The 111,932-nt window shown below is 27.9% G+C and carries 105 protein-coding genes, 2 tRNA genes, 1 other RNA gene and 4 pseudogenes; 45 read left to right on the plus strand and 67 right to left on the minus strand.

From position 1 onward, the window contains the following. From AVBRAN9334_RS03310 to AVBRAN9334_RS03345, 8 genes are all read right to left on the minus strand, one after another. Positions 1-1,001 (minus strand): cache domain-containing protein (locus tag AVBRAN9334_RS03310; protein ID WP_336607021.1); only part of this gene is annotated, 1,001 nt, incomplete at its 3' end. A 154-nt stretch (positions 1,002-1,155) separates the two neighbouring features. Next, entirely contained in the window at positions 1,156-1,743 is a 588-nt protein-coding gene (locus AVBRAN9334_RS03315; protein WP_336607022.1) for a response regulator transcription factor, read from the minus strand. After that, the gene (locus tag AVBRAN9334_RS03320; protein WP_214118428.1) at positions 1,743-3,035 is read right to left on the minus strand and encodes an HlyD family type I secretion periplasmic adaptor subunit; all 1,293 of its coding nucleotides are present in this window, start codon (positions 3,033-3,035) and stop codon (positions 1,743-1,745) included. The genes AVBRAN9334_RS03315 and AVBRAN9334_RS03320 overlap by 1 nt, the downstream gene beginning before the upstream one ends. Further along, the gene (locus tag AVBRAN9334_RS03325; RefSeq protein WP_336607023.1) at positions 3,032-5,167 is read right to left on the minus strand and encodes a type I secretion system permease/ATPase; all 2,136 of its coding nucleotides are present in this window, start codon (positions 5,165-5,167) and stop codon (positions 3,032-3,034) included. Before AVBRAN9334_RS03325 ends, AVBRAN9334_RS03320 begins: the two co-directional genes overlap by 4 nt. Then, positions 5,164-7,056: a bifunctional diguanylate cyclase/phosphodiesterase gene (locus AVBRAN9334_RS03330; protein ID WP_336607024.1), complete on the minus strand. Its 1,893-nt coding sequence runs from the start codon at positions 7,054-7,056 to the stop codon at positions 5,164-5,166. The genes AVBRAN9334_RS03325 and AVBRAN9334_RS03330 overlap by 4 nt, the downstream gene beginning before the upstream one ends. Then, positions 7,053-7,718 carry a transglutaminase-like cysteine peptidase gene (locus tag AVBRAN9334_RS03335; protein ID WP_214120625.1) on the minus strand — a complete coding sequence of 222 codons (666 nt, stop codon included), beginning with the start codon at positions 7,716-7,718 and terminating at the stop codon, positions 7,053-7,055. The genes AVBRAN9334_RS03330 and AVBRAN9334_RS03335 overlap by 4 nt, the downstream gene beginning before the upstream one ends. Positions 7,719-7,721: 3 nt before the next feature. After that, positions 7,722-9,521, minus strand: a complete 1,800-nt coding sequence (locus AVBRAN9334_RS03340; protein ID WP_336607025.1) for a TolC family protein — start codon at positions 9,519-9,521, stop codon at positions 7,722-7,724. A 131-nt stretch (positions 9,522-9,652) separates the two neighbouring features. Further along, positions 9,653-10,954, minus strand: a complete 1,302-nt coding sequence (locus AVBRAN9334_RS03345) for a triphosphoribosyl-dephospho-CoA synthase (RefSeq protein ID WP_336607026.1) — start codon at positions 10,952-10,954, stop codon at positions 9,653-9,655. Positions 10,955-11,015: 61 nt separating this feature from the next. Between AVBRAN9334_RS03345 and AVBRAN9334_RS03350 the strand changes: the two genes are divergently transcribed. The 6 genes from AVBRAN9334_RS03350 (at position 11,016) to citF (ending at position 17,136) form a co-directional block, all read left to right on the plus strand. Continuing rightward, positions 11,016-12,554 carry a sensor histidine kinase gene (locus tag AVBRAN9334_RS03350; RefSeq protein WP_336607027.1) on the plus strand — a complete coding sequence of 513 codons (1,539 nt, stop codon included), beginning with the start codon at positions 11,016-11,018 and terminating at the stop codon, positions 12,552-12,554. Continuing rightward, entirely contained in the window at positions 12,547-13,197 is a 651-nt protein-coding gene (locus tag AVBRAN9334_RS03355; protein ID WP_214118448.1) for a response regulator, read from the plus strand. The genes AVBRAN9334_RS03350 and AVBRAN9334_RS03355 overlap by 8 nt, the downstream gene beginning before the upstream one ends. Before the next feature lie 103 nt (positions 13,198-13,300). Beyond that, on the plus strand, positions 13,301-14,572 hold the full coding sequence (locus AVBRAN9334_RS03360) for a 2-hydroxycarboxylate transporter family protein (protein ID WP_336607028.1): 1,272 nt from the start codon (positions 13,301-13,303) through the stop codon (positions 14,570-14,572). Between the two features lies 1 nt (position 14,573). Further along, the gene (locus tag AVBRAN9334_RS03365; protein WP_214118452.1) at positions 14,574-14,819 is read left to right on the plus strand and encodes a hypothetical protein; all 246 of its coding nucleotides are present in this window, start codon (positions 14,574-14,576) and stop codon (positions 14,817-14,819) included. Continuing rightward, positions 14,816-15,631: an HpcH/HpaI aldolase/citrate lyase family protein gene (locus tag AVBRAN9334_RS03370; protein WP_336607029.1), complete on the plus strand. Its 816-nt coding sequence runs from the start codon at positions 14,816-14,818 to the stop codon at positions 15,629-15,631. Before AVBRAN9334_RS03365 ends, AVBRAN9334_RS03370 begins: the two co-directional genes overlap by 4 nt. Continuing rightward, the gene (citF, locus tag AVBRAN9334_RS03375; protein ID WP_336607030.1) at positions 15,628-17,136 is read left to right on the plus strand and encodes a citrate lyase subunit alpha; all 1,509 of its coding nucleotides are present in this window, start codon (positions 15,628-15,630) and stop codon (positions 17,134-17,136) included. The genes AVBRAN9334_RS03370 and citF overlap by 4 nt, the downstream gene beginning before the upstream one ends. A 43-nt stretch (positions 17,137-17,179) precedes the next feature. On the opposite strand, the gene AVBRAN9334_RS03380 is transcribed toward citF, so the two are convergent. The 4 genes from AVBRAN9334_RS03380 to AVBRAN9334_RS03395 form a co-directional block, all read right to left on the minus strand. Next, positions 17,180-18,445: an MFS transporter gene (locus AVBRAN9334_RS03380; protein ID WP_214120169.1), complete on the minus strand. Its 1,266-nt coding sequence runs from the start codon at positions 18,443-18,445 to the stop codon at positions 17,180-17,182. Then, positions 18,435-19,640, minus strand: coding sequence for a hydantoinase/carbamoylase family amidase (locus AVBRAN9334_RS03385; RefSeq protein WP_336607031.1), 1,206 nt, complete (start codon positions 19,638-19,640; stop codon positions 18,435-18,437). Before AVBRAN9334_RS03385 ends, AVBRAN9334_RS03380 begins: the two co-directional genes overlap by 11 nt. A 1-nt stretch (position 19,641) precedes the next feature. Continuing rightward, positions 19,642-21,012: a dihydroorotase gene (locus AVBRAN9334_RS03390; RefSeq protein ID WP_214120167.1), complete on the minus strand. Its 1,371-nt coding sequence runs from the start codon at positions 21,010-21,012 to the stop codon at positions 19,642-19,644. A 144-nt stretch (positions 21,013-21,156) separates the two neighbouring features. Further along, positions 21,157-23,895: an FAD-binding and (Fe-S)-binding domain-containing protein gene (locus AVBRAN9334_RS03395; RefSeq protein ID WP_239803600.1), complete on the minus strand. Its 2,739-nt coding sequence runs from the start codon at positions 23,893-23,895 to the stop codon at positions 21,157-21,159. Positions 23,896-23,998: 103 nt separating this feature from the next. On the opposite strand from AVBRAN9334_RS03395, the gene AVBRAN9334_RS03400 reads away from it, so the two are divergent. Beyond that, positions 23,999-25,288: an SLC13 family permease gene (locus tag AVBRAN9334_RS03400; RefSeq protein WP_267523824.1), complete on the plus strand. Its 1,290-nt coding sequence runs from the start codon at positions 23,999-24,001 to the stop codon at positions 25,286-25,288. A gap of 9 nt (positions 25,289-25,297) precedes the next feature. Next, the gene (locus AVBRAN9334_RS03405; protein WP_336607032.1) at positions 25,298-26,050 is read left to right on the plus strand and encodes an amidohydrolase family protein; all 753 of its coding nucleotides are present in this window, start codon (positions 25,298-25,300) and stop codon (positions 26,048-26,050) included. Between the two features lie 62 nt (positions 26,051-26,112). Here the strand turns inward: AVBRAN9334_RS03405 and AVBRAN9334_RS03410 are convergent, their stop codons facing one another. The 8 genes and pseudogenes from AVBRAN9334_RS03410 to AVBRAN9334_RS03445 all read right to left on the minus strand — a co-directional run bounded on the left by AVBRAN9334_RS03410 (position 26,113) and on the right by AVBRAN9334_RS03445 (position 32,908). Further along, positions 26,113-26,430 carry an L-rhamnose mutarotase gene (locus tag AVBRAN9334_RS03410; RefSeq protein WP_336607033.1) on the minus strand — a complete coding sequence of 106 codons (318 nt, stop codon included), beginning with the start codon at positions 26,428-26,430 and terminating at the stop codon, positions 26,113-26,115. Position 26,431: 1 nt separating this feature from the next. Next, a complete protein-coding gene (locus AVBRAN9334_RS03415) occupies positions 26,432-27,166 on the minus strand; it encodes an amidohydrolase family protein (protein WP_336607034.1) in 735 nt (244 codons plus the stop codon). Beyond that, complete coding sequence (gene fucP, locus AVBRAN9334_RS03420; RefSeq protein ID WP_214149984.1) at positions 27,163-28,410, minus strand: L-fucose:H+ symporter permease; 1,248 nt, start codon at positions 28,408-28,410, stop codon at positions 27,163-27,165. Before fucP ends, AVBRAN9334_RS03415 begins: the two co-directional genes overlap by 4 nt. Positions 28,411-28,419: 9 nt before the next feature. Then, entirely contained in the window at positions 28,420-29,208 is a 789-nt protein-coding gene (locus tag AVBRAN9334_RS03425; protein ID WP_336607035.1) for an SDR family oxidoreductase, read from the minus strand. A gap of 9 nt (positions 29,209-29,217) precedes the next feature. Then, a complete protein-coding gene (locus AVBRAN9334_RS03430) occupies positions 29,218-30,477 on the minus strand; it encodes an MFS transporter (RefSeq protein WP_336607036.1) in 1,260 nt (419 codons plus the stop codon). Between the two features lie 20 nt (positions 30,478-30,497). Then, positions 30,498-31,658: a UxaA family hydrolase gene (locus tag AVBRAN9334_RS03435; protein WP_336607079.1), complete on the minus strand. Its 1,161-nt coding sequence runs from the start codon at positions 31,656-31,658 to the stop codon at positions 30,498-30,500. A 99-nt stretch (positions 31,659-31,757) separates the two neighbouring features. After that, a pseudogene (locus AVBRAN9334_RS03440) lies at positions 31,758-32,015 on the minus strand (UxaA family hydrolase); the annotation flags it as partial. Next, on the minus strand, positions 32,012-32,908 hold the full coding sequence (locus AVBRAN9334_RS03445; RefSeq protein ID WP_336607037.1) for a dihydrodipicolinate synthase family protein: 897 nt from the start codon (positions 32,906-32,908) through the stop codon (positions 32,012-32,014). The pseudogene AVBRAN9334_RS03440 and the gene AVBRAN9334_RS03445, both read right to left, overlap by 4 nt. 228 nt (positions 32,909-33,136) lie before the next feature. On the opposite strand from AVBRAN9334_RS03445, the gene AVBRAN9334_RS03450 reads away from it, so the two are divergent. Together AVBRAN9334_RS03450 and AVBRAN9334_RS03455 are read left to right on the plus strand one after the other, a co-directional pair. Continuing rightward, positions 33,137-34,000, plus strand: a complete 864-nt coding sequence (locus AVBRAN9334_RS03450) for a helix-turn-helix domain-containing protein (RefSeq protein WP_336607038.1) — start codon at positions 33,137-33,139, stop codon at positions 33,998-34,000. 62 nt (positions 34,001-34,062) lie between these two features. Next, on the plus strand, positions 34,063-34,893 hold the full coding sequence (locus AVBRAN9334_RS03455; protein ID WP_214120273.1) for an ATP-binding protein: 831 nt from the start codon (positions 34,063-34,065) through the stop codon (positions 34,891-34,893). A 35-nt stretch (positions 34,894-34,928) separates the two neighbouring features. Here the strand turns inward: AVBRAN9334_RS03455 and AVBRAN9334_RS03460 are convergent, their stop codons facing one another. From AVBRAN9334_RS03460 to AVBRAN9334_RS03470, 3 genes are read right to left on the minus strand one after another with little or no spacing between them, the layout of a single operon-like run. Beyond that, on the minus strand, positions 34,929-35,219 hold the full coding sequence (locus AVBRAN9334_RS03460) for a metal-sulfur cluster assembly factor (protein ID WP_336607039.1): 291 nt from the start codon (positions 35,217-35,219) through the stop codon (positions 34,929-34,931). Then, entirely contained in the window at positions 35,200-36,348 is a 1,149-nt protein-coding gene (locus AVBRAN9334_RS03465; protein WP_336607040.1) for a hypothetical protein, read from the minus strand. Before AVBRAN9334_RS03465 ends, AVBRAN9334_RS03460 begins: the two co-directional genes overlap by 20 nt. A 10-nt stretch (positions 36,349-36,358) precedes the next feature. Beyond that, complete coding sequence (locus AVBRAN9334_RS03470; protein ID WP_214118493.1) at positions 36,359-36,679, minus strand: hypothetical protein; 321 nt, start codon at positions 36,677-36,679, stop codon at positions 36,359-36,361. Between the two features lie 166 nt (positions 36,680-36,845). Here AVBRAN9334_RS03470 and AVBRAN9334_RS03475 point away from each other — a divergent pair, with 166 nt between their 5' ends. Continuing rightward, on the plus strand, positions 36,846-37,859 hold the full coding sequence (locus tag AVBRAN9334_RS03475; protein WP_336607041.1) for a hypothetical protein: 1,014 nt from the start codon (positions 36,846-36,848) through the stop codon (positions 37,857-37,859). Here the strand turns inward: AVBRAN9334_RS03475 and AVBRAN9334_RS03480 are convergent. Genes AVBRAN9334_RS03480 through AVBRAN9334_RS03495 form a run of 4 tightly spaced genes read right to left on the minus strand, consistent with a single transcriptional unit; the run spans position 37,845 to position 40,825 of the window. Next, positions 37,845-38,318: a YbaK/EbsC family protein gene (locus AVBRAN9334_RS03480; protein ID WP_214150280.1), complete on the minus strand. Its 474-nt coding sequence runs from the start codon at positions 38,316-38,318 to the stop codon at positions 37,845-37,847. The two genes, AVBRAN9334_RS03475 and AVBRAN9334_RS03480, sit on opposite strands and share 15 nt — an antisense overlap. Beyond that, positions 38,311-39,075: a phosphatidylserine decarboxylase gene (locus AVBRAN9334_RS03485; protein WP_336607042.1), complete on the minus strand. Its 765-nt coding sequence runs from the start codon at positions 39,073-39,075 to the stop codon at positions 38,311-38,313. The genes AVBRAN9334_RS03480 and AVBRAN9334_RS03485 overlap by 8 nt, the downstream gene beginning before the upstream one ends. Positions 39,076-39,083: 8 nt before the next feature. Continuing rightward, positions 39,084-40,175 (minus strand): metallophosphoesterase, encoded by a 1,092-nt coding sequence (locus tag AVBRAN9334_RS03490; RefSeq protein WP_250325182.1) that lies wholly within the window; start codon positions 40,173-40,175, stop codon positions 39,084-39,086. A 2-nt stretch (positions 40,176-40,177) separates the two neighbouring features. Then, the gene (locus AVBRAN9334_RS03495) at positions 40,178-40,825 is read right to left on the minus strand and encodes a Crp/Fnr family transcriptional regulator (RefSeq protein ID WP_214118979.1); all 648 of its coding nucleotides are present in this window, start codon (positions 40,823-40,825) and stop codon (positions 40,178-40,180) included. Between the two features lie 59 nt (positions 40,826-40,884). Between AVBRAN9334_RS03495 and gltX the strand changes: the two genes are divergently transcribed. From gltX to AVBRAN9334_RS03510, 3 genes are read left to right on the plus strand one after another with little or no spacing between them, the layout of a single operon-like run. After that, complete coding sequence (gene gltX / locus AVBRAN9334_RS03500) at positions 40,885-42,222, plus strand: glutamate--tRNA ligase (protein ID WP_336607043.1); 1,338 nt, start codon at positions 40,885-40,887, stop codon at positions 42,220-42,222. Further along, entirely contained in the window at positions 42,209-42,523 is a 315-nt protein-coding gene (locus AVBRAN9334_RS03505; RefSeq protein WP_336607044.1) for a YggT family protein, read from the plus strand. Before gltX ends, AVBRAN9334_RS03505 begins: the two co-directional genes overlap by 14 nt. Next, complete coding sequence (locus tag AVBRAN9334_RS03510; protein WP_336607045.1) at positions 42,520-44,133, plus strand: lytic transglycosylase domain-containing protein; 1,614 nt, start codon at positions 42,520-42,522, stop codon at positions 44,131-44,133. The genes AVBRAN9334_RS03505 and AVBRAN9334_RS03510 overlap by 4 nt, the downstream gene beginning before the upstream one ends. Before the next feature lie 505 nt (positions 44,134-44,638). On the opposite strand, the gene dnaK is transcribed toward AVBRAN9334_RS03510, so the two are convergent. The 3 genes from dnaK to AVBRAN9334_RS03525 are packed head-to-tail and all read right to left on the minus strand — an operon-like array spanning position 44,639 to position 47,862. After that, entirely contained in the window at positions 44,639-46,504 is a 1,866-nt protein-coding gene (dnaK, locus tag AVBRAN9334_RS03515) for a molecular chaperone DnaK (RefSeq protein WP_214118833.1), read from the minus strand. Positions 46,505-46,516: 12 nt separating this feature from the next. Next, entirely contained in the window at positions 46,517-47,080 is a 564-nt protein-coding gene (locus AVBRAN9334_RS03520; protein ID WP_336607046.1) for a nucleotide exchange factor GrpE, read from the minus strand. Continuing rightward, positions 47,077-47,862, minus strand: coding sequence for a hypothetical protein (locus tag AVBRAN9334_RS03525; RefSeq protein ID WP_214120281.1), 786 nt, complete (start codon positions 47,860-47,862; stop codon positions 47,077-47,079). The genes AVBRAN9334_RS03520 and AVBRAN9334_RS03525 overlap by 4 nt, the downstream gene beginning before the upstream one ends. 247 nt (positions 47,863-48,109) lie before the next feature. On the opposite strand from AVBRAN9334_RS03525, the gene AVBRAN9334_RS03530 reads away from it, so the two are divergent. Both AVBRAN9334_RS03530 and AVBRAN9334_RS03535 read left to right on the plus strand, forming a co-directional pair. Then, a complete protein-coding gene (locus tag AVBRAN9334_RS03530) occupies positions 48,110-48,355 on the plus strand; it encodes an XRE family transcriptional regulator (RefSeq protein ID WP_336607047.1) in 246 nt (81 codons plus the stop codon). 2 nt (positions 48,356-48,357) lie between these two features. After that, positions 48,358-48,507 carry a hypothetical protein gene (locus AVBRAN9334_RS03535; RefSeq protein WP_214118826.1) on the plus strand — a complete coding sequence of 50 codons (150 nt, stop codon included), beginning with the start codon at positions 48,358-48,360 and terminating at the stop codon, positions 48,505-48,507. Between the two features lie 57 nt (positions 48,508-48,564). On the opposite strand, the gene AVBRAN9334_RS03540 is transcribed toward AVBRAN9334_RS03535, so the two are convergent. Next, the gene (locus AVBRAN9334_RS03540; protein WP_214118824.1) at positions 48,565-49,032 is read right to left on the minus strand and encodes a peptidylprolyl isomerase; all 468 of its coding nucleotides are present in this window, start codon (positions 49,030-49,032) and stop codon (positions 48,565-48,567) included. Between the two features lie 9 nt (positions 49,033-49,041). After that, complete coding sequence (locus AVBRAN9334_RS03545; RefSeq protein WP_214118822.1) at positions 49,042-49,749, minus strand: YebC/PmpR family DNA-binding transcriptional regulator; 708 nt, start codon at positions 49,747-49,749, stop codon at positions 49,042-49,044. A 55-nt stretch (positions 49,750-49,804) separates the two neighbouring features. Here AVBRAN9334_RS03545 and AVBRAN9334_RS03550 point away from each other — a divergent pair, with 55 nt between their 5' ends. After that, the gene (locus AVBRAN9334_RS03550) at positions 49,805-50,329 is read left to right on the plus strand and encodes a GNAT family N-acetyltransferase (RefSeq protein WP_336607048.1); all 525 of its coding nucleotides are present in this window, start codon (positions 49,805-49,807) and stop codon (positions 50,327-50,329) included. Here the strand turns inward: AVBRAN9334_RS03550 and AVBRAN9334_RS03555 are convergent. From AVBRAN9334_RS03555 to AVBRAN9334_RS03585, 7 genes are all read right to left on the minus strand, one after another. Further along, the gene (locus AVBRAN9334_RS03555; RefSeq protein ID WP_214118818.1) at positions 50,315-51,067 is read right to left on the minus strand and encodes a TSUP family transporter; all 753 of its coding nucleotides are present in this window, start codon (positions 51,065-51,067) and stop codon (positions 50,315-50,317) included. The genes AVBRAN9334_RS03550 and AVBRAN9334_RS03555 overlap by 15 nt on opposite strands. A gap of 98 nt (positions 51,068-51,165) precedes the next feature. Further along, positions 51,166-51,924, minus strand: coding sequence for a sulfite exporter TauE/SafE family protein (locus AVBRAN9334_RS03560; protein ID WP_336607049.1), 759 nt, complete (start codon positions 51,922-51,924; stop codon positions 51,166-51,168). Further along, complete coding sequence (locus tag AVBRAN9334_RS03565; protein WP_336607050.1) at positions 51,911-52,684, minus strand: TIGR02757 family protein; 774 nt, start codon at positions 52,682-52,684, stop codon at positions 51,911-51,913. The genes AVBRAN9334_RS03560 and AVBRAN9334_RS03565 overlap by 14 nt, the downstream gene beginning before the upstream one ends. Next, on the minus strand, positions 52,681-53,670 hold the full coding sequence (locus tag AVBRAN9334_RS03570) for a glycoside hydrolase family 3 N-terminal domain-containing protein (RefSeq protein ID WP_336607051.1): 990 nt from the start codon (positions 53,668-53,670) through the stop codon (positions 52,681-52,683). Before AVBRAN9334_RS03570 ends, AVBRAN9334_RS03565 begins: the two co-directional genes overlap by 4 nt. Then, positions 53,667-54,545: an NAD(P)H-dependent glycerol-3-phosphate dehydrogenase gene (locus AVBRAN9334_RS03575; protein WP_336607052.1), complete on the minus strand. Its 879-nt coding sequence runs from the start codon at positions 54,543-54,545 to the stop codon at positions 53,667-53,669. The genes AVBRAN9334_RS03570 and AVBRAN9334_RS03575 overlap by 4 nt, the downstream gene beginning before the upstream one ends. Then, on the minus strand, positions 54,542-55,960 hold the full coding sequence (gatB, locus tag AVBRAN9334_RS03580) for an Asp-tRNA(Asn)/Glu-tRNA(Gln) amidotransferase subunit GatB (RefSeq protein ID WP_267525128.1): 1,419 nt from the start codon (positions 55,958-55,960) through the stop codon (positions 54,542-54,544). Before gatB ends, AVBRAN9334_RS03575 begins: the two co-directional genes overlap by 4 nt. Then, a complete protein-coding gene (locus tag AVBRAN9334_RS03585; protein WP_214118807.1) occupies positions 55,960-56,643 on the minus strand; it encodes a F0F1 ATP synthase subunit A in 684 nt (227 codons plus the stop codon). Before AVBRAN9334_RS03585 ends, gatB begins: the two co-directional genes overlap by 1 nt. Positions 56,644-56,773: 130 nt before the next feature. Here AVBRAN9334_RS03585 and AVBRAN9334_RS03590 point away from each other — a divergent pair, with 130 nt between their 5' ends. The 4 genes from AVBRAN9334_RS03590 (at position 56,774) to AVBRAN9334_RS03605 (ending at position 58,916) form a co-directional block, all read left to right on the plus strand. Beyond that, positions 56,774-57,808, plus strand: a complete 1,035-nt coding sequence (locus tag AVBRAN9334_RS03590; RefSeq protein ID WP_214118805.1) for a flagellar basal body P-ring protein FlgI — start codon at positions 56,774-56,776, stop codon at positions 57,806-57,808. Between the two features lie 149 nt (positions 57,809-57,957). Continuing rightward, positions 57,958-58,218, plus strand: a complete 261-nt coding sequence (locus tag AVBRAN9334_RS03595; RefSeq protein ID WP_239803721.1) for a rod-binding protein — start codon at positions 57,958-57,960, stop codon at positions 58,216-58,218. A gap of 54 nt (positions 58,219-58,272) precedes the next feature. Then, entirely contained in the window at positions 58,273-58,488 is a 216-nt protein-coding gene (locus AVBRAN9334_RS03600; protein WP_336607053.1) for a flagellar biosynthesis anti-sigma factor FlgM, read from the plus strand. Next, on the plus strand, positions 58,488-58,916 hold the full coding sequence (locus AVBRAN9334_RS03605) for a hypothetical protein (RefSeq protein ID WP_214118799.1): 429 nt from the start codon (positions 58,488-58,490) through the stop codon (positions 58,914-58,916). Before AVBRAN9334_RS03600 ends, AVBRAN9334_RS03605 begins: the two co-directional genes overlap by 1 nt. An 18-nt stretch (positions 58,917-58,934) precedes the next feature. On the opposite strand, the gene AVBRAN9334_RS03610 is transcribed toward AVBRAN9334_RS03605, so the two are convergent. From AVBRAN9334_RS03610 to bioD, 7 genes are all read right to left on the minus strand, one after another. Continuing rightward, positions 58,935-60,245, minus strand: a complete 1,311-nt coding sequence (locus tag AVBRAN9334_RS03610) for an MATE family efflux transporter (RefSeq protein WP_214118797.1) — start codon at positions 60,243-60,245, stop codon at positions 58,935-58,937. A gap of 48 nt (positions 60,246-60,293) precedes the next feature. After that, positions 60,294-61,628 carry an acetyl-CoA carboxylase biotin carboxylase subunit gene (locus AVBRAN9334_RS03615; RefSeq protein WP_214118795.1) on the minus strand — a complete coding sequence of 445 codons (1,335 nt, stop codon included), beginning with the start codon at positions 61,626-61,628 and terminating at the stop codon, positions 60,294-60,296. A 10-nt stretch (positions 61,629-61,638) separates the two neighbouring features. Beyond that, positions 61,639-62,088 carry an acetyl-CoA carboxylase biotin carboxyl carrier protein gene (accB, locus tag AVBRAN9334_RS03620; protein WP_214118793.1) on the minus strand — a complete coding sequence of 150 codons (450 nt, stop codon included), beginning with the start codon at positions 62,086-62,088 and terminating at the stop codon, positions 61,639-61,641. A gap of 114 nt (positions 62,089-62,202) precedes the next feature. Further along, positions 62,203-62,907 carry a DUF3137 domain-containing protein gene (locus AVBRAN9334_RS03625; protein ID WP_336607054.1) on the minus strand — a complete coding sequence of 235 codons (705 nt, stop codon included), beginning with the start codon at positions 62,905-62,907 and terminating at the stop codon, positions 62,203-62,205. After that, on the minus strand, positions 62,904-63,668 hold the full coding sequence (locus tag AVBRAN9334_RS03630) for a DUF3137 domain-containing protein (RefSeq protein WP_336607055.1): 765 nt from the start codon (positions 63,666-63,668) through the stop codon (positions 62,904-62,906). The genes AVBRAN9334_RS03625 and AVBRAN9334_RS03630 overlap by 4 nt, the downstream gene beginning before the upstream one ends. After that, complete coding sequence (locus AVBRAN9334_RS03635) at positions 63,665-64,225, minus strand: LemA family protein (RefSeq protein ID WP_239803579.1); 561 nt, start codon at positions 64,223-64,225, stop codon at positions 63,665-63,667. The genes AVBRAN9334_RS03630 and AVBRAN9334_RS03635 overlap by 4 nt, the downstream gene beginning before the upstream one ends. A gap of 2 nt (positions 64,226-64,227) precedes the next feature. Then, positions 64,228-64,824 (minus strand): dethiobiotin synthase, encoded by a 597-nt coding sequence (gene bioD / locus AVBRAN9334_RS03640; protein ID WP_336607056.1) that lies wholly within the window; start codon positions 64,822-64,824, stop codon positions 64,228-64,230. A gap of 53 nt (positions 64,825-64,877) precedes the next feature. On the opposite strand from bioD, the gene AVBRAN9334_RS03645 reads away from it, so the two are divergent. The 5 genes and pseudogenes from AVBRAN9334_RS03645 to AVBRAN9334_RS10200 all read left to right on the plus strand — a co-directional run. After that, entirely contained in the window at positions 64,878-65,714 is an 837-nt protein-coding gene (locus AVBRAN9334_RS03645; RefSeq protein ID WP_214117065.1) for a biotin synthase, read from the plus strand. A 344-nt stretch (positions 65,715-66,058) separates the two neighbouring features. Next, positions 66,059-66,802: pseudogene (locus AVBRAN9334_RS10185) on the plus strand (HAMP domain-containing protein); the annotation flags it as partial. 117 nt (positions 66,803-66,919) lie between these two features. Beyond that, positions 66,920-67,660, plus strand: a complete 741-nt coding sequence (locus AVBRAN9334_RS10190) for a methyl-accepting chemotaxis protein (RefSeq protein ID WP_442862223.1) — start codon at positions 66,920-66,922, stop codon at positions 67,658-67,660. A 309-nt stretch (positions 67,661-67,969) separates the two neighbouring features. Next, positions 67,970-68,713, plus strand: a pseudogene (locus tag AVBRAN9334_RS10195) (cache domain-containing protein); the annotation flags it as partial. A 354-nt stretch (positions 68,714-69,067) separates the two neighbouring features. After that, a pseudogene (locus AVBRAN9334_RS10200) lies at positions 69,068-69,571 on the plus strand (methyl-accepting chemotaxis protein); the annotation flags it as partial. Between the two features lie 5 nt (positions 69,572-69,576). Here AVBRAN9334_RS10200 and AVBRAN9334_RS03660 read toward each other — a convergent pair. From AVBRAN9334_RS03660 to AVBRAN9334_RS03670, 3 genes are read right to left on the minus strand one after another with little or no spacing between them, the layout of a single operon-like run. Then, positions 69,577-70,251, minus strand: coding sequence for a methyltransferase domain-containing protein (locus AVBRAN9334_RS03660; RefSeq protein WP_336607059.1), 675 nt, complete (start codon positions 70,249-70,251; stop codon positions 69,577-69,579). After that, entirely contained in the window at positions 70,248-70,835 is a 588-nt protein-coding gene (locus AVBRAN9334_RS03665) for a pimeloyl-ACP methyl esterase BioG family protein (protein WP_336607060.1), read from the minus strand. Before AVBRAN9334_RS03665 ends, AVBRAN9334_RS03660 begins: the two co-directional genes overlap by 4 nt. Continuing rightward, complete coding sequence (locus AVBRAN9334_RS03670; protein ID WP_336607061.1) at positions 70,825-71,925, minus strand: aminotransferase class I/II-fold pyridoxal phosphate-dependent enzyme; 1,101 nt, start codon at positions 71,923-71,925, stop codon at positions 70,825-70,827. The genes AVBRAN9334_RS03665 and AVBRAN9334_RS03670 overlap by 11 nt, the downstream gene beginning before the upstream one ends. A gap of 48 nt (positions 71,926-71,973) precedes the next feature. Between AVBRAN9334_RS03670 and AVBRAN9334_RS03675 the strand changes: the two genes are divergently transcribed. Next, the gene (locus AVBRAN9334_RS03675) at positions 71,974-73,260 is read left to right on the plus strand and encodes an adenosylmethionine--8-amino-7-oxononanoate transaminase (protein WP_336607062.1); all 1,287 of its coding nucleotides are present in this window, start codon (positions 71,974-71,976) and stop codon (positions 73,258-73,260) included. A gap of 32 nt (positions 73,261-73,292) precedes the next feature. Here AVBRAN9334_RS03675 and AVBRAN9334_RS03680 read toward each other — a convergent pair whose 3' ends face one another. The 3 genes from AVBRAN9334_RS03680 to AVBRAN9334_RS03690 all read right to left on the minus strand — a co-directional run bounded on the left by AVBRAN9334_RS03680 (position 73,293) and on the right by AVBRAN9334_RS03690 (position 76,710). Further along, positions 73,293-74,372, minus strand: coding sequence for an NAD(P)/FAD-dependent oxidoreductase (locus tag AVBRAN9334_RS03680; RefSeq protein ID WP_336607063.1), 1,080 nt, complete (start codon positions 74,370-74,372; stop codon positions 73,293-73,295). 94 nt (positions 74,373-74,466) lie between these two features. Beyond that, complete coding sequence (locus tag AVBRAN9334_RS03685) at positions 74,467-75,405, minus strand: glycosyl transferase family 90 (protein WP_336607064.1); 939 nt, start codon at positions 75,403-75,405, stop codon at positions 74,467-74,469. Positions 75,406-75,429: 24 nt separating this feature from the next. Then, on the minus strand, positions 75,430-76,710 hold the full coding sequence (locus AVBRAN9334_RS03690; RefSeq protein WP_336607065.1) for an aminotransferase class V-fold PLP-dependent enzyme: 1,281 nt from the start codon (positions 76,708-76,710) through the stop codon (positions 75,430-75,432). Positions 76,711-76,838: 128 nt separating this feature from the next. On the opposite strand from AVBRAN9334_RS03690, the gene AVBRAN9334_RS03695 reads away from it, so the two are divergent. Then, complete coding sequence (locus tag AVBRAN9334_RS03695) at positions 76,839-77,567, plus strand: ATP-binding protein (protein WP_336607066.1); 729 nt, start codon at positions 76,839-76,841, stop codon at positions 77,565-77,567. A 1-nt stretch (position 77,568) separates the two neighbouring features. Here AVBRAN9334_RS03695 and AVBRAN9334_RS03700 read toward each other — a convergent pair whose 3' ends face one another. Next, positions 77,569-77,934 (minus strand): YbgC/FadM family acyl-CoA thioesterase, encoded by a 366-nt coding sequence (locus AVBRAN9334_RS03700; protein ID WP_214117099.1) that lies wholly within the window; start codon positions 77,932-77,934, stop codon positions 77,569-77,571. A gap of 9 nt (positions 77,935-77,943) precedes the next feature. Next, positions 77,944-78,268: RNase P RNA component class A (rnpB, locus tag AVBRAN9334_RS03705), an RNA gene on the minus strand. Between the two features lie 53 nt (positions 78,269-78,321). Between rnpB and AVBRAN9334_RS03710 the strand changes: the two genes are divergently transcribed. Then, positions 78,322-79,071, plus strand: coding sequence for a hypothetical protein (locus AVBRAN9334_RS03710; RefSeq protein WP_336607067.1), 750 nt, complete (start codon positions 78,322-78,324; stop codon positions 79,069-79,071). Between the two features lie 68 nt (positions 79,072-79,139). Further along, a complete protein-coding gene (locus tag AVBRAN9334_RS03715) occupies positions 79,140-79,757 on the plus strand; it encodes a hypothetical protein (protein WP_336607068.1) in 618 nt (205 codons plus the stop codon). A gap of 100 nt (positions 79,758-79,857) precedes the next feature. Here the strand turns inward: AVBRAN9334_RS03715 and AVBRAN9334_RS03720 are convergent, their stop codons facing one another. From AVBRAN9334_RS03720 to putP, 5 genes are all read right to left on the minus strand, one after another. Then, complete coding sequence (locus tag AVBRAN9334_RS03720; protein WP_336607069.1) at positions 79,858-80,688, minus strand: hypothetical protein; 831 nt, start codon at positions 80,686-80,688, stop codon at positions 79,858-79,860. Positions 80,689-80,698: 10 nt separating this feature from the next. Continuing rightward, entirely contained in the window at positions 80,699-82,642 is a 1,944-nt protein-coding gene (locus tag AVBRAN9334_RS03725; protein WP_214150496.1) for a transglycosylase domain-containing protein, read from the minus strand. 9 nt (positions 82,643-82,651) lie between these two features. Next, a complete protein-coding gene (locus AVBRAN9334_RS03730; RefSeq protein WP_214117112.1) occupies positions 82,652-83,110 on the minus strand; it encodes a hypothetical protein in 459 nt (152 codons plus the stop codon). Next, the gene (gene alaS, locus AVBRAN9334_RS03735) at positions 83,104-85,644 is read right to left on the minus strand and encodes an alanine--tRNA ligase (RefSeq protein ID WP_336607070.1); all 2,541 of its coding nucleotides are present in this window, start codon (positions 85,642-85,644) and stop codon (positions 83,104-83,106) included. The genes AVBRAN9334_RS03730 and alaS overlap by 7 nt, the downstream gene beginning before the upstream one ends. Positions 85,645-85,715: 71 nt before the next feature. Then, positions 85,716-87,236 carry a sodium/proline symporter PutP gene (gene putP / locus AVBRAN9334_RS03740; RefSeq protein ID WP_214119815.1) on the minus strand — a complete coding sequence of 507 codons (1,521 nt, stop codon included), beginning with the start codon at positions 87,234-87,236 and terminating at the stop codon, positions 85,716-85,718. Between the two features lie 326 nt (positions 87,237-87,562). Here putP and AVBRAN9334_RS03745 point away from each other — a divergent pair, with 326 nt between their 5' ends. The 6 genes from AVBRAN9334_RS03745 (at position 87,563) to AVBRAN9334_RS03770 (ending at position 94,185) form a co-directional block, all read left to right on the plus strand. Further along, a complete protein-coding gene (locus tag AVBRAN9334_RS03745) occupies positions 87,563-88,654 on the plus strand; it encodes a DegT/DnrJ/EryC1/StrS family aminotransferase (RefSeq protein WP_336607071.1) in 1,092 nt (363 codons plus the stop codon). After that, positions 88,655-89,773, plus strand: coding sequence for a 5-methyltetrahydropteroyltriglutamate--homocysteine S-methyltransferase (locus tag AVBRAN9334_RS03750; protein ID WP_336607072.1), 1,119 nt, complete (start codon positions 88,655-88,657; stop codon positions 89,771-89,773). Then, positions 89,773-90,588: a Gfo/Idh/MocA family protein gene (locus AVBRAN9334_RS03755; protein ID WP_336607073.1), complete on the plus strand. Its 816-nt coding sequence runs from the start codon at positions 89,773-89,775 to the stop codon at positions 90,586-90,588. The genes AVBRAN9334_RS03750 and AVBRAN9334_RS03755 overlap by 1 nt, the downstream gene beginning before the upstream one ends. Before the next feature lie 88 nt (positions 90,589-90,676). Beyond that, positions 90,677-92,263, plus strand: a complete 1,587-nt coding sequence (gene serA / locus AVBRAN9334_RS03760) for a phosphoglycerate dehydrogenase (protein WP_214150537.1) — start codon at positions 90,677-90,679, stop codon at positions 92,261-92,263. Continuing rightward, complete coding sequence (locus tag AVBRAN9334_RS03765; RefSeq protein WP_214142703.1) at positions 92,244-92,885, plus strand: histidine phosphatase family protein; 642 nt, start codon at positions 92,244-92,246, stop codon at positions 92,883-92,885. The genes serA and AVBRAN9334_RS03765 overlap by 20 nt, the downstream gene beginning before the upstream one ends. 400 nt (positions 92,886-93,285) lie before the next feature. Next, positions 93,286-94,185 (plus strand): LysR family transcriptional regulator, encoded by a 900-nt coding sequence (locus AVBRAN9334_RS03770; RefSeq protein WP_214142702.1) that lies wholly within the window; start codon positions 93,286-93,288, stop codon positions 94,183-94,185. Positions 94,186-94,194: 9 nt separating this feature from the next. Here AVBRAN9334_RS03770 and sdhE read toward each other — a convergent pair whose 3' ends face one another. From sdhE to rpsT, 7 genes are all read right to left on the minus strand, one after another. Next, on the minus strand, positions 94,195-95,055 hold the full coding sequence (gene sdhE, locus AVBRAN9334_RS03775) for an 8-methylmenaquinol:fumarate reductase membrane anchor subunit (protein ID WP_214142701.1): 861 nt from the start codon (positions 95,053-95,055) through the stop codon (positions 94,195-94,197). A gap of 3 nt (positions 95,056-95,058) precedes the next feature. Continuing rightward, a complete protein-coding gene (gene sdhB, locus AVBRAN9334_RS03780; RefSeq protein WP_214117140.1) occupies positions 95,059-96,018 on the minus strand; it encodes an 8-methylmenaquinol:fumarate reductase iron-sulfur subunit in 960 nt (319 codons plus the stop codon). Then, on the minus strand, positions 96,018-97,862 hold the full coding sequence (gene sdhA / locus AVBRAN9334_RS03785) for an 8-methylmenaquinol:fumarate reductase flavoprotein subunit (protein ID WP_336607074.1): 1,845 nt from the start codon (positions 97,860-97,862) through the stop codon (positions 96,018-96,020). Before sdhA ends, sdhB begins: the two co-directional genes overlap by 1 nt. Positions 97,863-98,509: 647 nt before the next feature. Further along, complete coding sequence (nifJ, locus tag AVBRAN9334_RS03790) at positions 98,510-102,061, minus strand: pyruvate:ferredoxin (flavodoxin) oxidoreductase (protein ID WP_214119808.1); 3,552 nt, start codon at positions 102,059-102,061, stop codon at positions 98,510-98,512. A 60-nt stretch (positions 102,062-102,121) separates the two neighbouring features. Beyond that, on the minus strand, positions 102,122-102,991 hold the full coding sequence (locus AVBRAN9334_RS03795; RefSeq protein ID WP_336607075.1) for a hypothetical protein: 870 nt from the start codon (positions 102,989-102,991) through the stop codon (positions 102,122-102,124). Next, positions 102,988-104,055 carry a peptide chain release factor 1 gene (gene prfA, locus AVBRAN9334_RS03800; protein WP_214117152.1) on the minus strand — a complete coding sequence of 356 codons (1,068 nt, stop codon included), beginning with the start codon at positions 104,053-104,055 and terminating at the stop codon, positions 102,988-102,990. The genes AVBRAN9334_RS03795 and prfA overlap by 4 nt, the downstream gene beginning before the upstream one ends. Before the next feature lie 6 nt (positions 104,056-104,061). Continuing rightward, positions 104,062-104,328: a 30S ribosomal protein S20 gene (gene rpsT, locus AVBRAN9334_RS03805; protein WP_214117154.1), complete on the minus strand. Its 267-nt coding sequence runs from the start codon at positions 104,326-104,328 to the stop codon at positions 104,062-104,064. A 99-nt stretch (positions 104,329-104,427) separates the two neighbouring features. Here rpsT and glmM point away from each other — a divergent pair, with 99 nt between their 5' ends. The 7 genes from glmM (at position 104,428) to AVBRAN9334_RS03840 (ending at position 110,285) form a co-directional block, all read left to right on the plus strand. Next, the gene (gene glmM, locus AVBRAN9334_RS03810) at positions 104,428-105,750 is read left to right on the plus strand and encodes a phosphoglucosamine mutase (RefSeq protein WP_336607076.1); all 1,323 of its coding nucleotides are present in this window, start codon (positions 104,428-104,430) and stop codon (positions 105,748-105,750) included. Then, positions 105,717-106,208 carry a signal peptidase II gene (gene lspA / locus AVBRAN9334_RS03815; RefSeq protein ID WP_336607077.1) on the plus strand — a complete coding sequence of 164 codons (492 nt, stop codon included), beginning with the start codon at positions 105,717-105,719 and terminating at the stop codon, positions 106,206-106,208. The genes glmM and lspA overlap by 34 nt, the downstream gene beginning before the upstream one ends. Beyond that, positions 106,192-106,635 carry a protoporphyrinogen oxidase HemJ gene (hemJ, locus tag AVBRAN9334_RS03820; protein WP_214117160.1) on the plus strand — a complete coding sequence of 148 codons (444 nt, stop codon included), beginning with the start codon at positions 106,192-106,194 and terminating at the stop codon, positions 106,633-106,635. The genes lspA and hemJ overlap by 17 nt, the downstream gene beginning before the upstream one ends. 160 nt (positions 106,636-106,795) lie before the next feature. Continuing rightward, entirely contained in the window at positions 106,796-107,527 is a 732-nt protein-coding gene (locus AVBRAN9334_RS03825; RefSeq protein WP_336607078.1) for an IclR family transcriptional regulator, read from the plus strand. A gap of 144 nt (positions 107,528-107,671) precedes the next feature. Next, positions 107,672-108,982 (plus strand): C4-dicarboxylate transporter DcuC, encoded by a 1,311-nt coding sequence (gene dcuC, locus AVBRAN9334_RS03830; RefSeq protein WP_214117164.1) that lies wholly within the window; start codon positions 107,672-107,674, stop codon positions 108,980-108,982. A gap of 121 nt (positions 108,983-109,103) precedes the next feature. After that, positions 109,104-109,904, plus strand: coding sequence for an adenylosuccinate lyase (locus AVBRAN9334_RS03835; protein WP_214117176.1), 801 nt, complete (start codon positions 109,104-109,106; stop codon positions 109,902-109,904). An 87-nt stretch (positions 109,905-109,991) separates the two neighbouring features. Then, positions 109,992-110,285 (plus strand): DUF2325 domain-containing protein, encoded by a 294-nt coding sequence (locus AVBRAN9334_RS03840; protein ID WP_214117178.1) that lies wholly within the window; start codon positions 109,992-109,994, stop codon positions 110,283-110,285. A gap of 55 nt (positions 110,286-110,340) precedes the next feature. On the opposite strand, the gene AVBRAN9334_RS03845 is transcribed toward AVBRAN9334_RS03840, so the two are convergent. Continuing rightward, a complete protein-coding gene (locus tag AVBRAN9334_RS03845) occupies positions 110,341-111,330 on the minus strand; it encodes a bifunctional 3,4-dihydroxy-2-butanone 4-phosphate synthase/GTP cyclohydrolase II (RefSeq protein WP_214117180.1) in 990 nt (329 codons plus the stop codon). A gap of 153 nt (positions 111,331-111,483) precedes the next feature. Between AVBRAN9334_RS03845 and AVBRAN9334_RS03850 the strand changes: the two genes are divergently transcribed. Together AVBRAN9334_RS03850 and AVBRAN9334_RS03855 are read left to right on the plus strand one after the other, a co-directional pair. After that, a tRNA-Gln gene (locus tag AVBRAN9334_RS03850) sits at positions 111,484-111,558 on the plus strand. Positions 111,559-111,568: 10 nt separating this feature from the next. Beyond that, positions 111,569-111,644 (plus strand) — tRNA-Met (locus AVBRAN9334_RS03855). The last annotated feature ends 288 nt before the right edge of the window (positions 111,645-111,932 follow it).

Consider the following 111,932-nt stretch of genomic DNA (forward strand, 5'->3'; position numbering starts at 1 on the left):
GTGATTGCGATTTTGTTAGCATCATTTTTTTCATAATTTAAAAATTCAAAAAATTCAGTTAAACCATTTTGCATAGCAATCATAGGATTTAAAGATTTTTTGATTAAATAGTATAAAATTCCTATAACTACAATAATAAATATTATAAACTCATAAATCGAATTCATCATACTATTGTGAATAGTATCATCAATATTTGCCTTTGGCATAATTGAGCAAACATCATATCCTGTTAATTTATCTTCTAAACAATAAGCTATATATTCTTTATCATTTTTATTAAATATAAAATTACCACTATTATCATTTTTATAATAATTTTGTAATTTACTTACAAATTCTTTTTTCCATTCAGGATTACCTAAGTCATCTTTATTAGAACTTGAAATAATCTCATCATTTTTATCTAAAATTATAGTGCTAGAATTTTTTAAAGAATTTGCTCTAGTAATCTCATCGCTAAAATCATCAATTAAAATATTACCACCAACAACAGCTACTATTTTATTATCAATTACTACAGGTGCAAAAATAGTTGTAGCTGATTTTTTACTTGAAACATCTTGATATACTGAAGATAAATTTGCTTGTTTTAATTCTAAAGCTTCTTTATACCAAGCTCTAGTTCTACCATCAAAATTAGGGATTAATCTAAAAGTTAAATCAGATTCAGCCTTATAAACATCGCCATTTGTTAAACCTACAAATAAACCTTTAAAATCTAAAATCTTATTATCATCTTCTATTATTTGCTTAATAAAATTTGGGCTTACATCTTTTGCTTCTTCAAATTTTTTAGCAATTTTTTTAATATTATTTAATTTTACATCTATATAAGAATTTATATACAAATTCTTTAAAGTTATATCATTTCTATTTAATTCATTGTAATTTGAATTAATAATAGTTTTAACTCTATTTAATTCGTATGAAGTTAAAATTACTGATGCAATTATTAAAACTGCGGTAAGATATATGGAAATTTTTTGTGATAGTTTCATTTAAATCCTTTTTTGTAATAATTTAAAAAGGCGTAGTATAAATAAACAAAGTTAAATAAAACTTAAGTAATAATAATTATTAATTAAAAATATTAACTAAAAGAATACAATTTTAATCCTATTTTAAACAAGAATTTAAAATAGGACTTTATATTTATTTATCAATATTTTTTAAAGCCATTACGAATTGAATTCTATTCTTAACCCCTACTTTTTGATAAATAGTTGAAGTTATAGCCTTTATAGTTCTTTCACTAAGCTGCAAAATATTAGCAATTTGTGCGTTGTTTAATCCATCTTTTATATAATTTGCAACTACTTTTTCTCTATCAGTTAATAATTCATATAAATCATTATTATCTTGTTTATAGCTTTGATTAATAAGGCTTATCATATTATTAATAATATCAGGCAATAACCATATACCACCATTACTAATACAATTAATTGCATCTATAAAGTGAATTTTTTGCATTCTTGCGTTTGCATACCCTTTAGCATTGCCATTTAAAAACGCTTGAGATTCTATAAAATTTGGATTTTTTGATATAGCTAGGCATTTAAAATTATATTTTGATAATTCTTTTATACTATCAATATTATCGCAAATTATAACATTAGCATCTTTGTATTTAGCTATTATTACATCTAAATAATTTGTTGAATATACATTAAAATCATTCAATATTTCTTCTAAATAAGTTCTTAGCTCTTTATCTTCTACATTTATAATTATTTGCATTATCTTTCCCTTAAAGCATTTTGTTTGGTTTTAAATATTGGTTTTAATAAATAATCTAATATAGTCTTTTTACCAGTAACAATATCAGCATTTACTATCATACCCACCTTAATATTTAGTGGGTGCTCATCTGTTCCTAGATGATTTTTTTCTGTTACGATTTTTACTAAATAAAAACTCTCTCCTTTATCATTGGTTTCTGTATCGGCACTAATTTGCATAACTTGTCCTTCAAGTCCGCCATAAATACTAAAATCATAAGCACTTACCTTAATAATAGCTCTTAAACCTTCTCTTAAAAATGCCACATCAGCAGGTTTAACCTTAACTTCAGCAATCAATCTATCATCAAGTGGAACTATTTCAGCTATATTTTCACCTGGCTTGATTACTCCTGAAACCGTATGAACATTAAGCTTTGAAACTATACCATTTACAGGGCTTTTTACTAAGGTTCTATCAACCCTATCATCAAGACCTATTTGGCTTTTATTAATTCTAGCAATTTCAGCATTTGTTTCGTTTAGTTCTTTTTTAGAATCATTAATAAAACCTAATCTTATTTCATTTAATGTAGCTTCTAATTTAGGCAGCGATAATCTTGCTTGAGATAATTCTCCCCTAATATCATTTAATTGTCTGCTAATTTGTAAATATTCAACTTCACTTACACTACCTTTTTTATAAAGACTATAAGTCAAATCATTTTGTTTAGATACTAAATTATAACTCGTGCTTAGATGGTTGATTTTTGATTTTAGTTCCTTTATTTCGCTTTCTTTTTGAGAAATTTTTTCTTTTAATTGCTCTATATTACTCTCATATAAACTTTGTTCGTTTTTTAAAGTCTGTGGGAAAATTTTATTTACTTCATCTTCGCTTAAAATACTAATATCAAATTCTTTACTATTTGCTTGAGCAAAAAGTCTAATTTTTTTAGCCAAAAGCTCACTAATTTTTACTTCACTCTCGCCTAAAGAACTCTCAAAACTTTTATTATCAATCTTAAGTAATACTTGACCTTTTTTTACAACATCGCCTTCTCTTACTAATAATTCTTGAACTATACCACCTTCTAGGTTTTGAACTACTTGATTTTGACCACTAGGCACTACCTTGCCCTGCCCCCTTGTAATCTCATCAATCTCTGCTACACTCATCCAAGCAATCAAACCAATTACACAAGTAATAATTATATAAAGCATAGTTTTTGTTTTTTGAGAGCTTTTTGATAATACAGCTTGTGATAAGCTATTCATAAAATCTAAATCATCTTTTGTATAGTTTTTCATTTACTAGCTCCTAACTTTGCTAAAACTTCTTCTTTACTTCCATCTAAAACTACCTTAGCATTATCAATTACAATTATTCTATCAACTAGACTAAGAAGTGATTGTTTATGAGTAATTACTATTAATGTTTTATCTTTGCAAGCTTCTTTTAAATTATTTATAACTTTTGCTTCTGTTTGAGTATCTATTTGATTTGTTGGCTCATCTAATAGCATAATAGGTGTATTTGTTATAAACGCTCTTGATATTGCAATAGCTTGTCTTTGACCCCCACTTATACCTTCTCCACGCTCATAAACAGGCATATCAAATCCAAGTGGGTGAGAATTTACAAATTCACTAACGCAAGAAATATTTGCAGCTTTTATAATTTCTTCATCACTTGCATAAGGTGCTTTATAAACTATATTTTCTCTTAAAGTGCCTTTAAATAGCATAATATCTTGAGAAACATAGCCAATATGCTCTCTTAAATCCACGGGGTCAATTTGCTCAATATCAATACCATCTACATGAATACTGCCTTTACTTGGCTCATAAAGTCCCATAATTAATTTTTCTATAGTTGTTTTTCCACTACCATTTTTACCAATAATTGCAACTTTTTCTCCAGCATTAATCTTAAAGCTAACATCACTTAAAGATTCTTTTTTCGCTTCTGGATAAGCAAATGAAACATTTTTAAACTCAATACCACCTAAGAAACTATTTCTTCTTACGAATTTTTTGCCATTTTCACGCTCTACTGGCATATTCATAATATCATTAAGGCTCTTATAAGCTGTTTTAGTCTGCTCGTAATTTGATATAAGAGAAGCTACCTGACCCATAGGAGATATTGCACGAGAACTTAAAATCACACTAGCAACAAGACCACCCATACTAAGCTCCATATCCTTAATCATATAAACACCTAATACAACAATAGCAATAGTGTTAAATTGAACTAAAAACCCTGTAACCATAGGAATAGAACTAGATAATAATTTATTTTTTATACTTTTATTAGCAATTTCTCCTGTTGCTTCTTCGTATATCCATTGAGAAGAAGATGCTGCACCTAAAGTCTTAATTGTCTCAAGTGTATTTAAACTCTCAATTAAAACACCATTTTTAAATGCACTTGCTTGATATGTGCTTTCTATTGAAGTTTGTAAAGGTTTTCTAATACTAAATGTATAAATTAAAATAAGTATCATAACAACAACAGGAACTACTACTAAATGCCCTGCTAGAAAATAAATTGTTGCTAAAAATATTATACAAAATGGCAAATCCACAATAGCAGCAATACTAGCATTTGCAAAAAAACTTTTAAGCGTATCAAATTCTTTTAGATTTTGCGCAAAAGAACCAACACTAGCAGGTCTAGAACTTAATTTAATATCCAACACTCTTTCATAAATTAATGAGCTCATAATAATATCGCTCTTTTTTGAAGCTGTTTCTAAAAAATAAGCTCTAACTAATTTAATAATCATATCAATTGTATAAACAACAAATACTCCTAAAGCTAAAACCCATAAAGTCTCAATTGCATTATTAGGCACAACCCTATCATAAACATTCATTGTAAAAAGCGGACCTGCTAAAACAAATAAGTTTATAATAAATGAAGCTAGTAAAACATCTACATAAATTGATTTTGATTTTTTAAGCGTATCCCAAAACCAATGCTCATTAGGGTTATTTTTAAGATTATTTATTTCATTTTTAATAACAAATTCTCTTTTTAAATAAAAAGCATAGCCTAAATATTCTTCTTCAATTTCTGCTTTGCTAACCAATGTAGCTGCACCATCAAATCCTGGAAAAATAATACTTAATTTATCATTATCTTGAAAACTTTGTAAAATACATGCTTTTTGGTCTTTTAGCATTAAAATACAAGGCAATACTAAATTAGGAATATCTTTTAAATCTTTTTTCACTAATGTGCTAGCAAAACCAGCTCTTTTTGCAGCTCTACTAAAAAGAGATTTTTTATTATTTTTTGAAAATAGCTCTATACCGCCTAAATTTTTATCATAAGGCAACCCAGCCGTAAGTGCTTCGGCACTATAAGGATTGTTATAAAGCTTAGTAAGAATAACTAGACAATCTAGCAATTCATCTGTTTTTGTATTTATCATATTTCTTCCTTAACTTTACTTGTGTAATTTCCTTGAACTAAATTAATATTTAATTCTTTTATTTTGTTGTAAGTTTCTTCATCTTCTATACCTATTGCAATTATTTTTATTCCTTTTGAATTTAAGATAATTTCTAAAGCATTTTTAGCCCCGCTAGCATTAACATCTTCTAATAAATCAAGCAATGTTCTTGCCTGAACTTTAATATAAGAAATATTCAATTCATTTAAAATACTTAAGTTTTCTTTGTTTAAAGTAAAATGATCAAGCCCTAAAGCTATATCATAAGTCTTAGCAAATCTTGAAAACTCAATAAGATTTCTAATATTTAATTCCTTACTCATAGCAAGTTCTAAATAAACTTTTTCATTTTTTCTAGTTTTGAATATTTTTTCTAATTTTTGATAATTTTCTGCTTTTATTAAATCATTTGAAATATTTACAGAAATTCCTGATTTAAATTCTTCACTTAAAGCTTTGCTTAATACATAAATATCTAATTCTTTTGATAAATTAAGCTCATTTACAATAGGCATAAAATAAGAAGCATTTTTTAATTCATTTTTATATTTTAATCTCAAATACAATTCTTTATGATATACATTATTATCAGTACCTAAAACTTCTTGGCTAGCAAAACAAAAATCATTATTATTCATAGCGTTATAAATAAATGTTCTAAATTGCTCTTTACCTAAGATAATATTATCAGAATTATTTGATTTGTTTAAAGAATAATTAGTCTTATTTTTAATTAACAATAAGTCTAATTCAGCAAGAATTTCATTTAGCTTTTTTCCTTCATAAGAACTTAAAGAACTGCTTATTAAAAACTCACTATCATCAAGTCCAAATTCTTTAAATAAATCTTTTATTTTATTTAGATAATTTACGCAGTTTTCTTCAAAACCTAAAGAATTCTCACCTAAAACAGCAAAATCATTTTCATTAATTGAAAACACACATTCGCTATCAAAAACCTTATCATTATCTCTTAAAATATCTGATAATCTTCCTAAAAATTCCATAGATTTATTAAAACCTAAAATCTTTTTTAGATTATAAGTTTCTTTAATGCTTAATAAAAAGCAATATCCATTTGAATATTCTTCCCTACTTTTAATTGATTCAAATTTATTTATAAAATATCTTCTATTAAATAGCTTAGTTCTTTCATCTTTATAAAGCAAATCATTATATTTATCTAGCGTTTCACTCTCTTTATCAAATATATCTTTAACCTTACCTACCATTGAGTTCATTGCCATTACCATTTTTCTAACTTCTTGGGTAAATGGTAGTTTATTTTGTATTATAAACTCGTGTTCAAGTATAGCTTCTGCTTGTTTTCTAACCTTATTTAGTGGTGCTAAAATCGCTTTTAGTGAAAAATAAATTAAAATCATAGAAACTATAAAAATAATCACTAAATTAATAAACAATTCTTTAAGGGTTGTATAAAGTTGCTCGTAAGCAAATGCAGGGCTAATTTGCACATAAATAGTGCCTATTTTATTCCATTGTCTAATCTCAAAACTCTCAACAGGAGTGCTAATATTTACAAGTTTTACAAATAAATCACTAACTCCATAAAATACTTTTTCTTTACTTTTATCATAAACTATCTCATCATTTGCGTCAGTGAATTTAATTTCTTGATAATATCCACTATCAAAAATAGCATTAATCATAAGCTCAACACTATCTTTATCAACATTATCTAAAGTAGCAATTGATAATCCTAGCGAAGTTGCTGTATGCTTTGCATTTGCACTTAATTGCTCGTTTATAAAATCATTTGTAGTTTGATAGTTTTTAACACCAACAATAGCTATTATAATTAATATAAAAACTATAGCACCTAATAAAATTTGCTTAAATAAAGTCATAAATCACCCTTTTTTAAATTCTCTAAATAACTAGACCAATCTTTTGTATATTTTGAAGATTTTGCCGATAATTTACCGCTTGATGCTTGTTGTGCTAAAAATAAGTCTTTAGCATTAAACGATAACACAGGCTTTAAATCAACTCTTTTATTTGCTCTTTTAATTGAATTTGTATTACTATCTAAAATAAAAGGAATATCGTTAGGTTTTTCATAATATGCTAAAACCATATGAGAAATCCATTTGCCATTTAAATTAGCATATACGTATGTAAAAAATAATTTTTCTTCACTAACTCCTAAATCAAGTAAAGTAAGATATTTTGCGATTACGAAATCTTCGCAATCTCCAAAACCCTTTCCAAGCGATTCAAATCTATTAGCCCAATAATCAGTCTTACCCCAAGTTATCATATCATCTTGCCATTTTATAATACTTGGGTCATTAAAAAATTCATTAACTTTTACTAATTTATTTGCATCATTTGTATTTTGTATATCTTGCATTAACTTATCTAGTTTTTCAAGTCTTTTAACACTAACTTGTCCGTAAGTCTTCTCCATTCTAACATAAGTTTGTGGTTTAATGAATGAAGAACTAGATAAACTAATACCGATAAAAAGAGTGAATAAAATCACTCTTTTAAAAATTCTACTATACATCAATTACTTAATATCAGAGATTGAGCAAGCTTTATTAATGTATTGTTTTGCATAACCATTAACAAAACCTTCAGAAATTACACCCATATTATCAAGCATTTTGTATTGGGTTAATAAAATATTGCTCTTTGTATTAATTAATTCTTTAGCAGCTGAAAAATATTCGCTTTGAGCATCTAATACATTGATTAAATCTCTTTTACCAATTTTAAATTCATCTTCATAAGTTAAAAGTGTAGATTTAGCATATTCAACATAATCATTTAAATAATTTAATTTATCATTACTAATTTTATATGAATTAAATGCGTATGAATTGCTTTCTTCTAATTCTCTTAAAGTAGCATTATAATCCATTTGACTTGCTAATGCTCCGATTTTACTTTTTTCAACATTTAGCTTATCTTGACCTTTATTAAATAGGTTGTATGAAAATCTTAAATAAGCACCTGCTGAAGTATCTTTAGTATCTGCTTGTAAATCTCTAAAGATTTTATCTTTTGCATAGTTTGCACTTAATTCTAAGTCTAATTTAGGTAAATAATTTCCTTTTTTAACCTTTGTTTCATATTCAAGCACATTGATATTTTCAGCTTGAATTCTCACACTTGGATTACATTTTTTACTAATTTCATTTAAGCCTTCAACTGAACTAGGAATTGCATAAGTAAATTCTGGCATTACAAGAGAATTAATATCTACATTTTTACCAAATAATCTTGTAAATCTTGATTCAGCATCTTTAAAATCGTTTTCTGCTGATAATAAGTTATTTTTAGCAAGTGCTAAACGGCTTCCTGCTTGTCTTTCTTCACTAGCTCTTGCAAAACCTGAACTTGTTCTATCTTTGATTAGAGCATAAATATCTTCGTGAGCTTTTACATTTTTTTGTGCTATTTCAAGTAATAGTTTAGTTTTTATCATATCTAAATATGCTTTAGTGCTATCATATACGATTTCATTTGAATTTTGAATTACTTTATAAGCTGTAGAATTTGTAATGTGGCTTTGTTGAGCCTTGCCATTCATATCTTTTCCACCATTAAATAAGTTTTCTGTTAAAACTATTGAAGCATCGTGAGTTGTGCCTGTTCCTTTTTGTTCAGGATTTACATTAACTTTATGCTTTTTATTAACATATCCACCATTTGCATATACATTTAACATTGGATAATATTCAGCACTTGCTATATCTAAGTCTTTTAAAGATTTTAAATATTCTTGTTTATAAGTATTTACACTTGGGTTTGTATCAAGAACACTAGCAATCATTTTATTTAAAGTAATTGAATTAGCGTCTTCAACATTGTTAAATGCAGGAATATTTAAACCATTATCATTTTTTTCATCTAAACTATCTAACATACTTGAAACAGATGAATTATTATCTACAACAGCTGGTTCGCTAGTTAATTCGTCATTGTTTAAATTAGTATCTACTTCGCTATCAACCTTAGCAAATTTAGGTTCATTTGGTTTTCTAGTCGTAAAATAAGCGTCTTTATAGATAGAATTTGAGCGAAGATAGTTTCTAATCTCTGTTACTTTTGATTTAGACATATCAGCAGTTTCAACAACTACGGTGTGATATGTGCTATTATTTGCACTTTGTGGGTCACTAGCTCTTGCTTTTACCACCAATTCATTAGCGTATTTGCTACTATTAACAACTTTTTCAATATTTGATTTTATTTTGTTTAATGTAGCATAATCGTCTTTTTTAAAGCTGGCTATGAATATATTATATTCAGCTGCGTGCAAGCAACTAGCCGCAATAATAGATGTGATTAATGTTTTTTTCATCATTGTTCCTTAAGTTTAAAAATAAATTAAAGGTATTACTTTAATTAATTAAACTTAATATTTCCATAGATTTTTTACTTTTTTTATAAAAAATTTTAATCTTATATAATTTTTAAGTAATTATTAAAAAATTATTTTATTTTTATAAAATTTAAAAATATTATTAATGATAAAACATCAGCACTTCCACCAAAACTAATGTTTTTACTTGAGTATAAATTGTTTAATTTATTAATAATTTTTATTATTTTACTATCATCATATTTACTAAGTTTTAAGCAAGTATTTTTTACTTGTAAATAATTATCATAATTATAATTTAATCTTTTTATTAAACTCGTATCATCTATTAAATATACGATATAAAATAAAGTCTTTAACAAACTTATATCATTTTTAATCTCAAAAGCTTGATAGAATTTAAAAGCCTTAAAAGTATTTATAAATCCTTTCTCAACCTCATCTCTTATCCCCTTAATCCCAAATCTTTGAAAGCAAATCCCACCGATTGAATTAAGATTGTTGTTTAACTCATTTTGACATAGATTTACGCATAGATCTTTTGTAATTTTTGAGATATTTTCAAGCGATAATTCATCTTCACTTTTGCTACAAGCAAAAATCATAATCGCAAACAAAAATAAAGCACCTTTATGAGTATTTATATTATTTGTGGCATTAAACATAGATTTTTCTGCTATTTGACCTATTTTTTTAAGCCTAATAAAATCATTTCTTTTTGATAATTTTGCTAAAGTATAAAAGCTATCAAAATATTCTCTTAATTCACTTACGCTATCTAAAAAAGTATAAAAGTTCATATCATTATGAGAATTTGAACTAAATCTATCAACCAAGCCGATTTTAGGAGATAAGCTAACTTCATACAATAATGCCTTTAAAGCAGCTTTGCTAAAATTATTTTTAATACTTTTATTTATGCAAATATGCACATAAAAATCATCAAATAATTCATCAAGTTTTTTATATATGCTAGATTTTGTATGAGTGTTATTTCTTTGACAAACTATGGCTAATTCATCACATAAAAAGCACTTCCTACCTGCATTTCTTAACTTAATTGTCTCGTTATTAAAATACACATCAAAATCAAATAATCTTGAAAAATTATATTTATTTTCTAAAGATATAGTAAGTTTTTTTATATTTAAAGCTTCATCATCAATCGCAAATAAGCAAAATAATTCATCTAAATTAACACTATAATTTATGATATTTCCTAAACTAAGCGCTTCGTTAATTCCGAATAAAAACAATTCTTTAACTTCACTAATATTAGCTATTTTATACATATAAGGAAGATTTAGACTAAAGCAAATTACAGGAGTTTTATAAATATTTTCGTATTCAAGTCTTGCATTAAATCTCTTTTCTTTTTGTTCTAAAACTAGCTGAAGCAAATCTTTTTGCATAATTTCAAATTCCTTAAATGATTTTAATATAATGTATCCAAAAAACTATTAGGAATTTTAAATGAGATTATTTACAAAAATTACTTTAACATTTTTTTTAATTTCTTTTATAGTTTTAAGCATTACTTCTGTTTTTATTTTTATACAAAGCAAAAAATTAATTGAAAACGAAATTACTCATAAAATAGAAGCAATATCAAAAACTCTAGCAAAAAATATTGATATAAATAATCCTAATTTAAATGAAGATATAAACAAATTAAGTAAAGAATTAAATCTTGATTTCATAGTAATAATAGATAAAAACCAAAAGCGACTAACCCACCCTAATAAAGATTTAATAGGCACTTTAGTAGAAGGTGGGGACGCTAAACAAGTTTTAAACGGACAAGGACATTATATCTCAATAGCAAAAGGTTCTTTAAAACGCTCAATTAGAAGCTTTAGCCCAATTTATAAAGATAATCAAATTATAGGTGCTGTAATAGTTGGAGTATTCGTAGATTATCTAAATCAAATAATTTTAGAAGAAAATAAATATAATTTTGTTTTGATAATTATTTTTATAATAATCATTTTAATACTAGCAAAAATACTAAATAAAAATATAAAAAACATATTATTAGGTTATGAACCAAAACAAATAGCTAGTTTAGTTGCAAGACAAAACGCTATCTTGCAATCTTTAAATGATGGGATAATTGCAGTAGATGATAAAAACACCATTACTTTAATAAATGATAAAGCTAAAGATATTTTTAAACTAGCCTTAGTAGATAATGATTTAATAGGAAAAAATGCCAATATTATCCCACATTCAAATATGCAAAAAGTATTAAATACAAAAATAGCTGAATTAAATCAAGAGCAAATATTAAACGAAATCACAATTTTAACAAATAGAATTCCATACTTTATAGATAATAATATAGCAGGAGTTGTAGCGTCTTTTAAAGATATAAAAGAAGTTAAAAAATTAGCAAATGAGCTAATAGATGTCAAAAAATACGCCGAAGCCCTAAGAGCAAATCATCACGAATTCTCAAACAAACTTCACATAATAAATGCCTTATTAGAAAATAATAATATAAATGAAGCAAAAAATTATTGTGATGAATTGATTTTAAAAAATAAAGAGAATTTAAATAAATTATTATGCAATATCAATGATAAAGTAATCCTAGCTTTTTGCGAAAGCAAATTCGCCTTTGCAAAAGAATTGAAAATCAATATAAATCTTAATAAAAAATCATTTTTAGATAATTTAAATGATAGTAATTTACAAAATGATATTATTAGCATTCTTTCAAATTTAATAAATAATTCAATAGACGCATTAAGCAATACAGAAAATAAAAATATAGAAATATTTATAAAAAATAATAAAAACTACCTAAAAATTCAATGCAAAGACAATGGCTGCGGCATTCAAAATAAAGAAAACTTATTTACTAAAGGCTATTCTACTAAGGGTGAATTTAGAGGATATGGACTTTATTTATGTGCTAAAATTGTTGCTAATTATGATGGAACAATAAGTGTTAGTAAATTAAAAAATGGAAGCTCTTTTAGTGTAATTTTAAGGATTAATAATGATTAAGACAATAATAGTTGAAGATGATTTGATGGTGCAAGATATTAATAAAAACATTCTTTTATCAGTAAGTGAGTTTAAATTACTAGCTTGTTTTACTAAAGTAGATGATGCTATAAATTATTTGCTAAGTAATGAAATAGATTTAATATTGCTTGATTTAACCTTGCCAAATACTGATGGAATTGAGCTTATTAGAAGAATTAAAAGTGAGTTTAGTAAGATTGATATTATTGTAATTTCTGCTAGAAATGATAGCTTAAGCTTACAAAAAAGCTTAAATCTAGGAGTAATTGATTATATTCTAAAACCATTTAAACAAAATAGGCTTGAAAGCTCACTAAATCAATATAAGTTAAGAAGAAATCTATTAAATAGCAAAATCAATCAAGAAAATATTGATAAAGCTCTTTATAAACAAATTGATGAATTACCAAAAGGAATTGATAAAAATTCTTTAGCTCTTATAAAAGATAAAATAAAAGAATTTAATACTTGGTTTAATGTCAATGAATTAGAAAAACTAACAAATATTTCTAAAATATCTCTTAGAAAATATCTAACTTATTTAGAACAAATTAATTACATTACTTCAAAACTAGAATATAAAGCCAAAGGAAGACCACAAATATATTATAAATTAAACTAATTTACTTATTTTAATTATTTAAAAGCTTTTTTAAATTACTTAAATTTACAAAATCTTAATTCTTCTTAAAATGAAAACTCAAATTATTTTTAAAGGAGTTTTTATGAAAGAAAGACAAATAGGTGGTGTAAATTTATACGCATTTTGTGTATTTGCACTTATTGTATTTTTCACTTGCTATTTTGGAAAACTTCCTAAAGATATGGTAGGCGGACTTGCTATTACTATGATTTTAGGAATACTGCTTGGCGAAATTGGTATGAAAGTGCCTATTTTAAAAGATATTGGCGGACCAGCTATATTAAGCATTTTTGTTCCATCTTGTATGGTTTATTATGGTTTATTAAATCAAAACTCAATAGATGCTATAACATTTTTCATTAAGCAATCTAATTTCTTATATCTTTATATAAGCGTTTTAGTAGTTGGAAGTATATTAAGTATGAAACGAGCAATTTTAATTGCAGGGTTTTTAAAAATGTTTATACCTTTATTTATAGGAACTTTTTTAGCTATTATAGTGGCATATTTAATAGGTTCAATTACTAGTATTGGCGGAGCTCACGCTGTATTTTATATAGCAATTCCTATCTTAAGTGGCGGAGTTGGAGAGGGAATTATCCCACTAAGTGTTGCTTATTCAGAAATTTTAGGCAATGCCAATTCATCAAATATAATAGCACTTCTAGCACCTGCTGCAATGCTTGGAAACTTATTTGCAATTGCTTATGCAGGATATTTAAAAAATCTAGCTCTAAAAAAGCCACATTTAAGTGGAAACGGGCTTTTAGTAAAAACTAAAGAAGAAAATATCAATTCTTTAAATAACGATACCTTGCCTTTTGATATTAAATTAATGGGTGCTGGTTTGCTCGTTGCGGTATGCTATTTTTTAATAGGAAAATTATTAAATATGATAATTTCAATTCCTGCTCCAATTATTATGATTATTATGGCTGCTATTACAAAAGTTTTAAACATAATGCCAAAAAGCCTAGAATACGGAGCTAATTTCATATATCAATTTGTAAGCAAAAACCTAACTTGGGCTCTTTTAGTAGGTGTTGGAGTTATTTGGACACCTTGGAAAGATGTAATTGCTGCAATTAATATTGCTTTTATAATAATTTGCTTTAGCGTAGTTACTACTATGGCACTTACTGGGTATTTTTGTGCAAAGTTTTTAAATATGTTTGAGATTGAATGCTCTTGCGTTATGGTTTGTCATTCAGGACTTGGTGGCACAGGAGATGTTGCAATTCTAGGCTCTTGTAATAGAATGGAGCTTATGCCATTTGCACAGATTTCAACTAGAATTGGCGGAGCTTGCACGGTTATAGCTGCTACATTTTTATTTGCACAATTTGGAGTTTAAGATGATTAGCGTTGGAACTATTGAATCAAATGATTGTTTAATTAATATTCAAAAACATAAGGAATTTCAAATCGTATTTATAAACGAAGAAGAAAATCCTTATGCAAAACATATTAAGAACTTAATTCAAAATTATTGTAAAGAACACAAAAATACAAATGTCTTAATAGAGATAAATGATAAAGGTGCTTTAGATTTTTGTATCTTAGCAAGGCTAAAAACAGCATTAGAAAGGTTAGAAAAATGAGAAGAACATTGCTATTTATACCAGGAAATAATGCAGGAAATATTCAAAACGCAGGATTATTTGGAGCTGATGCTATTATATTTGACTTAGAAGATGCAGTAAGTCCTATGCAAAAAGATAGTGCCTTAAATCTAGTTTGCAATGCCTTAACTAGGCTAAATTATGAATGTGAAAAAATAGTTAGAATTAATTTAGAGAATGCAAAAAACGATATTTTAGCACTATCAAAAACTAAAATTAATAGCATATTAATCCCAAAAGCTGAAAATGTAGAAGAGATTAAAGAACTTATCAAATACACTAAGAATTTAAATCCAAAAATTGAAATTTTACTTTTAATAGAAACTCCACTTGGCTTATTGAATGCTAAAGAATTAGCATTTTTAAATGGCGTTAGTGCTATTTGCTTTGGTGCAGAAGATTATACGAGCGAAATTAATGCAAGAAGAAGCGAGAGTGGAGTTGAGATTGATTTTGCTAGAAATTATTTATTAAATGTATGTAAGGCTGCAAAAATAGATGCAATAGATACTCCATATACAAATATAAATGATGAAAATGGATTAATAGCCGATACAACTTATATTAAAAATCTAGGATTTGATGGCAAATTAGTAATTAGCCCAAGGCATATTGATATTATTCATAATTGCTTTAAACCTAGCGAAAAAGAAATAATCTGGGCTAATCAAGTCCTAAACGCTATAAAAGAAGCCGAACTTAAAAAAAGTGGAGTAATTTCACTAAATGGCAAAATGATTGATGCACCTATTGTTAGTCGTGCTAAAAAGATTTTAAAGGAAATTCTATGAATATTGATTATATTAAAGATTATGGAGAAGTAATTGCTTTTAACGGAGCATTTAGCTTAAAACCTAAAGAAAAATCACTTAAAAAGCATATAAAACTATCAAACCCAACTGATAATAAAGTCTATACAAATGTAAAAGAATTAATCAAAAAAACAGGCTTAAAAAGTGGAGATACAATATCATTTCATCATCATCTAAGAAATGGGGATAAAGTAGTAGGAATTATCTTACAAGCTTGTGAAGAGCTAGGCATAAATGATTTAAAACTAGCAATTAGTGCAATTTTTCCAACTCATGATTTTTTAGTAGAATATGCAAAAAAAGGAATAATAACTCAAATAGATACAAACTATTGCACAGGAAAAGTCGCAAATGCTATTTCTCGTGGAGAATTTAAAAAAGTAGCTATTTTTAGAACCCACGGCGGTCGTGCTAGAGCAATTTATGCAGGGGATTTAGAAATTGATGTAGCATTTATTGCAGCAAGTGCAACTGATAACGCAGGGAATATAAACGGCACTATGGGTAAAAATGCCTTTGGCTCAATCGGTTATGCTATGCCTGATGCAGACTTTGCTAAAGTTAGCGTTGCAGTAAGCGATACTATCTATCCTTATCCATTAAGCAATCCTAGTATTACTCAAGATAAGATTGATTATGTTTTAATGGTTGATGAGATAGGTGATCCAAATGGTATTAAATCAGGCACAACTGATATTACAAAAGACCCAATTCAGCTAAAAATTGCTAAAACAACAGCTAATTTAATAGATGAAAGTGGGCTTTTAAAAGATGGTTTTTCATTTCAAACAGGAGCTGGTGGGATAAGCCTTGCAAGTGCTCATTATGTAAAAGAAATTATGAAAGAAAAAAATATCAAAGGCTCATTTATTATGGGCGGAATAACTGCATATTTAGTTAGTTTATATAATGAAGGGTATTTTAATAATATTTTTGATGTTCAAGGTTTTGATTTAGAAGCTTTAAAATCATTGCAAACTAATCCTAATCATTACGAAGTTAGCTCAAGTTTGTATGCAAACATTCACACAAGCTCTCCTATAGTAAATAGACTTGATTGCGTTGTTTTAGGAGCAACTGAAGTTGATACTAATTTTAATACCAATGTAATGACTAGTTCAAATGGATATATTATGGGCGGAAGTGGTGGGCATAGCGACGCTGCTGCAGGAGCAAAACTAGCAATAATTACTACTAATTTAATTAGGACTAGAAAAGCTATCGTTAAAGAAAAAATAAACTCAATTACAACTCCAGGAGAAAGCATTAATGCACTTGTTTGCGAATACGGAATTGCACTAAATGATAAAACTTTGGCAAAAACCTTAAAAAACTCAAGGCTAAAAATACTTGATATAAAAGACTTAGCTAGTATTGCAAATGATATTTGCGGAGTTTGTGAATATGAAAAATCAAATAAAAGAATAGTAGCCGTCGTTGAATATCGTGATGGCAGTGTAATTGATGTAATAAGACAAGTCTAAAACAATTAAAGAATTTGAAAATTAATTTTCAAATTCTTTTTAATTAAAACTCTTGCCAATTATCAAGACCTAATTTTTTCATTCTTACAACTCCCCAAAAAGCTAAAATACAAGACAATAAAGTCCAAGCAGCAGGAGCAAATAAGCTAAATTTTGCTAAATATGTAATAATTGCCGGAGTAAATCCTGCAAAAAATATTGCAACTAAATTATAAGAAATACTCAAACCACTACTTCTTACATGAGCAGGAAATAATAAACTCATAATAGCAGGTGCTAATCCAACAAAAAAGCTAATTAATAAACATAAAATTATATGAATAGCAAATAATAAAAAAGCATTGCTACTACCTAATAAAACATATAAAGCCAAAAATGGAATAAAAGATAAAAGTCCAATAGAAATCATAAGAGATTTTATAAGACCAATTTTATGTGCTATAAACACTGCAAAAAAACACCCTAATGTCAAAAATATATTTCCTAAAAAACTAGCAGTATAGCCTAATTGCATATCATAGCCTAAGAATTTATGATAAAAAGTAGGCATAAAAATAATTAAACTATAAACTCCAGCAGTCCATAATGTGCTAAAGAGCATACCTGTAAAAATTCTACCTTTATAATCTTTTAATAAATCTTTTAAAGGTGCTTTGTTTTTGTTCTCTTTTTGTTGCTCAATAAAAACTGCACTTTCATTAGATTTATTACGAATATATACGCCAATAGGAATAATCAAAAGCCCGAAAGCAAAAGCATATTTCCAAGCACCATCATAAATATCTTGAGTAGTAAATATAGTAGTAATAATAACTCCAGCTAATGCAGATAATATATTAGCAATTCCAATGGTTGATTGCAAAAATGAAGCATATAATAATCTTTGCTTTTTATCAGCATTTTCTAATAAATAACTAGTTGCCCCACCGATTTCTCCACCTGCACTAAATCCTTGAAATAATCTTGCTACTAAAAGCATAATAGGAGCTAAATATCCTATATCTTGAAATTTTGGAGTTAATACTATAATAATTATTCCTATAGCCATTGTTGAAATAGTTAGCAATAAAGACTTTTTCCTACCATATTTATCACCTATATAGCCACATAGTATAGCACCAATAGGTCTTGCTATAAAACCAACCCCAAATAATAAAAAAGTATTAATCATATTAGTAATTGGGTCTGCTTCTTTTGGAAAAAAATTAGCACTAATATATACTGCAAAAAATGCGAATAAAGAAAAATCATACCATTCTAAAGCATTACCCATAGAAGCTGCTATAACGGTTCTTGTTCTATTTTTCATAACCACTCCTTAATATGTTATTTAAAATAATTTGAGTGCCAATAGCTGCATCTTCAAATGAGCTTTCTTCATCAGGATGATGAGATAAACCATTTTTGCTAGGTATAAAAATCATACCCATAGAAGCTATCTTAGCTATAAAAGCACTATCATGCCCTGCCCCACTTGGCATAATAATATTACTTACTTGTAGCTCATCTGCTGTTTGTTTTAAATTCTTAATAATTAAATCATCAGCAGGAGTAGCATTAGAATCTGATACTAATTTATAATTAGCGTCTAAATCTTTTAGCTTTTCTTCAATCTCTTTAATAAAATTTATTCTTATTAAATCATCTTCACTTCTTAAATCTATACTTATTTTTACACTATTAGAAATAACATTAGCAGCATTAGGCATTACACTACACGCCCCAACGGTTGCCACCGTATAAGCTTGTTTAGAATACTCAATAGCTTTATCATTTAACCATACGATAAATTTTGAAGAATTTAATAAAGCATCTTTTCTTAAATGCATAGCTGTTGTTCCTGCATGATTGCTTAAACCTTTAAATTCCACATTAAATCTTGAAATACCTACAATTTTATTTACAATACCAATCTTAGTATTTAAACTCTCTAACATATTTCCTTGTTCAATATGCAATTCATAACTTTCAATAAGCTTACCTATTCCTAATTCATTAAAAGTTCTAAATGATTTATTACCACCTGATTTGATTATCATATCTGATAATTTAGTATCATTAACTTTAATATCAAGTTGTTCTTTACTCAAATTACCAGACATTCCCCTAGAACCTACGCAAGATAAACCAAAATAATTAGGCTCTTCTCCTAAATAATCACAAAAAATTAAAGTTTTATCTAATTGTATATCTTTTAAAGCTGTAGCAATTACCATAGCAGATACAACACCTAAAACTCCATCAAATCTACCACCACTAGCAACGGTATCGCTATGAGAACCTACTATAATACATTCATTACTTTTGCCTTTTTTAATAGCTAACATATTGGCAAAATCATCATATATAACATTAAGTCCTAAATTTAAAAAATGATTTTTAATATATTTTCTACCTTCTTCATAAGTATTAGTAAATACCAATCTAGTAAAAGGACGATTTGTTTCTGTAATTTTTGCTAAATTATTTATATGAAATTTAATATCATCTGCAAGTATTTTCATATCAATTCTCGTTAGGATTTATAAATTTTGCATTAAATTTATATACATTTTTACCATCAAATACTTTATTACCCCTAACATAGTGTTCATTTATTTTATAAAGCATTTCATAGCCTTCATACAAACTATAATCAAGATTACTAAAACCATCTTTTGCATAATACTTATAAGTATCTTCGCTTAAAATAACAAAATCAGCATCATTTCCAGCTTTTAATTCTCCTTTATTTGGCAATTTAAACAATTTCGCTGGATTAGTTGATAGTAATTTAGAAGCTAAACTTAAATCTACATTTCTTTTTTTACATTCACTTAAAAATAAAGGTAATAACACTTCAAGACCTGCAGCTCCACTAGAATTTAAAAATATATTCTCATTACTTTTTCTATCTTTACTCCATCTTACATGGTCTGTTGAAACTACATCAACTAAGCCATTTTTTAAACATTCCCATATAGCTTCTTTGTTGGCTAAATCTCTTATTGGTGGATTGATTTTAGCAATACCATTTAATCTTCTAACCTCATCTTCTTCAGAGCAAATTAAATAATGCAAACAGCATTCAACACTAGCTTTGTAGCCATCTTTTTTATAATTATTAGCAATTTCTAAAGCTCTTTTATTAGAAGCATGAACAACATGAGCTTTTGCTCTTGCACTAGCTCCTAATTCATATATAGTATTTACAGCTATATTTTCAACCCACTCAGGGCGAGATAAATTATGTGCTTTATAGTCTGTTCTTTCTTGTTTTATTTTTTCAGTTAGATAAATAACACTTTCATGGTCTTCATTATGCACTCCTACCATTACATCATATTTTGCACATTCAAGCATAACTTCATACATTAAATATGGTGGTATTCTAGGAAATCTAACAGGGTCTGTTCCGAATAAAGATAATTTAAAGCCACAAGCACCTAATTTTATTAATTCTTCAATATTTTTTATACCATCTTCTGGATTTATGGTCGCATAAAGAGCAAAATCAACATAAGAATTTTCTAAGCCATCTTTTAATTTTTTATTAAAATTATTTGCGTTTGATATAAGTAATCCTGCATCATAAGGCATTTCTACCATTACACTAACACCACCTGCACTTGCTTGTTTGCTTGCTAGTTCAAAATCTTCATTATTTGCTTGAGAACGAGAATGCACTTGAGAATCAATAGCCGATGGAAAAATAATCTTATCTCTTAAATCAATTGCGTCTTCACTAAAACCATAAATATTTGCTAATTCTTTTATGCTCTTTTGATAATCTTTTTCTAAAAATAATTCTACTCTACTAAAGAGCTCTTCTTTAACAACTAAAACACCAATACCTATAGTATCTTTTAATACTAATTTAGAAACATAAGTTTTCATTTTACTCCTTTATTAACTTATGTTTTTAGGATACTAGATATATTGATAAAAAGATAGAAAAAAATAAAAATATTAAAGCTTGTATTACTTTTAGTAACACAAGCTTAAAGAATTTGAAAATTAATTTTCAAATTCTTTCAATGATTAATTACTGCATTCGTCTAATAAATAAGCAATATGTTGCCAAGACATATTAGTAGCATCACTAAGTCCTACTTCGCAAGTGCTAGATGAACTAAAACCTCTTTTAACATTAGTGCTTGAGTAAAATTTCTTAAAATTATTTGTAGCACTTATATTTAGCTTAGGAGTTAAAAAGCCTTTATATCCAGCAAATCCACAGCAGTATGTATCATTATCAATTACTATTTCATCAGCACATAATTTAGCTAAACTCATTATGCTATCTTCTATATGCATTTTTCTAGCAGCACACATAATATATAAGCCTATTGGCTCATTTACTTTTGTGATTTTTAATCTTGGAGCAATTACTTTGTATAAATATTCACTCAAATCATAAACTTTACCTTTATGATTTTTAACTACCTTAGCCGAACAGGCAGAATGATCAATCACAACGCTGCAATTTTGATTAGATAAATACTCATTTAATTTTGCTTCATTAGCAATTTGAATATTTTCATAATTCTCATAAGCCTTTCCACAGCATAAATCATTTGGAGCGTAGATTATTCCAATTCCTGCCTTTTTACATAGACTTTCAAATACTTCTTGAATGCTTCTTTTATCACTCATTTTTGCATTAGGCTTAAATGCTTTATTTAAACAACTTGTAAAATATATAACATTTTCTTCTTGAGTATTTGTTGAATACTTATAATCATTTGCTCTAGGCAAGTAATTTCTACTTTGTGGTAAATTAAATGTAGCTAGTAAATTATTTAATTTGTAATTATCAAATTTATTAGCAATTTTTAAAGAAGTTTTTGCTAGAGCTAAAGTAGTTTCGTGGTGATTATAAGCAAAATTACCGATAATTCTTGAAATAGCTCCTTGATTTGCTTTTCTATATTTTAAGCTAAAATCAGCAAAATTAATACCTAAAGGACATACCATAGAACAAACCCCACAAGCAGCACAGGTAGTATCTACATAAAAATTATAAAGCTTTTTCATATCTTTTAATTTTTTCTTGCTATCTTCGTCGTTTAATTCTTCTAAACTCTTCATCTCTTTAAGCACTGCAATTCTTTGTCTAGGGCTTAGGCTGATTTCATTTGATGGACAAAATCTCTCACAAAATCCACATTCCATACATAAATTTAAAGCTTCATCAACAGGGCTTTGGTTTTTGATATTTTTCTTATAAATATCTTTATCTTTTGTAATAATTACATCAGGATTAAATATATTATCTTTATCAAGAATATCTTTTATCTTGCAGTTTATAGCATAAGCTTTTTTACCCCACTCAATCTCAACAAAAGGTGCAACCATTCTTCCTGTGCCATGCTCTGCTTTGATACTTCCACCAAAACTAGCTACTACACTTGACATTTTTTCTACTAATTTTGCAAAATTTTCAAATTCGGTTTTATCATTTAAATTAGGAGTGATGATAAAGTGAATATTTCCAGCTAATGCGTGACCAAAAATAATACCTTCAAAATTAAATTCTTTAAATAAATCTTGAATAGCACTAATACCATTTGCTAAATCTTTTATCTCAAAGCACACATCTTCAGTAATAACAGTAGCTCCAACAGGTCTTTTACTAGCTGCTATTGGTAAAAGCGCTTTTCTAATCTTCCACCATAAATCATATTCGCTTTTTTCTTTAGAATAATATGATTTAAAAGTTTTGCTTGAAAGCTCTTTAATTTTAACTATATTTGCATTTAAAACTTCTTCATTATCGCTTTCAGTTTGAATTAATACACAGGTATTATTGTCTTTTATATCACTTAATAAATCTTTTAATTCATCATAACTACTAGCAGCTTTTAAACTAGCATAATCCATAATTTCAGCTGAATTTATAAAATCATATTTTGCAAATTCACTAATAGTATTTGCAGCGTCGCTAATATCATTAAAAAACAATAAAGCACAGGCTTTATAAGGTAAATCATCAATAGTTTTAAGTCTTGCTTCACTAACAAAACCTAAAGTCCCTTCGCTACCTACAAATAAATGAGCTAAAATATCTATTTCATCATCATAATCAATGAAAGAATTTATAGCATAGCCTGTTGTGTTTTTGATTTTAAATTTGCGTTTAATTAATTCATATAATTCGCTATCATTTTTAATCTCTTCTTTAATAGCTCTAATTTCATTAATTAAATTAGCGTGAGTTCTTTTAAATTCTTCCACATTTGCTTTATCTTTAGTATCTAGGATAGTTCCATCATTTAATATCACTCTAATACTATTTAAAGTTTTATAAGAATTATCCTTAGTTCCACAGCACATACCACTTGAGTTGTTAGCAACAATACCACCAATTAAAGCTGAATTAATCGTAGCAGGGTCTGGGCCAATTTTTTTACTTAATTTAGCTAATGATAAATTAGCATTAATTCCAACAACACCACAACCTAAACTAATCTCGCTAGCATCATCATTTATAGCGATTTTTTTGAATGCAAACTTAATTACTACTAAAACACTATCCGTTGAGCTTTGACCGCTTAAGCTAGTTCCTGCTGCTCTAAAGTTTAATGGAGTTTTATATTTATTTGCTAGTCTAATTATTTCTTGTATTTCGCTCTCATTTCTTGCTATTACTACTATCTTAGGGACATATTTATAACAAGACGCATCAATTCCATAAGCAAAACATCTAAGATAGTCATTAAATATCCTATCTTTAAACATATTCTTAGCTTCATTGTAAAATAATTCATAATTATTCATACTATTTCTCCTTTTCTTTGTTAATCAAATTAATGTTATTTTACATAAATTATTTAGAATTTAAAAAAGAATTTAAAAAAATATTTTTAATTAAAGGATTAATATGCTTACAAGTTTTATTATCTTAGCCATTATTTTATCAATTCTAATTGGCTATAAAACTCGCTTAAATATAGGATTTTTTGCAATTATATTTGCCTATATTATTGGTGCGTTTTTTATGGATTTAAAGCCTAAAGAAATTATTTCTTATTGGCCTGTTTCTATATTTTTTGTTATTTTTGCAGTTTCGTTATTTTATAATTTCGCAAGTGTTAATGGGACATTAGAAAAACTAGCTGCGTTTTTGATTAAAAAATTTGAAAATTATCCATATTTTTTACCTTATGCGATATTTTTAGTATCGGCTTTAATTGCTGCAATGGGTGCTGGATTTTATAGTGTTTTAGCCTTTATGGCTCCAATTACTTTTTTACTCTGCGAAAAAACAGGTCTTGATAGGGTTGGTGGAGCTATGGCTATTAATTATGGTGCTTTAGGCGGGGCAAATTTTCCAACTTCTCAAAGTGGAATAATATTTCGCTCTCTTATGGAAAAATCAAGTATAAATCCTGATATTGCATTTTCTAATGCTTTTGTGATATTTTTATTTACTTTTATTTTGCCTATTTTTGTAATCAGTCTTTTTGTATTTAAAGCAAAAAAATCTAATATAAAAATAGAATTATTAAGCGAAAAAATTACTTTTAATGATAAACAAAAAACCACACTAATTTTAATGGCACTTATGATGGTTTTTGTATTAGCATTTCCTTTATTACACATAGCATTTCCCAATGAAAAAACTATAACTTTTATAAATTCTAAAATAGATATAGGATTAATAGCTATTGTTTTTGTAGCTATATCATTGCTTTTAAAATTAGGAGATGAAAAGCAAGTTATAGCACTTATTCCTTGGGGGACTTTGATTATGATTTGCGGAGTTGGGATACTTGTTAGTATTGCTACTAAAGCAGGTGTGATTAATCAATTATCAGGCTTTGTAGAAAGCAATGTGCCAAAAATAATTGTCCCTATTATGATGATGATAATTGCAGCTATTATGTCGCTATTTTCTAGCACTTTAGGAGTGGTTACTCCTGCACTTTTCCCACTTGTGCCTACATTAAGCAATGCAAGTGGTTTTAGTGAAGTTGTGCTATTTACTTGCATAGTAATTGGAGCACAAGCTAGTGCTATTTCACCATTTAGCTCTGGGGGTTCATTGGTTTTAGGAGCGATTGCAAACGAGCATAAGGATAGTTTATTTAAAGGCTTACTTGTAAGAGCAATTCCCATAGGTTTTATAGCAGCATTAATTGCTGGAATTATTGTTATGAATATTTTTTAAGGAAGAATTATGTATATAGATACTCACGCTCACATTTTTAGAGCAAATATAAGTTCGGCTAATGTAGTTAGATATGTGCCAAATTATGATGCAAGTTGCGAACAATATTTGGCTAATTTAAAGGAATTTAATTTTTCTTATGGTGTTTTAGTTCAGCCTAGTTTTTTAGGTTTTAATAATTCATATTTATTACAAGCTTTAAAAGAGCATTCTAATTTAAGGGGAATTGTGGTAATTGACCCTAATAATATTAGTGATTTAAAAGAAAAAAATGTCTGTGGATTAAGGCTTAATCTAATAGGAAAAGATAAGCCTAATTTTGATGATTATAAAGAAGCTTTAGAGTATATTAAAGAATTTAATCTTCACATAGAATTACATAAAGAATTAGATAAATTATTATTTATCATTGATGATTTAGCCAAATATAATGTAAAAATTATGATTGATCATCTTGCAAGACCTAATAAAGATACTTTTAAATTATTAGATGAGTTTAATAATTATAAAAATTTAGATATTAACTTTAAAGTAAGTGGTTTTTATAGATTAGATGAAGATTTAGCGTTTAGTAAAGATGTATTTGATAAATTAAGCGATATTTTTGATATAAAACACTTTGTTTATGGAAGTGATTGGCCACATACAAATTACGAAAGCAAAATAAATTATCAAAAAGCTTTAGATGATTTTTTAAAAGTTACTAATGATAAAGCTAAAATTATATTACAAGATAATGCTAAAGAGCTTTTCTTTATATAAATATTTTTAATTCTTATTTAATTTAGTTAAATAAGAATTATTTTAAACTTAATATGAAAAGTCTAATCTAAATGATAAACTTCTTTCATATTAAGCCATTTTTGACCTGCATAGCCAAGCGATATTTGGCAAGGGTCTGTGCAAGCCCACCACTTACGAGTATTCTCATCGGCTGCCATTTTTGCCATATCAGCTTCGTAATCACTCCCTACATACTCAAAATAAGCGAATAGATATTCGCCAAAATTATAAATTGAATAATTACGAATATTACAAGCCTTTATCATCTCATTTACACCTTCCATAGGTTTTGCGTGAAGCCTTTCGTATTCAGCTAATTTTTCCGGAATAACTTTTATAATTTGCCCAAATCTTTGCATTTTAAATCTCCTTTATTTTATAAATTTCTTTTGCGTTTAAATAAAAAATCTTTTCTTTTAAATCATCACTTTTAAAATGATTTTCAATTATTCTAATCCATTCATTTGGTTTTAACTCACTTACAGGATAGTTTGAGCCAAAACAAATTCTACTTTCTCCAAAAATATTAAATGCCATATCAAGTAATTTTGAATAATCCTTGCCTAAAATAAAATCATCTTGACAAGATAATTTCATATAAATATTTTCTTTTTTAGCAATTTGCCTTAAACTATCTTCGCCACTAAAATCCTTAATATTTGCAAAATGATTAAAGATAATTCCTGATTTAAATTCCTTTGCAATTTTGCTAAAATTACTTAGCTCATCTTCGTTTATACAAACTTCAAACATTAAATCATTTGCATTTACTAAATTAATAGTCTTTTTAAACTCACTGCCTAAGCAATATCCACTTGGCTTTGTATGTAAAACTTCTCTAAAACTAGCACCACCTATTGTAGCAAGGCATAAAGCAAGTAATTTTTTATGTTGAAAGCTAAGCATTTTTGCACTCTCTTGGCTAGGATTATTTGCATTTATTTCTACATAAACCCCACCTAAAAAATCACTTTTGCTAAACTCATCTAAATATTCATCAAAAGAAAAATCTCTTTGCAATCTAGTTGGGGCGTTTTGCACCCAACTAATATCATTTTTATCCCATATATGAAAATGTGTATCAATTATTTTCATGACTTTTTAGTCCATAAAAAGCTATATAATGCTACATATAAAAAGCAAGGAGCTAAAGCTAAAAATCCCGCACCTGTGCCATAACTATCATTTATTGAACCCATAATTGTAGGCATTATTGCACCACCACAAATACTCATTACTAAGATTGAGCCACCAAGTTTTACTTGATTTAATGGCAAATCCTTTGTAGCAACGGCAAAAATAGTAGGAAAACTAATGCTCATAAAGAAAAATACCAAAATTAAAGCATAAACACTAATCATTCCATCAGCAATATATAAATAAAAGCACAATGCAACATTTATTAATGAATAAAGCCCCAAAATACTCTCGCCTTTAAATTTTTTCATAAGTGGAGTTGTAACAATTCTTCCTATCATAAACGCAACAAGTGCAGCTGAGAAAAAATATGCTGATTTTTCATCGCTTAAAGCTTTTTCTCCTAAACTTGCTGTATGTTCTACTGCGTAATTTATAAAAAACGCTCCTGCTCCAACTTGAGCTGCAACATATAAAAATTGAGCTAATACACCTAAGTTAAAATGCCTATGTTTAAATACATCAATTGATTTTGAGTTGTCTTTATACTCTACTTCTTCACTTACTTCGCTACCTTCTGGAATTTTATTAAACACAAATGCAAGTAAGATTAAAAACACTACTAAAGCAATTCCTACATAAACCATTTGCACATTAAACATATTTTCAAGTAATGCTTGTTCTTTTTCTGTATCAGTTGCATTTTCGCCACTATGAGTGATTGATAAAAACAAACTTCCGCCAATAATAGGTCCAACAAATTGCCCAAAACCATTAAAGCTTTGAGCTGCATTAATTCTAAATGAAGCGTTTTTCTCATCTCCTAGCTTTGTCATATAAGGATTTGCATTAGTCTCAAGTGCTCCAAGCCCGCACGCAAGAATGAAAAATGCAAATAAAAACATAGAAAAACTAGCCATATTAGTTGCAGGAATTATTAGCAAACAACCAATCGCATAAAGTGCTAATCCTGTAATAATCCCAACCTTATAAGAAAATCTTGAAGCAATCCAGCCAGCAGGTAGTGCCATCACAAAATACGCCCCAAAATAAGCCATTTGCAAGTAGCCACTATTTTGTTGAGTAATGCCTAGATGATTTTGAAAGTTTTTATTCATAACATCAACAAGTCCATAGCTAACACCCCATAAGAAAAATAATGAAGTTACTAAAATAATTGCAATTTTTACATTTTTATTCATTTTTTCTCCTTAATTTTCCCAGTTTAATGCACGATCAAGATGCATATAACCACCATCTGGAGTTAAAATCTGCCCTGTTGTGTGAGATGCTCTTGGGCTTATTGTAAATACTGCAGTATCAGCTATCTCTTCGCAAGTTGTAAAGCGATGACCTAGTGGAATAAATTTTGCAATTTCTTGATATTGCTTTTCAGGGTCAGAGAAATTTTTAATCCATTTTTCATAAAGTGGAGTCCAAACTTCAGCAGGGCAAATACAATTTACTCTAACATTATCAGGTGCAAAAGCGCAAGCCCACTCTCTTGTCATAGCTATTTGAGCGCCCTTTGCACTTGCGTATGCTGTTGTTCTTCCTTGACCTGTGATACCTGTTTTACTTGAGATATTTAAGATACTTCCTTGCTCTTTTTTAATATGTGGAAGGCAGCATTTTGTCATTTCATAATAATGAAATAAATTGCTCTCATAACTTTTAATAAGCTCCTCTGTCGTAGCACTTTCAATATGAAGATTATCATTCATACCTGCATTATTAACAAGTGCATAAATTGAGCCATATTTAGCCACAATTTGCTCTACAACTACACTAATATCTTGCCATTTTGATAAATCTAATTGATAAAAGCCGTAATTTGGGCAAAGTGCTTTAATTTTGCTTTCAAAATCACTATCAAGCTTAGAGCGAGATATGATAACAGGAATTGCACCTTCATTAGCTAAACACATACTAATGCCACCACCAATACCTTTTCCACCACCTGTAACAACTACAACTTTTCCTTTTAATCCTAAATCCATAATTTCTCCTTATTTAATATTTTTGTAAGATTTTTTTAAATGTATTAACATAAGCACTCCTAAGAATGCGACCAAACATAAAGCAATTAAACCTGCATAAGAACTATTAAATTGACTTTCGGCATAATTTTTTAAATTAGGTGCTACAAAACCACCAAGATTGCCTAAAGCCCCAATCAATGCTATTCCTGCTGCTGCTCCTGTGCCTTTTAAGATTTGAGTTGGTAAATTCCAAAAAATAGGCTGAATCGCTATAAAACCAACAGCTGCTAAAGATATGAATAAAATAAATAAAGCTAAAGAATTTATAAATACAGATAAAAACATACTAACAACAGCTAATAACAATAATGCAATACTAAAAGAACTCCAAGCTCTTAATTTATCAGCATAACTTGTAACAATAGGTAGAGCAATTAATACAACAGCCCAAGGAATTGCACTAATAATTCCAACCTTTAATCCAACATTTGTCCCTAAAAAATGTGAAACTTGAGTAGGTAAATAAAATAAAACCCCATAAACACTAAGCTGAATTGCAAAATAAACTAAAACGAATTTCCATACAATAATTGATGATAAAGCTTTGCTAGAATTTAATTCTTCTTTATTATTTTGTTCTTTTTCAAGTTCAGCAATTAAAATTGCTTTTTCTTCTTCGCTTAACCATTTAGCATCTTCAGGTTTACTTGCAAGTTTAAAATAAGCATAAAAACCAACTAAAATAGTAATAGCACCTTGGATAATAAACATCCATTGCCAATTTTTAAACCAAATGCTAGGTGCATAATCTAATATAGCCCCTGTAATTACGCCACCAAGCATTAGTGCAAGCGGTGCTCCTAATTGATAAAACCCATAAGCTTTTGACCTATAAATAGTAGGGAAAAAATAACTAAGATATAAAATAACCCCTGGGCTAAATCCTGCTTCGCTAAGCCCTAATAAAAATCTTAGAATATAAAAACTTGTTTCATCTTTTATGTAAATCATAGCCATACATACAAGTCCCCAAGTTATCATAATTCTACTTAGCCAAATTTTTGCCCCTAATTTATGCAATAATAAATTTGATGGAATTTCAAATATCGCATAGCCTATAAAAAATATCCCTGCACCTAAAGCATATGCAGCCTTGCTAATACCAGCGTCTATTTCTATATAATCTTTTACATAAGCAATGTTTGATCTATCTAGCATTGCTAAACAAAACATTAAAAGTATTAAAGGCATTATCTTTAAATACATTTTATTAACTATTTTTTCCATAAATCCCCCTTGTTTAAGACTTAGCAAGTTGTTGCTAGTCTCCAAACGCTAAAATCATTTTGTTTATTGATTTCTGCTTTTGTTAATTTGCCTTCACTAATTTTTACGATTAGCTCTATTAATTCATCTCTAATATCTTCTTTACTCTTATTGCCATCTACGATTTCGCCTGCGTTTAAATCAATCACATCAGCCATATTTTTCGCACAAAAATTATTTGTGCTTAGCTTAATCGTTGGAGTTACAGGGCTTCCTGTTGGAGTTCCACGACCTGTAGTAAATACAACTAAATTAGCCCCACCTGCAACCATAGCACTAAGCTGCTCTATATCATTTCCTGGAGTATCCATAAATGTAAGACCTTTTTTAGTAACTGGCATTGCATAATCAATCACATCTACAACTTTGCTTGTCCCTGCTTTATAAACACAACCAAGGCTTTTTTCTTCAATAGTAGTTAGCCCACCTGCTATATTTCCTGGACTTGGATTTGCACCACGAATGTCTGAGCCACTATTTTTTACATTTTCTTCAAAGCCATAGATTTTTTCATATATCTTTTTCTCAACTTCAGCATTAATTGCACGCCTTGCTAAGATATTTTCAGCTCCTATTAGCTCGGTTGTTTCAGCTAAAATTACAGCTCCGCCATTCTCTACTACATAATCACTTAAACTTCCTAGCGATGGATTTGCACTAAGCCCACTATAAGCATCACTTCCACCGCATTCAGTACCTAGGATAATATCGCTAAAATCACCTTCACTTAATTCACATTTACTAGCATTTTCAAGCATATCTTTAACTATTTTTATGCCTTCATTTGTTGTATTTGTAATGCCGCCTAGCTCTTGAATACTAATTGCTCTTATATCTTTATAAGGAGCTAAACTTTTTGCTAATTCTTTAACAGAATTTGAACTAATAGTCTCACAACCAAGCCCAACTACAAGTGCTGCATATACATTAGGATTTGCACAATTTCCAGCCATTAGCATTCTTGTTTGCTCTGCATCAAAATCAAGCTGACTACATCCGTGCTGATGAGTTACATATACAGCTTCAGGACACGCTTTAGCAATGTTTTCTACGACCTTATTAGCACATACAACGCTAGGAATTATTAAGACCTTATTTCTTAAGCCAAACTTGCCATCTTCTCTTCTATAGCCTTTCAAAATTACTTTTTCGTGTTTTGAATCTTGTGCGTTTAGGTTTTTCTTACTTGCACTTTCTTGACTTAATCTTAAAGCATTTTCTAATTTTGAACTATCACAGCTATCTCCCCTACCACGAACGCCTTCGGTGTTGGTTGTATGAACCCACTCGCCTTTTTTTATATCAATACTAGCTGCTCCTATTACTTCGCCGTATTTAATAATAAAATCACCTTTTTTAATATCAGTTAAAGCGAATTTATGTCCGCTTTTAATATCATTTAATAAGGTAACTTCATTAAAAACTTCGCCTTTGTTTAAATCACTTATTGCAGTTGCAACATTGTCAATTTCACTAACTTTTAAAAATCTATTTTTCATAACACACTTTCTATATTTTTAACTAATTCTTTTGCATATTCGAATTTTTCATCAAGTGCTTTTAAGGTCTCTTCGCTTAGTGGGTGAATGCTTTTGTTTGCAAAAGCAAAACCACGAGCTTTCAGTAAAAGCGCAAAGCCCATAGGAAATGATAAGCTCATTCCAAATCTAATAGCAGGTAGCAAGGCTTTTTGAAGTTTGATTGCTCTTTCATAATTTTTCTCATTATATGCTTTATAAATCGCACTCATAGCGTCAGGGAAAACACATCCTGCACTTGTCATTGAACCTTTTGCACCCATCATTAAAGCTCCAAAATAATGCTCTTCACGACCCACAAATACATCAAAATCACTTGGCACAACATCTAAAATATGATTTAGCAACAAAGCATCTCCACTACTATCTTTAATACCTACAATATTTGGCAATTTGCTTAATTTTTCAATTAGATTTAAGCTCATTGCAGGTGCAAAAAGTGGAATATTGTAAATATAAAGTGGGAGTTTTACTTTTGCTTGTAAGTCTTTTACATAAGTATAAAGCGTATCATCATTAAACTTATAATAATATGGCATCATAAGTAAAAGCGCATTAGCTCCTTTTATATAAGCTTCGTTTGCAAGGTCTAAACTCTCTTTATAAATACAACTTCCTATCCCACAAATAACAGGCACTTTTTTATTTGCAGCTTTAATTGAAAGCTCTAGCATTTTTACTTTCATTTCGTATGGCATTGCTTGTGAATCTCCCGCACTACCATTACAAAATAAACCATCAAGTCCTTTTTCAATGCCCCATTCGCACATCTTTAAAAACTCAACTTCGTTAATACTTCCATCATCTTTATATGGTGTATATAAAGCTGGTAAAGTTCCTTTTAAAATTCCCATAATTTCTCCTTAATTTTGTATATACAAAAAAATTAAATTTTATTTTTTGTATTTAAGAAAGAATATGCAAAAAATGATAAAAATTATGAAAAATAAATTAAATAAAATTAATTTTTTTGAAAAAGTGTTACTTTTTGTAAATTAAAATTTATATTTTGTATATACGAAAGAATTTTTATTAAATTTTTCTTTTGTAAAATATATAAATTTTAAAACTAAAGGCGAAAAATGATATATTTACCTAATGAATTAAGTAAAATCAGCAAAAATGTTATAAGTTCTAACTATCTTAATCTTTGTTTATATGAAACTAGAAAAAATGATGATTATTATGAAGTATTATTTGATGATTATGCTCTTGTTTTTATAAACGATGGATACAAAATGATACATACTAAAAAGCAAGATTTTACAATTAATAAAAACGAGATTTTGTTTTTTACAAAAGGCTCATATTTGATAAAAGACTGCGTAGAAAATAACTATTATAATTCAATTATAATTTGTTTTAAAGAAAGTATTTTAATAGAGCTAATTTATAAATATAAAGCCCTTTTAAATAGCAATTTTACAACCGATGAGCATATTTTTAAGCTAAATTCTAATGAATTATTAAGCTCAATTTTTACATCATTTTTGCCTTGTTTTAGCTATAAAACCAATGAAGATATTTTAAAATTAAAATTTGAAGAATTATTTTTAGCCCTACTTTATAGTAAGAATAATCACAGTTTTTTATCATTTTTAAAAACCATAATTACCAATTTTAAACTATCTTTATATCAGATATTTTCGTATTGCGAACAAGATTTTCAAAGCGTAAATGATATGGCAAAAATATCTAATATGTCCTTAACTACTTTTAGCAAAAACTTCAAACAAAGTTTTGGAATTAGCCCTAAAGAATGGCTTGATAATAAAAAATTTGAAAAGGCAAAATTCTTATTAGAATTTTCAAACAAAAACATTACAGAAATATGTTTAGAAGTAGGATTTAACTCACCTGCTTGGTTTATTTCACGCTATAAAAAAAGATATAATAAAACCCCAAAACAATTTCAAAAATCAAAAAACTTATATTTTTTACATTAAAACTATTAGAAATAAAATTCTTTTTTCCTTATAATTTTTCAAAAATTATTTAAGGAGAAAAGATGAAAAAATATATTTTAAGTTTAGCATTACTTGCTAGTATGAATGCAATGGAAGTTAAAGAAATCAATGCTTTTGCTTCGCCTGAGAGTGTTGTGGCAAATAAAGATTATGTATTTGTCTCAAATGTAGGTCAAAAAATTGAGCCTTTAAACAAGGATTTAGATGGTTATATAAATATAATCTCAAAAGCTGATGATAAAATCAATGTATTTGTAAAGAATTTAAATGCTCCAAAAGGTATGAAGATTATTAACAATACACTTTATGTTGTAGATATTGATACTTTATACGGCTTTGATATAACAAGCAAAAAAGAAGTATTTAAGCTAGAAATTAAAGGCTCGGTATTTTTAAATGCAATTGAGAGCTTAGACAATGATACTCTTTTAGTAAGTGATACTGGCACTTATACGATTTTTGAAATCAATTTAAAAGATAAAAATTATAAAACTTTTATGAATATTGACAAAAGTTATGGTGGTCCTAATGGCTTATTGATTGATAAAAATTCTTTATATGTTGTAGGATATGATCCTAGTGAAAAAGATGGCGGAGCTATTTTAAAAATTGATTTAGCTAGTAAAAATGTAGAAAAACTAAGTGATAATTTAGAGCAATTTGATGGAATTGTTAAAATTAATGATGATATTTTAGTATCTAGCTGGGGTAAAGAGCTAAATGGTTATATTTATAAACTTAATCAAAATAAATTAGAAAAGCTAGATTTAAAAGCACTTAAAGGACCTGCTGATATGTTTTATGATAACTCTACAAACACACTTTTAGTGCCTGAAATGGCTAATAATTCTTTATTAAAAATCAAACTATAATTAGAATTTACTATGAGAAAATCTCTCATAGTAAATTAAAAACTTAAAGCACTTTTAACCTCATCGCTAGCCATTTCTATACTCCAAGCAGGCTCAAATACTAAATTAATATCAACACTATCTATTCCATCTACACTTAAAACAGAGTCTTTTACCCAAGTTATCAGTAAATCATGCATAGGACAAGACTTAGTAGATAAGGTCATAGTAATTTTACAATATGAATTATCAATTTGTATATCATAAATAAGCCCTAAAGCTAAAATATCAAAACCCACTTCAGGGTCAATTACATTTGAAATTGCATTAATTACTTGCTTTTTCATTCTTTGCTCCTTTGTAATTTATATAAGTAAAAAAATTGATTACATTAATTAAAAGACCTATATTTAACGCTATATATAAATAAATTGATGAACTAAAATAAAGAGAAATTACTAAGCATATATTAATTAGCATAGTAAAAAAAGCTGCTTTTTTAATCACCATATCATCTAATAAAGGGACTTTTATTTTTCCGATTAATTTTGAAATAAAATGAAACCATATTAAAAATGGCAAAATCTTATAAATATGTGCGATTATAAAAGGTAAAATCGTTGCAAAAATTAATAATTTAATAGCTAAAGCATAGTCTAAAACATAAAATTCTCTCATCGCTAAAAACGAGCCAATACAAGCAAAAACAATATTTAAATTCCAATAATCTTTAGCCTTTCTTGTTCGTATTTTAAGTATATATAAACACCAAAATACAAAACAAGCTAGAGAAAAAATCGCTATACTTTTATGAAAAAATGCTAAAAAATATGCCACTAAACTAAGCCATAATAAATAATTTTTATGCTTATGAGTTAGTGCAAACATTGGCAATAACACACTAGCAGCACCTATACAAATAAACAAAATAAAACCTAGCATAAAATATATATGAAGATGAAGAATTAGTTCATAATCTAAATATATAAGCCCGTTTAAAATAAGCACAATTAAACCAGCACAAACTAAACCTAATGCTAAAAAAACAACCCCACAAAATAAAGCACTTTTAGCAATATTATTAAAATCAAAAAATGATATTAAAAACAGCACAATAAAATAAAAAACACTTAAAATCATAGCAAATACGCTATATTTTAGTAATTCCAAATCATAATTTAAAAACGAATACATAATAAAGGCTAAAGAGATATTACAAATAAAACTCACAAAAAATACACCTTTTATACTAAAGAATGCTTTTTCATAAATTACCGAGCTTAATTGATAAAGGCTACCTATTATTATATTTAAAGCAAATCCAGCAAAAAAACAATGTAAAAACGCTTTAAATTGATAACTCTCAAAATCATAATTTGAATAAGAAAATAAAAACATAAAAGCTAATAAATAGCAAAATGCAAATATAAAATAAATAGCCACCACTTTAAATGGTGGTGCGAATGCGTTTAACATAATTTAACCCTTATGGATGGTCTTTACAAGCTTCATCAAAATTGCTATGCTCTTTAATTTTAGTAAATACTAGCCAAAAAAGTCCATCTTTTTGTGTAGTTTGAATATCATAATATGGCTTCACGCTAGGAAGTAAGCCTAAAGGATTTTTATGATTTAGCATAATTAATTTTTGATTAGGCTTTAAATTATTTAAGCCAACTCTAGCATTTATCATAGGTTCAGGTGGCATACACTGACTACTATCAAACGCTAAATATTCATCATTCTCATAAAATTCAACCGTAGCATTTGCTAAACTAACTTTTTTCCAAGATTTAAAATCAAACATTTTTTCTCCTTTTTTCTCACTATTCTAAAAAAGTTTAAAAATTTTGACTTTGACTTAAGTCAATTTGAAGTTCAAAAAAAGAAAAATTAAATACTTAAATAAATTTTTAAATCAAATTCCTAAATATATATTTGCTATAATAAACCTTATTTTTACAAGGTTAAATATGAATATAAATCAAATAATTAATTTTAAATTTAATTTTAAAAAGATTTTATACAAAGCTTTATTTATTGTTTTTATAATAATTCCACTTTTATATATTTTAATTATGAGTTTATATTTATTAGAATTTAATCCACAAAAATATAGTAAAAACCCAGAAGCAAGTGAGAAGTTTTTAACCGGATATTTATTTATTGATATTGCAAATACATTAAATATATTTTTTAAATATGATAGCTTTATTGTAAGACCTTTTTTAAATATAGCTAAAAATTATTATGATGAAGGTAAAAAGCTCTTGCCAGATGATAGTATTGAAGATATTATGTGGTGGGTTTTGTATTATAAACGCATGTATGGTTTAACTAAAAAAACACAAGATTATAGTATGTTAGACAAGCTAAGCTACGATGATTATCAAGAAATCTATGAAATGATAAAAAGAGTGCCTTATGGCAATATTTATTATGATGTGGATATTATGACAGAATATAGACTATCTAATATGCTTGGTTTGGTTGTGATATATATTTCTAATACACCAAGTAGAATTTATGAATATCATTCAAAAGATTATGATAAAGCAAGTGAAATTTATGAGCTTTTAAATATAGCTTTTAATAAATACTATTCATATCAAGCAGAGAAAAAATTTAATTACGCACTATACCTAGAAGTAGTCATAGATATCTTAAGAACTTCAGCATTTAAATATTATAGTGAAAACAATTACTACGATGGAACTTCAACAATAGATGTTACTAATATACCTTTACCTGATTATATTTGTAATGCTACAGACACAATAAAAATTAATGAATACTTTAAAAAAGCTATTTTATTTACAGATAAAAGTAAACTATATGTAAGACATATTTATGAAGATTCTATTTACTATTTATATGCTTTACATAAATATTGCCCAGAAGATAAGGAAATAAGATATAGAATGCTTAATGTTATTGTTAATAAATTTCAACCAATGTATAAAAAAGGAGAATTAAATGATAGATGAAGTGCTTATACTAGCAATATTAAAAAGCTTTTGAATATATTTTGCATTTATTTTTAGCTGAAGACCACGAAGTCCAGCACTAAGCACAAAATACTCAAGCTCTAAAGCTCTTTCGTCAATAAATCTAACATAATCTTTTTTCATACCAAAAGGCGAACAACCGCCCCTAATATATCCTGTTTTATCCTTTAATTTATCAAGTTTTAAAAGGCTTAAGGATTTTTCTCCTACCGCCTTTGCAAAAGATTTTAAATCTATTTCTAAATCCCCTTGAATACAAGCAACATACAAGGCATTTTTACCCTCGCAAACTATGGTTTTATAAATATATTTAATATCAATTCCTGTCTTTTTTGCTACGCTAATTGCTGATAAATCATCATCTACTTCGTAGCTTAATAATTCATAATCTATTTTTAAAGTATCTAAAAACCTTGCTGCATTAGTCTTTTTAATCATTTGCTATTCTTTGTCCGAATTTAATCGCACCAACTTGGCATTCAAGTTTTAAATCATCGCCTAAGATTAAAATAGTAGAACCCATCAAAAATCTTCCTAGCATTTCGCCTTTTTTTAAGCTTACATTATCATAGTTTTTCTCATAATCACTTGCATTTTTCATATTAGTTTGCACGCTTGTATCAAAATCAAATTCCATCTTGCCAACATTTACAGCCCCTACAAAAACCATATAAAAAATATCTCCACTATCTTTTTTGCAAGTTAAAACTACACGCTCATTTCTTGAATACAAATTATCATGCTTACTAAGTGCTTTTAAATTAACGCTAAAAAGCTCCGCACAAAAATATTTTAGATTTAAAACCTGCATATTACAAGGACTATGATAATTGTGATAATCCCTTGGGCTAAGATAAATATTTAAAAAATCAAGCTCATTTTTAGGAGTAAAACCTAAAAGCTCTTTAATATCATAATCTTTACCTTTTATACTAAACGCCTTTAAATTTGAGCTTTTTGCATAACTTAAAATAGTGCCATCACAAGGACTTATAAAGCCGCTTTCAAATTCTCTTGGCTTTATTAATCTTCTAGTAAAAAGAGCTAATAAACTATCGTATTCTTTATAATCTTTAAACTCATCTAAAGGTATATTAAAATGCTTTACATAAGTTTTGTTTATATAATTTTGCATAAATTTTGGATATTTTATGCTTACTAATTTACCAAAAATTCTTGAAATTGTTTTTCTCATTATATTCCTTAAAGTCTAATTATTACTATTTCACTAGGTGCTAAAAAGCGTATAGATGGACCCCAAAAACCAGCACCACTACTAACATATAATTTAGTTTTTTTACCGATTTCATAAAGTCCGTGCAAAAATCCTTGCTGCATTAAAACAAAAATACTAAATGGGAAAATCTGCCCTGCGTGAGTATGCCCTGATAAAACTAAATCAAATCTACTCAAATCAAATTCCTTAGCTACAACAGGTTGATGAGCTAATAAAATATTGTATTTAGTATCATTAAAATTTTTATAAATTGGGGCTAAATCCATTGGCATTCCATATTTTGCACCCTTTAAATCATTTATGCCACTAAGCACTATTTTGCCTAAATCTATGCTTTCATTTTCTAATACTTTTATATTAGTTTGCTTTAATTTTGCTAGGATTTTTGTAGCGTCGTGGTAGTATTCGTGATTGCCAGTTACATAAAAGCAAGGCTTATTAAAGGTATTTAATAAATCCAAATAATCAATATCATCTATATTAGTATCTATTAAATCCCCAACAATTACTACATAATCAACTTCTTGTTCGTTGATTTTTGCGATTAATTTTTCTAAAAAATCTTTATGCAAATTCTTGCCTAAATGCACATCACTTATCATTGCGATTTTTATTCCTAAATTAGCATTTAAATCTACATATTTAATAGGTGGAATTTTAATTGCCTTAAATATACCTTGTAAAAAACACCCAAATGCAACAAATAAAACACCTAAATCACAAATTAATTTTAAAGTTTTTCTTCTATTTGTGTCTATATTTTTTACGCTTTTAAAGGCTATAAATTTAACAATATCATAAATTAAAGCGATTAAAAAGAAGAAGAAAGAAAAACCCAAAAGAATTGATAAAGTAGTATAAAGAAAATCAGGCAAAAAATTAGCTCTCATAGAGAACAAAAATACAACATTAGATATAAATAAAACTATGCAAACTAATAAAAAAAATCCTTTAAATCTAGGGAAAATTACTCTAAATAATTGTCTATAAATATAAGCATTTGCAATAAAAACAGCAACGCAAAATGCAATAGCAAATAATAAATGGTGTAAGCTCATAATTAATTCTCGTAAAGTGATTTTAAATATTTTTCATCGTGAATTATTAAGTTTTTATCATCATCAAAACTAATAATTCCATCATTTTTAAACTTAGCTAAAATTCTAGAAAAAGTCTCAGGAGCAAGATTTATAAATGAAGCTAATTGGATATGTTTTATGCTCTTAAATACTTCGCTTTGCTCGCAAACTAATTTAGCTAGCTTTGCTTCAGCACTTAAAATCATTTCATTATGAACGAATTCTGATAAATAAATTAACTTTTTTGAAATTCCACTTAATAAGGCTAGAACAAAATCAACCTTAGTTAAAAACTTATTTTTAAGCTCTTCAAAATCAATCTTAATCACTTCCCCACTATTTAAAAAACTAGCACTCGCAGGAAAAGGGATATTTTCAAAATTAGCTAATTCGGCTACAAAAGAAATCGGAGTTAATTTATGCATAAAAATTTCAGCTCCTTTTTGGTTGGTTTTATAAACCTTAATATTTCCTTTAATTAATAAGTGCAAATACTTACTACTTTCACCTTCCATAAATAGCATTTCGCCTTTTTCGTAGCTTTTAAGAATACAAATTTTTGCTAATTCTTCAAGCTCATTTTCGCTAAAATCTTTAAAAAAAGAAATTTTTTTTAATACTTCTTTCATTGGCACTCTTTTTACTTTCTTAAAATAGAATTATGAAAAATCATATCAAGGAATTACAAATGTTTAGATTTGCCCCATCACCTACAGGCGATATGCATATAGGGAATTTAAGGACTGCCGTTATTAATTATGTATGTGCGAAAAAATATAATAAAAAGTTTATTTTAAGGATAGAAGACACAGATACTGCTAGAAATATTCAAGGCAAAGAAGAAGAGATTAAGAGTATTTTAAATTTATTTGGGATTAATTGGGACGAATACTATGTGCAAAGCACTCATCTAGCAACTCATCAAAAATTAGCAGCAAAATTATTAGAAAATGGTTCTGCTTTTAAATGCTATTGCACCGAAGCTGAATTAGACGAAAAAAAAGAATTAGCAAAAAACGAAAAAAGAGCTTATAGATACGATGGAACTTGCGAGAATTTAAAACAAGATTTAACTAAACCATTCGTAATAAGACTTAAAAAACCTAAAAACACAATCACTTTTAAAGATGAAATAAAAGGCGTTTTATCATTTGAGCCAAATGATGTTGATAGTTTTGTGATTTTAAGAGCTGATGGGACACCTACATATAATTTTGCATGTTCTATGGATGATATGTGCGAAGGAGTTAGCTTTATTATCCGTGGAGAAGACCATGTAAGCAATACTCCAAAACAAGAACATATAAAGGCGTCTTTAGGCTTTAATGAGAGTATGCAATATGCACATTTACCTATCATTTTAGACGAAGAAAGCGGTCAAAAAATGAGTAAAAGACAAGAGCATTCAAGCGTAAAATGGCTTTTAAATGAAGGCTTTTTGCCTGATGCGATAGCTAATTATTTACTAGCTTTAGGCAATAAAACCCCTAATGAAATTTTTACTATGAATGATGCAATTTCTTGGTTTGAAATAAGCAATATTTCTAAATCTCCGGCTAGATTTAGTATGGCAAAATTAAGATTTATAAATAGAGAGCATATTAAGATTTTAGATGATGAAATTCTAGCTAGATTATTGTTTAAAGATGAGTTTTTAGCTAAGTTTAGCAATGTAAAAGTATTAGCAAAATTAGCAAAACTTCACTTAGAAGAAGCAAGCACTTTAAATGAAATTAGAGCTAAACTTAGTGGATATTTTCTACCATTTAATATAGTTTTTGCTAACAATTTAGATTTTAGTGAGAGTGCGAAATTATTAAAAGCTGAATTAGAAAAATCAAACATACCTAGCAAATACGAAGAATTTAAACTAAATCACAACGCTAATTTAAAAGGCAAACAATTATTTATGAGCTTAAGATTATTGCTTAGTGGTTCAGCTCACGGCCCTGAATTAGCACAAATTTATGAGATTATGCAACCTTGTATGAGTGAGTTTTTAAAGGTAAAAGATGAGCTTTGCTGATATTGTAGTTTTACTATTTGTATTGATAATAAGAGGACTAAATATTTATTCATATTTAGTTATTGCCTATTGTTTGTTTTCGTTTTTTCCACAGGCTTTTACAAGCCCTATCGGATATAAAATATACAATATTGTATATAAATTAGTAAGACCTGCCTTTGATTTAGTATATATGATAATACCGCCTAGATTTTTAAATATAGGTATGGTAAGTCTTGCCCCTATTGCTGTTTTCGTAGGAATACATTTATTACAAATCGGATTATTTGAATTAGTAAAAATCGTAAAAGGATTATTATGAAAAAATTAATTAGTATATTATTAATTGCTCAAGCTTTATTTTCATATACTTATGAAGAATTAAAAAATGAGCCAAACTCACTTGCTAAGGACTTTTTTTTATATAATTTATTAAAAAATAATGAGATAAAAAAAGAAGATTTAAAAGAATTTAAAACACATATTTTCCGTTTTGCTGGAGTTATGAAAAAAGAATATGAAAAACTAAGCAAAGACATTAAAGAAGAGCCAAAGACATTACCTGCTGATTCTTGCTATAATTATTCAATCAATTCTATAATGAACGCAGATGAAAAATGTCAGGTATTTAGACTAAAAGAAATAAATTTTGCAAAAAAGTTAAGCAAAGAAAACCTAATAAAACTAGCAAATATTTATAAACAAAAAGATAAAAATCTAAGCTCACAATTAAGCATATTAGCTAACAAAAACCCTGTGGCAGAAAGCATTAAAAAAGGTGATGGAAAAACCTTAATGAAGCTTTATTATGATGGATATAAGCTAGATGATTTTTCTCCAGGGCCACTTACTCGTGCTAGTATGATGGAACACCCTAATGCTTATAAATTTTTAAACTCAGCTATAGTAGATGATAAATATCCAAAAATAAAAGAAAAATTAGCAAGTCTTGATAAAGAAGACGCTAAAGAAGATTTAGCATTTGTATTAGGTTTAAATGCACTTATGTTTAATAAAAATGCCTTAGCAGAAAAATACTTTTTAAGAGCTAATAAAACTTATAAATATAAAAGACCAAAGGATAATGCTTTATTTTTTGCTTATTTAGCTAGTAATAAAACTAGGCATTTAGATACTTTAGCAAATAGTGATGATTTAAATATTTATAGTATTTTAGCAAAAGAGCTAACAAACACACCATTACCGACCATCATCACACCAAATCCTACAAAAAGCATAGATTATCCTATAAATAATGCTTTAGTTCAAGCTAGATTTATGAATGACATTAAAAACGCTGATACTCAAAAGCTTAGCGAAATGCAAGAATATTTTAATACCAAAAATACTCAAGGACAATATCTAGTAATTAGCGATAAATTAAGTAATTTTAAAGATAATATTTATCCAATACCATTTCCTGAAGAATTAGCCAATTATAGCGTAGAGCAAAAAGCACTAATTTTAGCTATTGCTAAACAAGAAAGCAGATTTTTACCAGCTTCTGTAAGCACTTCTTATGCTTTAGGTATGATGCAATTTATGCCTTTTGTAGCAAGACATACTGCTAAAGTTGATTTTAATGATAATGATTTTGATGTTACTCAAATGTTTGACCCAAAAATAGCTTATAAATTCGCAAACGCTCATATAAATACGCTTAAAAAAGGAGTTAAGCATCCTATATTTATAGCTTATGCTTATAACGGGGGCTTAGGATTTACTCAAAGAATGCTAAAAAAAGATTATATGTTTAATCCAAATTCTAAACTAAAATCATACGAACCATTCTTATCAATGGAGCTTGTGCCTTATTTAGAAAGTAGATTGTATGGTAAAAAAGTTTTAGCAAACTATTATATCTACCTAAAAATATTAGGTCAAAATGTAAAAATGAGTGATTTAATAAAACAAATAGATAAAAATCAATAATATAGGTATTTTTACCTATATTATCCTTAGCTTTTGCACTAAATTATAAGAGCTAAAAACCATTTAAAGCTTAAATACTAGTATAAAAAAACAATTCAAATGATTTTAATAACTTACTTTATAATAATTGATATATGCTTTGAATATTGCAGTAATAAAAAATAAATTATATTTTGGGTTTAAAATTGCTATCAAATGTTTTTAAAAATACTTAATTTTTATATATGCTTATTTAAAAACTATATGACTTATTTAAATTCTTAAAAATTATTTTATAAAATATAAGAACTCTTATTTTATATACTTTTCATACTTAATTGTAATTTACAAAATTAATTCAGAGCTTGCAATCTATTTTTGTGTAAAAATATAATATTTACTAAATTTTACCATCAATAAAAATAAACATTAAAAGATATTTTAAATTAAGATAAATTAGGAATTTCAAATTGAAATTCCTAAAATTAAGGATAAATCCTTGTAAGACTAGTTTTTTAATAAATTATTATTCTACTTCTGCATCTACTGCATCATCTTTTTCGCTTTTTTTAGCGTCTTTGCTATCATCTTTTTTGTAAAGATTTTCAGCTAATTTATGACTTGCGTCGCTTAGTTTTTTCATTTTCTCATCTATTTGAGCTTTTGTTGCGTTTTCATTATTTACTACATCATTTAGCTCATTTATTGCACCTTCAATCTCTTGTTTAATTGCAGGTTCTACTTTATCTCCTAAATCATTTAGACTTTTTTGAACTTGATGAACTAGGCTTTGAGCTTGATTTTTCGCATCTACTACTTCTCTTCTTAATTTATCAGCTTCTTTGTTTTTCTCAGCTTCGTTTATCATATTTTTAATCTCTTCATCACTTAATCCGCTTGAACCTGTGATTGTGATATTTTGAGCTTTACCACTTGCTTTATCTAATGCACTTACCGTTAAAATACCATTTGCGTCAATATCAAATGTAACTTCAATTTGCGGCACACCTCTTGGAGCTGCTGGGATACCTTCAAGATTAAAATTACCAAGAGATTTATTATCACGGCTAAACTCACGCTCACCTTGTAAAACATTAATAGTAACTGCACTTTGATTATCTTCTGCAGTTGAGAATGTTTGGCTTTTTTTAGTAGGAATTGTTGCACCTTTTTCTATGATTTTACTCATAACTCCGCCTAAAGTTTCAATTCCAAGACTAAGTGGAGTAACATCAAGTAAAAGCACATCTTTTACATCACCTTGAATAATTCCTGCTTGAGTAGCAGCACCCATTGCAACAACTTCATCAGGATTTACGCTTTTATTTAGTTCTTTTCCAAATACTTTTTTAACTTCTTCTTGAACTAAAGGCACACGAGTTGAACCTCCAACCATTACTACTTCTTTAATCTCGTTTTTGCTAATTCCTGCTTCACTTATAACTTCATTGATTTTTGTGATAGTTTCAGCCACAAGTGAGTCAATCATTCCTTCAAATTGAGCTTTTGTAATTGTTTTTACAAGGTGTTTTGGACCTGTTGCATCAGCTGTAATGAATGGTAAATTCACTTCAGTTTGATTTGTGCTTGAAAGCTCTTTTTTAGCGTTTTCTGCTGCTTCTTTTAATCTTTGTAAAGCCATTTTGTCATTTCTTAAATCAATTCCTTGCTCATTTTTAAACTCAGTTGCTAAGAAATCAATTAATTTATTATCAAAATCATCTCCACCTAAAAACGCATTACCACCAGTTGCTAAAACTTCTACAACACCATCACCAGTTTCTAAGATTGTAACGTCAAATGTCCCACCACCTAGGTCATATACTGCAATTTTTTCAGCACTTACTTTATCAAGACCATAAGCTAGAGCTGCTGCAGTTGGTTCGTTTATAATTCTTAATACATTTAATCCTGCGATTTGACCTGCTTCTTTAGTAGCTTTTCTTTGTGCATCGTTAAAGTATGCTGGAACGGTAATTACTGCATCAGTTACAGATGTTCCTAAATAGCTTTCAGCATCCTCTTTAAGTTTCATTAAAACTTTTGAAGAAATTTCTTGTGGAGTGTAAGTTTTACCTGCAATTTCTATCGCACAAGCACCATTTCTATCTACTATTTTATAAGGTAAATGTTTTGCCGCTTCTTTAGCATTGTCTTCATTCATCATAAGACCCATAATTCTTTTAATTGAATAAATTGTTTTTTCTGGGTTTGCTACTGCTTGGCGTTTTGCACTATCACCTACTAAAACTTCGCCTTTATCTGTAAATGCTACTATTGAAGGAGTTGTGTTTTTTCCTTCTTTATTTGGAATTACTTTTTTTTCTCCACGCTCATAAATTGCTACACATGAATTTGTTGTTCCTAAATCTATACCTATTGCTTTTCCCATAATTTTCTCCTTTTATTTTGATACGCTTACTTTACAAGCTCTAATTATTCTGTCATTTATCATATAACCCTTTTGAAACATAACTGCAACACAATTTGGTTCAAGCTCTGCTTCAACATGCATCATAGCTTCGTGATAACTAGGGTCAAATTCATCACCTTCATTAGCTACGATTTCTTTGATTCCGTGTTTTGCTAGGATATTTTTAAATAAACTTAAAGTATTATCAATACCTTGTTTAAGTTGTTTTGAAAACTCATCATCTGCTTCAAAATTACTAGCATTTTCTAATGCGTCTAAAACAGGTATTAAATCCTTAAGTAATCCTTCTTGTGCATATAAAACAGCACTTTGCTTATCTTTTTCTAAGCGTTTTTTATAATTTTCAAAATCTGCATTAGCTCTAAGATAAGCGTCTTTTAATTTTGCAAATTCTTCATTTGCCTTATCAAGCTCTGCTCTTAAAGCAATTTCTTCATTACTTAACTCATTTTGTTCGCATTCACAATTTTCATTGCATTCGCAAACTTCTTCGTTATTTACTACATTTTCTTCTTGCGTGGCTTTTTCGCTCATATCGCCTCCCTTAATTGATTTAAAACATTTTCATAGTCTGTAAAAATACTACCTGCAATTATTAAAGAGCTTTTATTTTGCATATAATTACAATCTAATTTAACTCCCATAAAATCAGGTAAAAATAGCTCATCATAAATCAAGTTATTAGTAAAATAATCAAGTAACTTTAAATTCATAATAGAACTAAATGAAGAAAGTTTTACAATATTTGCAAAAATTTTTTCTCCACATATAAATTTAATTTTATTTTTAAAAGAATTTTCAATATCACTTAAAGTATTTATTAAATTTAATCTATATAAAATCGTCTTAATATCATTTATTTCATATCCTTTTAACTGATTAAAAAGTATATTTAATTCATCGTTAAAATCAATCAAAACCCTATTTTCTATAAAATCTAAAATAATAAATCTATTTTCAATGTTTAAAATATCATTTAAAAATATTTTTTTGTTATCAACAATAAGGAAAAACAAATCATTCTCGTTAGCAACTCTTAATAAATTTAAAGTTGAGTTTAATTCTAATTTAGAATTTAATTCATAATTAAAAAATTGCTTCCAATAATATTTCATAGCTTTTTGAGTAGGAATTCTTCCACCGCTTGCGTGAAGTTTTGAAATATAACCATCACTATCAAGTTGTTTAAAATAAACTCTTATAGTGCTTGCAGGAACATTCAAACTATCTTGCAATAACATAGAGCCAATTGGATTTTGCTCGCTTAAATAAGCTTTAATCATTTGCTCTAGTATAAAATCAGTTTTTTTACTCATTATCACTCATACCTTAAAATTGATAAACGAATTATATCACTTGAGTTGTTAACTATCAAGTGACTATTTAGTCTAATACACTCAATTTAATTTAGTAAAATTATTTAACCATATTTTTATACATTATTTCGTATATATTTTATTTTTTAATGTATTAATTTAAGGATATTTTGTATTTTTTATATTTTTTTACAAATATAAACTCCGTTTTAGCGAAGTTTAATTTTTAAAATCGTATAATTTAAAAATGATTGAGACGAACGATATATTTAATTTATTACATAATGCGATAGAAAGTAAAGAAAATGGTAAGAAAATTTCTTTGCAAGCAATGTCGCAGCGTTTAGGATTACCTATGCGAACTTATCAAGACTGGCGTTTAGGTAATTCTAAACCACAAGCAGTAAAAGCTGTATTTACAATGCTTAGTGAATTAGATGATGATGAGTTATTATTTTTAATGTCTCGTATAAGAAAACAATTAAAGGATTAAAAGTGATTACCGAAAAGGAAAGAATAGAACTTGATATGATATTTAATAGTATTAGAACAAGTAAAAAAAATATAATAAAAAGATATTTAAAAAATATCTGCAAAAAACTTTTATATCCTCGTAAAAAGCAATATAATCATCAATTTAATTAATTTTCAAATTCTTTAACCTAAATTAAAGAATTTGAATCATATCTTATATATTTTAAATTATTTTATTTCAATACTTTCAATAATATCGCCTTGGCGGATACTATCAAGAACCTTTAAGCCATCTTCGTTATTAACTTGACCAAAAATCGTATGAACTCCATCTAAGTGTGGTTGTGCTGAATGACAAACAAAAAATTGAGAGCCACCAGTATCACGACCAGCGTGAGCCATAGATAAAGTCCCTCTTAAATGCTTATGCTCTTGATTTTTGCATTCACATTTAATATTCCAACCAGGACCACCTGTGCCTGTGCCTAAAGGACAACCACCTTGAATAACGAAATTAGGAATTACTCTATGAAATTTTAGACCATTATAAAATCCATTTTTTGCTAAATGAACGAAATTTAAAGTAGCTTGCGGGCTATCTTTAAATAAAGTTAATTTCATATCACCTTTATTTGTCTTAATAATAGCTTCATTAATATTTTCTAAATCTGCAAAATTGTCATATACCTTTAACATAATTTTTCCTTATTCTATATTTGTATAAACTGCTTGAACATCATCATCTTCTTCAAGCTTATCTAATAATTTTTCAAGTTCAGTGATTTGCTCTTCACTAAGACTTATTGGATTGTTTGGGACATATTCAAGTCTTCCACTAACAAGCTCTAATTTAAGTTCATCAATTCCTGTGCTAAGCTCTTTAAAGCTATCATAAGCTCCGATAATTCTTACATTTTCTTCTTCATCTTCTAATTCTTCTAAACCAAAATCAATTAGGCTTAATTCTAATTCTTCTAAATCCATATTAGGTTTTTTACATACAAAAACACTTTTTCTTGAAAATAAAAATTCTAAACTACCATTTACAAGTGGAGTAGCTCCGTTTTTATTAAAAATAGCTTTTATATTAGCTGCGGTTCTATTGGTATTATCAGTAGCAACTTCAACTATAATTTGCACTCCGTAATTAGCTTTAGCTTCATAATGAAGGCTTTTAATATCGTTTCCATCTTTACCTGCTGCTCTTTTTAATGCCGCGTCAATATTATCTTTTGGCATATTTTGAGCTTTTGCTGTTGCTATTGCTGAACGAAGTTTTGCGTTCATTTCAGGGTCAATTCCACCTTCTTTTGCTGCAACTTCAATAGCTTTTGCTAATTTTGGAAATATCTTACTCATCTTATCCCAACGAGCTTCTTTTGCTGCACGTCTGTATTCAAACGCTCTTCCCATATTCACCTCTTATAATTAAAATTTGGTTAAGATTTTACAAAAACAAGGATAACTAATGATTAGACCTGCTAGAATGAGTGATTATAAGGCTTGCGAGATTTTAGACTTAGCAATGGCTGAGTTTAGTGAAAACTTTTTTAACGAGAAAGACTATCATAAAAAAATAGAAAAATTTTATGAATTTTTTGGCAAGGAAAAAACTAGATTTTGTCTTGATAATTTATTTGTATATGAAAAAGACAATCAAATTATTTCAATTTGTTGTGCTTATGGCGATAGAGAATATAATGATGACGCTTTAAAGCAATATTTAAAAAATATAAACTCAAATTATGAGATTATAAAAGAATGCGATAAAGATGAATTTTATATAGATAGTGTAGCGATAATTCCTAGCTATAGAAAAATGGGGATATTAAAAGAAATGCTTGAATATGCAATTAATATAGCAAAAAATAAAGGTTATAAAAAAATTACACTAATAACCAAATCTTCACAAATATACGAAAGATATGGTTTTAAAGTAATAAATGAGTGTAAAGAATTTGAAAACTATTTTAAAATGCTAAAAGAAATTTGAATATATTAATTTACAAATAGTGCAAAAAACAATAATTATAAAAACCCATCTAATTATATTTATATTAATTTTTAGAAGGCATTTACCACCTAAATAAGCACCTATTATCCCACCTATTCCCATAATAAGACCAAGTTTAATTAAAACATCATAAAAGCACAAAAAGAAACATAAAGAACAAACATTGCTTGTAGTGTTTAATAATTTAGTATTTATTGACGCTTGCTTTAGATTAAATCCTAATAAAGAAGTAAATGCTAATATCCAAAACGAGCCAGTTCCTGGTCCTATAAAACCATCATAAAATCCCAAAATAACACCAAAAATTATTAAAAATAAAGTAGTGCTTAAAATAGCTTTTTTGTTTATATTCCCTAGATTTGGCTTAAAAATAGTATAAATAAATACTAATATTAAAATAACTAAAATAAGTGGCATAATAGCTTCATTAGATATTAAAAGCAAAACATAACTTCCAAGAATTGAAAAAATTGCTGTTATTAAAATTCCAAGTCTTAATTCTTTAAATTTTATTTCTTTTCTTAAACTAAATACAGCAGAAACTGCAGCCATACTAGCTTGTAACTTACTAGTTGCAATAGCTAAAGATGGTGGCACTCCAAGTCCTAAAATCACAGGCAATGTAACAAGTCCGCCACCACCCACAATAGCATCAATAAAACCACCAATAAAAGAAGCTAAAAAGCCTATAAAATATTCTAATAAACTAAATTCCATAAAGAAATTATATAATAATTTTAGTTAAATTATACAAGACTAAATAAGTTTATAAAAAGTCTTTTATATAAATAAATTTTATAATTTGTAATAAAAAATTATTTTAAATAATATTCATAAGTTAGTTTAAGTAAAGTTATAAAAACAATAACTAAAAATATTTTTTTGATAGAATCACTTTTGTATTTTAAAACAAATTTAGCACCTAAAAATGCTCCAAATATACCACATACTGCCATTTTTAAACCAAGTGAATAATAAATCTTAAAATCTATCATAAATATTATAAGAGAAATCATACCGCTTGCCATACACAAAGCCTTAGCATTAATACTTGCTTGTTTAATATCTTGACCTATTAAACTAATGCTAGCAAATATCCAAAATGAACCTGTAGCAGGCCCTAAAAATCCATCATAAAATCCTATCAATAAGCCAAAAAACGGATAGAATAATTTTTCACTCATTATTTGCTTAGCTTTAATACTACCTAGTTTTGAATTGAAAATAGAATATATAAAAATCAATAAAAGAGTAAATAATATAATGGGTTTTAATGGTTCAGGATTAATTATTAAAAGAACCCTAGCACCTAAAATACCACCTATTATGCTAAAAATCATTCCTATAAATACTTTTTTAAATTCTATATATTTAAATAGAGTTGAAAACGAACAACACATCGCAAACATTGCTTGAAATTTGTGAGTGCTAATGGCTAATTGTTCTCCTAAACCAAAAGCAATTAGCATAGGTATTATAATAAGCCCTCCACCGCCGCAAATTGCATCAATAAAGCCAGCAAATAATGCCGATATTAAAACTATAATTTCTTGGATAATACTAATTTCTGGCATTTTTAATTAATTCTTGTAAAGAATTTTCATCATTAGTCTGAGATATTCTATATAAAGCAAAATCATATTTTAAAGGGTCTTCATTGCAAAAATTTTTTAAAGCCTTACTAAGCTCTAGCATACATTTTTGATCGGCTTGTTTTCTTTTAATAAGCCCTAACATAAGCCCCATTTTATGCGTATGTGTATCAAGTGGCATTAATAAATCAGCAGGACTAATTTCATTAAACAAACCCAAATCTAAATTATCATTTCTTACCATCCAGCGATAATACATACAATATCTTTTATACGCACTTGTATTATTAACTTTACTAAAAAAGAATTCATACCCATCACTTCTATAATCATTCAATGAATAAATCTCAGTAATTAAAGCTTGAATAACTTCTAATATTTTATTATTTTTGCTTGTTTTATAAATTTTATGACTAAAATCTTTTATACTTGATTTTTCTTTAAATCTTTTTAAACTAATAAAAATTTCTGCTACATCTCTTTCGTTTTGAAATCTATATTTGTGATTTATTTGCCTTATTTCTTCATCACTTTTATTAAGTAAAGTAAAATCAAGTTTTTTTAAAAATTTTACTATAGCACCAGCATTTCCATACGCAAATAAAGCGCATATTAAAGCAATAAATTCTATATCTTTGCTATTAATATTATCATATACTACTTGCAATGGGTCAGGGTGTGAATATAAATTATCAATTGTATTTTTAATACCACTTTGTTCATCTAATAATTTTTTTATCATATTCTCTCTTTTAAAGAAGTAATTTTTATATAAGATTCTTCTAATCTACTTCTACTTATTTTGCCATCATCTACTGCTTGACTTATAATATCAACAACATAACTTGCTGTATCTCCATACTTTATCCTAGATAATCCAAAATATAATATATCAACTCCAGCATTTATACTATCAATTATCCTATCTTTAAAATCTATGCCATCTAAATCACCACCTAAGATATCATCACTTACTATTACCCCATTAAATGATAAATCATTTTTTAATATATTAATGATTTTCTTAGACATATTTGCTGGTTTTTTATCTAGTATAGGATAAATTTTATTTGAAACCATTATCATATCAACTTTATTAGTTTGTGTAAAATCATAAAATGGCTTTAAAAAACTTAATCTATAATCTTTAACAAAACTTGAAGAATTATTCATATCTCCAGGAAAAGTTTTAGCTGCTATTAAAATATTACTTTGCCTAAAAGCATCAGAGTATTCTCTAGCATAGATACTAAGTTTATCTAATAAATCATTAGTTATATTAGTATTTACCCCTAATGTTAAATTTAAATTAAGTCCTAATTCTTTTAAATTTAAAGCTGATTTTAGATAATTTAATCTAGCATCATTAATATTTAAATTCTGATTAATAAAATCAGGTTCTTTACAATATAAAAAATCATAATTTTTATCTAAATCTTTATAATCAATACCTAAAAATAATGGATTTACAATTGCTATATTTTTAAATCTACTTACTAATTTTTTTGCCTGCTCAATATCTGTGAAATTATTAGCCCTAAAAACTATACCACCAACTTTTCCAAGACTAGCTTCTTGACCTAATTTTCTTATATTGTATTCTTTAATATCTTTTCCATTAAAACCTATCATAATCATCTGACCAGCTAGTCTTTGGGTGCTTATATTTGATAAATTTTGAGAATACAATACAATATTTATAAATAATATAATTAAAAATTTTTTCATTTTTTTAATAAATCTTGTAAGCTAGTTTTTACATTCTTGCCATTTAAAATTAATAAAATTTCATTAGCAATAGGGCAATATATATTATGTGTTTTTGCAATTTTACAAACTGATTTAGTAGTATCAATTCCTTCAGCAACTTCATTTAATTCTTGCTTAATTTCATCTTGATTATAGCCCTTTGCAAGCATTAATCCCACTCTGTAATTTCTTGATAATGTTGAACTAGCAGTTAAAAATAAATCACCTGCCCCACTTAAACCTAGAAAAGTATTATCTTTAGCACCAAAAAACTTACCAAATCTAGTAATTTCTATAAGACCACGAGAAATAAGAGCAGCTCTTGCATTATTACCTAATTCTAATCCATCACAAATTCCACTAGCAATAGCAATAATATTTTTATATGCGCCACAAATCTCAGCACCAACGACATCATTATCAGTGTATGTCTTTATAAAACTAGGAAAAAAATTAGCAAATTCTTGATTTAACTTATCATTAACACCACTAATTACAAGTGCTGTTGGTAAATTTTTACTAACTTCTGTTGCAAAAGATGGGCCAGTTAAAACACTAATATTTTCTATTGGAAAAAACTTAGAAAATATATCGTGTAAAAATAAGTCTTGATAAATACCTTTTGAAGCGATTAATACATAATTATAATTTAAATTACTAAAGTTAGCTCTAAGATAATCATAGGTTCCTTGAGCACTTAATGCAAATATTAAATATTTACTTTTTTTAGCTTCGTTTATATCAATATATTCACCTGATTTTTTACTAAAAGAACAAATATTTACTTTGTTATTAAGTGAGATAGCATGAGCTATTGCACTACCCCACTTACCAGAACCAATTACGCTAATCATCCAAGCTTAGCCTTTAAAAGCTCATTTACTTTATTTGGATTAAAAGCTCCTTTGCCTTCTTTCATAGTCTGTCCTACAAAAAATCCAAACAACTTATCTTTACCTGACTTATATTCAGCTACCTTATCTGCATTTTTAGATAATATTTCATCTATTATTGCATTAATAGCACCATCATCACTAACTTGTTTTAATCCTAGTTTATCAATAGCATCACTTACACTTATATCGTTTTCAAACAAATAAGCTAAAACATCTTTGCCTGCTTTATTTGATATTTCACTATTTTCAATAGCTTTTATCAAATCTGCTAATTTTTCTTTTCCCACAGGAGAATTTGTTATATTTAATTCACCTTTTAATAAACCCATTAATTCTACACTTAACCAAGTTGTACTAAGTTTTGGAGAACAACCTGATTTTATTAAATATTCAAAAAACATAGCCATTTCTAGTGAGCTTACTAAAACCTTAGCATCATCTTCTTTTAGCCCATACTCGCTAACATAACGAGATATTTTCTCATCTGCAAGTTCAGGAATTGCAACATTAATCATATCAGCACTAGCAAATACAGGTAATAAATCAGGGTCTGCAAAATATCTATATTCAGCAGCTTCTTCTTTGCTTCTCATAGGTTTTGTAACAAGTCTTGTAGTATCAAATAATCTTGTTTCTTGAACTACTTCACTATCATACTTACCATCCATCCAAGCAGCTATTTGGCGTTCTTTCTCATACTCTATTGCTTTTTGAATAAATTTAAAACTATTTAAATTCTTAATTTCTACTCTTGTATAAAATTTATTATCGCCTTTAGGTCTGATAGATATATTAACATCACATCTAAAAGAGCCTTCTTGCATATTAGCATCACTAATATCTAAAAATCTTATAATAGAATGAAGTTTTTTAAGATAAGCTACAGCTTCATCAGCGCTTCTAATATCTGGCTCACTTACAATCTCAAGTAGTGGAGTTCCTGCACGATTTAAATCCACTAAAGAATTATCGTTTTCGTGAATATTTTTACCTGCATCTTCTTCAAGGTGAGCTCTAGTAATTCCTACTATTTTTTTACCAAAATCACCTTCAATTTCTAATTTTCCACCTTCAACTATTGCCACATCAAATTGTGATATTTGATAAGCTTTAGGTAAATCAGGATAAAAATAGTTTTTTCTATTAAAAATACTTACTTCATTAATTTTTGCATTAATTGCTTTACCAAAATATATAGCCTTTTGTAAAGCTTCTTTATTTAATACAGGTAAAGCTCCAGGCAATGCCAAACACACAGGGCAAACATTAGTATTAGCAACTTCACCAAAACTTGTCGCACAAGAACAAAAAATCTTAGTTTTTGTATTAAGCTGAGTATGAACTTCTAAACCAATAACTACTTCAAATTCCATTAATGCTCCTCATCAATTGCAATAGCACTAGCTATATATACATAAGTTAAAATCATAAATACAAACGATTGTAAAAATGCCATAAATGTTAAAAGAAAATATGGTGGAAGCGGAGCTACGATTGGAACTAAAGCCAAAATAACACCTAAAAATAAATCATCTCCTTTAATATTTCCAAAAAGACGGAAAGATAAAGAAACTATACGAGAAAAATGTGATATCACTTCAACAACAAACATAAGTGGAGCAATCACTTTAACAGGACCAAAAAAATGCTTGAAATACTTAAAAAATCCTTGAGTTTTTATGCCTTCGTAATGATAGTATATAAAAACAATTATTGCTAAAGGAAGTGTTAAATTTAAACTAGCACTAGGAGCTTCAAATCCAGGAATTATACCTATTATATTGCTTACAAAAACAACTAATCCAAGAGTAGCGATTAAAGGAACATATTTTAAAGCTGCTTCCTTTGAGCCTAAAGTATCTTTACCCATAGATAAAACACCATCTAAAAACATTTCCATAATATTTTGAATACCTTTTGGAACTAATTGCATTTTAGAAGTTGCTAATTTTGCTAAAACCAAAATAATTGCAATAACTAAAACGAAATGAATTAAATAAGTAATCGCTTTATTGTCATCAGCTATAAAATCACTAAATAAAAATAAATTGTGCATTTATTATCCTTAAAATTTGAAAGTAATCTGCTGATTTTACAAAAGCTAATTTAGTATTTGGTTAATGTTTTTGTAAAAAATATGGAATATGATTTGCTTAATTTAAACATATTTAAAATAAGGAAAAATAATGAGATTTATGATATTTTTGATATTTATATTAAATTCCTTAATGGCTTCACAAATAAAAGATATTGCAAATATTGTTGGAGTTAGGGATAATGAATTAATCGGATATGGTTTGGTTGTTGGTCTAAATGGTAGTGGAGATGGTTCTAGTAGCGAATTTACTATTCAATCAATTGCAAATATGCTAGGCTCTATGAATATCAAAATAAGCCCTGATGATATTAAAAGTAAAAATACCGCAGCAGTTATGATTAGTGCAAAATTACCTGCCTTTGCAAAAAGTGGGGATAAAATTGATGTAAATGTAGCTTCATTAGGTGATGCTAAAAGTTTAAAAGGTGGAACACTTTTATTAAGTGCTTTAAAAGGTGTTGATGGGAATATTTACGCATTAGCTCAAGGAGCGCTTAGTATAGATAGTAGTGGCAAAGGTGCTAGTATGACAAATGCAAAAATAACAAATGGAGCTAGTATAGAAAGAGAAGTTAATTTTGATTTTAACAATCAAGAAAGAATTACTCTAAGTCTAAAGCAAAATGATTTTGCACTAGCTAGTAAAATAAAAAATGCAATAAATAAAGCTTATGATTTAGATATAGCAAAAGCTACAGATGGTAAAACAATAATAATAGAAAGACCAGAAGAAGAAAGTGCAGTTGATTTTATAGCAAAAGTATTATCGCTAGATGCTGGAGAAATAAACGCAAATAGTAAAATCATAATAAATGAAAAAACAGGAACGATAATAAGTGGAATTGATGTAGAAGTTAGTCCTGTTTTAATATCTCATGGAAATATAACAATTAAAATTGAACCTAAAAGACCTTATGAACTAAAAGACAATGAAGTTGATTTAAAAGATGGTAGTGTAATTGATACTAGCTCAAATATTTTAAGAATTACTAACGATAAAATAACTTTAGCAAATATCACTAGAGCCTTAAATAAACTAGGTGCAAGCCCTGCTGATGTAATAACGATTATTAAAAATTTAAAACAAGCTGGGGCAATTAATGCTGAATTGGAGATTTTATAATGGATATATCAAAAATTTATGAAAATACATATAAAAATACTCTACCAAATACAAATACCTTAATAAAATTAAGCGAAGATAGTAAAAATAATTTTTCTAATTTATTAGAAAAAGAAATTAATAAAATAGAAAATAAAAAATCTCATGAAATTTTAAATTCTAATTTAATAAACCAGCCAAATACTGCAAAAGTAGATGAAAAATTGTTAAAAGAACAAACAGATGCTTTTGAAGCATTTATGATAAAAAGTGTCCTTGATATTAGTCTTAAATTAGAAAATCCACTATTTGGAAAAGACGCTGGAGATGATATTTATGGCTCAATGTATAATGATGCTATGAGTAAGGCTTTAAGTGGTGGGCTTGGATTTTCTGAAATGCTATTTAATTTTTTAAAAGAAAGGCTATAAAGTTTTTTAAACTGATTCCGATATAGTATGCAAATATTATAAAAAGGTTGAAAAATGTTAAACTCACTTAGTTCATCTATGGTATATTCAAGCCAAGATATTATGAAGCCAAAAGCTACAAAAAGTGAAAATGTTGATAAAACTGAAGTTAAAGAAACCAAAAGTTCTTTGAGCCCAAAAGCAGCTGCTATAGCTGAGCAAATTGCAAATGGAACTTATAAAATTGATTTAAAATCTACCGCAAATGCAATTGCAAATGAGTTATACTAATGATAGAAAAAAGACTAGCTACTGCTAATAATCTTTTATTAAAAATTATTAGCATAACAGAACAAGGAATAAGTGATATTAAAGAAGCTAGAAAAGATAGGCTTGATACTCAAAATAAGGAAAAAGTAGAAGCACTTAATGCTTTTTTAAAAGAAAAACAAGCTTTAGATAATGCCTTACTTGAATTAGCTACTAAAAATAATGGTAATTTATCAGATTTATTAAGTGAAAAATCAAGCGATTTATTACAACAATTAAAATTTAATTTAAATTACTTATTAGCAAAAAACAAAGAATATGCAAAATATGTGCTAAGTGTTAAAGAATTTTATGATTCTTTACTTGAAGAAATGTTAAAAGATAGCATAGAAACTAACGGATACAAACAAGAATTTAAAAGCACAACAACACTAAATCATAAAATATAAATATCTTTTAAAAGATATTTATACAGCTGATTTGCTTTGCCATTTTTTACTTTTCCAACGATATGTATTAGCAAGTCCTCTTAAAAGTTCATCAACTACAAAAGCACTCCATATTCCAACCATAGCAAAATGTAAATGTATCCCTAAAATATAAGCTAAAGGAACGCTAACTCCCCACATAAAAACAATTCCAGCATAAAAAGGAAAAGCAGCATCCCCACTAGCCCTTAAAGAATTAACCATTACTATATTTAAAGCTCTTGAACTTTCTAAGAAAAAACTTATTATAAAAAGCGGTTTTATAATATTTATTAATTCATTGCTTAAACTAAGTGCTTGAAATATATAATCTTGAATTAAAAAAACAAAACTAGCATATACTAAACTACAAATTATTGCAATTTTTAATACTTTAAAACTTTGTTTATACGCTTTTTCAAATTCTTTTGCACCAACTAGCCTACCGATGATTATCTCATTAGCCACACTTAATGCAGAGCTAGTAGTAAATATAAACATTGAAATTTGAAAAAATATACTTTGAATACTTAAAGCATCTTTTCCTAATAATCCAACAAAAGCAAAAATAACCATATATTGTGCTGACCATAGTAGATTTTCTCCTGCACTAAAGCCACCTATTGTCAAAATATTTTTTAATATTTTTTTATTAATTTTAAAAAATAGCTCAAAATAAATCTTAAGTTTTGCAATCTTAAAATATATATAAATTAGCATTGCAAGGCTTACTATCCTAGAAATTACACTTGAAATTCCCACTCCAAATAAGCCTAAATCATATTTATATAAAAATATAGCATTAAAAACAATATTAACTGCATTCATAATAAGCGATACAATCATTAATTCCTTAGCCTTAGCATAAGTTCTAATGACAGATGATAAAGCTATATTTAAGCAATCTAACAATATTACATAAGCTATAGTTTGTAAATATATTAATGAATAATCAAATATATCATTAGGAACATTTAACAACCTAAGCATATTGCCATCAAAAAAATTAATTATAAAAAATATCAAAATACCTAAAACCATATTAAAAGATATACTAATATGAGCTGACCTTATTGCTAAGTTTTTGTTATTAGCGCCTAAAGCTTGAGATATTAATACACTTGAACCAATTGAAAGGAATGAAAATATAGTTGTAGCTATTATAAAAATCTGATTTGCACTACTCATAGCTCCTATTAAAAACACATTGTATCTACTAATCATAATAGTATTTATGACAATAGAGCTAAAACGAAGTAGCATTTCTAAATAAATATTTAAAGATAATTTATAAAAATTAATTTCTTTCATAGCATTACTTAGGACTAAATGAAATTCTTAAAGAATTTCATTTAGAAATTATCTTCTTGATAAATAGTTTGTATCAAATTTATTGTTTATAAAATCAGGATTTTCCATCATAGAAATATGAAAATCTTTTGTAGTTTTAATACCACTTACTATTAATTCTTGTAAAGCACATTTCATCTTATGAATTGCCATCTCTCTTGTAGGAGCCCACACAACAAGCTTACCTATCATACTATCATAAAACGGAGGAACGCTGTATCCTTGATAAACATGGCTTTCCATTCTCACATTTGCACCTGCAGGAGCTGTATATCTACTAATTGTCCCAGGACAAGGTGTAAATGTTTTAGGGTCTTCTGCAGTAATTCTGCACTCAATTGAATGACCTTTAAAATTTATCTCTTCTTGTTTAGGTAGAGCTTTTCCTTCAGCTACATTTATCATATGACGAATAATGTCTTCTCCACTACACATTTCACTTACGCAATGCTCAACCTGTAATCTTGTATTCATTTCAATAAAATAAAAGTTTTGATAATCATCTAATAAAAACTCAAATGTCCCTGCACCTTCATATCCAATAGCTTTAGCTGCTCTTATAGCAGTTTCTAATAATTTTTCTCTAGTAGCTGGCTCTAAAATTCTAGCTGGACTTTCTTCTATTAGCTTTTGATGTCTTCTTTGCATAGAGCAATCACGCTCACCTATATGAATAACATTTCCAAAACTATCTCCTATGATTTGCACTTCAATATGGCGTGGATTTTTAATGTATTTTTCAATATACATTCTACCATCACCAAATGCACTTGTAGCTTCGCTTTCAGCAGACCAATATGCTTTTTCTAAATCAGCAGCCTTTTCAACCACACGCATACCACGGCCACCACCACCTGCAGCAGCTTTTAAAATAACAGGATAGCCCATTTCTTCAGCTAATTCTTTTGCAACTTCTACTCCACTAATAGCCCCATCACTACCTGGGATTACTGGAACACCTGCTCTTTTCATAACTTGTTTAGCTTTACTTTTATCACTCATAGTATTCATAGCTTCTACGCTAGGACCTATGAATTTAATATTATGACGCTCACAAATTTCTACGAAATTTTGATTTTCACTCAAAAACCCATATCCAGGAAAAATCGCATCAGCACCACATAATTCAGCAGCACTAATAATTGATGGGATATTTAAATAACTCTCGCTTGATTTTGGACCACCAACGCAAATACTAGCATCACAATATTTTAAATATAAAGCGTCTTTATCAGCACTAGAATATATACAAATAGCTTCTTTACCCATTTCTTTAATCGTTCTAATAGCTCTTAGAGCTATTTCTCCACGATTAGCAATTAAAATCTTTTTAATCTCTCTCATTGCAACCTACTTATAGTTTTTCAACTGCAAATAATTCTGTTCCATACTCCACAGGTTGTCCATCTTCTACTAAAGCGCTTACGATTTTGCAATCAAATTCAGCTTCAATTTCATTCATAATTTTCATAGCTTCAATAATGCAAATTGTATCGCCTTTTCTCACTGTTTGACCAACTTTTACGAAACTAGCTGCCCCTGGACTTGGTGCTTGATAAAATGTTCCTACCATTGGGCTTGTAATTGCTGGATGAGTGTTTTTAGCAGGTTGTGCTTCATTTACTACATTTACATTAATTGGTGCTGGGGCACTTTGTGGCATTACTGCAGGAATTGGTGCGCATTCAACAACCGTTCCTTGCTTTTCTAAGCTAATTTCAAAATCGCCTTCTTTGATTTTGATTTTGCCTATATTTGCTTGAGCAAACATATCTATTAATTCTTTTATTTCTTCTCTTTTCATTTTCTCTCCTGATATAAAATTCTGACAATTTTAATGTTATAAATATAACAAAAATAAAATTATAACTTATAATAGCATATACTTTTAATTTCGTGTTTCAAATTCTCACATTTTTTAAAACTCGTTAACAATATTTATTATGCTTTTAAATTCTTTTGCAATATTTTCACTAAAAGAAAAATTATGAATATAAATATGCAAATAATTATCTTTATAAAAAAGACTTATTTTGTGATTAATAAGTTTTGCATTATTACTAATAATATCTAATTTCTTAGGATTTAAGAATTTAAAAACTTCTAAATTATTATTAGAATACAATTTAAAATATTTATTAAAATCTACATTATCAAGTAAAATTAAAGGCTCTTTAACTCCTAAAATATCCTTAATATCGCTATTACTAACTATTATAAAATCTTTCATTTTTATATTTTTTTTACGAATATAAATTCCTTTAAAAATATCTTTTTCTCTTTTTTTATCTTTTTGTGTGTAATAAGTATTTTTAATATTAACCTTTAAAATATCTAAATCATCTTTATTATAAGCAAATTCTATATTTAAACTTTCACTATTAATTATGCCTTTTTTAATATCGCTTATATTTGATATTTCATTAAAACTATTGCTAATGAAAAATGGTTTGATTATATTTTTATACTGAATATAGCTAATAAAAAATGATGAAATTATAATAAATACTATCAAAATAAACATTATATAAATATTTTGAAATTGCCTAGCAATACCCCAAATTAAATATATTGCCAAACACACAATACAAATTATTCTAAAAACTTTTAACAACTCTATCATTTTGCCTCATTAAATTCTTTTATAATTCTTAAAACACTTTTAAATTCATTCTCAATATTAGAAGAAAATAAAAAATTATGAATATAAATTTCTAAATATTCATCACCATAAATCACACTAAATCTATGATTTATATATTTTGCAGCTGTTACGATATTTCTTAATTTTTTAGGATTTAAAAATTTAAAATCCTTAACCATATCACTAGGATATAAAATAAATTTTTTATTAAATTCTACATTATCACTCAAATAACTAATCTTTTGATTAAATAAAATTCCATTATTAAAATATAAAAATAGCAATCTCCTATTAGCAAAAATACCAAAATTATTATGAATTTTCTTCTTAACCCTTATATAAGTTCCAAAAAAATCAATGCTTAAATACTTAATCTTAACATCAAACATACCTATACTATCAACTTTTAAAAAAGAACAAAACAAAATATCTAAACCATTTTTTCTATAAGCATTAAAAATATATGCCCTATCAGAAGCTATTAATGTATCTTTATATTTTTTCTTATCTTCAATCAAAACGAAATTATGTTTATAAAAAAACGGCAATACATATAAAAAAAGATTAAGAGTATAAATTAATAAAGCAAGTAATATTAAAGATACCGCTAAATATAAAAAATGACTAAAATGAATTAAATTCATATCCTTACTAATATAATAATCATCTATTGCTAAACATAATTTATAAAATGCAAAAACAACTAAAACTATAAAAATAAGTTTTAATGTTTTAATCATTTAAATAAATCTTTTACATTAGGATTGCTTTTAATTTCATCTTTTACTTCATAAAAATCAGCTTTTATAAAATTAAAAGCATTAGCTATTAAATTATTTGGAAAACTCTCGCAATAATTGTTATAACTTGTAACTGCTGAATTATAAGCTCTTCTAGCAGCACTAATTTGCTCTTCACAATCTTTTAAAGCATTTAAAAGATTATTAACACTTGAGTTTGCCTTTAAATCAGGGTAATTTTCAAGTTTGATATTTAAATTCCCTAAAGCTTTACTTAGTTCGTTATTTAAAGCAAATTTTTCTTTAGTATTATTTGAATACATAGCATTTTCTCTAAGTTTTACAATATTTTCTAAAGTATCTTTTTCGTATTCAAAATAAGCTTTTATAGAAGCTATTAAATTAGGTATTAAATCATATCTTTGCTGAAGCTCAACATCAATACTTGAATAAGTATTTTTTACATCATTTCTTCTTGCTATTAAAGAATTATAAGTAAAAATAACCATAATAATTACTAAAAACAAAATAGCCAAAATCACATAAATTATTTCCAAAACTAACTCCTTAAATATTTTTCAATTTCATTTTTAAATTCTTGTATCTTTTCATCTATGTTAAACTCATCAAAATACTCTAAATGAGCTATATTTACGCCCGTATAATTATAAATAAACTCATCAAGTCTAGTATCAATCTCGCCAATCATCACGACACAAACAATATCAAAACCATTATCTTGCAATGCTTTTATGCTTAAAATTGTATGATTTATCATACCCAAATAATTCCTAGCAGCTAAAATTACTTTGCGCTTATGTTTTTTCATAAAATCAATCATAGTTAAATTATCATCAATAGGACAAAAAAGACCCCCAGCTAATTCAATAATCATTTTATCATCATTAGGCAAGATTAAATCATTTATAGAATATTCAATATTATCAAGCTTTTTTGCTATGTGTGGTGATGCAGGAGTATTTAAAAATATCCCTTCTTTATGAACTTTTACATTCTTTACAAAACGCCTTAAAATATCGCTGTCTTTATTACAACCTGCTTGAACTATTTTAAAATAAGAATAATTAAAAGCTTTACACAAAGCAACACATAAATGAGTTTTACCAGCGTCAGTATGAATGCCACATATATACATTTTTATCCTTTTTAGTTAGAATAAATTGTATTTTAACAAGTAAAGGATATAAAATGAAAGAAATATTTTTATGTTCAATTTGCAATGTAAAAAGTGGAAATTGTAGCGAAGATTGTGCGTATTGCACCCAAAGTAAGCATTATAATACAAATATTAATGTATATGATTATAAGGATATTAATACTATTTTAAACGAAGCAAAAATAGCTAGTGAAGCTGGTGCTTTAGGATTTTGCCTTGTTACTTCTGGTCGTGGAATTGACAGTAAAAAGCTAGATTTTATTGCAAGAGCAGCAAGTGCTATTAAAGAAAGTGGCTTACATTTACACCTAATTGGCTGCAATGGAAGAGCTAGTTATAAGGATTTAGTATTTTTAAAAGAGCATGGAATAGATAGTTATAATCACAACCTAGAAACCGCCAAAAGCAATTTTAAAAATATCTGCACAACTCATACTTATGAAGAAAGATATGAAACTAATCAAAACGCTATAAATGCTGGACTTGGCATTTGCTGTGGTGGGATTTTTGGCTTAGGCGAAAGCGATGAACAAAGAGCTGAATTACTTGACGCTCTTGCGACTTTAAAGCCGCACACAAGTCCAATTAATTTTTATATAAAAAATGAAGCTTTAAAAATAAAAGCTAAAGAAATCACCAAAGAAGAAGCTATTAATATAATAAAACTTGCAAAAGAAAAACTACCAAATACAAGACTAATGGCTGCAGGTGGTAGAGAATTTGCATTTAAAGATGATTTTAAAGCTATGTTTGAAGCAGGGATAAACGCTATCGTGCTAGGAGATTATCTGACTACAAAAGGCGAAGAAAAACATAAAGATGTAGAACTCATCTTAAAAAGTGGCTATGAAGTAGCTAAGAGTTGCTAAAAAAATTTTATGGAATTTGAATTTTAAATCCAAATTCCATAAATAATTTATATAAAAATTTTTATATTTTTTTAAAAAAATTCAAAATACTATTAAATTAATATTTATTTTATTTGTTACAACTTAAGATACCCCCCCCCCATTGACACATATTAAAGCATTGCTATATAGATATTTAAAGGCTTAAGAATAAAAAGTAAATTTTATGCTAATATACGGAGCTTAATTTAGAAATTATTATCAATAGGAGAATGAGAATGAAAATATCTCAAAAATTAGCAATTATAATTGCTGTGTCTTTAGTGATTTTATGCTCTAGTATGATTTATTTATCAAATAGTGCGATGAAATCAATTAGCGATGATACTGATGTATCTATTGAAAAATTAGTCTTAGACGATGCTTTAAAAACTGCTCAAAGCGTTGTATATAGTGTAAATCATATGACAGACCAGTTATATTTAGATTTAAAAAGTAAAGGCATTAGTAAAGAAGTATCATACAATAACACCATAAAATACTTAAGCAATATGGATTTACATAATAAATTAGTGAATTTTTTCGCAATGGATGAAGATGGAACCTACCTAGTTCATTATGTTCAAGCAAGAGTTGGTAAAAATCATATAAATGACAAAGATATTTATGGAAAATACTTTATTCAAGATTTAATCAAATCATCAGCAAACCCAGATGGTGGATATGTTAAAACTAAGTTTTTTGATTCTATGATTAACAAAGAAAGAAATGTATTAATATACGCTCAAAAAGATATAGGTATGGGAATTATCTATGCTTGCACCGTGGATTTAGATGAAGGAATGAAAGAAATACAAAAAATCAACGACGATATGAACTCTCACATAAATGAATTTGGAATCAAATTCATAACATACGCAGTGATTATTGGGATAATAATACTTGCGATATTGATATTTTTTGTATTATTTCAAATCTCTAAACCACTTAATTATCTTACAAGTAGAGCTACTGAATTAAGTAGTGGAGATGGAGATTTAACTCAAAAATTACCTGTAAATGGTAAAGATGAAATAGCAGCAACAAGTAAAGCCATTAATGATTTTATAGAAAAAGTTAGATTATTAATCGTAGATGCTAAAAATATAAGTAGTGAAAATGCTAGTGTGGCAAATGAACTTTCTCAAAGTTCTTTAAATACAGGTCAAAGTGTTGAGCAAAGCTCAGTGATAGTAAGAGATGTAGCTAATAAAGGAGATAGTGCAAACTCTACTCTAGCAATCGGAGTTAAAGCTGCAGAAGATGGTAAAAATCAATTAGTAAATGCTCTAAAATATATAAATGATGTAAATAAATCTATTTCAGAATTAAATACAAAAATTATGCAAAGTGCGAATTTAGAAGCTGAAGTATCAGATAAGATAGTAAGACTTAGTCAAGATGCTGATAATGTTAAATCTATTTTAGAAATGATAAATGATGTAGCAGACCAGACTAATCTACTTGCACTAAATGCTGCAATTGAAGCTGCAAGAGCAGGAGAGCATGGGCGTGGGTTTGCCGTAGTAGCTGATGAAGTAAGAAAATTAGCAGAAAGAACCCAGCATTCATTAGTAGAAATAAACGCAACAATAAGTGTTATAACACAAGGTATAGAAGATGCAAGTGGTCAAATGAGCCTAAATGCAAAAAGCATTGGGGAACTAACAAAATTAGCTGATAATACTCAAAAAACTATGAACGATATGAATGAAGCTATGAATAATGTAATAGGAATTTCAAATCAAACCGTAGATGATTATATAATCACTAGCAAGGTTATGGATGATATATTATCAGGAGTTAATAATATCAATAAAATAACTCACGAAAACGCAAGAAGCGTAGAAGAAATAGCAGGAGCAGCAAATCATCTTAGCAACATTACAGAAAAATTAAACTCAAAACTAAATGAATTTAGAACTTGAGTAAATAAAGTAAGCATTTTTTGCTTACTTTTTAATATTAAAAATTTATTTATTTATTAAAATTTTAATAAATGACATTATTCATACATATTACAAATTAAGAACCCCCCCCCCATTAACACATATTTAACTACTATCATATAGATATTTAAAGGGCTAAGAATAAAAAATTAATTTTTTGATAATATTTTCATTGTAATAAAAATTATTAGGAGAGTAAAAATGAAAATATCTCAAAAATTAGCAATTATAATTGCTGTGTCTTTAGTGATTTTATGCTCTAGTATGATTTATTTATCAAATAGTGCGATGAAATCAATTAGCAATGATACTGATGTATCTATTGAAAAATTAGTCTTAGATGATGCACAAAACACTGCTAAAAGTATTATTTATGCTATAAATGATATAACTGATAATATTTATACAGAAGCGATTTCAAAAGGTTTAGGTAAAAACGAAGCTTACCAAAATACGCTGATTTATTTAAAAGATATGGATTTGCATAATAAATTAGTGAATTTTTTTGCTATGGATGAAAAGGGAAATTATCTAGTTCATTATATCCAAGATAGAATAGGCAAAAACAACTATGATGCTCAAGGAAAAAACGGAGATTATTACATAAGAGATATTATTAAAGCTGCTCAAGATAAAGATGGTGGTTTTGTTAGGACAACTTTTTTTGATAAAGCTTTAGATAAAGAAAAAGAAGTTTTAATATACGCTCAAAAAGATACAGGTATGGGAATTATCTATGCTTGTAGCATAAGCTTAAGTGAAAGTATGCAAAAAATCAATACAATCAATAAAGGTATGAATGATAAAATCAGTAGTTTTGGAATTAAATTCATAACATACGCAGTGATTATTGGGATAATAATACTTGCGATATTGATATTTTTTGTATTATTTCAAATCTCTAAACCACTTAATTATCTTACAAGTAGAGCTACTGAATTAAGTAGTGGAGATGGAGATTTAACTCAAAAACTTCCTATAAATGGTAAAGATGAAATAGCAGCAACAAGTAAAGCTATTAATGATTTTATAGAAAAAGTTAGATTATTAATCGTAGATGCTAAAAATATAAGTAGCGAAAATGCTAGTGTAGCAAATGAGCTTTCTCAAAGTTCTTTAAATACAGGTCAAAGTGTTGAGCAAAGTGCTAATATTGTTGAAAATATAGCAAATAAAGGCGACACTACAAAACAAGCATTAGATAGTGGTGTAAATGCTGCTAGTAATGGTAAAGAAAAATTAGTTGATGCAATTACATATATTAATAATGTAAATAAATCTATTTCAGAATTAAATACAAAAATTATTCAAAGTGCAAATTTAGAATCAGAAGTATCAGATAAAATTATCAAACTTAGCCACGATGCTGATAATGTTAAATCTATTTTAGAAATAATTAACGATGTAGCAGACCAAACTAACTTACTTGCATTAAATGCTGCAATTGAAGCAGCAAGAGCAGGAGAGCATGGTAGAGGATTTGCTGTAGTAGCTGATGAAGTAAGAAGTTTAGCAGAGAGAACTCAAAAAAGCCTTAGTGAAATAAATGCAACAATAAGTGTTATAGTTCAAGGTATTAAAGATGCAAGCGAACAAATGAGTATAAACGCTAAACAAATTAGCGATTTAACCCATCTTTCTGAAGATACGCAAAAAATTATGAAAGATATGAATAATGCTATGAATATGGTTATTGAAATATCTAATAACACGGTAAATGATTACATAAATACTAGCAAAGCAATGGATGATATATTGCTAGGTATGGATAATATAAATCAAATAACTCACGAAAACGCAAGAAGCGTAGAAGAAATAGCAGGAGCAGCAAATCATCTTAGCAACATTACAGAAAAATTAAACTCAAAACTAAATGAATTTAGAACTTGATTAAATCATTTACTAGCACTAACAAAAATGGCGTGGTAGTTTAAGGTATTGTGATATTTATCATTAAAGATTTTTAAATCATTTTTACCTAAAAATACCCCGCTAAAGGCATTTACTCCACTAAGTTTTAAATGCCTAAAAAGCTCAATACTTGAGCTAAAATTTAGCTCATAATCTTTCTCAAAAATCTTTATATTTTTATAATACGGCTTTAAAATCCGCTCTATTTCATCAATATTTAAATACTCAAGCCCTATGCCAAAATGCTCTTTAATTTGCCAAAGATTATTCACTCCAAAAGTGCTAAAAATTAGCTTAGAATTTGATTTAGAAATTTCATTTATTAATTTTGCTAAATCAAGCCACTGAAAACACGCATTTGAAATAACTAAATCAAAATCCATTTTAGCTAAAAATGAGTTTTCAAAATCTCTTAAATCGTGCTTTACGAAAATAAATTCCTTACCATAATCACAGCTAAAATCATTAATATCTACGCAATAAAACTCACTAAATTCTATCTTTTTAGCTACCATTTTGCTAAACTCGCCCCTATTTGAGCCAAGCTCAAGCACCCTATCAAAACGCCCATTTATTTCGCTAAGTAAAACTTCTCTCATATCATTTTGCACGATAGCATTTTTAAAATAAGTATCTTTTGCTCTTAAAAAACTTTTCATATTTCATCCCAGCTTAAAAACTCATCAAAGCAAAAATGAGAAGCATTAATTTTATTAATATTTTTAAAGCTTTTTAAAAGTGCATTTTGTGGGAAAATTTTATCATCATTTGATGAGTATGCCAAATCATAATCTTGCCAAATACAAGGCTTTTTAGAAATTTCTATAATACTTAAAAGCTCATCTTTAGGATTTTGATTAAATGCCTTATTTATCCCGCCACAATTATTTAAAAAGCTTTCTTTATCAAATCTTTTAGCCGTAATTTTAAAAAGCTTTTCGCTAATTCCAAACTCATCATCAATACCTTTTATAGTGCCATTTATCGCTATTTTTTGCACGATATTAAGCGAACTTAAATCGCACTTGCAAGACACCATAACACCCATTGAAAAAGCGATTAGTTTAATGCTTTTATAAGTTTTACAAATCTCTAAAAATCCTAAATCAAATTCCAAATAATCATAAACCATTAAAACATCATTTCTAGAAGCTAAATTATAAGCACTCGGTAAAAAGCCAAAACCACCGAAAAATAACACCAAATCACTAGAATTATTTTTATGTAAAAACTCAAATTTCATAAAAAGCCTTAGCAAAATTATCTAAATCGCTAAAATCCATACTAGCATTTATTGATAGTCTTATTCCTGTATCTTTAATAGCCACGGTTGGAGTTTTTATACTTGGAGCATAAAAGCCTTTTTGCATAAGTTTTGCCGAGTAAAAATTAGCTTTTTCATTATCTCCTAAAACTATCATTTTTATATAACTAACGCCCTTTATTTTATCTTTTAGCAATTCATTTAAATATGAGCTAAGATTTTGTAAATGCTCTCTTAATTTATCAAAATTAGCCAATTTTGAAAACACAAAATGCGAATAAGCTACATTAATAGGTGGTAAAGCGGTTGAATAAATTAACCCCCTAGCCTTGTTTATAAAAAAATCTTTTGCTTCTTTTGAGCAAATCATCGCAGCACCCATACTAGCAATGCTTTTACCAAATGTAAGAACTAAAAAATCAATGTCTTTTAAGTATCCAAGTCCTAGCCCATTAATGCCGAGTGAACCAACACTATGTGCTTCATCAACATAAAGCATAATATTTTTATATTTTTTCTTAAGTTCTAAAAGCTTATCAAGTGGTGCAAAATCTGCATCCATACTATATAAACTCTCGCAAATTATTATGATTTTTTCATAATTTAAATTCGTTTGCAATAATTTTTCTAAATCATTTATATCATTGTGTTTAAAGCGTTTAAAATTAGAATGCTTTATGCCATCAATAATACTTGCATGAACTTTTTTATCAGCTAAAAAAAGCGTATTTTTTAAAGTAGCTAAAGCACTTAAACAACTATAATTTAGCAAAAACCCGCTACTAAATAAAAGCGCTTCATTTTTATATAAAGACGATAAGTATTCTTCAAACAAAAAGTATTCATCTCCACCGCCACCAAGACTTCTACTAGCACTTGAGCTAAGTGCAAAATGATTTTTTAAAAACTCCCGTTCAAGCTCACCGCTACTTGCAATTCCTAAATAATCATTACTAGCAAAATTAAGCAGTCTTTTATCATTAAAAATCACAAATTTACCATCATTTTTAAATCTTTTTAGTTCTCTAAAATTATTTTCTTTTTTTAATTCATTTAATAAGTTTTGCATTTTTATCCTTTATAATAATTTTAATTAAAATTTATAAAGGAGTTATAAATGCAAGAAGAATTAGTAAAACTTGATTTAGCACATATTTGGCACCCTTGCACACAAATGAAAGAGCACGAATTTGTGCCATTAATCCCTATAAAAAGGGCAAAAGGTGTGTATTTATATGATTTTAATGATAAATCATATATTGATTGCGTTAGCTCTTGGTGGGTAAATCTTTTCGGACATAGCAATGATTATATAAATAGCAAAATTTACGAGCAATTAAACACCTTAGAGCATATCATAATGGCTGGATTTTCTCACGAAAGCATTATAAGATTATCAAAAAGACTTACTGATTTACTACCAACTAAGCTTAATAAATGCTTTTATGCTGATAATGGCTCAAGTGCTGTTGAAGTAGCACTTAAGATGAGTTTTCATAAAAATCTTTTGCAAGGAAAATTAAAAAACAAATTTTTATCACTTAATAATTCTTACCACGGAGAAACGATAGCTGCACTAAGCGTAAGCGATGTTGAACTTTATAAAAAGACTTATAAACCACTTTTGCTTGAATGCTTAAACACCCCTGCACCAAGTGGACTAGATTATGAAAATGAATTAAAAGAGCTTGAAAAATTACTTGAAAAAGAGCATAAAAACATAAATGCCTTTATCCTTGAGCCTTTAATTCAGTGTGCAGGTTCAATGAATATGTATTCAGCTAAGTTTATCAAAAAGGCTTGTTGGTTAGCAAAATCTTATGATATTGATATAATTTTTGATGAAATTGCCGTTGGATTTGGAAGAAGCGGGACTATGTTTGCTTTAGAGCAGTGTGAAATTGTGCCTGATTTTTTATGCCTTAGCAAAGGGCTTAGCGGTGGGTATTTACCAATTAGTGTAGTAATTACAAATGATGAAATTTATAATGAATTTTATGCTCCATATAGCGAATACAAGGCATTTTTGCATTCACATAGCTATACAGGAAATGCACTTGCTTGTGCTGCTGCGAATGCAACTTTGGATATATTTAATAAAAATAATGTTATAAATCAAAATAAAATTAAAAGCGAGTATATAAACTCACTTTGGCAAGGATTTGCTGAATTTAAAAGTGTGCGAAATGTTAGGCATCAAGGAATGGTATTTGCATTTGATATAGAGCATTTTAATCCTAGATTTGGGCTTGAAGTGTATCTAAAAGCACTTGAATATGGGTTGCTTTTAAGACCACTTGGCAATACGATTTATTTTATGCCACCTTATGTAATCAATAACGATGAGATAAATTATGTAATAAATAGTATAAAAGAGATTTTGAGATTTAAGAATTTGAAATGAGAATTTCAAATTCTTAAAATTGTTTTAATATTTTACTTTAGAGTTTCACTCCATTCTATTTCGGTTAATTTTTTAAGACTTTTTGCCATAAAACCACTATAAGTTTTACCTAAAATAACGCCTATTGCATAGTCTTTTCCAACCGAACAAATGCTACCTTTATCATTGTATTTAAAAGGTTCGTTAAACTCAATTCCTTCAAGTCTTGCATTTAGTCTTTTTGCTAGGTATTTTCCTTGCTTACAAGCAATTTGTGCAGTAGGTGCGAAATTTGAAACAATCGCTAAATCTCCTAAAACATAACAATTATCAAAATTAGGTGCCATTAAATATTCATTTACTAAAACTCTATTATTTTTGTGATTAAAGCCACTATTTGCAATCACTTCGCTACCCTTAACTCCAGCTGTAAAAATTATAGTTTTTGCTTTTATATAATTATTTTCATCGTTTAAGAATAATTTATCATCAACTTTTTTGATTATTTTATGAGAGCTTAGAACTTTTACGCCTAGATTTTCTAAATAATTTCTAGCTTTTTTAGCTAAATCTTTAGTATAAACAGGCAAAATCTCATCCATTGCTTCAACCAAATATAAATTAATACTAATTCCTAGATTTTTGCAAGTTGTAGCAATTGAGCCACAAAGCTCTACTCCGCTAAGCCCCGCACCACAAATAATTACATTTTTATTCTCATAAAGCTCAAGATTTTTATAAAGTGTTTCAGCAGTTTTTAAAGCGTTTTTATAATTTATAATATTTAAGCATTCATCAAGTCCAGCAATGCCAAAAGTATTTACACTCGCACCAAGTCCAACATAAAGCTCATCATAATCATAATTTGCATTCTCACAAATAACCTTGCCATTTTCAATACTTTTTACATTATCACAAATTAAGGTTATATCTTTAGGCAGTATGCTTTTTAGATTTATCACTATGTCTTTTTCGCTTTCTCTTGCTGCTATTTTGTGTAGTTCTGTCGTTTTATAATGATAAGAATTATTGTTTATTAGTATAAATTCTGCTTTTCTTAGATTTTTCTTTTTAATCTTTTTAATTAGGCTTAAATTTGCATACCCAGCACCTAAAAATACAATCTTTCTCATAAACTCTCCTTTAAAAATATTTAATAAATATTAAATTATTTTTACTTTAATTCATATTAAATATTAATAAAGTTTAAAATAAAATTTATATATTTTAAATTCCATCAAATAATTCAATTACAAAATTATCTAATTTAATTTGATTTGAATAATAAAAATACTTCGCTAAAACCAAAATACCAAGCAACTCTTCTATATTAGGATTTAAAAATTGTTGTATATATTCATTTTGATTTTTAATAATTTTTTTTACTAATTTATCATTAGTTAAAGCATTATCCATTACATCTAAAATGTCACTAAAATCATCTTTAATTAATAAAAAATGCTCGTTAGGAATTAATTTTCCTTCCATAAACCAAGTTTCATATTTTAATCTTGGAGTAATTGCGATAGAATTTGAACTCATTATCCATTTAAGATTTGTAGCAACATCCCAACCTTCAAGAGAGATTATAAATTTATATTTAAGCTGCTCTTCCTTGCTTAAATAACCTGACCTATTTTTCTTATTTACATTACCTAGATTTAGTCTTTTACAATCTTTAAATTTATTAATAAAATCTATTCTATTTTGTTGAACACAAGCACCCATAAAAACAGCCAAATCCACTTTATCTTTAAAATCATTTTTATCATTTAAAAAACAAAAATGCCTTCTGATATCAAGCTTTAAAATCACATTTTTACTATAAATTGGTCTTGATTTTGTTATAGTATTTAAAAACTCGCTAGAACAATCATAAAAGAATTTATTTATCTTTAAATCTTTATGAAAATATTTGCTAACCTTGTAAAAATCAAAAGAATATGAAGTGTTTTTTAATAAGTTTTCGCCTAATTTAGAATGCTCTACATTTTCTATCTTTTTTAGCTCAAAAAAATCATTAATTTTATTGTAATAATTCAATCTATTTTTTATATGTAAAATCTCATCATTTTTTAACTTTTTTAAAGCATTTAATTTTGAAATTAATTGCATATTAAAAAACACTCTTGGAATACTTAAAGCACCAAGTCCTTTTAAATTCATAATTACTTTGCTAATAAATATTCCTTATTTTAAATTCTTATTTAGCTTTTCTATGCTTTTGCAAAGTGAGTTAATCAAATAATCAATATCGCTTAATTCGTGAGTATAATGCAAACTTATTCTTAAAAATCCAGGCTTAGCATTGAAATTTTGATTATCCACATAATTTAATAAATCATGTGCATAAGGACCAGCACAAGCACACCCAGCACGAGTTTCTATCCCATAATCATCGCTTAAAACCCTAGCTAAATCATAAGGGCTAACGCCTGTAGAATTTAGTGAAAATATAGGCAATCTATCCTTAATATTTGCAGCGTATAGTGTGATTTTGTATTTAAATTGCACTTTTTTAATAGCGTTTAAAAAATATTCTTTTAAGATATTTTCCTTTTCTTTAATCACCCCAAGCCCTATTTCATCTCTAATCCTAAAAGCTAATTCACTTTTAATAACTTGTAAAATCGCAGGAGTTCCACCCTCTTCAAGGCTTTCAGCATCGTCTAAAAACTCATAATTACTCCTACTAACATAGCCAACCGTCCCACCAGCTGCAAATGTAGGAATTTTGCCAATAAGCTCATTTTTAATAGCTAAAAATCCACTCGTGCCAACTCCGCCTAACATTTTATGTCCTGAAAAAAATAAAGCATCAAACGGAATTTCAATATTTTCATAAGGTATAGCCGAACTTGCATCAATTGCTAAAATCGCTTTATATTTTTTCGCAATTTCGCTGATTTTTGCAAGGTTTGCTCTAACTCCTGTGATATTGCTAACGGCATTAAAACTCATTATTATTTTTCTATTAGCGTTCTTTTTGCAAATTCTTTCAAGCTCGTATAAATCACTATTAAAATCCCTATGATTTAGTCTAATGCACTCGCATAAACCTTCTTTAAAACTAAGCTCATTTGAATGGTGTTCAATCGCACTAACAATTACTAAAGGCAAAGTATTTTTAGCAATATCATTAAAATAACGCTGTTTAATAAGCGGTGGAACATATATTCCTAATAATTCTTGAAATTTTTTAATAGCCGCAGTTGAGCCACTCCCACAAGCAATCAAGCTATAATTAGAATTTAATCCTAAGCTTTTTTTGATATAGCTTTTTGCGTCTTTATAGTATTTACTTGTTATTTTTGAATTTTTTGCACTATCTGAATGAGTGTTGGCATATGTTTTTAAAATATTTTGCATTTTTAATTCAATTGATTTTAGTGCCAAAGCACTTGCTGTGTAATCAAAATATTTTGTATTTTCATCTAAAATTATGTCGCTTTTTAGCTCACTAATTTGCATTTTTGCCCTTTGTAAAAATAATTAAAGTAAAATTAGCACAAAAAAATTAAGGGGTAGTTATAGAATTTTTAGACTTTATTAAAAGATATCCGCATTTTTATTTAGACGAAGCGTTAGACTTTTATTCTGTGTTTGGAGATAAGAGTTTTAAACCTAGTTTAAATGATATTAATTATTATATAAACGAGCTAGTAAATACATATAATCCTTACGAATTTGAAATAAATGAAAGCGAATGCAAGGCACTAATTCACTACGCTAGAAAATCTCGCTTGGAGTTTTCTATCAACAAATACGGCTCAAGATTTAAAGCTAGAAAAAGCTTTCATTCCTTGATTAATCGTGGTTTTTTAAGACTTGAATTAAATAATGATTTATTGAGTTTTAAGAGATTTTATCCACAAAATAAAGTTATTTTTAATTCTAATTACACTAGATTTTATTTTTATTTTTTAAAAGCAATGGAGAAAATAATTTTAAAAGATAAAGAATTAGCCTTAAAATTAATTAATGAAAAATTTTATGAATATCAGTCGTTTATTTACGAGCAAATCGCTTGTGAGTGGTGCGAGAAGAGATTTAATATAAAAGGCATTAAGAGTATTTGGGGCAAAGATTATGAATGTGATATTTTTTATGACAATTACGAAATATCTTTATTAGGCGAAGTGAAATTTAATGGCAAAAAAATGTGTATTAGCTCGTATTCAAAACTCATTCAAAAAGCTAGATATTTGGATTTTGAACCTGATTATTTTATACTTTTTAGCAAAAACGGCTTTAGCAAAAAACTTCTAGCTTTAAATGATAAAAGACTAATACTAGCTAATCACGAAAATTTTAAAGAATTTATATAAATTATTTACTCAAATATTCTTTTAATTCTTCGCTAATTGGGGATAGTTTGCCATCTTTTATATGAACTAATTTTATAAAAGCTTCAAAAATAGCTTTATCATCTTTATAAATTATTTGCTTTAATTCTAAACAATATTTATCAAATCCTACAAGAATATTTTTAACTTCTAAAATATCTCCTAATTTAGCAGGTGCTTTATAAATAGCCTTAATTTCTCTTAATGCAAAAGGATTTTCTTTTAATAAATCTTTTCCTTCATTAGCAAAAAACCATTCGCTCCTAGCTCTTTCACAATATTTTAAATAATTTGTATGATAGACAATCCCCATACAATCAGTATCTTCATAATAAACTCTAATTTGCATCCTAATCCTTAAAAGAGTATGGCTATAAGCCGGGTTTTGTCTTGGATAATCATTTATCTACTTACTATTTCACAATAGCACTCTAGCGAAGGGTTTAAAATATAAGATAAAAACCACCCCTTCTTGCTGCAGGTTGGGTTTATAAGCTGAATTGCTTTTACTCGCATAATCACTGGTGGGCTCTTACCCCGCCGTTTCACCTTTACCTAAAATTAGGAAGTTTATTTTCTGTTACACTTTCCCTTAGATTGCTCTAGCCATCTGTTAGATGGAACCTCATCTTATTGCAGCCCGGACTTTCCTCTTAATTAAAAGCGATTATCCACCATACTCTTACGCCATTTTAACTAAGCTTGTTTAAGATAAAGAAAATTAAAGGAGTAAAAAATGTATAAATATAATTTATATTATCCAGCGGGAAATACTACGGCTTTGGTTGTTGGAATTAATAATTTAGATTTTAAAAGTATAAATAATGAGATTTTAGCTAAGCATAAAGATGTTGAACAAGTTGGCTTTATACAAGATTATGAATTAAAAATGGCAGGTGGAGAGATTTGTTTTAATGCTTTAAGATGTGCTGGAAAGTATTTTTTAGATACTAATAATTTAAAAACTACAAAAATTAAACTAAATGATAAAGATTATTTATGCGGTATTAGTAGCAGTGATTTTATAAAAGATAATAATATTAAAAAACTATATAAAGATGATAATTTTTATTATTTAAGATTTAAAAATGAATATAAATTAAATAAGCTTGATGATGATATATATTATGTAGATTTAGGAGATATTTTTCATATTATTTATACGAAAAAATTAGATTTATCTAAAATTAATTTAAAAGAATTTGCATATTCATATTTAAAAGATAATGATTTTTTAGACAAAAAAGCAAGTGGTTTTATGTATTTACAAGGTGATTGTCTTGAGCCTATTGTCTGGGTAAGAGATATTAAGACTTTATTTTATGAGAGTGCTTGTGGGAGTGGGAGTTTTGCTAGTTATTTATATTGTAATGAAATTTTAGGTAAAAATTATTTAGCACTAAAACAACCTTCAAATGAATATTTGTTTTTAAGAGAAGTTGATGGCTTTATAGAAATTAGCTCAATTATTAAAGATATTTTGTAAATTAATATCATATTAACATATATTTTATATATCAATTTAATAACAAATATCAAATCTAAAGGATAAAAATGTTTAAAAATATATTTTTAAAAACTCTTTTAAATATATTTTTATTAAATTATAAAGCAAGTTTAAGCACAGCAGATTTTTTTAAATTTTGGGGCATTTTACTTTTAATTTTAAGCTCTTATATGTTTTTTGGTTTTTTAATGTTTAAAATGGGAGTAATTAAAAGTATTTTTACTTTTCAAGCATATTTTATAGATATATTGATACTACCATTTTTTAGCATATTATTTTTAAGTCTTATTTATAAGGCAAATTCTTATAAATCTTGGTTATTTTGTGCTGATTTATTTTTGATACCTTTATTTGTTTTACTTGTATTTTTTGGGGTATTTTATATAATATTAATATTTATTTTATATGTTATTATTATGATTTTTAATACAAATTCTACAAATCTTAATATAAAATTAAATAAAAAATCTTTAATTTTTAGGCTTATAACTATTTGTTTTTTAATTTTTATAGCATTTATATTCCCGCCTGATATAAAATTTATAAAATATGGATACGGAATTGATTATATTAGTTTTTTAACTTTTTTAAATTTTGCATTTTTAATCCCTAGTTTTGCTACTATTTTGATATATTTTCTTAAAAATTATAAAAGTTTAAAATAAGTGAATAATTTAATATTTCAACTTTATAAAATATAGCTATATATTTGATAGTAATATATAATTAATACTAGATTTTAAATTGAATTAGAATTTAAAATACTTAGGAATTAAAATAACTTAAAATTTTTTCTTTGTTTAAAATAAATTCTTTATCAATCTCTGTCATTTTTAATTGTGAAAAATCAAATTCATCATAAGGAATTAAATTATCTTTAGTAGCTAAATGAATACGAGATTTTTTCATTAACGGAAAATGAAGACTTATTATATTTTCTGCTTTAATAAAATTAAAAAAGTTATAATTTAAAAATTCACAACCCATATCTTTATCAATGCAAAAATTAGTATCTTTATTTCTTAACAATAACCAATGGTCATCTCCTATTTTATAAAAATTCTTTAAAAAATATAATTTACCATCACTATAATGCATATTAAGAGCAGGCAAATAAATACTATCAATAATGCTTTTTGGTTGCATTAATACCTTTTTTAATGCAATTTCATTATAAATATGGTCACAATCAATTTTAATTAACCAATTATTAAGTGGAATTTTATCAAGAACAAAATTATAATAAGTATCCAATCTATACTCTTCTTTAATATCATTTAAATACATTGTCTTACTTGGAGGTATAACCTTATATGGATATTCAAATGCTATAAAATTTGGATTATTTTTACAAAATTGTTTAATTACTTCACTAGTTCCATCATCTTTACCAAATTCATCTAAGTGATAGCCTAGAACTCCTCTTGTAATACCCCCCCCCACTATTGTTTTTAGTGTTGCCTCTATTGTTTCTATTTCATTATAAACCCTTATAAAAGCATAAGGATTTATAGTTTTAATATCATTATTAAATAAAGATAAAATCTCATACTTTCTTTTAATACAACTTCTTAAAATTTTATTATATATTTTCATAATAACTTACCTAAAACATTAATCCATCTTCTTCTTGTTGTTTTAATATATCATTTCTACTTGCTTTTGGTAAAGGTGATTTGTCTGTATAAAACCAAGTTTTACCATCAATTACTCTTTTTTCAACGCCTTTTGGTATATCAAAAGTTCTTTTAATATTTGGATTTTCTGCTAAATATTTTTGCATAAAATATCTAAATACAGGAGCAGCCGTTCTAGCACCACCTTCATAATATTTCATAGGCTTATTATTATCATTACCATACCAAGTTATTACTTGAATACTAGGCGTAAAACCTACAAACCAAGCATCTATACTTTTATTTGATGTCCCTGTTTTTCCAGCTACTTCAAGTCCTGCAATTCTTGCTGCACCACCAGTTCCGGCTGCGACAACATTTTTCATCATATCAATCATTAAATAAGCTTGTTCAGGTTTTACAAATTCTTCTGCTTCTTTGGTTTTTAACTCAATTTCATTACCAAATTTATCAGTAACTTTTGTAATCAATCTAATAGGTTGTTTTGTTCCATAATTTGAAATAATGCTATAAAGTTCAGCGTAATTATAAGGACTAACCCCAAAAGAACCTAATCCTATTGATAAATCTTGTGGAACATTTGTAAAACCAAATTTAGTAATTGTTTGATGAACAAAACTAAGGCTAGTATCAAGTAATAAGTTAATTGTAGCTAGGTTTCTACTTTTTGTAAGTGCTTCTTTAAGAGTGATTAAACCATTAAAATCTTTTCCATAATTTTTAGGCTTCCAAATCATTTTCTTACCCTGTGCATCACGAGTTTCAAATACTCTTGCAATATCAGCAATCTCGCTAGCAGGTGAATAGCCAAGATTTAAAGCTGTAAGATATACAAATGGCTTAAAGCTTGAACCCACTTGGCGATTACTCATAGTAGCACGATTAAAATTACTTTTATAATAATCAACCCCACCAACTAAAGCTAAAATATCCCCGCTACTAGGCTCTGTAACTATCATAGCTCCATTGATTTGATTTAAATCTATATCTTTATCTCTTTTGATAAGTTCATCATATCCAAACTTAATAGCTTCTTCAGCTATTTTTTGAGTATTCAAATCAACACTAAGTTCAACTCTATAACCACCTGTTTTAATGTCTTCAATTCCCATAGCTTGTAATTGTCTAATAGCTTCATCTATTACATAAGGAGCTTTATTTTGGGTTAAACTCTCATCATAAACAATCGGTTTTAAAGCTACATTTTGTTTATATTCAGCTTCACTAATCCAGCCTAAATCATACATTCTTTTTAAAACCGCATTAGCTCTTGAAAGCGATAAATCAATTCTTTTTGTAGGATCATATGTGCTAGGAGCTTTTGGTAAGCCAACTAGCATAGCCATTTCTTTAAGGCTAAGTTCGTTTAATTCCTTATGAAAATACCCAGCAGCAGCTGTTTTAATCCCATAATATCCATGCCCTAAAAATATAAAGTTTAAATATCTTTCTAATATTTGTTCTTTTGTTAGATTTTTTTCAATTTCATAACTAATTATTGCTTCATTTATTTTTCTTTTAATACTTTTTTCACTTGTTAAATAATGATTTTTCACAAGTTGTTGAGTAAGAGTTGAAGCACCTTCTGCTAAGCGACCTTTTTGAATATCTTTAATAATTGCTCTAAAAATAGCATCAATATTAATTCCTTCGTGTTCAAAAAAACTCGTATCTTCAATGGCAATTAATGCTTCAATTAGTCTTGGTGGAATTTCTTCAAATCTAGCATAAGCTCTATTTTCGTTAAAAACATTTGCAAGTAAAGTGCCATTTCTATCATAAAATTGAGTTGTAAGGTCTAAATCAAATTCCTTATAATCAATATCTTTATTTTCAACAACATTTAAAAAATATCCTAAAACAACACAGCCTAAAATTCCACAAACAGCTATAAAATAAATAATGTATTTCAAAAAATCTCCTTAAATCATAGTGCTAATGAGTAAAGCAAATAGCACACCAATACAAGAAATCAAAATATTTAATGGGATAAAATAATAAACAATTAAAGCTATTTTTTCATTACAAACCAATAATTTATTTTCTTTTTCTTTCTCACATAAAATAAATTGATAATAAATATATAATAAATTTAAAGTAGCAAAAGCATAAAGCGACCATTGTGTAGATGCTAAAGTATTAAACAATGGGTCAGAACTATTATTAATCATTACATATATAGCACTAAAAGCCATAACAGCCATTAAAACAAAAAACGCATAAAGCTGCTTTTTTAATATCCTTAGTGCTTTTTGTAAATTCTCTTCATCTTCACATAAATAAAAACCAGCATTTGCTCTAATGCCTAAATGAAGACCAATAAAGCAAATACCGGCTAATAAATGTATATAAGGTAAAACTAAGCTATCAAGCCCTAGCATATTACCTTCTTGATTTCATCTTTTGCTAAAGCTAAAGCTTCGTTAATTTTGCTAATATCTTTTGCACCTGCAGTAGCAAAATCATCTCTACCACCGCCATTTCCGCCTAAAAATTGAGCTACAATCTTAGCTAAATTTCCTGCTTTAACGCTAGTATTTTTTGAGCCAACCGCAATGTTTACTTTATCATCTTTGCAAGCGATTAAAACAATAACAGCTTTATCAAATTTATTTTTAAACTCATCTATACCAGCTTTAATATCAAGCCCGTTATATTCACTAACGCAAACATTAATGCCGTTAATAATCTCACTATTTAAATTATTAGTACCATTTTTTAAAGCGTCTTTTAGTTCTTTTATTTCATTTTTTAAATTCTCAAAACTCTTTAAAATATCATTTGTTTTTAGACTTTTTTTGATATTTTCAAATTCCGCAATCAAATTCCTTGAGTATTCTTTAGCAGCCTTACTTGCTATTGCTTCAATTCTTCTAACACCAGCACTTACTCCGCTTTCTTTTAATATTATAAAATCGCCAATTACTGAAGTATTGCTAACATGAGTTCCACCACAAAGCTCAATACTATCTCCTAAAGTCAATACCCTTACTTTATCGCCATATTTTGTATCAAAAAGCGCCATTGCACCGCATTTTTTTGCACTTTCAATATCAGTTATTTGAATAATTGAATTTGTAGCTTTATAAATCATATCATTTACAATATCACTAATTTGCTTTAGCTCATCTTCGTTTAATGCACGGGTAAAATTAAAATCAAATCTAATTCTATTAAAATCTACAAATGAACCTGCTTGAGTTGCATTTTCTCCTAAAACCTTTCTTAGTGCATAATGAAGCAAGTGAGTAGCACTATGATGTCTTGCGATTTCTGCTCTTCTTTCGGTATCAATTTTGATTAATAATTCATCATTTACATTAAAATCACCTACAATTTCAACTAAAGCTAAATTAATATCAAAAAATTTCTCAACTTCAAGCACATTTGCAACTAATTTATCATTTTTATAAATACTACCTAAATCGTAATTTTGCCCACCACTTGTTGCATAAAGTGGAGTTTTATCAAACATTAGCCAAGCTTTTTTGTTTTTAATTCCAATTTTAAATTCTTCATCTAAAACAGCTAATAATTTTGCTTTAATTTCAGTATTTTCATATCCAACGAACTCATTTACACCAAATTTATCTAATAATTCTTTAAAATCTCCGTGAGTTGCTTTATCCCCACTACCTTTCCAATTTGCTTTAGCTAATTCTCTTTGCTTAGCCATTAGTTCATTGAATTTGTCTTCATCAATTTTAAGATTTTTTTCTCTTAACATATCAAGAGTTAAATCAAGTGGAAAGCCATAAGTATCATATAATTTAAACGCAACTTCTCCACTAAAAACATTTTTAGTATTTTTAAGCTCTTCATTAAAAATACTCATTCCATTTTCAATAGTATTTAAAAATCTCTCTTCTTCGCTTAATAATTGCTCTTTTACAAAAGATTTTTTCTCATTTAAATATGTATAATGCTCTCCCATTAATTCACAAACAATATCTACTAATTTATACATAAATGCACTTTTAAATCCTAGTAAATATCCGTGTCTTAAAGCTCTTCTTACGATACGGCGTAAGACATATCCCCTACCTTCTTTATCAAATGTTACGCCTTGAGCTAGTAAAAATGTAGCTGAACGAATATGATCAGCAATTACTCTAAAACTAGCTCCACTTTTATATTCATATTTTAGGTTTGCTAAACTTGCGATTTTTTCAATTATTGGCATAAATAATGAGCTATCAAAATTGCTAAATTTTCCTTCTTTAATAGCACTTACACGCTCAAGTCCCATACCTGTATCAATGCTAGGTTTTGGTAGTTTTGTCATAGTTCCATCAGGGTGTTTTTCAAACTGCATAAAAACTAAATTCCAAATCTCAAGGAATCTATCTCCATCTCCACCCATATAATCTTCATCGCTTTTAAAATTTTCTTCACCTTGGTCGTAAAAAATCTCACTACAAGGACCACATGGACCAGTATCACCCATTTGCCAGAAATTATCTTTATCTCCAAATTTATAAATGCGTTCTTTTGCAATGTGTTTTTGCCACATATTATAAGCTTCATCATCGTTTTCATGAACGGTTACATAAAGCCTATCTTTAGGTAATTTTATAACCTCAGTTACAAATTCCCAAGCATACGCTATAGCTTGTTCTTTAAAATAATCACCAAAAGAGAAATTTCCTAACATTTCAAAAAATGTATGATGTCTTGCAGTATAACCAACATTATCTAAGTCATTGTGCTTTCCACCTGCACGAATACAAGTTTGACAGCTTGTTTTTCTAGGTGGATTTGGGCTTGGCACTTCACCTGTAAAAATACTCTTAAAAGGAACCATTCCTGCATTTGCAAAAAGCAAAGTTGCATCATCAGGCACAAGTGGGCTTGATGGGGTAATTTCATGACCTTTACTAGCAAAAAACTCTAAAAATTCTTTTCTTATATCCATTTTTATATCCTTGAAAATTTTTTAAATCATATCAAAAAGGTTTTAAACTAAAGATAATAAAGCTCTAATTTTTAGAGCTTTAATTTAGTTAGCATATCATCATAAGCTTTTTTTGTTCCTTGTCTTACTGGCTGTATTATTGAGCCTATTATTATAAATACTGAAGCTAGTAAAAATCCTGGTATTATTGAATAAAGTTCAAATATACCTTCTTTTGCAATATTAAAATAATCAATATGCTCCCACAAAATCACTCCTAAAGCACCAAAACTCATACCTAAAATCGCACCTAATCTACTCATATTTTTCCAAAATAAAGAAAAAATTATCACACTACCAAAAGAAGCACCGAAACCAGCCCAAGCATATCCAACAATATCAATAATGCTAGTATTTTTATCAGCAGAAATTATAAAAGCAACAATAGCAACAACCAAAACACTAAGTCTTGAAACTCTCATTACTATCTTAGCAGGAGCACCTTTATTAAAAATTTTTCTATAAAAATCTTCTGCTAAAGTTGAGCTAGATACTAATAATTGCGAACTTGCCGTACTCATAATCGCTGCTAAAATCGCACTTAATAAAATTCCAGAAATCCAAGGATTAAATAATAATTGGCTAGTTACTATAAAAATTCTATCCTTATCTAATAAGTCTATATTAAACTTATATAAATAAGCTATACCAATAAATCCTATTAAAATAGCTCCAATTAAACTAATTACCATCCAAGAAATACCTACAAAAGTAGCAATTGGAATGTCTTTTGTGCTTTTTATAGATATAAACCTTACTATTATGTGTGGCTGACCAAAATACCCAAGTCCCCAAGCTAAAGAACTAATTATCCCTACTAAAGTTAGATTTTTACTCATAGAAATATAATCTTTTTGACTTTCTTCTCCAAGCTTAATTATTATATTAATAGCTTCGCTAAATCCGCCTATTTCATTAATCATAACCAATGGAACAATAATTAAAGCTCCCATCATCAATAAGCCTTGTATCAAATCAGTCCAACAAACTGCCTTATATCCACCAACGAAAGTATAAACAACTATTAATATAGTTCCTGTAATTACTGCTTGTTCGTATTTAACTGAAAATAATTCTTCAAAAAGCTTTCCACCAGCTACTAAACCACTAGATATATAAATAGTAAAAAATATTAAAATCACAATAGCACAAATTATTCTTAAGGTGTGACTATCATCGCTAAATCTAGTCTCAAAATAATCAGGAATCGTTATACAATCTTTTCTAACGTCAGTATAAATTCTAAGCCTTTTAGCAACAAACATCCAATTAATTAAAGCACCAATACTAAGCCCTATTGCTATATAAGTTTTACCTAAGCCATATAATAAAACAGCCCCTGGTAATCCCATAAGAAGCCAACCACTCATATCAGACGCTCCAGCACTAAGTGCTGATACTATAGGACCCATACCTTTATCGCCTATAAAATAATCTTCTGAAGTTTTATTTTTCTTCCAAAAATAAAACCCAATTCCTAGCATTAATACGCTATAGAATACAAAATCTAAAATTATTGGCAAACTAATTTGCACCTTTTCTAATTCATTCATTTTTATCCTTTTATATAGACTAACTTTTAAAACTCTAGCACCTAAATTCCAATAATAATAAAATACTATAAAATAAGATTATTTAATAATTCAAATATTTTATTAATAAATAGATTTATTACTAGCTATAGTTTTTGAGTATTTGCTACTTGTTTATAAATAAAAGCTTTTAAATATCCTATTTTATCACATTCAATATCATTTTAAATAATTTTTATAAATTTATATTTTAAAAAGCTTATTATAAAGATTACAATAAAGCCTTAAATAATTATGTATTAAATGAAAGCAAATACAATTAGCCTTTTATTTTTTAAGGATAATCAATGTTAGCATTCTGTGATTTAAAATCTCAATATTTAAAATACAAAAACGAAATAGATGAAAGAATTCAAAATATATTAAATAATACAAGTTTTATCGGTGGTAATGAAGTTGCTTTGCTTGAAAGTAATCTGGCAAATTATACAAAAGCAAAATACGCATATTCTTGCTCAAACGGAACTACGGCTTTATATGTAGCATTAAAAGCTTTAGGGATTAAAGAAGGTGATGAGATAATTACAACTCCTTTTACTTTCATTGCAAGTTCTGAAATGATAGCTTTAATTAAAGCTAAACCTGTTTTTGTTGATATAAGCGAAGTAGATTATAACCTTGATATAAGCAAAATTGAAAGCCTAATTACACCTAAGACTAAGGCTATTTTGGCAGTTTCAATTTTTGGTCAAATGCCTGATTTAAATTCCATAAAAAATATATGTAAAAAACATAATTTATACTTGATTGAAGATGCGGCTCAAAGCTTTGGTGCAAAAGATGATTTAGGCAATATCTCTTGTAATATTGCCGATATTAGCACGACAAGTTTTTTCCCTTCAAAACCACTTGGATGTTATGGAGATGGTGGGGCTATCTTTACAAATAACGATGAATTAGCAAAAAAAGTAAAATTACTTATAAATCACGGAAGCGAAATGAGATATAAACACGAAATAATAGGCTTAAATGCAAGACTTGATAGCATACAAGCTGCAGTTTTAAATGTAAAATTAAAATATTTTGATGAAGAAATTGCTAAAAGAAACGAAATTGCTAACATTTATACAAAAAACCTTAAAAACTGCATTACACCTAAGGTAAAATCAGGATATAAGAGTGTTTGGGCTCAATATAGCGTAAGGGTTAAAAATAGAGATTTAGTAGTAAAAAAACTAAGTGAAAACAATATCCCAACCGCAATTCATTATCCAATAGCACTATATTCGCAACCTTGCTTTAAATATTTAGATTATAAAGCAAGTGATTTTAAAGTATGCGAAAATGTAACAAACGAGATTTTATCTTTGCCATTTTCTGCATTTTTAGATACACTAGACCAAGAAAAAATCATTGAAATTTTTAATAAAGGAGAATAAATGAGAAGATTAGATCAAGTAGGTTCATTCTTAAGACCAGCTAAATTAAAAGCTGCAAGAAGTGATTATGCAAACGCAAAAATCAGTAAAGACGAATTAAGAGCTATTGAAGATGAGTGCATAAAAGAATTACTAATTGAGTGTGATAAAAACAATGTTTATTATCTAAGTGATGGAGAATTTAGACGCTCTTGGTGGCATTTAGATTTTTATTGGGGATTTAGTGGAATTAGCAAAATTATTAAAGAAAAAGGCTATGTTTTTAAAGGTATAGAAACAAGAGCTGAAGGTATTAAAATAACTAATAAAATAGAATGTAAAGACCATCCTTTCTTAAAAGATTTTGCAAGTTTAGTAAAAATTGCAAAAGAATTAGGCATTGATACAAATCGCTTAAAATTAACAATTCCTAGTCCATCAATGCTTTTATATATGTTATTTATCCGTGGTGGATTTAATGTAGAATTTGAATACTACGGAAAAGATTATGCAAAATTAAAAGAAGATATTTTAAAAGCCTATGCTGATTTTTATTTAGAATTTGAAAAATTAGGCGGAGTTTATTTACAACTTGATGATGTTAGCTTTGGCTCGTTTTGTGATGAAGATTTTAGAGCAAATCTAATCAAAAATAACTATAACGCCGATGATTGCACTAAAGAATATGTAGAGTATTTAAACAAAAGCCTAGCAACTATGCCAAAAACAATCACAAGTGCAATACATATATGCAGGGGTAATTATAGAAGCCATTTTAGTGCTAGTGGTGGATATAGCAAGGTTGCTAGCGAATTATTTGCAAATCTTAATATAAATAAATTCTTTTTAGAATTTGATGATGATAGGTCAGGAGATTTTGAACCATTAAAATATATTAAAAATCAAATAGTAGTAATTGGGCTTTTGACTACTAAAACTAAGGAAAATCCAAGTATTCAAACTCTAATTAAAAGAGCAAAAGAAGCAGCTAATTTCTTAGATATAAAACAAATTGAGTTTAGCACTCAATGTGGTTTTAGCTCTACAGAAGAAGGCAATGAAATTGATATGAATACTCAGTGGGAAAAAATCGCACTTTTAAATGAATTAAATAATACTTTAGATAAAGAAGGCTTTTAATGAATATAGCATTAATAGGTCTTGGTGTAATGGGTAAAAACCACTACACCGAACTTTGTAAAAAGGATATAAATTTATATTGCTTTGATTTAATTAAGCCTGATTGGATTGATGATAATAAGTATTTTTCTAATTTAGATGAATTATTAAAAAATGATATTGATGGAGCGATAATAGTTGTTCCGACTAAATATCATTATGAAGTATTTTCTAAGATTAAAGATAAAATCAATTTTATTCTAATAGAAAAACCATTATCATTTAGCCTTGATGAAGCTTTAGCTATTAAAAATAGCGGAGTAAATGTAGCAGTTGGCTTTTGCGAGAGATTTAACCCTGTAAGTCTTGAGTTTTTAAAACATATCAAAAACGAAGAAATAAAGTATGCAAGTTTTATAAGAGCGTCTAAAAAACCAGCTAGAATTAGTGATGTTGGGGTTGATTTAGACCTTTGTGTGCATGATTTGGATTTAGCAAATTTCTTTGGGATAAAGGCTAGTTTTAAAATAAATCGCACAAATAATCCTTGCACGCAAATTAAACTAAATTCTAATAATCTTGATATTTTAGCTTCTTGGGAATTTAATAGCAAGATTAGAAAAGCCTTTATAAATACAAATGTATCAAGCTATGAATTAGACTTTTTAAACTCAAAATTAATTAAAGATGAAACTACAATAACACTTCAAGCTCGTTCAAGCTTAGCAAAAGAGCAAGATGAGTTTATTAATTATATCAAGACAAATGATTTAGGGCTTTTAGCAAGTGTTGATGATGCTATTTATACTCAAGAAATTCTAAAGAATTTGAATTAAGATATTAAAAATACCGACTTAAAACAAATTAATTAATCAATCCTTTAAAATAATTGCTAGAATAAAGCTTTTATTTAAAGGAGAGTAGATGAACAAGATTTTGGTTTTAGATGGAGTTAGCGATTTAGCTACTAAAATTTTAGAAAAAGATTGTAAAGTAAGTGAATATCCTAAAATTAGCGAAGAAGAATTGCTAAAAATAATTGGTGATTATGATGCAGTTATTTTAAGAAGCGCTACAAAAATTACAGAAAAAGTATTAGAACACGCTCATAGATTAAAAGTAATTGGTAGAGCTGGAGTTGGTGTAGATAATATAGATATAAAAGCAGCTACAAAAAAAGGAATAATAGTAGTAAATGCACCAAATGGTAATACAAACGCAGCTACAGAACATACTTTTGCACTAATGTTAAGCCTTGCTAGAATGATACCTAACGCACATGCTAGCGTTGTAAATGGTATATGGGATAGAAAAAGCTTTTTAGGACTTGAATTAAAAGATAAAACTTTAGGGGTTTTAGGTTTAGGCAGAATTGGTGCTGGTGTTGCTAGTAGAGCACAAGCATTTGGTATGAAAGTAATTGCATATGATCCATATCTTAGCAACGAAAGAGCTATTCATTTACAAGTTAAAAAATGTGAATTAGATGAAGTTTATGCTGAAGCTGATTTTATTACACTACACCTTCCATTAACAGATGAAACAAAAGAAATGATAAATAAAAATAGCATAGCTAAAATGAAAAAAGGTGTAAGAATTATAAATGCAGCAAGGGGTGAATGTATTAATCTTGATGATTTAACAAATGCTTTAAAAAATGGAGATATTGCAGGAGCTGCTCTTGATGTTTTTGCTAATGAGCCATTAGGAAACCACGAGATTACAACTTTAAAAAATGTGGTTTTAACACCGCATTTAGGTGCATCTACAATAGAAGCTCAAGAAGGAGTTGCAGTTGATGTGGCAATTGCTATTAAAGAAGCGTTAAATGGTCAAATGGTTGCTAGTGCTTTAAATGCTGTGCCAGTTAGCCCTGAAATGCTAAATAAAATTAAGCCTTATTTTAATCTAGTAAAAGCATTAGGATTTATTGCATGTGAAGTTAGCAATTCAGCAATTAAACAAGTTTTCATTGAATATTCAAATGCCTTTAAAGAGCTTGATACTAGAGCTTTAAGCCAAGTAATGTTATGTGGATTATTAAATTCTATATTGCAAGAAAAAGTAAATATGGTTAATGCACCAATTCTAGCTCAAAATAGAGGAATAAGCTTAATTGAGCAAAAAAGTGATGAAGTAAATAATCAAATAAAAGTAAAAATAGTAAGCGAATTAGGTGAGCACGAAATAAGAGGAGCTTTAATGAGCGATAAGAGTGCTTATGTTAGTGGTATTGATGAATATGATATTAAATTTGAACCAAGTGGAGTATTATTATTAGTGCCACACGATAATGTGCCTGGTATGATAGGACAAATTGGAACTATTTTAGGCGAAGCAGGAATAAATATTTTAAGTATGCAAGTTAGCAAAACAAATACAAGTGGTGAAAACATAATGGCAATTAGCATTAATAAAAAACCATTAAAAACAGATTATAAAAAACTTTGTGAATTAGCTGGAGTTCATGGAGTTAAGATAATTGATTGCAGTGAGATTTGCGATGATTAATCTAATATTACTTAGACACGGGCAAACTAATTGGAATAAAGAAGGTAGATATCAAGGTCAAATTGATACTGATTTAAGTGATTTAGGCAAGGAACAAGCTAAGAAATTAGCCCTTGCTTTAAAAAATATACAAATTGATTTTTTTATAGCAAGTCCTTTAAAAAGAGCTTATGAAACAGCTTGTGAAAGTGCTAAATTTCACAATAAAGAAGTTTTAAAAGATGAAAGATTATTAGAGATAAATCACGGAACTTGGGAAGGTAGATTATCAAGTGAAATAGAACAAGATTTATTAAAAAAATGGAAGCAAACCCCACATTTAGTAAAAATGCCTAATGGAGAAAGCTTAGAAGATATTTTAAATAGAGTAAAACTTGCAATAAACGATTATATTACAAAATACGATGGAAAAACAATTGCAGTTTTCGCTCACGATGCAGTAAATAAGGTAATCATTTCTCATTTATTAAATGCACCACTTAGCTCATTTTGGAACATTACTCAAGATAATACCTGTATTAATGTCCTTGAAATATCTAATGATTTAGCAAAAATAATAACCTTAAATAACACCAATCATTTAGGATATTTATATTCTAAAGAAATTCAATTAGGTTTATAATGCTTGTTTAAATTCTTATTTTGATTTTTACAAAATAAGAATTTAAAATCATTGCTTTACTAAATAATTCATCTTTAAAAATTATATAAATTTGTATAATATGAAAACCATAAAATACAGCTTCAATTTGCTTTACAATATTCTTACAAGATATATTAATCTAAAGCAGAATTTGTTGTAATGTCAATATTATTTAGCATATTATTTTTGCTATTTTACTTATATTCAGGTATTACCCACGCTAGAATAATCATTTTTACCTTGTTTTAAAATCTTATAATAAATATTATCTATTTAAATTTTAAAAGTAAAAAATTTTATAAAGCTATTTTTTATTTTATTACCAAATAACATATAAAATATTTATATGAAAAATAAAGAATTTAAATTAGGATAAAAGATGAATTTTAGACATATGCAACTATTTTTAAAAGTAGCAAAATTGCAAAGCTTTACAAAGGCTGCAAATGAGCTTAAAATACCGCAACCATCATTATCTCAAAGTATTTTTGCATTAGAAAATGAGCTAAAAACCACGCTTTTTAATAGAAGCACAAATCCAATATCTTTAACCGAAGCAGGAGAAATATATTTAAAAAAAGCAAATCTAATAAAAGATATGATAGCAGAGCTTGATACTGAAATTTCAGCACTAAACAATGCCAAAACTGGCAAAATTCGTATAGCATTCTTACAAAATGGCTATAATATGATTCCAAATCTCTTGCCACAATTTTGCAAGCGTTTTAGTGATGCTGATATTAAAATTTCTCAAATCTTTTCAACGCTTAAAATCAAACAAATGATTTATGATGATGAAATTGACCTTGGAATGCTAGTGTTACCACTTGATATAAAATATTTAAAATATGAAATAATAAAAAGCAGCAATGTTTTTCTAGCACTACCATCTTTACACGAATTATCTTTAAAATATAAAAATAAAGAATTGCCAGAAATATCAATCAAAGAACTAAAAAATGAGAAATTTATTCTGCCAAAATCTTCTCAAAGAAGTAGATTAGATATTGATTTAATGTTTAAAAACAATGAATTTATTCCTAAAATTTTATGCGAAACTGAGACTTTTGATATTGCAAATTCAATAGTAGCAAGTGGTGTTGGTGCTACTTTTACTATTAGCGAATTAATAAAAGATGATAAAAAAGATAAAATAAAATTATTCAATATAAAGGATAATAATTTAATTAAAACATTAGTTATAGCTTATAAAAAAGATAAAAAACTCTCACATTTAGAGCTTGAGTTTATAAAAATGGCAAAAGAATTAGGGGCTTAGCCCCTAAAATTATGCTAATTTTGTAGCATCAATTATATTTAAATCAAGTCCTAATTGCTCGTTGCTAAGACCAAGTGCTAATCCTACTAATTGAGAAAGATGAATTATTGGCTTTCTAATTTCAGAACCCATTGCATCTTGATAGCGTTCTTGGTAAATATCAAGCTGCATTTGGCAAAGCGGACAAGGTGTAACAACGCAATCAGCACCATTTTTATCAGCACTACCAACAATTTGAGATGACATTTTTTGCACCGATTTTACTGCTGGATAACTAGCGTGAAAACCACAGCAATCTAAGCGTTTTTCAAATGGAACTATTGTCGCACCAAGCGCACTAACTACAGCTTCAAAGCTTTTTGGATTAGTTGAACTTTCTTTTGCGTTATATGATTTTTCAGGGCGAATACTATGACAACCATAAAATAAAGCTACTTTTAGATTTGAAAGTGGCTTAACAACTTTTGATTTTAAGGTATCTAAATTCTCATACAAAATCCATAAAAGGCTTGTTATTTCATTATTTCCTTGATATTTCATATTACCTTTTGCTAAATATTCATTTATGCGGTCTTTTGCACCTTTATCTAAAGCAGTTTTTGCACGAGTTAAAGTTAACATACAAGTGCTACAGGTTGTTAGCATTGGCATATTCATATTCTCAGCTAATGCTATATTTCTAGCATTTGCTACAAGTGCTGCTATTGGGTCTACATCTTGTGCTTGAGATGCACCACAGCAACTCCAACCCTTAATCTCGTGTAAAGTTATACCTAGTATTGGAGCTATTGCTTCTAATGACATTTTTGATTCTTTAGCTGCTTGACTTAAAACACAGCCAGGGAAAAAAGCGAAATCTTTTTGTTGCATAACTTACTCCTTATTAGCAGCTCTAGCTGCTTCAATCATTTTTACTAAATCTTCATGACCTTCAATTTCTTCATCACCAAAAATATGTAATGGATTCATCTTACCTGCTTTCATTAGATTGTATGCAATATCTATTTTTGTAGTATTTGCTAAAACACCTTCAGAGCGAAGTGCTAAATAAATCTCATTTAATCTACCTGTATCTTCTAAGTCTTTTAAGAATGCTTCTGCGTGAGCTGGTCCTGTGCCATCTTTTAAACCTTTTTTCATAGCCATTACTCTTAGCATTGCTATATCATCAGCAGCACTAATTCCTTTAGGACAGCGGTCAGCACACTCTTGACAATGAACGCACATCCAAAGACCATTTGCAATAGATGGTTTTAAGTGTTTTAAAGCATCTTTTGAGCGTGAATCATAAGCAGCACGAAATGCGTGAGTAAATACAAATGGTTCCATATAATCACTTGAATCAGCTTCAAGTTTATTACATTCACTAGCACAACAACCACATAAAATACAATCCCATTGTTTTTTAATAGCATCAACTTCAGCTTGAGTTTGCACGCAACCTTTTTTATCAGAAAATGCTTCTTTTGGTGTTATAGTTGGTTTTATTTTTCTTAAATTCTCAATGCTTGGCTCCCAATCTACAACTAAATCCGAAAGAACTTTAAAATTTGCCAAAGGAGAGATTTTTAAGCTTTCAGGATTGTCATATTCTTTTAATAAATCATCCATTTTAGTATCACAAGCAAGGTATGAATGCCCATTCACACGCACACCACAAGCACCACAAATCGCCATACGACAAGCCGAAGTAAAATTTAGTGAAATATCTTGAGTGCGTTTTATATGTTGTAATAAGGCTAAAAGCGTTTTTCCCTTTACTTCATCTATACTTAAATCATATGCTTGAACAAATTTATCAACTCCATTAAAGCGGTCAATTAAAATTTTCATTAGTATTTCCTTTCTTCAGGTTTAAATTCTGTAATAACTACATCTTTATAACTAAGGCTTAATTTGTCATCTTTTAAAGTAACAAGGCTATGTTTTAAGAAATTCTCATCATCTCTTGTTGGATAATCTTCTCTAGTATGAGCCCCACGGCTTTCTTTTCTGTTTAATGCACCAAGACAAGCACATCTTGCTAAAAGAATGAGATTTCCAAATTCTAAATACTCAATTAAAGCGGTGTTATAGAACATATTTGGATTTGAGATTTTAAGATTATTATATTTAGCCCAAATCTCATCTAGGATTTTTATATGTTTTTCAAGCTTTTCTCCTGTTCTATAAATTCCCATATTATCCCAGTTGTATTGTCCAAATTCTTCTCTTAAATCATAAAGCTCGTTAGGTTTTGAATTGCCACTTGTTATATCTTTTAGCTTAATTCTCCATTTTTGAGCTAATTCTTCAGCGTGTTTGCCAGAGCCATAATTTTGTCTTTTACTTGCATACTCACCTGCACCCTCACCTGCAAGTTTACCTGTAACTGCCGCATCAGCTAAGCTATTTCCACCTAGACGATTTGCTCCGTGAATTGAAGCACAACTTGTCTCACCTGCAGCAAAAAGTCCTGCTAAATGAGTACTCATATCATCAAATTTTGCAATTTCTATACCACCCATTGAATAGTGTGCTGTTGGACGAATTTTAATTGGTTCTTTTACTAAATCTATACCTTCAAATAAAAGTCCAATATGACGAATTTGTGGTAATTCATTCATAATTTGTTCTTCACCTAAATGTGTAACATCTAAAAGAACATAAGAACCCATTCCTTCTCCAAATCCATTACCTAAACGAATTTCACTTTCAATTGAACGAGAAACAATATCTCTTGGAGCAAGCTCAAGGCGATTTGAGTATTTACTCATAAAGCGTTCGCCTTTATTATTAATTAATTTTCCACCAAGACCTCTTGCCGCTTCAGTAATTAATGCACCACCATTTCTAACTCCTGTTGGGTGAAATTGAAGCATTTCAGGGTCTTTAAACGCAAGTCCAGCTCTAAGTGCTGCAGCAATTCCATCTCCACTAGCATTAAATGGGGTTGAAGTGCGGTTATAGAACACACGAGTATAACCACCTGTTGCTAGAACTACTGATTTTGCTAATACAGGCACTACATCTCCTGTTTGCATATTTAAAAGAACTACACCTTCGCACTCATTATTATCAATCGCAATATCAAGTAAGTAATGGTCAAGCAAGAAATTAACACCATTTGTAATGGCTTCATCAAGACAGGTGTGCATCATAATAGAGCCTGTTTTATCGGCTGCATAATTACAGCGTTCATATTTTGCACCACCAGCAAAACGCCTTGCAACCGTTTTATCTTTTTGTCTATTAAAAGGCATTCCTGCATAATCAAGTTCGTGAATTGCTTCGGTAGCCTTTTGTGCAAATTTAATAATTACATCTTGATCGCCTAAAAAATCACTACCTTTAACAGTATCATATGCGTGTAATTTGTTTGAGTCACCATTTTCAAAATCAATCACACCATTAATCCCACCTTCAGCCATACAGGTTGCATTTCGTGATGGCATACCTTTATTAACTACTACAACATTTAAATTTGGGTGATTTTTTCTAACCGCAACAGCAGCTCTAAGACCAGCACCACCAGAGCCGATAACTAAAACATCTACGCTTGGTAGTGAGGTATTTTTACCACTTTTTTTAAGCTCACTTGCCATAATTGATACAGGGCTTGTGCTAGCTGCTACTGCACCAACACCAATAGTAGCTGATTTTATGAAATCTCGCCTATTGAATTTTTCTTCATTCATATAAAACTCCTTTAAATAAGAATTTTGGTATTAATCTTTATTTTTTTCTTAAAATAAAAAATTAATAGCAAAATATTATTCTAAATTACATTATAAGTCAAATATTATTTTTTTTATAATCTCATAAGATAAAAATTATAATATATAAAAAATCACGATTTTATGGTATTTTGAATTAGAGAATTTGTAATAAAATTAATATAAAAAATAAAATATCATCAATATTTATTAGTAATAAACTTATAAAAAGTTTCTTTTTTAATATTTTAATAATTAATAATTTTTCACATTGCTTATAAATCTATAGTATAAATTTACTAATATTTTAAATATTTAATTTGCCTTTATTTACGCTAATTTTGAATATATACTATTAAGCTTTAAATAGGCAAATTAACACCATTTAAGTAATTACTTTAATTTATAATAATTAGATGATATTTTTATATATTCTTAAAAAATAATTTTAATTTTTGAGTATAAAACTATGAAAGTGTTTTAATGCTTTTATAAGTGTCAATAATGTTTCTTATTTCTTCATAAAAAGATTAATATGATTAATAATTCACTAGTTATTAAAAAATTATATTAATGTTTTAAATTCTATTTGAGTAATAAAATAATCAAGCCCTAAAAAGGGCTTGAAATTATTCAGAAACGCTATAATCAGCTGCTGCTAAACGCTTTAATTGTCTATAGCGTCTTTGCGCATCTGCTTTGTTGCGAGCATATAGTTCTGCTGCTTCTTTTGGATTTCCTTTTTTTAGTGAGTTATAACGAACTTCTGCCATTAAGAACTCTTCATATAAATTCCAATCAGGTTCTTTTGAAGCAATTTTTAATGGATTTTTACCCTCTGCTTCTAATCTTGGATCAAATGTGTAAATTGGCCAATAACCACACTTAGTTGCGATTTCTGCGTGATCACCACTAGCACCCATTCCACCTTTAATTCCGTGAGCTATACAAGGGCTATAACAAATGATTAAGCTTGGTCCATCGTAAGCTTCTGCTGCGATTAGTGCTTTAATAAAATGAGCATAATTTGCATTTGAATTTACTTGAGCTACGAAAATATTTCCATAAGTCATAGCAATTTGTCCTAAGTCTTTTTTCTGACTTGGCTTACCACTTGCAGCAAATTGTGCTACTGCACCTGTTCTAGTTGATTTTGAAGCTTGTCCGCCTGTATTTGAATAAACTTCAGTATCCATTACTAATACATTCACATCTTCTCCACTAGCTAAAACATGGTCAAGCCCACCATAACCAATATCATAAGCCCAGCCATCACCACCAAAAATCCATTGAGATTTTTTAGCTACATAGCTTTTTAGACCTAAAATTTCTTTAGCACCTTCAAGCTCTGCGTGTTGTTCTAATAATGGAATTAGTCTATCTCTAACATCTGCTGTTATATCAGCATTTTTCTTATTAGCCAACCATTCGCCATAAAGAGCTGCAATTGCATTTGGAGCTTTATCTTTTGTATTAATCATAATATCTTCAATTCTATGGCGAATTGTCTCGGTAGCAACTCTCATACCCATACCAAACTCAGCATTGTCTTCAAATAATGAGTTGCCCCAAGCAGGTCCAAAACCTTTATCATTTTTGCGATATGGAGTAGAAGGTGCTGAACCACCATAAATTGAGCTACAACCTGTTGCGTTAGCAATCATCATTCTCTCACCAAACATTCTAGTAACTAATGTAATATATGGAGTTTCACCACAACCTGGACATGCTCCGTGGAATTCAAATAATGGTTGTGCAAATTGAGCACCTTTTGTAGTATCTTTTGCTATAAAATTATCTTTATAAGTAACTTTATGGAATAAGTAATCAGCATTATCTTGTTCGCCTTTTTCTAGCTCTTCTTCAAGTGGAACCATAACAAGTGATTTTTCTTTACTTGGACATTCAGTTACACATAACTCGCAACCTGTACAATCTAATGTTGAAACTTGAATTTTAAATTTAAGACTTTCGCCTTTTACACCTTTAGCATCGATTGAATGCTCTTTCACGCCTGCTGGAGCATTTGCCATTTCTTCATCATTAATTAAGAATGGGCGTATTACTGCATGTGGGCAAACTGATGCACATTGGTTACATTGAATACAATTTGCTTCAATCCATTTAGGAACCATAACACCAACACCACGCTTTTCATATTGTGTAGTTCCATGCTCAAAACTACCATCTTCATATCCAATAAATGCTGACACTGGTAAATCATCACCTTTTGCAGCGTTCATAGGTTTAACTATATTTTCAACAAAAGCAGTTCCTATGTATTTATCATCAGCTTTTTTCTCATCTATTACTAAATTAGCCCAAGCTGGATCAACAGTAACTTTTACTAAACCTTGTGCTCCAATATCAATAGCTTTATAGTTCATCTCAACTACTGCTTCGCCCTTTTTAACATAGCTTTTATATGCAAATTCTTTCATATATTTTTGAGCATCTTCATAATCAATAATTTTTGCTAATTTAAAGAATGCACTTTGCATAATTGTATTTGTTCTATTACCTAGTCCTATATCACGAGCAAGTTTTGTAGCATTTATGATATAAAAATTCACATTTTTTTCAGCTAGAACTTTTTTAACTTTATTAGGAATTTTTTCAATTGTAGTTTGTTCGTCCCAAATTGAGTTTAATAAGAAAGTTCCGTTTTCTCTAATACCTGCTAAAACATCATAAATGTCTAAATATGCAGCAACACTACAAGCAATAAAATGTGGGGTACTTACTAAATAAGTTGAAGTTATTGGCTTTTTAGAAAATCTTAAATGACTTCTTGTATATCCACCTGATTTTTTACTATCATAAGCAAAATATGCTTGTGCATATAAATCAGTTTTATCTCCAATAATTTTAATTGAGTTTTTATTTGCACCTACCGTTCCATCAGCACCAAGTCCGTAGAATAAACATTCAGTTGTGCTTTCATCTCCTAATGAAATCTTTTTGCCTAGTGGTAATGAAAGATGAGTTACATCATCATTAATTCCAATTGTAAAATTATTTTTTGGTTTTTCTTGATTTAAATTCTCATATACCGCAAGTAATTGTGCAGGGTCAACATCTTTTGAACTAAGACCATATCTACCACCTACAATTAAAGGTGCATTTTCTTTATCATAATATGCAGCTTTTATATCAAGATATAAAGGCTCGCCTATACTACCTGGTTCTTTTGTTCTGTCTAAAACTGCAATCTTTTTAACTGATTTTGGCATTTCTTCAAAGAAATATTTTAAGCTAAATGGTCTATATAAATGAACCATCATAACACCAACTTTTTCGCCTTTTTTGTTTAGATAATCAACCACTTCAGTTAAAGCTTCATTTACACTACCCATAGCAACAATTACACGAGTAGCATCAGCAGCACCATAATATACAAATGGTTTATAAGTTCTACCTGTAACTTTTGAAATCTCTTTCATATAATCAGCTACTACATCAGGTAAAGCATCATAAAATTTATTAGCTAACTCACGAGTTTGAAAATATATATCATCGTTTTGTGCAGTTCCACGAGTTTTTGGATGTTCAGGATTTAAACAGGTATCACGGAATGCTTGAACTGCATCCATATCAATTAATCTTTTAAATACTTCATAGTCCATTACTTCAATTTTTTGAATTTCATGAGATGTTCTAAATCCATCAAAGAAATGCATAAATGGAACTCTTCCTTTAATAGCACTAAGATGAGCAACACCAGCTAAATCCATAGCTTGTTGAACGCTATTTGAACATAGCATTGCAAAACCTGTTTGACGAGCTGCGTAAATATCTTGATGATCACCAAAAATTGATAAAGCTTGAGCAGCAATTGCACGAGCAGCAACATGTATAACACCAGGAAGCATTTGACCTGCGATTTTATACATATTTGGGATCTTAAGTAATAAACCTTGAGAAGCTGTATAAGTTGTAGTTAATGCACCAGCTTGTAACGAACCATGAACGCTACCAGCAGCACCTGCTTCACTTTGCATTTCAACAATTTTTACAGGCATTCCAAAAATATTTTTCTTTCCTTGAGAAGCCCAAATATCTGTATAATCAGCCATAGGTGAACTTGGAGTAATAGGATAAATTCCTGCGACTTCTGTGAACGCATAGGCAGCATATGCAGCGGCTTCGTTACCATCCATTGTTTTCATAACTTTTGCCATAATTTTTTCCTTTTTTATAGAATTTGTGTTTCAATTTTACTCAAAGCTTATAAATAAATGTTAATTTGATTCAAGTTTGTAAGTGCTAGAAAATAGGACATTTTTAGTATTGTAAATATTATCAATCAAAAAAGTTACTGATTTAATTTTAGGGTTAATTATTTCATCATAATGAGTAAATAAACTTTCAAAAAATATAATATTTTCATTATTTTTTAAAAATGGTTTTATGATTTCTTTAAATTCTATAAAAATAATTTTAATTAAATCAAAATTTTCAATCTTAAACTCAATTTTTTTATTTCTTATTTTAAAACTAATTTTACTTGTATTTGAAAGATTGATTTGTAAATTAGTCGCTATTTTAGAATAATCAATTGTGTTATTTACAACGCTATATTTTACTCTAAAATCTATACTAATATCATTTAACATATCAAGAACAGATTTATAAGCAGTTTTATTTAAATACCAAGATAAAAATGCTAAATCATCTTTTACATTGTCATTAAACTTCAGATTATCAACATTAAATTCAAATTCTGAACTCATATTAAACAAGCTAGTATCATCAAAATAATATTTATTTTTATCAAAATAATATTCTAAATTATTCTTTTCTATAAAAGAGTATTTTAAATCTTTAAAATCCTTTTCAAGTAATTGTAAAAAATTATAAAATGCAACTCTGTTTTTAATATAAATATTAGAGAATTTAAAATATTTAAAAACTCCATTTTCTATAAAACATTCAGTATAACTTGAACATTCCACCTTAGCTGCTATATATAATTTTTCAAGTAATTTTACTAGATAATCTATTTCTTGTTTTTGCTTGATTATGTTTCTTTGTTCTTGTTGATAATTATCATACAAAAACACACTAGTTGTTAATACAACAACAAGTATGCTTAAAATTATTTTTTTCATAAATTAGCTTCGTTTAAAGCCTCTGATTGATAGTGAGCTATTAGTGGTTCAATGATTTCATCTAATAAACCATCTTGCATAATTATGTCTAATCTGTGTAAAGTAAGATTTATTCTGTGATCACTTATTCTATTTTGTGGATAATTATAAGTTCTAATTCTTTCACTTCTATCTCCACTTCCAACTTGAGATTTTCTACTCTCTCGCTCTTTTGCTAATCTTTCTTGCTCTTGCATTTCATAAAGCCTTGCTTTTAAAACTTTTAAAGCACTTTCTTTATTTTTATGCTGACTTTTACCATCTTGATTAACAACAACTAAACCTGTTGGAATATGTGTAATTCTAACTGCAGAATCAGTAGTATTTACACTCTGACCACCATGACCACTACTTCTCATTACATCAATTTTTAAATCATTTGGATTTATTTCAATATCACTATCTTCTACTTCAGGCATAACTGCAACGGTTATAGCACTTGTATGAACTCTGCCTTGAGATTCTGTAGCAGGAACTCTTTGAACTCTGTGTGTGCCACCTTCGTATTTTAATCTTGAATAAGCTTTATCACCTTTAATTAATAAAATAATCTCCTTAAATCCACCTGCACTGCCTTCACTTTGACTAACTACTTCTATTTTATAATTTTTATCTTCAGCATATCTTGCATAAGCTTTAAATAAATCTCCGACAAATAAAGCAGCTTCATCTCCACCAGTTCCAGCTCTAATTTCTAAGAAAATATTCTTATCATCATTTGGGTCTTTTGGTAATAAAAGTATTTTTATTTCTTCTTCTAATTTAGGTTTTAATTCTTCTAATTCTTTTAATTCTTCTTTAGCTAAATCACCTAAATCAGGGTCTTGCAATAAAGTTTTATTTTCTTCAATTGAATCTAGCGTATTTAAATATTTTTTAGCAACCTCAACTATATCTTCTAAACTTTTTTGTTCTTTTGATAAGGCTGTAACTTTTGCTAAATCTGTAGTATTTTCAATATTACTTAAAAACGCTTGAATTTCTTCATAGCGTTTTAAGAAAGGTTCAAGTTTGCTTGCTAGCATTAAAAATTATGCACCAATTTTATTTACTAAAAGTGCTAAACGACTTACTTTTCTTGAAGCTGTTTGTTTTTTAATAAAACCACGGCTTACCATTTCGTGAATTTTTTTATTAGCTACTTTTAAAGCTGCTGCTGCTGCTTCATTATCATTAGCTGCTGCTGCTTCACGAACTGCACGAGTAATGTTTTTAAGTCTTGTTCTATAGAATCTGTTTCTAATAGTTTTTTTAATTGTTTGTCTAGCTCTTTTTTCTGATGATTTATGATTTGCCATAAAAAATTCCTTCGTAAAAATTTTTAAAAGACTGATTTTAGTAAAGTTTTGTTAAAATAATCTTAATTCAAAATTAAAATCATACTGAAAGGCAAAAAAATGATATTTGGAACAGATGGAATTAGAGGTTTTGCAGGTAATGATTTAAGTGCTTTTAAAGCTCTTAAAGCTGCTATGGCTATTGGAATTTTTTTTAAAAATAAAGCATTAACAAAAAAAGTAATAGTCGGAAAAGATACTAGAAGAAGTGGTTATATGATAGAAAATGCAATCGTTAGTGGTCTTAATGCAGTAGGTTTTAATGTATTGCAAATTGGCCCTATGCCTACACCTGCTGTTGCTTTTTTAAGTCAAGATTTAAGATGTGATTTTGCTATTATGATAAGTGCTTCTCATAATCCTTATTATGATAATGGTATTAAAGTATTTGATGCTAATGGATTTAAATTAAGCGAAAGCGAAGAATTTGAAATAGATAGAATATTTAATGATGATAATTTAATTAATTCGCATCTTGTAATAAAGGATAAAATCGGCTCTGCAAAAAGAATTGATGATGTAATAGGTAGATATATAGTTCATATTAAAAATTCTTTTCCAAAAGATACAACCTTAAAAAACCTTAGAATTGTTTTAGATTGTGCAAATGGAGCGGCTTATAAGGTTGCGCCTGCTGTCTTTTCTGAATTAGGAGCTGATGTTATAACATTAGCTTGTGAGCCAAATGGAATAAATATTAATGATAATTGTGGAGCACTTCATCCAAATATATTAGCTAAAGAAGTAAAAAGATTAAGAGCTGATGTTGGGTTTGCTTTTGATGGAGATGCTGATAGATTGGTTGTGGTTGATGAAAACGGAGAAATCATTAATGGAGATATTTTATTAGGGGTTTTAGCAAAAGCTTTAAAAGATAATAATAATTTAAGCGGTGTTGCAATTAGTAAAATGAGCAATATGGGATTTTTAAATTATCTTAAAAAACACGATATTTCTTATGTTACAACCGATGTTGGAGATAAATATATTCTACATGCAATGCAAGATAAAAATTATAATTTTGGTGGAGAGCAAAGCGGACATATAATTTTTAGCGATTATGCAAAAACTGGTGATGGCATAGTAGCAGCACTTCAAGTAGCAAAATTATTATTAAATAAAAAAGCTAGCGAGATTTTTAGCGAAATTAAATTATTTCCACAAAGCTTAACAAACCTAAAAATCACAGAAAAAAAACCTTTAGATAAATTAGAAGGCATAGATAACTTATATGAAAAATTAAATAAAAATAATGTGAATTATTTATTTAGATATTCAGGAACTGAAAATTTAATGAGAATATTACTTGAATGTGAAAATGAAAAAACCTTAAAAAATATGGAAAATGAATGTATAAAATACTTTCAAAGTGTGCTAGTATGAGAAAAAAAATTATCATCTCAAGTCTTATAATAGCCATTGTAATAATATTAGATAGACTTAGTAAAAATATATTTTTAGCAGGTTATGAATGGCATTTTACCCCTATTAGTTTTTATTTAGTTTTTAATGATGGGGTTGCTTTTTCAATGCTAAGTTTTTTACAAGAATATCTAAAATATATTCAAATAATGTTGCTTATAATTGCTGGAATACTTTTAATTAAAGAAAAAAAATTCCTAAACGATAATTATTATGCCCTATCATTCATATTAGCCGGGGGCATAAGCAATATTTATGATAGGTTTTTATATCCTGGAGTTATTGATTTTATAGCTTGGCATTATTGGTTTAACTTCGCTGTTTTTAATATTGCTGATGTGTGTATTAACCTTGGCGTTATTATAATAATTTTAAAAGAAATTTTTAAGAAAAGGAAGAAAAATGGAATTTCTAGCTAACAATTATGATTGGATAAAATGGCTTCATTACTTAGCATTTATTTCTTGGATGGCGACTTTGTTTTATTTGCCACGCCTTTATGTATATCATCAAGAACATTCACATAAAAAAGAATTTGTTGAAGTTGTAAAAATTCAAGAAGATAAATTGTTTTATTTCATAGGACAACCTTCTATGATAATTACGCTACTTACTGGAATTTTAATGATTAGTGCTAATTCAACCTTGATGAAACTTGGTTATTTTCATCTTAAATTATTGTGTGTTGTTCTACTACTGATTTATCATTTTGATTGCTTAAGATATCTTAAACAACTAAAAAATGATACCTGTAAAAAAAGTGGTAAATTTTTTAGAGCTTATAACGAAGTGCCTACTATAATAATGATAGGTATAATTACTGCAATGATTATAAGACCATTTTAAATAGGAATACAACATATTCCTATTTAAACAATAATGTATATTATCAGTTTAAATTCTTTTAAAAACTAAATAATAATACTAAGCTAAAAAACTTGTAATTTTAAGAGATAATTAAGAAATATCTAATATATTAAAATATCTTACATAAATAGGAAAAATCTTGGATACTTTACATCAACCAACTTTAAGGGTTATTAAAATTTTAGAGACTTTAAAAAATTGTGATGAAGGTCTTAACATAACACAAATTTCAAAAGAATGTAAAATCAGTATGGGAACTCTTCATCCTATTTTAAAAACACTTTGTGAATTAGATTATTTAAGTTTTGATAATAAAAATTACAAATTATCTTTTTGTCTAAATCCAGAACTAGAACAAAGGAAATCTACAAAAATTATAATTTATTATATGGATGAGCTAGCTAAAAAAATAAGATTAGCCGTGCAATTAGGGATTTTAAATGGTAAAAAAGTAATTTATTTACATAAAAGTGAAGGTAATGAAAAAATTATTCTAAAGACAAAAGCTGGAGATGTAGCCAATGCTAACGCAACTGCTCTTGGTAAAGCATTGTTATTTGATAAGAATTTAAATGAATTAAAAAGTATTTTCAAAAAACAAATTCTAGAGCAAAATACTGCAAGAACAATCAATAATATAAATGATTTATACGACAATATTCAGTATTGTAAAAATCTAGGTTATTCTTATGAATACGGGGAATATGATGATGATTTTTCTTGTTTTGCTGTGCCTATTTATAAAAACCAACAAATATTTGCCGCAATTAGTGTTACTATCTTGAAATTTCATATAAATGATGAAAAAAAGGATTTAATAACAACAGAATTATTAAAATATAAAAAAATTATAGAAGAGCAATTGCAATAATTATTTTAATAGTATTTAATATTCATATTAAATATATTTTAATTATTGCTTTATCATTTTTATAATTTATATCAAATTAACAACTTTCAGTTAGAATAAATGAAAATTAATTTTAATTTTTATTACTTAATCTAAGGAGAAAATATGGAAAGTTTTGCAATTCTTAAAATTGCACTAGCGTTAATAGTAGTAATTGTTACTATTACACTTTTAATTAAACGCCACGAATCAAGAATGGTTCTTTTTACAAGTGGTGTTGTTTTATGTATTATTGCAGGTGCTCCAATGGACGCACTAGAAGCTTTTACTAAAGCGATAAAAAAGGCAAACATTATTGAACCAATAGTTGCTGCCATGGGTTTTGCTTATGTTTTAAAACTTACAACTTGCGATAAGCATTTAGTTCATGCTTTGTCAAAAGTATTAAAATATGCAGGTATTTTTCTAGTTCCTGGAGCTGTATTAATCACTGCATTTATTAATATTTCAGTAACTTCTGCTGCTGGTTGCTCTGCTGCTGTTGGTGCGGTTATTATCCCGCTACTTATGAGAATGGGAGTTCATCCTGCACTTGCTGCTTCAACCGTTTTATTAGGAACTTATGGAAGCGCAAACTTAAACCCTGGTTATCATCAGACAAATATAGTCGCTGAAGTTAGTAAAGTAAATGTAATGGAAGTAATTCATTATGAAGCGTTTTATTTTGGAGTAAGTGCTGTAATTTGTGCTTTTGGATTAATGATTGTTGGCTTACTTTTAAAAGAATATAAAGGTTATGTTCTTGAAGATGAAAGCAATGATGATAAAGATTTCAAAATCAATCCTATAAAAGCTATTGTTCCAATTGTTCCTGTTGCTATACTTTTAGTTCTTAGCAATTCGCATTTTAAAGAATGGTATGAAGCTACTTTTGCACTTAAAGTTCCAAAAGTTGGCATTGGTCATGCAATGATTATTGGCTCATTATTAGCATTTATTACTTGCTTTAAAGATGTAAAAGCTGGTGAAGTTATGAAGAAATTTTGTGCTGGTATGGGTGAAGGATTTTCACATGTATATGGAATCATTATTTGTGCGGGGATATTTGTTGCAGGGCTTGAAGCTATGGGATTTGTTCAACAATTAATTGATTTTATGAAATCAAATCCAAATATTGCAACTTTCATAGGTTCTGTTGGAACTTTTGCCCTAGCCTTAATAACAGGTAGCGGAGATGCTGCCGGAATAGCATTTAATCAAGCTGTAACGATAAAAGCAGCAGATATCGGACTAGACCCTATGCACCTTGGCTCTGTTGTAACTGCTGTAGCTGGACTTGGAAGAAGTATGAGCCCTATTGCAGGAGCTGCTATTATATGTGCTACTTATGCGAAGGTTAATCCAATTGAACTAGCTAAAAGAAATGCAATACCAACAATTATTGCAGCAATAGTATATGTATTAATCGCTATTTAAATTCTACATTGCAAAAGGAAAATTAATATTATTTCCTTTTGCAAAAGTTCTTTTGAAAATCACTACAATTATATTTGGAATACAAATTGCTTATTTATAAAAAACTTTATAAAGGTTATAAATGCAAGTTGTACAGAATTTAGAATCAATTAGTATAAATACTCAAGATTTTTCATTTTTTAAAGAAATGAAAGAAATAATTAATAAAAATTTTTCACAAAATATCGGAAAGAAAAGCAAATTAATATCATTTTATGTTGAAAATGAAATTCCACAAAGAAGATATTTTTTAAAATTACTATCAATATTGAATAAAAAATACAATAACGAACAACTTCAAAATATAAATACCGCATATTATAAAAAATTTAAACTAAATCTAGTAAGCGTAAACAGCCTAAAAGCAATGATAAATTGTAAGCTTGATTTTATGAGAAAAGATATAATTTTAAATTTCTCAAATCTTGAAAAAAATTTAATAATTTATCTTTCTAATTATTTTAAAGAGCACGATATAAAAATATTAAAAACTAAATTTATCATCACTTATAAAGATGAAAATACCTTAAGTTTATTAGATAAACTATGTGCTTGTAACGAGCATTTAAATTACTGCGTAAGCTTTAGTCTAAGCGAATTGGCTTATTTGCAATTTAAAAAAGAAATTAAAAATGAGCTGAAAAAAGATAATAGGTTTTTAAATGTTTGTATGCTTTTAGAAGAACATTTTAAAACATTAGGAGTGGAAGTAGGAGCTAGTTTTGATGTTGTAAGGAATAAATATCTTAAGTTAAGTAAAGTTTATCATCCTGATTTTCACTCGGAAAAAAGTGAAGAAGTAAAAAGAGTTTTAAAAGAAAAATTTGAAGAAATAAATATCGCATATGAAAGCCTAAAACCATTGTATAAAAATGTAAGTTAATATAATTATTAGAAATTTATAATAATTATCAGTTTCTTTAAAGGTTAATTGAGTATCATACTCAAAATTATTTTTAAGGAGAGTTTTATGTCAGTTTTGGTTATTGGTGCAGATGAGATTACCCCTATTAAAGCAGTTTTACATGACTTAGGTGCAAAAACAATCACTCATTGGGATGCTAGAAATGAAAATAGAGTAAATCGTCAAAGCATTCCACAAGATACTGGCTGTGTTGTTATGCTTACAAGTTTTTTAAATCATAACACTATGAAAAAAATAAAAAGTCAAGCTAAAAAAAGAAATATTCCTTTAGTATGTGCTAAGCGTTCTGTTAGTTGTGTGTATTGTGAATACTGCAAGGTTTTGGGTTTAAATAAGTAAGTTTTAAAATAGAATTTGAAATCAATTATTTAATTTCAAATTCTAAATATTTTAATTATTCAATAATTAAGCCAAAGCCACTTAAAGCTGCAAATTGTTCTTGATTGCCTAAAAATTTAAACTTATTAATACCTAAATCTTTTAAAATCTGTGCTCCTATGCCATAATTTTTATCATCACTTTTTAAGCCTTCCATAAATACTAACATACCACCTTCTTTACTTAAATCATCTATTGATTTTAAAGTTTCTTCTAATTTAGTAGCATTTAAAATATTAATATCTTTAGAGCTCTTATAAAACTTAATCAGACTTTTTTCATTTTTACCTGCAAAAGCAAAAATAGTGTGAATATCTCCTAAAAAATCTTTATATACAATCTTTTTAACATCTTTACATAGTAATTTAGTTTTTTCTTCACTAATTTTTGATACTAAGCTTTCATTTTGTAATCTATACTTGATTAAGTCTTCAATAGTTACTAATTTTATATTGTGCTTTTTGCCAAATTCTATTAAATCATCACGCCTAGCCATTGTTCCATCAGGATTCATAATTTCACAAATTACACAAGCAGGAGTAAGACCAGCTAATTTACACATATCAACCGTTCCTTCCGTATGCCCTGTTCTAACTAATACACCGCCATCTTTTGCTATTAACGGATTAATATGACCAGGTCTTACAAAATCACTTGCAACTGCATTTTTATTTGCAAATAATTTTATAGTAGCATCTCTTTCGCTAGAACTAACACCTGTACTTGCCGTTTTAATATCCACCGTAATAGTAAATGCCGTTTCATGATTAGAAGTATTTTTAGGAACCATTAGAGGTAATTCAAAATGCTCTGCAATTTTTTTATCTAGTGCTACACAAACAACGCCCCTAGCATGTGTTAATGTGAAATTCACCTTTTCTGGTGTGCTAAATTCTGCTGGAAAAATCAAATCACCTTCATTCTCCCTATCTTCAGCATCTAGCATTATCAACATATTTCCTTTTTTTAATTCTTTTATACCTTCTTCTATACTAACAAAAGACATATTTTTCCTTTTAATAATTATTTTAATTAAGTGTATGTAAAAATAATATATAAATGTTTAGCAATACAAAAAAAATAAGTAAAAATTATTTTTTTAAAAATTTTACTTGACAAATATATTTTTTTGATATATAATCACGCTTTTAATTTGCATTGGGGTATCGCCAAGCGGTAAGGCAACAGGTTTTGGTCCTGTCATTCAGGGGTTCGAATCCCTTTACCCCATCCACTTTTTTTGTCGCGAAATAGAGCAGTGGTTAGCTCGTCGGGCTCATAACCCGAAGGTCGGGGGTTCAAATCCCTCTTTCGCAACCATTTTAGCATAATTAGAATACTTATTTAATATATAAATCTTTATCAGACTTCTTTTTTATATAAATGTTTAGAATTTTAACATCTTTGAACTTAAAAAATTCTTAAAATAGTTTAGTTTTATTTTACTTTGAAAATGTTGTTTTTTTATGTTGGTTTATTGCTTTTCTTAAGTGAAACTTAATAAGGTTAAAATGCCTATTACATAGGCATTTAAGGGGCGAATTTTTAAAATCTCGCAAATTTGTATAAATAAGACAAGGCGGGGTTCGTTACGGCGTTGGGCTCACG

Source organism: Campylobacter sp. RM9334 (genome assembly GCF_020138145.1).
Lineage (GTDB): Bacteria > Campylobacterota > Campylobacteria > Campylobacterales > Campylobacteraceae > Campylobacter_E.

What these genes read in the sequence shown, in the direction of transcription:
- glmM (WP_336607076.1), top strand. Translation starts at nt 104,428, where the DNA reads ATGATATTTGGAACAGATGGAATTAGAGGTTTTGCAGGTAATGATTTA.
- fucP (WP_214149984.1), bottom strand. Translation starts at nt 28,410, where the DNA reads ATGAATAAAAATGTAAAAATTGCAATTATTTTAGTAACTTCATTATTT.
- AVBRAN9334_RS03510 (WP_336607045.1), top strand. Translation starts at nt 42,520, where the DNA reads ATGAAAAAATTAATTAGTATATTATTAATTGCTCAAGCTTTATTTTCA.
- AVBRAN9334_RS03445 (WP_336607037.1), bottom strand. Translation starts at nt 32,908, where the DNA reads ATGGGAATTTTAAAAGGAACTTTACCAGCTTTATATACACCATATAAA.
- AVBRAN9334_RS03430 (WP_336607036.1), bottom strand. Translation starts at nt 30,477, where the DNA reads ATGGAAAAAATAGTTAATAAAATGTATTTAAAGATAATGCCTTTAATA.
- AVBRAN9334_RS03325 (WP_336607023.1), bottom strand. Translation starts at nt 5,167, where the DNA reads ATGATAAATACAAAAACAGATGAATTGCTAGATTGTCTAGTTATTCTT.
- hemJ (WP_214117160.1), top strand. Translation starts at nt 106,192, where the DNA reads ATGGAATTTCTAGCTAACAATTATGATTGGATAAAATGGCTTCATTAC.
- serA (WP_214150537.1), top strand. Translation starts at nt 90,677, where the DNA reads ATGAACAAGATTTTGGTTTTAGATGGAGTTAGCGATTTAGCTACTAAA.
- AVBRAN9334_RS03665 (WP_336607060.1), bottom strand. Translation starts at nt 70,835, where the DNA reads ATGAAATTTGAGTTTTTACATAAAAATAATTCTAGTGATTTGGTGTTA.
- AVBRAN9334_RS03350 (WP_336607027.1), top strand. Translation starts at nt 11,016, where the DNA reads ATGAGATTATTTACAAAAATTACTTTAACATTTTTTTTAATTTCTTTT.
- AVBRAN9334_RS03405 (WP_336607032.1), top strand. Translation starts at nt 25,298, where the DNA reads ATGTATATAGATACTCACGCTCACATTTTTAGAGCAAATATAAGTTCG.
- AVBRAN9334_RS03520 (WP_336607046.1), bottom strand. Translation starts at nt 47,080, where the DNA reads ATGAGCGAAAAAGCCACGCAAGAAGAAAATGTAGTAAATAACGAAGAA.
- sdhB (WP_214117140.1), bottom strand. Translation starts at nt 96,018, where the DNA reads ATGAAAATTTTAATTGACCGCTTTAATGGAGTTGATAAATTTGTTCAA.
- AVBRAN9334_RS03750 (WP_336607072.1), top strand. Translation starts at nt 88,655, where the DNA reads ATGAGAAGATTAGATCAAGTAGGTTCATTCTTAAGACCAGCTAAATTA.
- dnaK (WP_214118833.1), bottom strand. Translation starts at nt 46,504, where the DNA reads ATGGGAAAAGCAATAGGTATAGATTTAGGAACAACAAATTCATGTGTA.
- prfA (WP_214117152.1), bottom strand. Translation starts at nt 104,055, where the DNA reads ATGCTAGCAAGCAAACTTGAACCTTTCTTAAAACGCTATGAAGAAATT.
- citF (WP_336607030.1), top strand. Translation starts at nt 15,628, where the DNA reads ATGAATATTGATTATATTAAAGATTATGGAGAAGTAATTGCTTTTAAC.
- AVBRAN9334_RS03745 (WP_336607071.1), top strand. Translation starts at nt 87,563, where the DNA reads ATGTTAGCATTCTGTGATTTAAAATCTCAATATTTAAAATACAAAAAC.
- AVBRAN9334_RS03450 (WP_336607038.1), top strand. Translation starts at nt 33,137, where the DNA reads ATGATATATTTACCTAATGAATTAAGTAAAATCAGCAAAAATGTTATA.
- AVBRAN9334_RS03670 (WP_336607061.1), bottom strand. Translation starts at nt 71,925, where the DNA reads ATGCAAAACTTATTAAATGAATTAAAAAAAGAAAATAATTTTAGAGAA.
- AVBRAN9334_RS03400 (WP_267523824.1), top strand. Translation starts at nt 23,999, where the DNA reads ATGCTTACAAGTTTTATTATCTTAGCCATTATTTTATCAATTCTAATT.
- alaS (WP_336607070.1), bottom strand. Translation starts at nt 85,644, where the DNA reads ATGGATATAAGAAAAGAATTTTTAGAGTTTTTTGCTAGTAAAGGTCAT.
- AVBRAN9334_RS03495 (WP_214118979.1), bottom strand. Translation starts at nt 40,825, where the DNA reads ATGAAAGAAGTATTAAAAAAAATTTCTTTTTTTAAAGATTTTAGCGAA.
- rpsT (WP_214117154.1), bottom strand. Translation starts at nt 104,328, where the DNA reads ATGGCAAATCATAAATCATCAGAAAAAAGAGCTAGACAAACAATTAAA.
- nifJ (WP_214119808.1), bottom strand. Translation starts at nt 102,061, where the DNA reads ATGGCAAAAGTTATGAAAACAATGGATGGTAACGAAGCCGCTGCATAT.
- AVBRAN9334_RS03710 (WP_336607067.1), top strand. Translation starts at nt 78,322, where the DNA reads ATGTATAAATATAATTTATATTATCCAGCGGGAAATACTACGGCTTTG.
- AVBRAN9334_RS03530 (WP_336607047.1), top strand. Translation starts at nt 48,110, where the DNA reads ATGATTGAGACGAACGATATATTTAATTTATTACATAATGCGATAGAA.
- AVBRAN9334_RS03600 (WP_336607053.1), top strand. Translation starts at nt 58,273, where the DNA reads ATGTTAAACTCACTTAGTTCATCTATGGTATATTCAAGCCAAGATATT.
- AVBRAN9334_RS03370 (WP_336607029.1), top strand. Translation starts at nt 14,816, where the DNA reads ATGAGAAGAACATTGCTATTTATACCAGGAAATAATGCAGGAAATATT.
- accB (WP_214118793.1), bottom strand. Translation starts at nt 62,088, where the DNA reads ATGAAAAGAGAAGAAATAAAAGAATTAATAGATATGTTTGCTCAAGCA.
- dcuC (WP_214117164.1), top strand. Translation starts at nt 107,672, where the DNA reads ATGGAAAGTTTTGCAATTCTTAAAATTGCACTAGCGTTAATAGTAGTA.
- AVBRAN9334_RS03525 (WP_214120281.1), bottom strand. Translation starts at nt 47,862, where the DNA reads ATGAGTAAAAAAACTGATTTTATACTAGAGCAAATGATTAAAGCTTAT.
- AVBRAN9334_RS03345 (WP_336607026.1), bottom strand. Translation starts at nt 10,954, where the DNA reads ATGCAAAAAGATTTGCTTCAGCTAGTTTTAGAACAAAAAGAAAAGAGA.
- AVBRAN9334_RS03645 (WP_214117065.1), top strand. Translation starts at nt 64,878, where the DNA reads ATGAAAGAAATATTTTTATGTTCAATTTGCAATGTAAAAAGTGGAAAT.
- AVBRAN9334_RS03490 (WP_250325182.1), bottom strand. Translation starts at nt 40,175, where the DNA reads ATGAGCTTACACCATTTATTATTTGCTATTGCATTTTGCGTTGCTGTT.
- AVBRAN9334_RS03840 (WP_214117178.1), top strand. Translation starts at nt 109,992, where the DNA reads ATGTCAGTTTTGGTTATTGGTGCAGATGAGATTACCCCTATTAAAGCA.
- AVBRAN9334_RS03575 (WP_336607052.1), bottom strand. Translation starts at nt 54,545, where the DNA reads ATGATTAGCGTAATTGGTTCTGGTAAGTGGGGTAGTGCAATAGCTCAT.
- AVBRAN9334_RS03550 (WP_336607048.1), top strand. Translation starts at nt 49,805, where the DNA reads ATGATTAGACCTGCTAGAATGAGTGATTATAAGGCTTGCGAGATTTTA.
- AVBRAN9334_RS03380 (WP_214120169.1), bottom strand. Translation starts at nt 18,445, where the DNA reads ATGAAAAATAGAACAAGAACCGTTATAGCAGCTTCTATGGGTAATGCT.
- sdhE (WP_214142701.1), bottom strand. Translation starts at nt 95,055, where the DNA reads ATGCAACAAAAAGATTTCGCTTTTTTCCCTGGCTGTGTTTTAAGTCAA.
- AVBRAN9334_RS03320 (WP_214118428.1), bottom strand. Translation starts at nt 3,035, where the DNA reads ATGAAAAACTATACAAAAGATGATTTAGATTTTATGAATAGCTTATCA.
- putP (WP_214119815.1), bottom strand. Translation starts at nt 87,236, where the DNA reads ATGAATGAATTAGAAAAGGTGCAAATTAGTTTGCCAATAATTTTAGAT.
- AVBRAN9334_RS03605 (WP_214118799.1), top strand. Translation starts at nt 58,488, where the DNA reads ATGATAGAAAAAAGACTAGCTACTGCTAATAATCTTTTATTAAAAATT.
- AVBRAN9334_RS03425 (WP_336607035.1), bottom strand. Translation starts at nt 29,208, where the DNA reads ATGGATTTAGGATTAAAAGGAAAAGTTGTAGTTGTTACAGGTGGTGGA.
- AVBRAN9334_RS03365 (WP_214118452.1), top strand. Translation starts at nt 14,574, where the DNA reads ATGATTAGCGTTGGAACTATTGAATCAAATGATTGTTTAATTAATATT.
- AVBRAN9334_RS03615 (WP_214118795.1), bottom strand. Translation starts at nt 61,628, where the DNA reads ATGAGAGAGATTAAAAAGATTTTAATTGCTAATCGTGGAGAAATAGCT.
- AVBRAN9334_RS03475 (WP_336607041.1), top strand. Translation starts at nt 36,846, where the DNA reads ATGAATATAAATCAAATAATTAATTTTAAATTTAATTTTAAAAAGATT.
- AVBRAN9334_RS03360 (WP_336607028.1), top strand. Translation starts at nt 13,301, where the DNA reads ATGAAAGAAAGACAAATAGGTGGTGTAAATTTATACGCATTTTGTGTA.
- bioD (WP_336607056.1), bottom strand. Translation starts at nt 64,824, where the DNA reads ATGTATATATGTGGCATTCATACTGACGCTGGTAAAACTCATTTATGT.
- AVBRAN9334_RS03385 (WP_336607031.1), bottom strand. Translation starts at nt 19,640, where the DNA reads ATGAAAATACTTGCAGATGATATTAAATTTCATATAAATAATTTAGCA.
- AVBRAN9334_RS03690 (WP_336607065.1), bottom strand. Translation starts at nt 76,710, where the DNA reads ATGCAAATTAGTGAGCTAAAAAGCGACATAATTTTAGATGAAAATACA.
- AVBRAN9334_RS03565 (WP_336607050.1), bottom strand. Translation starts at nt 52,684, where the DNA reads ATGATAAAAAAATTATTAGATGAACAAAGTGGTATTAAAAATACAATT.
- AVBRAN9334_RS03795 (WP_336607075.1), bottom strand. Translation starts at nt 102,991, where the DNA reads ATGAAAAAAATAATTTTAAGCATACTTGTTGTTGTATTAACAACTAGT.
- AVBRAN9334_RS03675 (WP_336607062.1), top strand. Translation starts at nt 71,974, where the DNA reads ATGCAAGAAGAATTAGTAAAACTTGATTTAGCACATATTTGGCACCCT.
- AVBRAN9334_RS03355 (WP_214118448.1), top strand. Translation starts at nt 12,547, where the DNA reads ATGATTAAGACAATAATAGTTGAAGATGATTTGATGGTGCAAGATATT.
- AVBRAN9334_RS03455 (WP_214120273.1), top strand. Translation starts at nt 34,063, where the DNA reads ATGAAAAAATATATTTTAAGTTTAGCATTACTTGCTAGTATGAATGCA.
- AVBRAN9334_RS03685 (WP_336607064.1), bottom strand. Translation starts at nt 75,405, where the DNA reads ATGAATTTAAAAGGACTTGGTGCTTTAAGTATTCCAAGAGTGTTTTTT.
- AVBRAN9334_RS03460 (WP_336607039.1), bottom strand. Translation starts at nt 35,219, where the DNA reads ATGAAAAAGCAAGTAATTAATGCAATTTCAAATGTAATTGACCCTGAA.
- AVBRAN9334_RS03485 (WP_336607042.1), bottom strand. Translation starts at nt 39,075, where the DNA reads ATGAGAAAAACAATTTCAAGAATTTTTGGTAAATTAGTAAGCATAAAA.
- AVBRAN9334_RS03835 (WP_214117176.1), top strand. Translation starts at nt 109,104, where the DNA reads ATGCAAGTTGTACAGAATTTAGAATCAATTAGTATAAATACTCAAGAT.
- AVBRAN9334_RS03390 (WP_214120167.1), bottom strand. Translation starts at nt 21,012, where the DNA reads ATGAAAACTTATGTTTCTAAATTAGTATTAAAAGATACTATAGGTATT.
- AVBRAN9334_RS03715 (WP_336607068.1), top strand. Translation starts at nt 79,140, where the DNA reads ATGTTTAAAAATATATTTTTAAAAACTCTTTTAAATATATTTTTATTA.
- AVBRAN9334_RS03315 (WP_336607022.1), bottom strand. Translation starts at nt 1,743, where the DNA reads ATGCAAATAATTATAAATGTAGAAGATAAAGAGCTAAGAACTTATTTA.
- AVBRAN9334_RS03545 (WP_214118822.1), bottom strand. Translation starts at nt 49,749, where the DNA reads ATGGGAAGAGCGTTTGAATACAGACGTGCAGCAAAAGAAGCTCGTTGG.
- AVBRAN9334_RS03845 (WP_214117180.1), bottom strand. Translation starts at nt 111,330, where the DNA reads ATGTCTTTTGTTAGTATAGAAGAAGGTATAAAAGAATTAAAAAAAGGA.
- AVBRAN9334_RS03770 (WP_214142702.1), top strand. Translation starts at nt 93,286, where the DNA reads ATGAATTTTAGACATATGCAACTATTTTTAAAAGTAGCAAAATTGCAA.
- AVBRAN9334_RS03570 (WP_336607051.1), bottom strand. Translation starts at nt 53,670, where the DNA reads ATGAAAAAATTTTTAATTATATTATTTATAAATATTGTATTGTATTCT.
- AVBRAN9334_RS03660 (WP_336607059.1), bottom strand. Translation starts at nt 70,251, where the DNA reads ATGAAAAGTTTTTTAAGAGCAAAAGATACTTATTTTAAAAATGCTATC.
- AVBRAN9334_RS03625 (WP_336607054.1), bottom strand. Translation starts at nt 62,907, where the DNA reads ATGATAGAGTTGTTAAAAGTTTTTAGAATAATTTGTATTGTGTGTTTG.
- sdhA (WP_336607074.1), bottom strand. Translation starts at nt 97,862, where the DNA reads ATGAATGAAGAAAAATTCAATAGGCGAGATTTCATAAAATCAGCTACT.
- AVBRAN9334_RS03680 (WP_336607063.1), bottom strand. Translation starts at nt 74,372, where the DNA reads ATGAGAAAGATTGTATTTTTAGGTGCTGGGTATGCAAATTTAAGCCTA.
- AVBRAN9334_RS03470 (WP_214118493.1), bottom strand. Translation starts at nt 36,679, where the DNA reads ATGTTTGATTTTAAATCTTGGAAAAAAGTTAGTTTAGCAAATGCTACG.
- AVBRAN9334_RS03585 (WP_214118807.1), bottom strand. Translation starts at nt 56,643, where the DNA reads ATGCACAATTTATTTTTATTTAGTGATTTTATAGCTGATGACAATAAA.
- gltX (WP_336607043.1), top strand. Translation starts at nt 40,885, where the DNA reads ATGTTTAGATTTGCCCCATCACCTACAGGCGATATGCATATAGGGAAT.
- AVBRAN9334_RS03555 (WP_214118818.1), bottom strand. Translation starts at nt 51,067, where the DNA reads ATGGAATTTAGTTTATTAGAATATTTTATAGGCTTTTTAGCTTCTTTT.
- AVBRAN9334_RS03540 (WP_214118824.1), bottom strand. Translation starts at nt 49,032, where the DNA reads ATGTTAAAGGTATATGACAATTTTGCAGATTTAGAAAATATTAATGAA.
- gatB (WP_267525128.1), bottom strand. Translation starts at nt 55,960, where the DNA reads ATGGAATTTGAAGTAGTTATTGGTTTAGAAGTTCATACTCAGCTTAAT.
- AVBRAN9334_RS03415 (WP_336607034.1), bottom strand. Translation starts at nt 27,166, where the DNA reads ATGAAAATAATTGATACACATTTTCATATATGGGATAAAAATGATATT.
- AVBRAN9334_RS03730 (WP_214117112.1), bottom strand. Translation starts at nt 83,110, where the DNA reads ATGCTAGGGCTTGATAGCTTAGTTTTACCTTATATACATTTATTAGCC.
- AVBRAN9334_RS03590 (WP_214118805.1), top strand. Translation starts at nt 56,774, where the DNA reads ATGAGATTTATGATATTTTTGATATTTATATTAAATTCCTTAATGGCT.
- AVBRAN9334_RS03720 (WP_336607069.1), bottom strand. Translation starts at nt 80,688, where the DNA reads ATGAAAATATATAATAAAATTTTAAGAAGTTGTATTAAAAGAAAGTAT.
- AVBRAN9334_RS03335 (WP_214120625.1), bottom strand. Translation starts at nt 7,718, where the DNA reads ATGTATAGTAGAATTTTTAAAAGAGTGATTTTATTCACTCTTTTTATC.
- lspA (WP_336607077.1), top strand. Translation starts at nt 105,717, where the DNA reads ATGTATAAAATACTTTCAAAGTGTGCTAGTATGAGAAAAAAAATTATC.
- AVBRAN9334_RS03330 (WP_336607024.1), bottom strand. Translation starts at nt 7,056, where the DNA reads ATGACTTTATTTAAGCAAATTTTATTAGGTGCTATAGTTTTTATATTA.
- AVBRAN9334_RS03560 (WP_336607049.1), bottom strand. Translation starts at nt 51,924, where the DNA reads ATGCCAGAAATTAGTATTATCCAAGAAATTATAGTTTTAATATCGGCA.
- AVBRAN9334_RS03395 (WP_239803600.1), bottom strand. Translation starts at nt 23,895, where the DNA reads ATGAATAATTATGAATTATTTTACAATGAAGCTAAGAATATGTTTAAA.
- AVBRAN9334_RS03410 (WP_336607033.1), bottom strand. Translation starts at nt 26,430, where the DNA reads ATGCAAAGATTTGGGCAAATTATAAAAGTTATTCCGGAAAAATTAGCT.
- AVBRAN9334_RS03340 (WP_336607025.1), bottom strand. Translation starts at nt 9,521, where the DNA reads ATGAAAAAAACATTAATCACATCTATTATTGCGGCTAGTTGCTTGCAC.
- AVBRAN9334_RS03480 (WP_214150280.1), bottom strand. Translation starts at nt 38,318, where the DNA reads ATGATTAAAAAGACTAATGCAGCAAGGTTTTTAGATACTTTAAAAATA.
- AVBRAN9334_RS03465 (WP_336607040.1), bottom strand. Translation starts at nt 36,348, where the DNA reads ATGTTAAACGCATTCGCACCACCATTTAAAGTGGTGGCTATTTATTTT.
- AVBRAN9334_RS03700 (WP_214117099.1), bottom strand. Translation starts at nt 77,934, where the DNA reads ATGCAAATTAGAGTTTATTATGAAGATACTGATTGTATGGGGATTGTC.
- AVBRAN9334_RS03755 (WP_336607073.1), top strand. Translation starts at nt 89,773, where the DNA reads ATGAATATAGCATTAATAGGTCTTGGTGTAATGGGTAAAAACCACTAC.
- AVBRAN9334_RS03630 (WP_336607055.1), bottom strand. Translation starts at nt 63,668, where the DNA reads ATGATTAAAACATTAAAACTTATTTTTATAGTTTTAGTTGTTTTTGCA.
- AVBRAN9334_RS03610 (WP_214118797.1), bottom strand. Translation starts at nt 60,245, where the DNA reads ATGAAAGAAATTAATTTTTATAAATTATCTTTAAATATTTATTTAGAA.
- AVBRAN9334_RS03505 (WP_336607044.1), top strand. Translation starts at nt 42,209, where the DNA reads ATGAGCTTTGCTGATATTGTAGTTTTACTATTTGTATTGATAATAAGA.